A 110,273-nucleotide genomic window follows, 5' to 3' on the forward strand; every position below is an offset into this window, starting at 1 on the left:
AAGCCGCCCGATCAGCGTGGACTTTCCGTCATCGACCGAACCGCAAGTGATGAAACGCAGCATGGTCTTGTGCTGATGGGTCTCCAGATAGGCGTCGATATCCTCGGCAATGAGCGCGTCGGTTTTGTAAATCTCGTTCATCAGAAATAGCCTTCCTGCTTCTTTTTCTCCATGGACGCGGCCTGATCATGGTCAATCGCGCGGCCTTGGCGTTCGGATGTGGTGGTGAGCAGCATTTCCTGAATGATCTCGGGCAGGGTGGTCGCGCGGCTCTCGACCGCGCCGGTCAGCGGATAGCAGCCCAGCGTGCGGAATCGAATCGAGCGCATCACCGGCTCTTCGCCCTTCAGCGGGAAGCGGTCATCATCGACCATCAGCGTCAGCCCGTCCCGGATCACAGTCGGCCGCTCGGCCGCGTAGTAAAGCGGCACGATCTCGATGTTTTCCAGATGGATATACTGCCAGATATCCAGCTCGGTCCAGTTCGACAGCGGAAAGACCCGCATCGATTCGCCGCGCGCCTTGCGCGCATTATAGGTGCGCCACAATTCCGGGCGCTGATTCTTCGGATCCCAGCGATGGCTGGCGGTGCGGAAGCTGAAAATCCGCTCCTTGGCGCGGCTCTTTTCCTCGTCGCGCCGCGCGCCGCCGAAAGCTGCATCAAAGCCGTGCAGGTCAAGCGCCTGTTTCAGCCCTTCGGTTTTCCACATATCCGTATGCAGCCCGCCATGATCGAAAGGGTTGATGCCCTGACGCACCGCATCGGGGTTCTGATGCACCAGAAGCTGCATCCCCGCCTTGCGCGCGGCGCGGTCGCGCAAGCTGTACATGTCGCGGAATTTCCAGGTCGTATCGACATGCAACAGCGGGAAGGGCGGGGGCGATGGGTAGAACGCCTTTTTTGCCAGATGCAGCATCACGGCGCTGTCCTTGCCGACAGAATAGAGCATCACCGGCTTTTCAGCCTCGGAGACGACTTCGCGCATGATATGGATCGCCTCGGCCTCAAGGCGTTGCAAATGGGTCAGGGAACGGAGGGACATCAGCTTTCCTGCATCAAATTGTGTTTCAGCGCTCGTAATCCGGCCCTGATCCGGTGTAACCTCCCAAATGGGAGGGTGTTGGTCCGCCATGCTGTCACTACAGGAATCCGAGCTGCTTCTGGCCATCGCGCAGGCCGGGAGAGAGCGCAGTGCCTGGCCTCAGGCGTTGCGCCTGCTGGCCGCGCAGGTGCAGGCAGAGGCTGGCCTGCTGTTCCTGCCAGAGGGGGGCTGGGATCAGTCGGGGGCGATGGGGCGGCCCTTGCCGGAAATATTCGCCGGATTGCGGCTGGGGCGCGTCTACACGGCAGAAGAGCTTGCCGACCGGGCCCTGACCGGGCTGCAAGCTGTCGCCGATCTGCGCGCCATTGGCATGACGGGTTCCGCTTGGCTGATGACAACGCGGAGCCGGGGCAGTTTCCGGGCGGTCGACAGTGCGGTGCTTTCGGCCTTTGCGCCGCATATCGCGCAGGCGCTGGCCACGGGCGACGCTTTACATCAGCTTGCGGACCGGCTGACGCAGCACGAGCAGGTCGCAAGGCGGCTTGGGATGGGCCTTGTGCAGGCTGACCCGTCGGGCCGGATCCTGGCGATGGATGAGACAGCGCTTGACCTGCTGGCCCGCGCCGATGTCACGCTCGGCAAGCTGTCCCCGGGCGTCGTCGAACTGGCGCCAAGGCTTGAACTGGCTGTCCGGCAGAACCCGGATGGCAGTCTTGCTGCGGTGCTGCGTGCCACGGATATCCCCTTGCCCGAGGCAGGTATCATCGCACAGGCGCTGGGTGTCTCGCTGGCCGAGGCGCGGCTGGCCCGCGCGCTGGGCATGGGGGACACACTGGCTCAGGCCGCCGGGCGTCTGGGGCTGACCGTCGAAACCGCGCGCGCCTATTCCAGACAGATTTTCGCCAAGACCGGTCTGCGTGGTCAGCCCGACCTGATGCGCAGGCTCTGGGCGGGTGCCGTGCCGCTGGGCTGAGTTCTGTCAGCGCTTGCGCGCGAAACGGGACTCTGTGCCCGCTGCGAGGCGGCGGATGTTATCCGCGTGCTTCCCGAAGATCATCGCGCCCAAAGCCACGAACAGCACGATCATTGATCCATACCCCAGCGCCAAAGCCAGAAGCGGGCTGAGCGCTGTTGCGACCAGCGCAGAGAGCGAGGAATAGCGTGACAGCGCAAAGACCCCGACCCAGATCGCGCAGATCGCCAGTCCCACCGGCCATGCCAGCGCAAGCGCGGTGCCGATGAAGGTTGCAACCCCCTTGCCGCCTTTGAAGCCAAGATAGACCGGGTAGAGATGCCCCAGAAAGGCCGCGAGGGCCGCGACCTGCGCAGCATCCTCGCCCAGTAGCCACCACGCAAGCAGGGCTGCAATCGCGCCCTTGCCCGCATCCAGCAGAAAGGTCAGCAGCCCCGCCAGCTTGTTGCCGGTGCGCATGACATTGGTCGCGCCGATATTGCCGGATCCGATCTGGCGCAGATCGCCCAGCCCCATCACCCGTGCGATCACCACGCCAAAAGGCACAGAGCCCAGCGCATAGGCCAGCAGCCCCACAATTCCCAGCAGCCAGAAAGGCGTGACAAGTTCAGGCATCGGAGACCTCGCGCTCGTAAACAGCTTGACCGCCGACATAGGTCGCCAGCACGCGGCCTTGCATCCGCGCGCCGTCAAACGGCGTGTTCTTCGACTTGGACAGCAGCGCGAACCGGTCCAGCACAAAGGGCGCATCCGGGTCGAACAGCAGCAGATCGGCAGGCGACCCGGCGGTCAGCCGCCCCGAAGGCAGCCCCAGCCGCTGCGCCGGATTGAAGGACAATGCGCGCCAGATCAGCGGCAGGGGCAGCCCGTCAGAATGATGCAGGCGCATCGCGGCGGGCAGCAGCGTTTCCAGCCCCACCGCCCCGGCGGCGGCTTCCTCGAAGGGCAGGCGCTTCGATTCCTCGTCATGCGGCGTATGCATCGAGCAGATCACATCGATCAGCCCATCCGCCACGGCCTGCACCATGGCGCGCCGGTCATCCTCGCAGCGCAAGGGCGGGGTGAATTTGAAGAAGGTGCGATAATCGCCCACATCGAACTCGTTCAGCGTGAGATGGTGGATCGAAATCCCCGCCGTGACATCCAGCCCGTTGCGCTTCGCGCGTTCCAGCGCGGGCAGGCTGCGCGCGCTGGTGATCTGGTCGGCATGGTAGCGCACACCGGTCATCTCGACCAAGCCCATGTCGCGGTCAAACCCCATCCGCTCGGCCATGGGCGACACAGCAGGCAAGCCGCGCAGCGAGGCGAATTTCCCGCTGCTCGCGCAGGCCCCGGCGGACAGTCCCGCATCCTGCGGATGGCCGATGATCAGCGCCCCCAGTCCGCGCGCATAGGTCATGCAGCGCGACAGCACCTTGGTATCCGACACCACCCTGTCGCCATCGGTAAAGGCCACCGCCCCGGCATCCAGCAGAAAGCCGATCTCGGCCATCTCGCGCCCCGCACGTCCGCGCGTGAGTGCGGCCATGCAGCGGATATTGACCGGTGTGCGCGCCTCGGCGCGGCGGGTGACGTATTCCAGCACCTCGGGCGTGTCGATGGCAGGGTCCGTGTCGGGGCGCAGGATCATCGTGGTGACACCCCCGCGCGCGGCGGCCAGCCCGGCACTGCGCAGCGATTCGCGATGCTGCGCGCCCGGCTCGCCGATCTGCACGCCCATATCGACAATGCCGGGCGCGAGGCATTTGCCCGCGCAGTCAATGCGCCGGGCACCGTCAGGGCAGGGCGCGTCGATTGCCGAAATCTGCCCCGCCTCGACCGTCAGACTGCCCGTCCGCTCGGTCCCGGTTTCGGGATCGATCAGGCGGGCATTGTGAAACCAGAGCGTCATGAGCACATCCTCAGCGGGTCAGAGTGTCGCGGATCAGTCGGGCGACAGCGGGGGCGTTGGTCAGATGTTGCAGCGATACAAGGCGCGTGTCGGTCTGCAGCGAAATGCTGGTCAGCCAGACACGGATGCGCCGGATCCGGTGCAACTCGATAGCGTCATCCTCGGCCAGAATCAGACGGCGATCGGTCAGCGCGTAGACAGGCCGCGCCCCGAAAATGCGCTGCATCAGCAAGGGTCCGGCCAGAAAGACAAAGGTCGTGAACAAGCCCGACCCCAGCCCGGACAATTCGCGCTGAAGCCCGCCATCCAGCGCGATTTTCAGAACAACGGCCAGCATCAGCAAGAGCGTCGCGAGAATGCCATCGGTCAGGAGCTGCACCTGCCGGTCCTGCGCGATCACTGCGCGCAACCCTTCGCCGGGTTGCAAGGTGACATGGGCGGGCAGCGGGGGCATCAGGCCCCCTTGCGCTTGGCGCGCTTGTCGCGTGCCGCAAGGATTTCGGCCACGACAGATTCGGCATCCGCGACATGCTTGATCAGATGCTTGTCACCCGATTTCGTGATGAACTGGATATCCCCGAACAGCCGACGCACGGTTTCCAGCTCCATCAGATAGGTCTCGCGCCCGCCCGGCCCGACAAGGCGCATAGTGCTCAGCACCCAGTAAAACCGCATCTGTTCCGAATAAAGCCACGCCCCGCGCACGCCCAGAGCCAGCACTGCGCCCAGCGAGCCAATGGCGACATGATCAGAGCCAAGCACGCTCAGCACCACCCCGGCCCCCACCATGCCCAGAAGCGCCATCACCCCGTGATCGCGCCAGAACACGCCCTTGTCAGCGCGGATCTCGCGCAGTTTTTTCTCGCCGGATTCAGGCGTGAAAACCGTCGCGTCCAACCGGGATTTGCGGATTCTCTCAGCCATGTGCGGCCTCCCGCAAACGCTCGCGTTCGCGCCGCGCGCGCAGATTGCGCGCCAGCAGATCCATACAGGCCATGCGCACGGCCACGCCCATCTCGACCTGTTCCTGAATGACCGAGCGGTTGATGTCATCGGCAATCGCCCCGTCAATCTCGACGCCCCGGTTCATCGGACCCGGATGCATGACGATGGCATCCTCCTTGGCATGGGCCAGTTTCTCGGCATCCAGCCCGTAGCGGTGGAAATACTCGCGCTCCGAGGGCACAAACCCGCCATCCATCCGCTCGCGCTGCAGCCGCAGCATCATGACGACATCCGCGCCCGCGAGCCCTGCGCGCATGTCATCAAACACCTCGACACCGAATTCCTCGACGCCCTTGGGCATCAGCGTGGGTGGCCCCACCAGCCGCACGCGATTCTCCATCTTGCCCAGCAGGATCAGGTTTGATCGCGCGACCCGGCTATGCGCAATATCCCCGCAGATCGCGATGGACAGCCGGTGCAGACGGCCTTTCTTGCGCCGGATGGTCAGCGCATCCAGCAGCGCCTGGGTCGGATGCTCATGCTTGCCATCGCCTGCGTTCAGAACCGCGCAATTCACCTTTTCGGCCAGCAGGTTGACGGCCCCCGAACTGCCATGCCGCACGACCAGCAGATCGGGGTGCATCGCATTCAGCGTCAGCGCCGTGTCGATCAGCGTCTCGCCCTTCTTCACGCTGGAATGCGCCATGGACATGTTCATCACATCCGCACCCAGCCGCTTGCCCGCCAGTTCGAAACTGGCCTGGGTGCGGGTCGAATTCTCGAAGAACATGTTGATCTGCGTCATGCCTTCCAGCGCGCGGCCATGCTTTTCGGCAGACCGGTTCAGCGCCACATAATTCTCGGCGAGATCAAGAATGGCAGTGATCTCGGTGGGGTGGAGCGGCTCGATGCCCAGAAGGTGAGTCTGTGAAAATGCCATGCGTCCCCCGCAACCCGCGTCTCGCGCTGTTATAGAAACCGCGCCTTGCAACGACAAGGCCGCTTTACCCTTTGACAGGGGCAGATTACCTTGCGCTGCATGAGCTTGCAGACCGGATGGGAAACAGACTGGCATATCGCGCGCGCCTGCCTTGAATGGCAGGTCGATATGGGCGTGGATGAAGCCATCTGTGATGCGCCCCTTGATCGCTTTGCGCTCGACCCGGCCCCGGCGCCCAAAACCGCGCCCAAACCCGCGCCCCAGTCCCCGGCCAAAGCCGCCGCCGCCCCCGCTGCGCCCGAAGTCGAGATTGACCCTGTGCGCGAGGCCGAAACCATGGCGACAGCCGCCGCCGATCTCGACGCGCTCGCTGCGGCGCTCGCCGATTATCCGCATTGCGAGTTGAAACTCGGCGCGCGCAATCTGGTCTTTTCCGACGGGCGCATAGGTGCGCGCGTGATGATCGTGGGAGAGGCGCCGGGGCGCGAAGAAGACCTGCGCGGGCGTCCCTTCGTGGGCGAGGCAGGCCAGCTTCTGGACCGGATGTTCGCGGCCATCGGGATGGGGCGTGACCATCCCGACATGGCGCAGGCGCTCTACATCACCAACATTCTGCCCTGGCGCCCGCCACAGAACCGCGACCCCAGCCCCGAAGAGCGCGCCATGATGCGCCCCTTCGTGCTGCGCCATATCGAACTGGCCGCACCCGATATTCTGGTGCTGATGGGGCGTATCTCTTCCTCGACCATGCTGGGCAGCAATGATGGAATCACCAAAATCCGCGGCCAGTGGCGCGAGGTCGCGGGCCGACCCGCGCTGCCGATGCTGCACCCGGCCTATCTGCTGCGCAATCCTGCGGCCAAGCGCGAGGCATGGGCCGATCTTCTGGCGCTTCAGGCCCGGTTGAGGACCAGTTCATGAGCCGTATCGACGAGACCAGACCCTTCATGCCCGTGCGCTTTGCCGTGCTCACTGTCTCGGATACGCGCGATCCGGCCAACGACAAATCCGGCGACACGCTCGCCGCCCGGATCGAGGGCGCAGGGCATACCCTAGCGGCCCGCGATATTGTGCGCGATGAGCGCGACCAGATTGCCGCGCAACTGCGCGCATGGTGCGCAGACCCCGGCATCGACGCTATCCTGACCACAGGCGGCACCGGCCTGACCGGGCGTGATGTCACGGTCGAGGCGCATCGCGACGTCTATGAGAAGGAAATCGAAGCTTTTGGCACAGTCTTCACCATCGTCTCGATGCAGAAGATCGGCACATCCGCCATCCAGTCGCGGGCCTGTGCCGGTGTGGCGCAGGGCACTTACCTCTTCGCGCTGCCCGGCTCGCCCGGTGCCTGCAAGGATGCCTGGGATGAGATATTGGTGCTGCAATTTGATTTTCGTCACCGTCCCTGCAACTTTGTCGAGATTTTTCCGCGACTCGACGAGCATTTGCGACGGAAGTAACGCGCTCTTGCGTTAGAGATGGTTGATCCGAAGCCGCAGATGCGGCGTAATTCATCCTGCGCGCCATTGCCCTGACCCGGAGTAGCCATGCGTTTCGTGACCCGCAGCCTGATTGCGCTGTTTCTTGTGTCTCTGTCCTTCGCCGCGCTTGGCTACGCGGGCTATACGCTGGTCTCCGCGATTCAGTCGCGTGCCGAAGCGCCCGCCAACCGGCCCCAGACCGGGCGCGAGCGCGTCTTCACCGTCCGCGCCCTGACTGTGACCTCTGGCGAGGTAACACCGGTCCTTGCGGCCTTTGGCGAAGTGCGCACGCGCCGGTCGCTGGAACTGCGCGCGCCCGTAGGCGGGCAGGTGCTGGAAGTCGCCGCCGGTTTCGAAGATGGCGCACAGGTTCAGGAAGGGCAGCTTCTGTTCCGCATTGACCCGGCCGATGCCGAAGCCGCCCTTGCGATTGAGCGCTCGGATATGGCGCGGGCTGAAGCAGAACTGCGCGATGCCGAGCGCGCGCTGAGCCTTGCGGCCGAAGATGTCGCTGCAGCACAGGACCAGCTCGACCTGCGCGTGCGCGCCCTGGAGCGCAGGCAGGATCTGGCCACGCGCGGGGTCTCGACCGAGGCCGCGCTGGAAGAGGCCGAACTGGCCGCCGCCTCTGCCCGGCAGGCGCTGGTCGGGCGCAGACAGGCCGAGGCGCAGGCCGAGGCCCGGCGCGATCAGGCGCTGACAGCGCTGGAGCGTCAGGCGATTTCTCTGACTGAAGCCGAACGCAGACTGGCCGATACCCGCGTTTACGCCAGCTTCTCTGGCACATTGGCGGATGTCTCGATCAGCGAGGGGCGTCTGGTCAACACCAATGAAGAACTTGGCCGCATCATCGACCCCGAAGCGCTGGAGGTCTCAGTCCGCGTCTCGACCGCGCAATATCTGCGCCTGCTCGACGAGAGCGGCGCGTTGCGCCACACCGAAGCCGAGGTCGCGCTGGAGGTGGCAGGGTTCGAGATCACATCGCCCGGTCGTCTCGTGCGGGCCTCTGCCACGGTTGAACAGGGCCAGAGCGGGCGCCGCCTCTTTGTCGATCTGAGCGCGCCGCGCGGCTTTCGTCCCGGTGATTTCGTAACCGTGCGCTTGCAGGAACCTGCCCTGAACGGGGTGGCGCTCCTGCCCTCGACGGCGGTGACGCCTGCAGGCACGGTGCTTGCAATCAATGCCGAAAACCGGCTGGAGGCCATCGCGGTCACGGTGCTGCGCAGGCAGGGCGACAGTGTGATCGTCGAGGCCAGCGCGATTGAGGGCCGCGAGATCGTGCGCGAAATCGGCCCGTCGCTGGGGGCGGGGATTCTGGTGCGCCCGCAGCGCGAGACGGCGACAGGGGAAATTCTCACCGAAGAGCCTGAAATGGTGCAGCTGGATCCCGAACGCCGCGCGCGCCTGATCGCGCAGGTGGAAGGCAACACGCGCATGCCCGCCGAGATCCGCGCAAGGATGCTCGCGCAACTCTCCGAAGCTGCGGTGCCTGCGGCGACAGTCGAGCGGCTGGAAAACGGCGGTCCGCGCGCGCAGGGCGGGGGCTGATCCATGGACCCGATCCAATCCGCGCGCAGACGCCTTTCGGTGCAGGCGATGGGCCTGTTTCGCTATTTCACCCGGCACAAGACAGCGGCCAATCTCTTGCTGGTGGTGATGCTGGTCGCCGGGCTGGCGGCCATCCCGCAGATGCGCGCGCAGTTCTTTCCTGATGTGGTGGTCGATAATATCACGGTCGATATCCGCTGGTCAGGGGCAGGGGCGGAAGATGTGGACCGGGGCATCGTGCAGATTGTCGGACCCGCGCTTCAGGCCGTCGAGGGGGTGACTAAGGTCACGGCCCAGTCGCGCGAGGGGCGCGCGAATGTCTCGCTGGAATTTGAAACCGGCTGGGACATGGCGCGCGCCACCAATGACGTGCAGGATCTGATCGCGAGTGTCAGCAACCTGCCCGAAGATGCCGATGATCCGGTGGTGCGCCGCTCGAACTGGGGCGACCGGGTGACGAATGTGGTGGTGACCGGCCCGGTTGCGGTCGAGCAACTGGCGCGTTTCGCCGATGAATTTGCGGCGCGGCTCTATAACGAGGGGATCACCCGCACCTCTATCCGGGGGGTGGCCAGCGCAGAAGTCCTGGTCGAGGTGCCGACCCGCAACCTGATCGAACACGACCTCAGCATGGCCGATATCGCCCAGGCAATCCGCGTGACAGTCAATACCGACCCGTCGGGCGAGGTCTCCTCGGGCCTGTCGCGGGTACGCACCGGCACCGAACGGCGCAGTGCCGAAGACGTGGCCGGGATCGCGCTGCGCACGCGCGCGGATGGATCCGTCCTGCGTCTGGGCGATGTCGCGCAGGTCAGCGAAGGCGGAATCGACCGCGACCGCGCCTTCTGGGTGGGCGATAATCCGGCCATCACCCTGCGCGTTGACCGGTCCGAACGCGGTGATGCCATTGCCATTCAGGCGCGGGTGCAGGAACTGGCGGATACGATGAACCTGACCCTGCCCGAGGGCACGCGGGTCGAACTGGTCTCGACGCGGGCCGAGTTCATTTCCGGGCGTATCGCGATTCTGGTCAAGAACGGGCTGATGGGTCTGGGGCTTGTTGTGGTGCTGCTGTTCCTGTTTCTGAATGCGCGCACCGCCTTCTGGGTGGCGGCTGGTATCCCGGCGGCCATGCTGACGGCGATTGCGGTGATGTATGTGATGGGGCTGAGCTTCAACATGATCTCGCTCTTCGCGCTGATCATCACGCTGGGCATTGTCGTGGATGACGCCATCGTGGTCGGGGAGCATGCCGATTACCGCGCCCGCGAACTGGGCGAATCCCCGCCCGAGGCCGCCGAGAATGCGGCAACCCGCATGGCGCAGCCGGTCTTTGCGGCCACCATCACCACGATACTGGCTTTCGGCGCGCTCATTCTGATCGGTGGGCGCTTCGGCACGCTGATCGCGGATATTCCGCTGACGGTGATCGCGGTGCTGATCGCGTCACTGGTCGAATGCTTCCTGATCCTGCCCAATCACATGTATCACGCCATCGCCAGCGGCATGAAGGAACGCTGGTATGACTGGCCCTCGCGGCAGGTCAACCGGGGGTTTCGCTGGGTGCGCGAGCATCTTTTCCGCCCGCTCATGGCCTTCGTGGTGGCCGCGCGCTATCCGGTTCTGGCCGGGCTGATCGCGCTGCTGACCGTTCAGGCGGCGACGATCCTGCGCGGGGATCTGCCCTTCCGCTTCTTCAACCCGCCCGAGCAGGGCTCGATCACTGGCAATATCGTGATGACCGATGGCGCCACCCGCGCGGATACCATCGCCATGCTGCGCGAGTTGCAGCGCGCGACCGAGGCGCTGGGCGCGCGCCTTGAGGCCGAAAGCGGCACCAACCCGGTGCTGTTTGCGATGACGGAACTGGGCGGCCATTCGGGGCGCGCGCTGGCCTCCGCAGAAAACAAGGACGGTGATCTGCTCGGGTCGATCTCGATTGATCTCGTGGATGCCGATCTGCGCACGCTTTCATCCTTCGCCTTCGCATCGGCCCTGCAGGACGAGGTTCAGGCCCTGCCACGGCTGGAAGAATTCAGCTTCCGCTCCTGGGGGCAGGGACCGGGCGGCGATTCGCTCTCGGTCGATCTGACCGGGGGCGACGCTGAAACCCTGAAAGCCGCATCAGAGGCGCTGCGCACAGCCCTTGTGCCTTTCCCGGAAATCACCGGGCTTGAGGATAATCTGCCCTATGACAAGCAGGAACTGCTGCTGCAACTGACGCCGCAGGGGCAGGCGCTGGGCTTCACGGTCGAAACCCTGTCGCGCGACCTGCGCAACCGCCTTTCGGGGATCGAGGCCGCCACCTTCCCCGATGGGCTGCGCACAGGCCGTATCCGGGTCGAAGTGCCCGCCTCCGAGCGCGCGGCGGATTTTCTGGACAGCATGATGATGCGCACCGGATCGGGCAGCTATGTCCCCTTGGGCGATGTGGTCTCGGTCAGCGACAGGCAGGGATTCTCGATCATCCGGCGCGAGAACGGGACGCGCGTGGTGACGGTCACCGGCGAGTTGTCCGAGGATGATCCGGCGCAGGCGCGAGAGATTTCCCGACTGCTGTCCGAACGCATCCTGCCCGATCTGGAAGCCAATTTCGGCGTCACCACCCGCCTGTCGGGGCAGGCCGAACAGGAGCGCGAGTTCATGTCGGATGCTGCCATCGGGATCGGCCTGTGCCTGATCCTGATCTATCTGACGCTGGCATGGGTGTTCTCAAGCTGGCTCCGGCCGCTTGTGGTGATGTCGGTCATTCCCTTCGGCCTGATCGGGGTGATTCAGGGGCATCTGAGCTGGGACATGGCCCTGTCGATGTTCTCGATCGTGGGCATGATCGGCATGGCGGGCATCATCATCAACGACTCCATCGTGCTGGTGACGACGGTTGATCAATATGCGCGCGACCGGGCCTTGATTCCCTCGATCATTGATGCCGCCTGCGACCGGCTGCGCCCGGTCCTGCTGACCACGCTGACCACGGTTCTCGGGCTGGCACCGCTGCTTTTCGAAGGCTCGACCCAGGCTGAATTCCTGAAACCGACCGCCATTACGCTGGTCTATGGTCTGGGCTTTGGCATGGTTATCGTGCTTTTGCTGGTCCCGGCGGTGCTGGCCATCGGCCATGACATGAGCAGGCAGATGACCTCGCTGCGCCGCGCGCTCAGCCAACCGGTGCGGGGCGTGCGTCTCGTGCCGCTCATCGCGGCAATCGGGCTGGCGCTCTGGTTCGCGGCGACCATGGGGGCAGTGGCGTTCAGCGGTTCCTTGCCCGCGCTTCTCGCGCCTCTGGTCGAGCTGCGCGACGCACCGATGCGGGCCGCGCTTGGTCTGTTCATCGGCGGGGCTGCGCTAGGATTGCTGCTGGCATGGGTTCTGGGGGCGGTCGGGTTCTGGCTGTCATCGCGCCGCAATGATCAGTCAGAGATCGCGCAACCCTGATGCTGGAATGTGCCCCGGTCGGTGATGATGCTCAGGCGCACCTTGGAGCGGTCTATCGCCGTCGCGCCATCGGTCCGGATCAGGCCATGGCCGGTCAGCACGTCGCCCGCGCGCTCGCTGGGCAGGACGCGCGAGCTATGGCCGGGAAGCTCGACCAGTAGAAACTCGCGTGTGCCCGAAGGCGGCATTCTCAGTGCTGCGGTCAGCCGCAGCCCCTTCTCTTCCGGCGTTATCGTGCAATCGACCGCCTGCAGGCCCGCCGCGCGCGCCGGTCCCGGACGTCTGTCCAGAGCCGCGGCGATAAGGCCGTCATGGCTGCCCGCCCCGTTCAGCTCAAGCTGCAGCGACAGGTCCACCGGGATGCAGATATCGCTGCACACGCCGAAACTGAAGGTCGCGTCAAGACTCACAGGCTCCCCCTGCCGGGCCGGGGTGATCTCGATGGGCAGGACAACATCGCCCGAATAGCCGATGCTGGCATAGCCTGCCTTGATATAAAGCCGCGGTTCCGGCCACAACACGCGCGCGCCTGCCACATTGCCAGAGGCCGACCAGTCAAGCTTCGGCACCAGACCGCTCTCGCCGGGGTGGCGCCAATAGGTCATCCAGTCCGGGGACAGGCGCATATGCAGCGCGGCAATATGCGCGCCGTTCGCTGCTTTCCAGCCAGGGCGTATCTGTGTGGTCACGATATCCGCAACACGGGGGGTCTGGCTCAGCGCGGAAACCGGGGCCAGCAGAATACCTAGGACAAGGGCGAGTCGGGAAAAAGTCATGACGACTACATTCCGCGCCCCGGCGCGATTGGGAAGTCACAAGGCCGCGACTTGACCGTCCTGTGACATAATCCTGACTCCAGATGCCCCCGCGCCCCTTGGCAAGATTGCGCGGGCCGGGCATGGTGTAGGCTGGTGAACAGGCTGGAGGCTGATGGACCATCTGACCGGAAAACTCCTCGTTGCGATGCCGAGCATGCCCGATCCGCGCTTTGCGCATTCGGTCGTCCTGTTGTGCAAGCATTCCAGTCACGGGGCGATGGGGATCATCGTCAACAAACCCTTGCCGGATCTGACGCTGAAAAGCCTGCTCGACAATCTCGACCTGCCGGTCGAGCAAAGTGGCGCAGGCGCGGAAAACCCGGTCGAGTCCGTCCCCATCCATTTCGGCGGCCCGGTCGAGACCTCACGTGGTTTTGTCCTGCACTCGCCGGATTTCTACAGCGCCGAGGGCAGCCTGCAGGTGCTCGACAGCGTCACGCTCAGCACCTCGATAGAGGTTTTGTCGGCCCTCGCGCAGGGGCAGGGACCAGAGGATGTGCTGATCGCGCTGGGCTATGCGGGTTGGGGTCCGGGGCAGCTGGAGGACGAGCTTCAGGTCGGCGGCTGGCTCATAGCCGATACCGCGCCGCATCTGCTGTTCCGGCTGGAGAGCGCGGCGAAATGGCTGTCTGTGCTGAAAAATCTTGGCATTGACCCGCGTCACCTGTCCGGTGTGACCGGTCACGCCTGATCGTCGATCCCGACCAGCGCTGCGGCAAATTCCTCGGGGTCGAAGGGCTGCAGATCGTCGATCTGCTCCCCCACACCGATGGCATGGATCGGCAGGCCGAAACGGTCGGCCAGCGCCACCAGCACACCGCCGCGCGCGGTGCCGTCCAGCTTGGTCATCACCAGCCCCGAGACATCGGCCAGCTTGCGGAAAATCTCGACCTGACTGAGGGCATTCTGCCCCGTGGTCGCATCCAGCACCAGAAGCGTGTTATGCGGGGCATCCGGGTCCAGCTTTCGCAGCACGCGCAGGATCTTGGCCAGTTCCTCCATCAGATCGGCGCGGTTCTGCAAGCGCCCGGCGGTGTCGATCATCAGCAGATCGACCCCTTCCGCCTTGGCCCGCACCAATGCCTCATAGGCCAGAGAGGCCGGGTCCGAGCCTTCGGGCGCGGTCATCACCGGCACGCCTGCGCGGCTGCCCCAGACCTGCAACTGCTCGACCGCCGCCGCGCGGAACGTGTCGCCCGCAGCAATCATCACCGATTTCCCCGCCGCGCGGAACTGGCTGGCCAGCTTGCCGATGGTGGTGGTCTTGCCCGCGCCATTCACGCCCACCACCAGCACGACCTGCGGGCGCGCGCCATAGAGCGGCATGGGCTTGGCCACAGGTTCCATGATCCGCGCGATTTCGGCGGCCAGCGCGGATTTGATCTCGCGCACCGACAATTTGCGCCCGAACCGCCCCTCGGCCAGATTGGCGCTGACCCGCATCGCGGTTTCGACGCCCATATCAGCCTGAATGAGCAATTCCTCCAGGCTTTCCAGCATCTCGTCATCCAGCACCCGGCGCGGGGCCTCGTCCCGTCCCAGCATGCGGCCCAGAATACCCGGCTTTGCCGGGGCGGGCTCCGCCGTCGCGGGGCGTGGCGCGGGTTCTGGGGTGGCCTCTGATGCGGTCTGGGGCGACGGCTGCGGCGCGGGATCTTCGGCCGCGCCGTCATCCACCAGCGCCTCCAGCCCTTCGTCCAGTTTCGAGGACGAGCGGAACATGCGCTCTTTCAGCTTCTTGAAAAACGACATGGCCGGTTCCTTCTTGCGCCGTGGCCCCAGAGCTATCTCATGTGTGGCGCTTTGGAAAGCACCCCGCGCGCGTCAATTTGCGTGACTGTCGTGGCCGCATCTGCATGCTATAGCCTTGGTCAATCCGAACTCCCGAGGTGACATGCCGCTCCTGCCCTTCGCCCTTGCCGCTGTTGCACCTGTCGCGATCCTGACGCTCGGGGCGTTCTGGGGTGGGGTCTGGGTCTGGGCGGCGCTGGCCTATGTATCCCTCTTTGCATTTATGGTGGATGAACTGGTCACGCGGCCCGTCGCAACCGCAGATCCGGACCAATCCGAGCCTGCGGCGAACACCCTCTCGGTGATGATCGCGCTCGCGCATTTCTGGCTCATGGCGCTTGGCGTCGCCGCACTGGCCGGGGCGACCGGTCTGGGCGTTGCGGACCGGTTCGCCGCCTTTTTCGGTTTCGGCCTCTATTTCGGGCAGGTCAGCATCGCCAATGCGCATGAACTGATCCACCGAAGCAATCGTGGCCTGTTCACCCTTGGCAAATGGGTGTTCATCTCGATGCTCTATGGCCATGTGACCACCTCGCACCGCCTGCTGCACCATGCCCATGTCGCCACCCCCAAAGACCCCAATTTCCCGCCCAAAGGCATGAGCTTCTACCGCTACCTGCCGCGCAGCATGGTGCAGAATTTCCTGCAGGGCTACCGGATCGAACGCGCCCGCGCGCAGCATTCCGGGCGGATCAACCCCTATGCCAGCTATATCGGCGGGGCTTTGGGCTTTGTCGCATTATCCGCTGCCGCCTTCGGCTCCGCAGGTGTCGCGGCACTTGCGGGTTTTGCACTTTATGCACAGTTTCAGCATGCCATGGTCGATTACCTGCAGCATTACGGGCTGGAACGGCGGCAACTCCCCGATGGCCGGTATGAACCGCAAGGGCCGCATCACAGCTGGAACAGCCCGCATTGGTTCACCTCGCTGATGACCGTGAATGTCACCCGCCATTCCGACCATCATGCGCATCCGGGGCGCGTCTATCCGGCGCTGCGGCTTGCGCCCGACATGCCGCTGCTGCCGTATAGTTTACCAGCAATGGGTGTCATCGCCCTTGTGCCAGCGCTCTGGTTTCGCATGATGGACAAGCGCGCCGCGCGTGTGTTGCAGCGCGCCCATGGAGAGAATGAATGACACCGTTTCGCAGTTTTCTGGCTGCTATCAGCCTGGCTGTTCTCGCCACCCCGATCAGCGCCCAGACCCCCATGAGCGCGAGCGAGTTCGAAGCCTATGTCACTGGCCGCACCCTGACATTCGGCTTCGAGGGCCGCGCCTATGGGATCGAGGAATTCCGCCCCGGACGCCGCACGACATGGGCCTTCATGGATGAGGAATGTCGCGAAGGCCGCTGGTTCGACCGCGAGGAACAGATTTGCTTCGTCTATGATGATGCCCCGGATATCGAGCATTGCTGGGTGTTCTGGCGCGGTGAGCGCGGCCTCAGCGCCCGCTTCGTCGGCGACGGCAACGGGACGGAACTCTATGAGGTGCAGCGCTCGACCCGCCCCCTGCTTTGTCCGGGGCCGGAAGTGGGCGTATGACGCTGTAGCGTTTATTCGGCCAGCCGGGCAACCGCCCAGGCTGCGGCCTCTGCCACAACCGGATCCGGGTCATCCGTCAAACCTTGCGCCACGGCGGACAGAGGCGGATGACCTGAATTGCCGATCGCATAAAGCACATTGCGCACGAAGCGGTTGCGCCCGATCCGCTTGATCGGCGAGCCGGAAAACCGCGCGCGGAAACCCGCATCATCCAGCTGCGCAAGCTCCGCCAGATCAGGCGCGACCATCCCGTCGCGGGCCGCATATTTCACCTCGCGCGCGGCCGAGGCGAATTTGTTCCACGGGCAGATAGCCAGACAATCATCGCAGCCGTAAATCCGGTTTCCCATTCTGCCGCGCAATTCCAGCGGCACGGGACCGTGATGCTCGATAGTCAGATAGGAGATGCAGCGCCGCGCATCGAGCTGGAACGGGGCCGGGAAAGCCCCGGTCGGGCAAATATCCAGACAGGCGCGGCAAGATCCGCAGTTTTCGCGCGCGGGCGGATCGGGTCGCAGATCCAGCGTGGTAAAGATCGCACCCAGAAAAAACCAGTTCCCCAGATCGCGGGACAAGAGATTGGTATGCTTGCCCTGCCAGCCCAGCCCCGCCGCCGCCGCCAGCGGTTTCTCCATCACCGGCGCGGTATCGACAAAGACCTTGATCTCGCCGCCCGCCTGCCCGATCAGCCAGCGGCCCAGCGCTTTCAGGCGTTTCTTGACCACATCATGATAGTCGCGCCCCAAAGCATAGGCCGAGATCACGCCCCGGTCGCGCAGTGCCAGCAAATCCAGCGGGTTATGCGCGGGCGTGTAGCTTTCGGCCAGCATGATGACGCTGCGCGCCTCTGGCCATAGCGCATTTGGGTCGCCCCGCCATGCCATCCGCTCTGCCATCCAGCCCATCTGCCCATGCCGCCCCTCGGCCACGAAAGCCGCCAGCCGCTCCGGGGCCGCCGGGATCGCATCGGGGCGGGTGACGGCGCAGGCGTCAAAGCCCAGCGCGCGCGCTTCAGCCAGCAAGGCGGATTTCAGTTCAGCGGCCATGACCTGCAGATGGGGCAGGGCGCATCAGAAATCCAGATCCGCATAATGCGCCGGCGGGGGCATGCCCGGCAACGTGTCAGCCAGCAGCGTGCGGAAGGCCGGGCGCGACTTGATCTTGGCATACCATTCATGCACCAGCGCCGAGCGCGCCCAGTCCACATCATTGATATAGTCCAGACAGGACAGATGCGCCGCCGCGGTGAAATCCGCGAGCGTCATCTCATTGCCCGCCAGCCAGCGGCGCTGCCCCAGCAGCCAGTCCATGTAATCCAGATGAAACTTGATCCGCGCCGAGCCCATCTTGATGCGCGCGGAATCGGGGTAGCCGCGCCCCATCATCTTCTTGTTCACCCGCTCATAGAGCAGGTTTGTCGTCACCTCGACATGGAATTTGTCGTCAAACCATGTGCAGAGCCTGCGCATCTCGTAGCGGGCTTCGGGACCATGCGGGATCAATGGCGGCTGGGGGATGGTTTCGTCCAGATATTCGCAGATGGCGTGACTTTCGGTCAGCAGGCGCCCCTCGTGGCGCAGCACCGGCACCTTGCCCGCCGGATTGCGGCGCATGAAATCCTGACTTGGCTCCCAATAGCGTTCCTCGACCAGTTCCACCTCGATCCGCTTCTCCGCGAGCGTGAGGCGCACCTTGCGGCAAAAAGGGGAGAGGGGAACGTGATACAGCCGGGCCATGAGATGCGATGAGCCTTCCTTCGGGATTGCCTTCTCTTGCCAAGCCGGGCGGGAAAGTTCAACCGCCGATGCAAGCGGCGCGGCCATCACGCGCGATTGTCGCCGCCCCGTCCATGATCGAGGCCGCCCTGTTGCGCACGAATTGCGTCGGATTGGCCGCATTGCGGCTTTTCGGCGCGGGCAGCACCGCCGCAAGCCGCGCGGCCTGCACCGGCGTCAGATCGGCTGCAGAGCTGCGGAAATAGTGCCGCGCTGCAGCTTCGACACCGAACACGCCATCATCAAATTCCGCAAGGTTCAGATAGACTTCCAGTATGCGGCGCTTGGGCCAAAGTCCTTCGATCAGCAGCGTGAACCCCGATTCCAGCCCCTTGCGCATGAAATTGCGCCCATGCCACAGAAAGGCATTCTTCGCCGTCTGTTGCGTCAGCGTCGACGCCCCGCGCGAACTGCCCTGTTCGATCACCCGCCGGATCTCGGTCATGTCGAACCCCCAATGCAGGCAGAAATTCGCGTCCTCTGCGGCAATGACCGAGCGCGCCATGACCGGGGCGATACGTTCCATCGGCACCCATTCGCGCTGAATCTCGCCGATGCGGCGGTATTCCTGCAGCATATAGATGCCTCCGGGCGGCGGCACAAAGCGGTAGAGCCCGACCCAGGCCACGGCCAGCAGAAAGACCAGCGCCAGAATGCGCAGAGCGCTGCGCCAGATCCAGTCCAGGCCAGCAGCCAGACGCGCAAAGAGATGCGGCTTGCGCTTCTCTTTTGCGGATGTTCTTTTCTTCGAGGATGCGCGGGCCATGACCTGCTTTACTCATGTTCCGGGCAGCTAGGTCAAGAGGCGCGCGGTCACGGATGCGCGGTGATGCATTCCGGCAGCCCGGTTTTCAAACCCGCGCCGCCGTGTTGAGTATTTTTGGCAAGATGAAACACGCGCAAGGCGCGGGATCAGCGCGTGGGCACGGGCACCTCGCCGCGATAATCGTAGAAACCGCGACTTGTCTTGCGCCCCAGCCACCCCGCTTCAACATATTTTGTCAGAAGCGGACAGGGGCGGTATTTCGTATCGGCCAGCCCGTCATGCAGCACATTCATGATCGCAAGGCAGGTGTCGAGCCCGATGAAATCCGCAAGCTCCAGCGGCCCCATCGGATGATTGGCCCCCAGCTTGAGCGACTCGTCGATGGATTTGACCGAACCCACGCCTTCATAAAGCGTATAGACCGCCTCATTGATCATCGGCATCAGAATGCGGTTGACGATGAAGGCCGGGAAATCCTCGGCACTGGCAGCGGTCTTGCCCAGCTTCTCGACCACGCCCAGCAGCGTCTTGTAGGTGGGTTCATCCGTCGCAATCCCGCGGATCAGCTCCACAAGCTGCATCACCGGCACCGGGTTCATGAAGTGGAACCCCATGAATTTCTCGGGCCGGTCGGTGCGCGAGGCCAGCCGCGTGATCGAGATCGACGAGGTGTTCGAGGTCAGGATCGTATGCGGCTGGATATGCGGCAGCAGATCCTCGAAAATCGCCTGTTTGACGGTTTCGCGCTCGGTCGCGGCCTCGATGATCAGATCGGTGGGGCCAAGTTCGGGCAGTTTCGTCGTGGTGCGGATCCGCGACAGCGCCTCGCTCTTGTCCTCGGCACTGACCTTGCCGCGCGACACCTGCCGTTCGATATTGCGGTCGATCTGGGCGATGGCCTTTGCCAGCGCATCTTCCGAAATGTCATTGAGCAGCACGTCAAAGCCTGCCAGCGCAAAGACATGTGCAATGCCAGAGCCCATCTGGCCCGCGCCCACCACTCCGACCGTCTTGATCTGCATATGTTCTGCGCTCCTGCTTGTCTGTGGCTGACCATAAGGCGGGCTTCGCCCATGACGCAAGTGCGAAAGCCCTCAGCGCCCTGCGCGGCCGGGGGCCGGGGGCCAGAGTTGCTGGGCAATGCCGACGCCCACAAGATAGAGGCTGGTCGCAATCAGCCCGAAGGTGACGATCTGCGGCTGGTCAAAATTGGTCCAGGCCGCCCAACCGGCCAGCCCCGTCCAGACAAAGGCCACGGGCAGCGACAGCCAGCGCCAGCGTGCAGTGCGCACCGGATGGATGAATTTCAGCGGCGTGAACATGGCGATCGCCAGAAAGGCCACGATGGCCAGAATGATCCAGAATCCCGGTTGCGTCGCGAAAATCACCACTGCGGCCATGTTCCAGCAGGCAGGAAAGCCCTGAAAGGAATTGTCCGAGGTCTTCATCCGCGTATCGGCGAAATAGAGAACCGATGTGAAGGTGATCACGATAATGGCGATCCAGCCGGTCCAGCCGGGCAAGAGGCCGGACTGAAACAGCGCGAAAGCCGGAATGAAAACATAGGTCAGATAGTCGATGATCAGATCAAGCAGAACACCGTCAATGGTCTTGGCATGCTGCTTGACGAGATAGCGCCGCGCCAATGGCCCGTCGATCCCGTCTACGATGAAAGCCACCACCAGCCACAGGAACATCATCGCCCAATCGCCCTTGGTCGCTTCCAAGAGCGCCAGCATTGCGAAAACGGCGCCTGTCGCCGTGAACAGATGCACCAGATAGGCTTTCCAGCTTGCGCTCACTCTGACCGTCCTCCTGCCCGCCTGACTTTCTTCTGTGTCAGAATGCGCCGGGTCATGCAATCATTGCCCCTGGCTTTGTGCCCGCGGATGGGCCTGTGCGTAAATCTCCATCAACCGCCCGGTATCCACAGCCGTATAAACCTGCGTCGATTGCAGCGAGGCATGGCCCAGCAACTCCTGTATCGCCCGCAGATCGCCCCCGGCGGACAGCAGATGCGTCGCGAAGGAATGGCGCAGGGCATGCGGGGTCGCCGTTGCGGGCAGGCCCAGTTGCAGTCGCGTCATCTCCATCACTTTTGCGATATGGCGCCGCGACAGAGCGCCGCCGCGCACGCCGCGAAAGATCGGCGCATCAGGGGCCATCGCATGCGGGCAGAGGCGCAGATAGGCGTCAACCGCCCTGCGCGCGGCGGGCAGAAGCGGCACCAGACGTTCGCGCCCGCCCTTGCCCCGGATACGCAGCACCTCGCGCAGGGGCAGATCGCGCCCGCTCAGCCCCAGCGCTTCGGAAATCCGCAGCCCGCAGCCATAAAGCAGCGTGATCACCGCCGCATCGCGTGCGCCGGTCCAGTCCGACCGGCTTTGCAGCGGGGCCAGCGCAATCACCTCGCGCGCGGCCTCTTCACTCAGGGGGCGGGGCAGGTTGCGGCTGTATTTCGGGGCGCGTGCCGCGAGAATGGCCGAAATGTCGAGCTCTTCGCGCTCCGCGACCCAGCGGGCGAAGCTTTTCACCGCTGAGAGCTTGCGGGCCAGCGACCGGCTGCCAAGACCGCCCGCCCGTTCTGCCGCCATCCAGGCGCGCATATCCGATTGGGACATCGCGGCAAGCTGATGCATGCCCGCCGCGCCCCCCAGATGAGCGGCCAGAAACCCCAGAAACTGCCCGACATCATGCGCATAGGCGGCGACAGTATGGTCCGACGCGCCATCCAGCGCGCGCAGCCCGTCCAGCCAATGCGCGAGCGCGTCGCGCATCTGCGCGCTGGGCAGCGCGCGGCTCATGCCAGCCAGCGGCGCATGGACCTCTCGAAAATGCCCGCGAAGAAGGACAGCAGATCCGTGCCTTGACCGGGCTTGAACATATGCGGATTGTCGGATCCCATGACCAGCAATCCGCCCATGCGGTGCTTGCCCAGATCCAGCCGCATGCAGGCTTCCGACCGTAGATCGGGTGTTTTCGTGCCGTAAAGCACATCGGTCTGCGGAATCGCCTGCCGCAGGATGACCTGTCTGCTGGTCGGGCCGCGTTCGGAACTCATATAGGCTTCGATGAAACCCGGCTTGACCACGCAGAGCACATCCGAAATCCGCTCCAGCGCCGGATCGGGCCCGGCATCGGGGCTTTCGAGCACCAGCTTGATCGCATCCACATTCAGGATCTGCGCCACATCATGGCCCAGATTGCGCAGGAAATCCTCGAATTGCTCGGGATCGAGCATGCGCAGGATGGCGCGGTGAATCTGGTTCGTGCCGGACAGATTCTCATAGGCCGCAGCAATCACGGCACGATGGGTTTCTTCCAGACGGTCCAGCCGCGTTTCCAGCCGCTCCATCGCCAACCCGCGCAGGTCGATGATATTGTCGCCCATGCCGCGCTCGCTGGCCGCAACCAGCGTGCGCATCACGTCCTTGTCATCGAGTACCAACGCGGGATCCGCGAGAATGCGGGCTCGGAATTCCTCGGCCATTTCGGGCCGGAGAGCGGTTCCTGTCATGTGTCAGCCTGTCCGTTTCTGCTCGGGTTGTTTTTTGTTGTCCGGACTATAGCAAAGGTTACAGGATTTTTTGACCTGTTTTTTCCCAATCCTTCATGAATTGTGCCAGTCCGGCATCGGTCAGCGGGTGGCTGGCCAGTTTGCGGATCACTTCCGGCGGGGCGGTCATCACATCTGCACCGATCCGCGCCACATCCAGAACATGGTTCACAGAACGGATCGAAGCCGCAAGGATCTGCGTCTCAAAGCCGTAATTGTCATAGACCGTGCGGATATCCTCGATCAGTTCCACACCATCCAGCGCGATATCATCCAGACGGCCCAGGAAGGGCGAGATGAAGGTCGCACCGGCTTTCGCGGCCAGAAGCGCCTGATTTGCGCTGAAACACAGCGTGACATTGACCATCTTGCCTTCGCCGGTCAGCACCTTGCAGGCTTTCAGCCCGTCCCAGGTCAGCGGCAGCTTGACGGTGATATTGGGGGCGATCCCGGCCAGTTTGCGGCCCTCGGCGATCATGGCATCGGCTTCCAGTGCCACCACTTCGGCAGAGACGGGGCCATCCACGATATCGCAGATCTCTTTCGTCACTTCCAGAATGTCGCGCCCGGATTTCAGAATCAGCGACGGGTTGGTCGTCACCCCATCCACCATGCCAAGCTCATTCAACTCACTGATAGCGCTAACATCGGCAGAATCTACAAAGAACTTCATCGTGCGTTTCCTCTGGGTTGCGGACAGGTGATGTGCGCGTCATACCTCAAGCCGCATCCAGCCGGAACCCCCCTTTACCATGTGTGATCGCGACAGCCCGGAGTTTTTTGATGAAGGCACCCCTTGCGGGGTGCTGACGGCAGAGCCTCTGGGCCGGCCGCTCGATTATCTGGCGCCCGAGGGCGGCGCCTGGCTCGGGGCTTTTGTCGAGGTGCCGCTTGGCCCGCGTCGCGTGACCGGCGTGGTCTGGGGCGCGGCAGAGGGTATTGTTTCGCGCGCGAAACTTCGCTCGATCATCCGCGTTCTGGATGCCGCCCCCATGCGCACGGAGTTGCGCGATTTCCTGACCCGCGCGGCGGAATATACCCTGACGCCGCTGCCCGCAATGTTGCGGCTGGCAACCCGCGTGCCCGATCTGGGGCAGGGGCCTGCCTTGCGCAAATTGCTCTATCTCGGCGAGACGCTGCCGCCGCGCATGACCGAGGCGCGCGAAAAGGTTCTGGCGGTTTTTGCCGAATTCGGCGGGGCCGGGCTGACGCCGGGCGAACTGGCGCAGGCCGCAGGCGTCAGCGCGGGCGTGGTGCGCGGGCTGGTGCAATCGGGCGCGCTGGTCGAACGACAGGCCCCGCGCGATCAGCCCTATCTGCGCCTCGACCCCCGACTGGCCGGGGCGGATCTGACCGAGGATCAGAAGCGCGCCGCTGATGCGCTCTGCGGCGGCCTGCGCGCGGGCGGCTATGGCACGACGCTTCTGCGCGGTGTCACTGGCTCTGGCAAGACCGAGGTCTATCTCGAAGCCGTCGCCACCTGTCTGGCCCAAGGGCGGCAGGCATTGGTGCTGCTGCCCGAAATCGCGCTCTCCTCGGAATTTCTGGACCGGGTGGAGGCCCGTTTCGGTGCCCGCCCCGCCGAATGGCATTCCGGTGTCACCCTCAGCGAACGCAGACGCTGCTGGCATATGCTGGCTCTGGGCGAGGCGCAGCTTGTGGTCGGCGCGCGCTCCGCGCTGTTCCTGCCCTTCCGCGATCTGGGGCTGATCGTGGTCGATGAGGAACATGACAGTTCCTACAAGCAGGAAGAGGGTGTCCTCTACAACGCCCGCGACATGGCGGTGCTGCGCGCGGCGATGAATGGCTGCCGGGTGGTGCTCGCCTCTGCCACGCCCTCGCTGGAAACCTGGGCCAATGCGGAATCGGGCAAATACACGCGCCTTGACCTGCCCGCGCGCTTTGGCATGAACACCTTGCCCGAGATGCGCGCGATTGACCTGCGCGCCGAGGAAATCCCCTCGAACCGCTGGATTTCACCCAGCCTGCAATCTGCCGTGACCGCGCGGATCACCGCAGGCGAACAGGCGCTTTTGTTCCTGAACCGGCGCGGCTATGCGCCGCTGACCGTCTGCCGCGCCTGCGGCCATCAGATCGGCTGCGACGATTGCGACGCGCGCATGGTCGAGCATCGCTTCCTCAAGCGGCTGGTCTGCCATCAATGCGGGGCGTCCAAGCCCATGCCGACCAAATGCCCCAGTTGCGAGGCCGAGGATCGTCTGGCCCCGGTCGGCCCCGGTGTCGAGCGGCTGGAAGAAGAAGCCCGCGCCCTGTGGCCGGATGCGCGGGTGGCCGTGCTCTCTTCGGATCTCTTCGGCACCGCCCGCGCGCTGAAAGAGCAGATCGCCGCGATTGCCGGGGGCGAGGCGGATATCATCATCGGCACGCAGATCGTGGCCAAGGGGCATAATTTCCCCGATCTGACGCTTGTGGGCGTGATCGACGCCGATCTGGGTCTGTCCGGCTCTGACCTGCGCGCGGCAGAACGGGTGTTTCAACTGGTCCGGCAGGTCTCGGGCCGGGCAGGGCGCGCGGAAAAGCCGGGCCGCGCGCTGATCCAGACCAGCCAGCCCGAGCACCCGGTGATCCGCGCGATCCTCTCGGGCGATGAGGAAGCCTTCTGGCAATCCGAGGCCGCGCAGCGTCAGGCGCTGGGCATGCCGCCCTATGGGCGGCTTGCGGGCATCGTGATCTCTGCCCCGACGCTGGAACCCGTTTTTGCGCTGGGCAATGATCTGGCGCGCGCCGACCAGCCCCTGCGCGCGGTGGGCGCGCAGGTTTTCGGCCCGGCCCCCGCCCCGATTGCGCGCATCCGGGGCCGTCACCGCGTGCGGCTGCTGGTCAAGGCCCCGAAAACCGCCCCCTTGCAAGCGGCGATCACCGCATGGCTGCGGCCGCACAAGCTGAAACGGGATCTGCGGCTCAGCGTCGATATCGACCCGCAAAGCTTCTTCTGAACCGTTGTCTTGCGCCGCACTGCACCTATCTTGAGGGCAAGCAAAAAGGAGAGCCCCCATGTTCGGATCTAGCGCAGAGAAGACCCGTATGATCACCGCCGCAGAGGCGCTTTCGGGACGCGCAGAGCCGATCCCGACCGCAGACACCCATGCGATTTTCGGCCGCCCCCTGAAAGCCGAAATCCCCGAAGGCATGGAAGAAGCGATTTTCGGCATGGGCTGTTTCTGGGGCGTCGAGCGCAAGTTCTGGCAGCTTCCGGGCGTCTGGCTGACCATGGTCGGCTACGCGGGCGGCTTCACGCCCAACCCGACCTATCAGGAGGTCTGCACCGGCAAGACCGGCCATAACGAGGTGGTGCGCGTGATTTTCGACCCCGCCCAGATCAGCTATGAGACGCTGTTGCAGATCTTCTGGGAAAATCACGACCCGACTCAGGGCATGCAACAGGGCAATGACCGGGGCACGCAGTATCGTTCAGGCATCTATTTCGTGAGTGAGGATCAGAAAGCCGCCGCCGAAGCCAGCCGCGCGGCCTATGCAGAGCGTCTGCGGGCGGCGGGTTTCGCCGCGATCACGACCGAAATCCTGCCCGCCCCGGCATTCTACTTCGCCGAAGACTACCACCAGCAATATCTGCACAAGAACCCGCAGGGCTATTGCGGGATCGGCGGAACCGGTGTCAGTTGCCCGATTGGCGTGGGCGCATAGGGTTTTCCTTGACCCGCGTCACAGGGGCCAGTATCGCGGCGCGTGTTCCTGATCTTGAGAGTGCGCGCCCATGCCCACCTATACCGCCATCACCAAACTGACCTCTTCCGAGGCCGCCTATTCCCTGTCCGAGGCCATGGAGAACATGGACCCCGAACCGACCGGCGTGGGCGTGTTCGAGATGGAAGACGGCTCGAACCTGTGGGAAGTGGGCGGCTATTTCATCGAGGAACCCGACGAGATCGAACTCATGCTGATGGCGCAGGCCTTTGGCGCGCAGCCCTTCATCGTCTCGGAACTGCCTGAAATCGATTGGGTGGCCAAAGTCCGCCGCGACCTCTCGCCGGTCGAGGCGGGGCGCTTCTTCGTCTATGGCAGCCATGATGCCGAGAAACTGCCCGAGGGGCGGGTCGGGCTGCTGATCGAAGCCTCCATGGCATTCGGCACCGGCCATCACGGCACCACTCTGGGCTGCCTGAAAGCACTGAACCGGCTGGACAGCGAAGGGTTCCGGGGCAGCCGTGTCGTCGATATCGGCTGCGGCACTGCGGTTCTTGCGATGGCGGCGGCGCGGATCTGGCCCGAGCCGGTTCTCGCGAGCGATATCGACGCCGTGGCGGTTGAAGTTGCCGATGCCAATATCGCCGCCAATGACCTGCAAGGCCGGGTGCGCTGTCTGGAAGCCACCGGATTCGATCATCCCGAATTGCAGGCCGCCGCACCCTATGACCTGATCTTCGCCAATATCCTGATGGGCCCGCTGATTGTGCTTGCCCCGGATATGGCCCGATATACGCGCCCCGATGGTCATGTGATCCTGTCCGGCCTGCTGGTCGAACAGGCCCCGCAGGTGCTGGCCGCCTATGAGGCCGAGGGTTTCCGCCTGCACCACCGCGAGGATATCGGCGAGTGGTCAACCCTGACCTTGCAGCGCTGAGACCGCTCCATCCTTCTGCCTTGATCCGATGATGCAAAGCGCGCGCGCATGGCCCGCTCCGCGCCAAAATTCTGCCGGAATTTCCGCGTATCCCTCGGGTGAGAGTCAAACCCTTATGGGGCCGTCCTGTGCAGGCGCCCCCGGATCGAGGCCGTCATGTCGCTAGAGCAGAAAGAAGAGTTCCAGAAACGCCGGAATAGCATCCTGCGCAAGCATATCGCCAATGACCCGAAACTGCGCAAGGCCCGTCGCAAACGCAAGCTGAGCGTGGCGCTTTCGGTGCTGGGCAGCCTCGTCACGCTCGCGGTTTTCATGGTCATGCTCAAAAGCTTCGTGCTGGCCATCCATGGCCCGCAGGGCTATGCGCAGATGGTCGCGCCCATGCTGGAGCGCGACTCTGCCGGGCCGCTCGCGACGAGGGCGCTGGGCGCGGACCCGGTTTCAGCCGAAATCGCGGCGCTCCTGCGGCCCATGCTGCCCCGACGCACGGATCTGGCCGCCTCGGCCCCGGTGCAGGCCGATCAGGCCCGCAATACGCCCGATCCGGTGACGACAGAGCCCGGCACCTGATCCGACCAGACAGTCAGGATGCAAAAAGCCGCCCGGACGGGGCGGCTTTTTCAACTCTCTCGATCTGCTTGCCTCGTGATCCGCATCCCGAAGGCGCAGGCGGAACAGCTTACTTCAGGCCCTTTGCCGCGAGATCAATATCGCTGCGGGTCAGGCCGATATCGGCCAGTTCGCGGTCGGTCAGGGCGTTCAGGTCACGGCGTGTAATGCGCTCTTCGTTCCAGGTCTTGAGGGTGGCGATCAGAGCGCCAAGCGACAGGCCCTGGAAACCGGCAAGCACCTGTTCCGTGTGAAAACGGCTTTGTGCATAGAAGGTCATGGTGGTCTCCATAGGGGTTTTGATTCTCGAACCGCTGAACTTTCATGCGGTTGACCCCTATCTATGCTGAAATCAGAGGCGCGAGTAGAATTGAAAAACGCAACTCCCTTATGCAGGTGCAGCATGGCTGTGGGCGTGCTTCGCGAAAGGCTTGGCAGATGTTCGCCTTTCGTGCTAGTGCTTGCAGGAGCAGGCAAAAACACATGAACAGAGGCCGCGATGCGCGTGATCGGCATAGACCCCGGACTGCGAAATCTGGGATGGGGTATCATCGATGTCGATGGGCCGCGCATGCGCCATGTCGCGAATGGCATCTGCCATTCCGACCCGACCGGCACCTTGGCGGCGCGTCTGCTGGAACTGCATGTCCAACTGACCCGCGTGATGCAGGATTTTGCGCCGCAATCGGCCGCGGTCGAGCAGACATTCGTCAACAAGGATGCGGTTGCGACCCTCAAACTGGGCTCCGCGCGCGGGATTGCTCTGCTGGTTCCGGCGCAGGCAGGGCTGGTGGTCGGTGAATATGCCCCGAACGCGGTCAAGAAAGCGGTGGTCGGTGTGGGCAAGGCCGCGAAGGAACAGGTCGATCACATGGTGCGCATGCAGCTTCCGGGCGTGCAGATTGCCGGGCCGGACGCGGCTGATGCGCTGGCCATCGCGATCTGCCACGCCTTTCACAGCCAGTCCGCGCGCAGCATGGCCATTGTGGGGGGCGCGCGATGATCGGCAAGCTGACCGGCGTGGTAGAGATGCGCGGCCCCGATCATGTGCTGCTCGATGTGCGCGGCGTGGGCTATATCGTCCATGTCTCCGAGCGCACGTTGATGGCGCTTCCGGGGCGCGGTGAAGTGGCGGCGCTTTACACCGAACTGGTGGTGCGCGAGGATCTGATGCAGCTTTTCGGCTTCCCGACGCTGCTGGAAAAGGAATGGCACCGCGTGCTGACTTCGGTTCAGGGGGTGGGGGCGAAAGCGTCGCTTGCGATTCTGGGGGCGCTGGGGCCTGAGGGCGTCTCGCGCGCGATAGCGCTCGGGGATGCGGCGGCCTTGCGCAAGGCGCCCGGCGTCGGCCCGAAACTGGCGCTGCGTATCGCCAATGAATTGAAGGACAAGGCCCCGGCGCTGATGGCCGTCGTCGAAACCGCGCCTGCAAGCGCATCGCGCAGGGACGTTGCGGACACTGCGCTGGCCCCTGTCGCGGCCCCGGCCCCTGCGCCGATCCCCGCCAGCAATGCCGTGGCCGAAGCGATGTCGGCGCTTGGCAATCTGGGCTATTCCCCCTCGGATGCCGCGCGCGCCGTGGCCGAGGCGCAGGCCACCGACCCCGAGGCCGAAACCCCCGCGCTGATCCGGGCCGCGCTGCGCCTGCTTGCTCCGAAAGGCTGATCCATGACCACGCCCGACCCCAGCCTGCGCGGCGATGATCTGCCCGAGGACAGCCCCGAACTCGACCGCGCGCTGCGGCCTCAGACATTGGATGAATTCATCGGCCAGCAGGAAGCGCGCGCCAACCTGAAGGTCTTCATCCAGTCCGCCCGGATGCGCGGCGAGGCGATGGACCATACGCTGTTCTACGGCCCGCCCGGACTGGGCAAGACGACGCTTGCGCAGATCATGGCGCGCGAATTGGGGGTGGGGTTTCGCATGACCTCTGGCCCGGTTCTGGCCAAGGCGGGCGATCTGGCAGCGATCCTGACCAATCTGGAGGCGCGAGATGTGCTCTTCATCGACGAGATTCACCGCATGAATCCGGCGGTTGAGGAAGTGCTCTACCCGGCGCTGGAGGATTTTCAGCTTGATCTGGTGATCGGTGAAGGGCCCGCCGCGCGCACGGTGCGGATCGAGTTGCAGCCTTTCACGCTGGTGGGGGCCACGACGCGGCTGGGCTTGCTGACGACACCGCTGCGCGACCGGTTCGGGATTCCGACGCGGCTGCAATTCTATACCGAGGATGAATTATGCCTGATCGTCGCGCGCGGGGCGCGGCTTCTGGGGATCAAGGCCGAAGCGGATGGCGTGCGCGAAGTGGCGCGGCGCGCGCGCGGCACGCCCCGGATTGCCGGGCGGCTCTTGCGGCGGGTGGTCGATTTCGCGCTGGTCGAAGGCGACGGGCGGCTGACACAGGCACTGGCCGATAATGCGCTGACGCGGCTCGGGGTCGATCATCTGGGGCTGGATGGGGCCGACCGGCGCTATCTGTCGTTGCTGGCCGAAAATTATGGTGGCGGGCCGGTGGGGGTGGAAACCATAGCTGCCGCCCTGTCGGAATCGCGCGATGCCATTGAAGAGGTGATCGAGCCGTTTCTGCTGCAACAGGGTCTGATTGCGCGCACGCCGCGCGGGCGGATGCTGGCGGCGAAAGCCTGGGCGCATCTGGGGCTTGCGGCGCCCGCGCCCGCCGCGCAGGGGCGGTTGTTCGACGAATGACGCTGTGCCGGGGGCGCAGGTCTCCCCTCAAAGGCGGCTGATTTCACCCCGAGGAATTTCGGGCGAAAATGAAAAAGTATTTCAGATTCCGGCCAAAATAGCCCGCGCGCGGGCGCTGTCGGCATCCATCTGGGTGATCAGCCCCTCAATGCTGTCAAAGCGCATTTCGTCGCGCAGATGCTCGATCAGCGCCACCGAAAGCGGGGTGCCATAGAGATCGCCCTTGAAGTCAAAGATGAAGGTTTCGAGATTGGGCAGGTTCTGGCCAAACATCGGCCGCACGCCCATCGAGGCGACGCCGTGATATTTGCCCTGATGCGGCCCGTCGAGAACATCCACCTGCACCGCATAGACCCCGAAACGCGGCGGGTGCAGCCCGGTGATGGACATATTCGCGGTCGGGTAGCCCAATTCGCGCCCGCGCTTCTCGCCATGCAGCACCGGCCCGTCAATCCGGTGCCAATGGCCCAGCATGGTTGCGGCATCGCGGGGTCTGCCCTCGCTTAATGCGCGCCGGATCGCGGTCGAGGAAAAGACATGCGCGCCCTCTTTCTGCAGCGGCGCGATGGTGACGCCGAAGCCCAACTCCGCGCCGAGATCCGCAAGCGTTTGCGCGGTGCCAGTCCGGCCCTTGCCGAAGCAGAAATCCGCGCCGATCACGACATGGCTGACACCCAGACCCTGGGTCAGCACGTCGCGCGCGAAAGCCTCCGCGCTCAGGTCGGACAGGTCGCGGGTGAAGGGCAGTTCATAGAGTCGCTCGACGCCCAGCCAGTCGAGGCGATGCGCGCGGGTCTCGGCGCTCATCAGCCGAAAGGGCGGTGCATCCGGGGCGAAAAATTCGCGCGGATGCGGCTCGAAGGTGACAATGCCCAAAGGTGCGTCGCGATCGCGTGCGAGGTCGATCACATATTGATGCCCGCGATGCACCCCGTCGAAATTGCCCATGGCGACAGAAGCGCCGCGCGCAGTTTCGGGAAGGTCGCGCCAATGGTGAAATTTCAGCATCTGCCCCCTGTGGGGCGCAAGACCCCGCGTCAGTCGAACTTGCGGCTTGGGGCCAGAACCGTGGCCTCGCCTTTCAGCACAACCGTATCCCCTACCGAGCAGCGACATTCAAGAGCGACCCGGCGCTTGGCGTAATCGATGCTCAGCACCGTCACCTCGGCCAGAACCGTGTCGCCGGGGCGGACAGGGGCCATGAATTTGAGCGTCTGGCCCATATAGATCGTGCCATGGCCGGGCAATTGCTCGCCGATGACAGCGGAAATAAGCCCTGCGGTCAACATGCCATGCGCGATACGGCCTTCGAAGATCGTGTCCTGCGCGTAGGAATCATCCAGATGCACCGGATTGCGGTCGGTCGACACCTCGGCAAAGAGTTCGATATCGCGATCCGTGATCTCCTTGCGCAGATAGCGTGACATGCCGATTTCGAGATCCTCGATGCAGATCGTGCCGCGCGGAAGATTGTCATTCATGCCATTGTCCAACATTTCTGCGATCCTTTCGAAAGTCGCGACCCCGAACTTTGTTGCAGTGCAGCAATACACGGTCTGCGCCCTTCGCGCAACAGGTAAGAGAAAGAATAATGCGAAAGTTGATGCTAGACGGTAACTATGTTGCGTGACACCATGTCGCATAAGCGCAAAAAAGCGCCGCGAAACGGGTCCGCGGCGCGATGGCGATGGCACTGGTGACGCGAGACTATCGCAAGCGACCGATGGCAAAGCTTGGCTGGACCGTCTGGCCTGCCACCCAACGCGCGAGCATCTGCGCTTCGGGGCTCTCGACATCCGGTCCGAATTCGGAGGCTGCCAGCCCGCCGGTGATGAAGAGCGTATCCATCCCTTCACCGATGCCGCCCTGAATATCGGTATGGATACCATCGCCGATGCAGATGGTCCCATCCGCATTCATTTGCACCCCATGATCTGCGGCGATCCTGCGCGCCAGATCGTAGATGGGCGGATGCGGCTTGCCGAAATAGAGGCTCTCGCCCCCCATCTCGTCATAAAGCTGCGCCAGCGCGCCTGCACAATAGAGCCGCAAATCCCCGAAATCGACCACGATATCGGGATTGGCGCAAAGCAGTTTCAGCCCGCGCGCCTTGGCCGACAGGAAGCGCCCGCGATAGTCCTCGGGCGTGTCGGCCAGCTCATCGAACGGGCCGGTGCAGACAATGCCTTCGGCCTCGTCAAACGAGACGCGCTCGATGGCGGAGCGCTCCTTTGCCCAGTCGGGCAGGTCGGTGAAGAAGGTGTCATCCTTCTCCGGGCCCAGATGCCAGACCCGCTGCCCGACGGCCCCCATGAGCATGGCTTCCTGCGCGGCGTCGCCCGAGGTGGCGATTGCGTCATAGGCGTCTGGGGAGAGGCCCATTTCGCTCAGGCGTTCGGCAACTGCCGCACTGGGGCGCGGCGCATTGGTGACAAGCACCACGCAACCACCGGCCTGCCGATACTGCACAAGTGCGGCTTCGGCGGCCGGATAGATTTGCTTGCCATTATGTACGCAGCCCCAGAGATCGACCAGCGCCAGATCATATCTGCCCGAAATCTCGGAAAAAGACGTGATAAGGCGGGTCACAGGCTGAGCACCGGAATGATCTGTTTCTTGCGGCTCATGACCCCCGGCAACACGACCTGATCGCCGTCAACCGAGACATTGAAGGATTTTTCGGCGACCGCGCGCAGCAGGGGCGTCGGCAGGAGGAGCGTCGCCTCTTCTTTCAGGATGTCGATGACGAAGAGCATGACCTCATCGGCCCCGTCTTCGGCCGCGACCCCCGGCATGGCCGCGACCAGTTCGGCCTTGCGCGACAGGATCTGATCGGGCGAGGTCGTCTCCAGCACCGAAATGCGGAAGGTCTTGTCGCCGACAGCGTATTTCTTGGCATCCATTTTCAGCAATTCCGCGGCCGAAAAGGCCGAAACATCGGATTTGGCGGCGAACATCTGAGCCGCGAGATCCGCGATATCAACGCCCAGATCATCGGCCAGCGCCTGCGCAATTTCCCGGTCCGTGTCGGTGGTCGTGGGCGAGCGGAATTCGAGCGTGTCCGACAGGATGCAGGACAGCATCATGCCTTTGATCCCGCGCGGTGCCCTGGCCATATCGGCACCGATCAGCTGATACATGATCGTCGCCGTGCAGGCGAGGGGGCGGATGGTGATGTCAATCGGCCCCCTGGTTTCCAGCCCGCCGACCAGTTTGTGATGGTCGATGATGGCCAGAATATCGGCGTCGTTGATTCCCTCGGGCAGTTCAGCCGGGTTGTTGGTGTCGACGATCACCACGGGCGTTCCTGCGGGCAGATCGGTCAGGATCTCGGGCTGCTCGAATTCCCAGTGGCGCAGGGCGAATTGCGCTTCGGTATTGCACTCGCCCAGCAGCACGGCCTGAGCGGGCTGGTTCTGGATCTCGCTGAGATACCATGCCCAGATCAGCGGCGATCCGGTCGAATCCGTATCGGGCGAGAAATGTCCGAAAACTTTGATCATTTTTATGTCCATTATCTGGGGCCAGGGCGATTGTCGCGCAGGCTTATAGCGAGCAAATTCCGGCTTGTCACGCAACCGCGCGGGCCTCTGTGGCGCGGGTGCCTGACCGGCTCGCCGGGGCAGATGTGCCAAGGCGCAGGGGCCTGCAGGGCCAAAGGCGGTTTTCCCGACACGCGGGTGTTGACAGGTCCTGCGCGCTTCCCTATCTCTGCGGCGTTAGCACTCGACCTGTGTGAGTGATAACACGATTTCAACCTGGAACCAGAGGAGCGTTCTCAGATGGCATTCAAACCGCTGCATGACCGTGTTCTAGTCCGTCGCGTCCAGAGCGACGAGAAAACCAAAGGCGGTCTGATCATTCCCGACACCGCGAAAGAGAAGCCCGCAGAAGGCGAGATCATCTCGGTCGGCGAAGGCGCACGCAAGGATTCGGGCGAGTTGATCGCACCGAGCGTCAAATCGGGTGATCGCGTGCTGTTCGGCAAATGGTCCGGCACCGAAGTCACGATCGACGGCGAAGAGCTGCTGATCATGAAGGAAAGCGACATTCTGGGCGTTATCGCCTGATCGTTTTCACGCATTCAGAAATTCAGACAACCAGGAGGCACCCAAATGGCTGCTAAGGACGTCAAATTCAACACCAACGCCCGCGACCGGATGCTGCGCGGCGTGAATATTCTTGCTGATGCTGTGAAGGTCACGCTGGGCCCCAAAGGCCGCAATGTCGTGATCGACAAGAGCTTCGGCGCCCCCCGCATCACCAAGGACGGTGTGTCGGTTGCCAAGGAAATCGAACTGGAAGACAAGTTCGAGAACATGGGCGCGCAGATGGTCAAGGAAGTGGCCTCGCGCACCAATGACGAAGCTGGCGACGGCACCACGACCGCAACCGTTCTGGCACAGGCGATCATCCGCGAAGGTCTGAAATCAGTTGCTGCCGGCATGAACCCGATGGATCTGAAGCGCGGGATTGATCAGGCAACCACCAAGGTTGTCGAAGCGATCAAAGCTGCCGCACGTCCCGTCAATGACAGCGCCGAAGTCGCGCAGGTCGGCACCATCTCTGCCAATGGTGAAGCTGAAATCGGCCGTCAGATCGCTGACGCGATGCAGAAAGTCGGCAATGAAGGCGTGATCACGGTTGAGGAAAACAAAGGTCTGGAAACCGAGACCGATGTGGTCGAGGGCATGCAGTTCGACCGCGGCTACCTCTCGCCCTATTTCGTGACCAACCCCGACAAGATGGTTGCCGAACTCGACGACGCCATCATCCTGATTCACGAGAAGAAACTCTCGTCGCTGCAGCCGATGGTTCCGCTGCTCGAATCGGTCATCCAGTCGCAAAAGCCGCTCCTGATCATCGCAGAAGACGTGGAAGGCGAGGCTCTGGCCACGCTCGTCGTCAACAAACTGCGTGGCGGTCTGAAAATCGCCGCTGTCAAGGCACCGGGCTTCGGCGATCGCCGCAAGGCCATGCTGCAGGATATCGCCATCCTGACCGGCGGTCAGGTGATCAGCGATGATCTGGGCATGAAGCTGGAAAACGTGACTATCGATATGCTGGGCCGCGCCAAGAAAGTGTCGATCAACAAGGACAACACGACCATTGTTGACGGCAATGGCGAGAAGGCCGAGATCGAAGCCCGCGTCGCGCAGATCCGTCAGCAAATCGACGAAACCACCTCTGACTACGACCGCGAGAAGCTGCAAGAGCGTCTGGCCAAGCTGGCTGGCGGCGTTGCTGTCATCCGCGTCGGCGGCATGACCGAAGTCGAAGTGAAAGAGCGCAAGGACCGTGTGGACGATGCTCTGAACGCGACCCGTGCAGCCGTGCAGGAAGGCATCGTTGTCGGCGGTGGTGTTGCCCTGATCCAGGGCGCGAAATCGCTTGACGGTCTGAAAGGCGAAAACAGCGATCAGGATGTGGGTATCCAGATCGTGCGCCGCGCCATCGAGGCACCGCTGCGTCAGATCGCTGAGAACGCAGGCTTCGACGGTTCGGTCGTCGCAGGCAAAATCCGCGAATCCGATGACAAGGCCTACGGCTTCAACGCGCAGACCGGCGAATATGGCGACATGTTCAAGTTCGGCGTGATCGACCCGGCCAAAGTGGTGCGCACCGCATTGCAGGACGCGGCATCGGTTGCTGGCCTGCTGATCACGACGGAAGCCATGATCGCCGACAAGCCCGAGCCGAAAGGCGCAGCACCCGCAGGCGGCATGCCTGACATGGGCGGCATGGGCGGCATGATGTAATCAGGCCCCTATGGGAACGAGGAAGGCCGGGGCGCGTAGCCCCGGCCTTTTTCATTCTCAGCCATGATTACCGGGCGGCTCAGTGCACGCTGACCGGCTCGAAATCATTCTGCCTGGCCATGATGAACGCCATTGTCCGGTCGGTTACCAGCGCCAGACGTTCGCCCTCTTCATGGTGAATCGCATATAGATCTGTCACGCCCGGCAATTGCGCGCGGATCTCTTCCGGCAATTCGCTGGCCTTGATCGGGCGCACATAGGCGATGGGACGTTCAGGATTGGGGATGGGGAATTTGCTATCCATTTGATTTACCTCGCATCAGCCATGGGTGATGGTCACTGTCTGGACCGACTCTTCGGGCTCCTGACGGGTCAGGTCGATATGCAGCAACCCGTCCTGCAAGGCCGCGCGCGTCACCTCGACCCCCTCGGCCAGGGCAAAGACGCGCTGGAACTGCCGCGCGGCGATTCCGCGATGCAGGAACACGCGGTCGTCCTTGTCGGCATCTGCTTGCTGCCCGCGCACGAGCAACTGGCGCCGCTCGACGGTGATTGACAGATCATCCTCGCGAAACCCCGCCAGCGCCAGCGTGATCCGAAAGCTGTTCTCGCCGGTCACTTCGATATTGAACGGCGGATAGCCGTCAGTTCCTGACCGGGCGGTCTGTTCAACCAGCCGTTCCAGCCTGTCGAACCCCAGAAGCAGAGGATGCGACGGAAAATGCAGTTTCGTCATCAGCTTGGCCCTTTCAGATAAGCGACGTTGCTGTTGGCCCCATTGCGGCGGCCATCTGAGTCTAGATATGGTGTGAATTCTCGCAATCTCAAGGGTGGACTGCGTGCGTTGGCTGTATGGAAAGCTTTTGCGATGCGGGATTTGTCGCTAAGGTCAGCTTAAAGAAGCAAGAGCAGAATCGCCCCGATGAATTCGCCTCAAGAACTGAGCCATGAAGAAGTGCTGCGCGTGAAACTCGAAGTTCTGCGCCAGAAGCATCGCGATCTGGATGAGGCGATCAATGCGCTTCAGCAACAGGGCCCGGCCACGCAACTGACGGTCCTGCGGCTGAAAAAGGAAAAGCTGCGCCTGAAGGACCAGATCGCGCGGATCGAGGATGAACTGACCCCCGATATCATCGCCTGATGGAATTGCGCCTGTCCGTCGCATCGCTATAGTGCGCCCGACACGGGCCGAGAGGGGTAGCATGACCGAGATCAAGGTGGGCATCATCATGGGCAGCCAGTCCGACTGGCCGACCATGCGCGAAGCGGCGGAAATGCTGGAGGCGCTTGGCGTGCCTTATGAGGCCCGTATCGTGTCCGCCCATCGCACACCGGACCGTCTGTGGGAATATGGCCGCGACGCTGTGGCGCGCGGTCTGCAGGTGATTATCGCCGGGGCCGGTGGCGCGGCCCATCTGCCGGGCATGATGGCGTCCAAGACCCGTGTGCCCGTGATCGGCGTTCCGGTCCAGACCAAGGCGCTTTCCGGGGTGGACAGCCTCTATTCTATCCTGCAGATGCCGCGCGGCTATCCGGTCGCGACCATGGCCATTGGTGCGGCGGGGGCGGCCAATGCCGGATTGATGGCGGCCGGGATCCTTGCCCTTCAAGACCCGGAGCTTGCAGCACGGCTGGAGCAATGGCGCGCGGATCTGTCCGCCTCGATCCCGCAGGAGCCGCGCGATGACTGACCCTCTCGCACCGGGGCGCGTGATCGGTATTCTTGGCGGGGGGCAATTGGGGCGGATGCTCTCTGTCTCCGCGTCGCGTCTGGGCTATCGCTGCCATATCTACGACCCGGCGCCGAGCCCGCCCGCCGGGCATGTGGCCGAGCGGGTGATCACGGCGCCTTGGGAAGATCAGGCGGCCTTGCAGGATTTCGCGGCGCATGTGGATGTGATCACTTTCGAGTTCGAGAATATCCCCACGGAAACGCTCGACCTGCTGGAACCCCTGCGCCCGATCCATCCCGGGCGCCGGGCGCTGGCCGTGTCGCAGGACCGTCTGCTGGAGAAGGATTTCCTGCGTGATCTGGGGCTGCCGACCGCCCCCTACCGAGGCGTGGAGTCGCGCGCCGATCTGGAAGCCGCTGTCGCGGAACTTGGCACGCCCGCGATCCTGAAAACCCGGCGCATGGGCTATGATGGCAAGGGACAGGCGCGGCTGGAAAGTGCGGAGGATGTCGCTGCCGCCTGGGTGGCGATGTCCGGCGCGCCTGCGATCCTTGAAGGGTTTGTCCGCTTCTCGCATGAGGTTTCGGTGATCGCGGCGCGCGGTCTGACGGGTGAGGTAGCAGCCTTTGATCCGGGCGAGAACTTGCACAAAGACGGCATTCTGCGCGAAACCCGCGTGCCCGCGCGGCTGACCGGGGCGCAGCGCAGCGATGCGGTACTTCTGGCCGCCAGGATATTGAATGCACTGGATTATGTCGGCGTGCTCGGGGTCGAATTATTCGTGACCGAGGCCGGATTGATCGTGAACGAGATCGCCCCGCGCGTGCACAATTCCGGCCATTGGACACAGAATGGCTGTGCCGTCGACCAGTTCGAACAGCATATCCGCGCGGTCACTGGTCTGCCGCTTGGCGATGGGGGGCGCCATGCCGATGTGGTCATGGAAAACCTGATCGGTGACGACATCGCGCGGCTGCCGGATCTGTTGCGGATGAAGGATGTCGCGGTGCACCTCTATGGCAAGCCAGAGGCGCGGGCGGGCCGCAAGATGGGGCATGTGAACCGCATCCTGCGTTAGTCCATGTCACGGATTGGCGAGTTTCCGCAGGGCATTGCCGAAGGTCATGCCGTGATCGAACACGCCATTGCGCAGGAATTCCAGTGTTTCCGCAATGACAATCGGGTTGTTCATCATGAAAGTATGGGTGACGGGCAGCACGATATGATCACTCATGCCGTCCAGCTTCGTGCTCTCGACCGACACTTTGCCATCATCGGCCCCGTCAATCAGCGATGAGGTCAGCGGATTGATCGATACATCGCCCGCAATGATGCCCAGTTCATAAGTTGCAAATTCCGGAAGAGTGTCCAGTGCGGCGCTTTTCTCGGTGCCCAGTTCCAGCCCGGCCGGGCCGTTGAACCATGAGAACGCCTCGATATCCGAGAAGAAATCGACCAGTTCCGAGCCATGATTGGGCGGAGCCAGCATCACAACCCGACCCATCTGCTCTGGCCGGTTGCGGTCCAGCCAGCCGCGCGCCAGAATTCCGCCCATGGAATGGGTGACGAAATGCACCGGACCATCGCCGCATTCCTCGATCGCAACGCCCACATGTTCCATCAACTCGGCAATCGGGGCGGCCGTCGAGGGATAGCCGTGATTGACAACCCTGTAGCCATGCAGGCTCAGGGCCTCTTCCATGACGCGCATCGAATTCTCGGACCGTGCCAGCCCGTGCAAAAGCACAACGCAATCGGCCAGAACCGGGGCGGGTGCAAGAAACAGGGCTGTCAAAATCGTTTTCATGGGGCAGATATATGTGGCGGCGCGTGTTTGCGCCAGTCTGACGATGGGTCACATGACGAAACCGCGATTGGCCGTGCGCGCCCTGATCGTGCATCAGAACCGCTTGCTGCTGGTCAATGCCTGGCCGGACGGCCAGAGCGATCTGTGGTGCGCCCCCGGGGGCGGGGTCGAGCCGGGGCAGTCGCTGCCCGAAAACCTGCAACGCGAGGTGCAGGAAGAATGCGGGTTGCAGATCGCGGTCGGGGCGCCCTGTCTGGTGAACGAATTTCACGACCCGGCCAGCCGCTTCCATCAGGTCGATATCTATTTCCGCGCGGAAATCACCGGCGGCCGGATTTCAGCGGATTGGGTCGATCCGGCAGGCGTCGTCACCACCCGACGCTTCGTGACCGAGGCCGAGCTGCGCCGCCTGCGCTACAAGCCTGATAGCCTGCCCGAAATCGCATGGGGCGACGCGGCCTGGGATGGCCGCGCGCTTTACGATCCTTTGGAGCCGATCCTGCGTTAGCCGTGCCCGGACAGGAATTTTTCCGCGTCGAGTGCTGCCATGCAGCCCATGCCCGCGCTGGTGACGGCCTGCCGATAGGTGTGATCGGTCAGATCGCCCGCGGCAAATACACCGGGGATCGAGGTGCGCGTGCTGCCGGGTTCGACCCAGACATAGCCACCGTCCTGCATCTGCAACTGATCCTTCACCAATTCGCTGGCCGGGCTGTGACCGATGGCGATAAAGACGCCCGCGCAGGCGATTTCCCGCGTCGTGCCGGTATGGACCTCGCGCAGGCGCACCGCCTCGACCCCCGGCGCGGTGCCGTCGCCCAGCACTTCGTCCAATGTGTGATGCCAGATCACTTCGATCTTGGGATGCTCCAGCAGGCGGTGTTGCAGGATCTTTTCGGCGCGCAGGCTGTCACGGCGATGCACCAGCGTCACTTTCGAGGCGAAATTGGTCAGGAACAGCGCTTCCTCGACCGCCGTATTGCCGCCGCCGATCACGACCACTTCCTTGCCGCGATAGAAGAACCCGTCGCAAGTGGCGCAGGCGGAAACGCCCATGCCCTTGTATTTCTCCTCGGAGGGAATGCCCAGCCAGCGCGCCTGTGCGCCGGTGGCCAGAATCACCGCATCGGCGGTGAAGGTCATGCCACTATCGGCTGTCGCGGTGAAGGGCCGTGCCGACAGATCAAGCGCGCTGATATGATCGGTGATCACCTCGGTGCCCATCTCGCGCGCATGGGCTTCCATCCGCACCATCAGATCGGGGCCCGTGACCATGGTATCGCCGGGCCAGTTCTCGACTTCGGTCGTGATCGTCAACTGCCCGCCGGGCTGAATGCCCTGCACCAGAACCGGCTCCAGCATGGCGCGCGCGCCATAGACCGCAGCCGTATAGCCAGCGGGCCCGGAGCCGATGATCAGAAGCTTGGTGTGGCGGGTGTCGGTCATGGCTGTCCCTCGGAAAATCTATTGTCGCGCGCAATCTAAGCACTGGGGCGTGAACCACAAGGGGGTAGGCGCGCGCATGGTTGGGTGCTAAATAAATTGCGCATTCTTGAAACATTGTTGCGCAACTCGGCTGCCGGGCGTAAAGAAGTGCAAAACCCCGGGGAGTGGATGGCATGTCGGGCAGCAAGCTTGATCCGATTGATCGCAAGATTCTGGCAGAATTGCAGGCGGACGGTCGCATGACCAATGTCGAACTGGCCAAGCGCGTCGGAATTTCTGCGCCACCTTGTCTGCGCCGCGTCCGCAGTCTGGAAGAGGCGGGCCTGATCCGTGGCTATCATGCCCAGGTCAATGCGCGCGAATTGGGATTCGAGGTGCAGGTTTTCGCGATGGTCGGGCTGAATTCGCAGGCCGAGGTCGATCTGGCGCGGTTCGAACAGCGCTGCCGGGACTGGCCGCTTGTGCGCGAATGTCACATGCTCAATGGCGAGATTGATTTCATCCTGAAATGCGTCGCCCCGGACCTGTCGTCTTTCCAGCGCTTCCTGACCGAAGAATTGCTGGCCGCCGAGAATGTGATCACGGTCAAGACCTCGCTTGTCATTCGCTGCGCCAAGGCAGACCCCGGCGTGCCCTTTGACATACTGGAATCGCGGATGGCGGCGATAGACTGAGGGCGCTTTTCAGCGCGCGATTGTCTCCTGCTGCACGAACATGTTTTTCCAGGCCCGGTCGATCAGCTCCGGGGACATATGCCGTGATTTGCCCTCGAAATCGCAGATGGCGATCATCTGGTCGATCAGAAAGACCGGCTGATAATTGGCATAGACATTCTTGATGGTCGGATATTTCTTCTGGATCAGATAGATGATGGTTTCCTCATCCAGCGGCATCTTGCGTTTCTTGGCCACCATCGCAAAGATCTTCAGGAAATCTGACTGATCCGGGCCGTCGATCTTGATCTTGTAGAAGATCCGCCGCAGTGCTGCCTGATCGAAAATGTCATTCGGATGGAAATTGGTCGAGAAGATCACCAGCGTATCGAAGGGCACCACGAATTTCTCGCCCGATTGCAGGGCAAGGATATCGTAATTCATCTCCATCGGCACGATCCAGCGGTTGACGATGGCCTGCGGCGGTTCTTCCTGCCGACCCAGATCGTCGATGATGAACACGCCCCCCGTCGCCTTGAGTTGCAAGGGCGCCTGATAGGTGCGCGAGACCGGGTTGAATTTCAGATCCAGCATATCAAGCGTCAGCTCGCCGCCGGTGATCACGGTCGGGCGTTCGCAATAGACATAGCGGTTGTCGAACCGGTTCCCGGTCTGGCGCAGCAGCGAAGGGTTGTCCTCGGAACTCTCGGCCACGGTATGCACGATCGGGTCATAGACGCTGATGATCTGACCGGCATGCATCACCGCGCGGGGCACATAGATCCGGTCGCCCATGGCTGCCCGGATCCCGTTCGAGATCGAGGATTTCCCGTTGCCCGGCGGCCCGTATAGCAGGATTGACCGCCCCGAACTGACCGCCGGACCCAGATCATCCATCAGGGTCGGTGGCAGGATCAGATCGCCCATGGCGATCTTCAGCTGGCGGCGGGTAATCTGGATATCGCGGATCGACTGGCGCCTGATCTGCGCCTCATACATCGGCATCGGCACCGGCATGGCGCCGTAATATTCGGACTGGCTGAGCGCATCGAGTGCGCGCGCCTTGCCCGAATCGGTGAGCTGAAAATTGGCTTCCGACTGCGCGCTGGCAGAGAGGGTCGCCATCGCCTCGATCAGCTTTTCGGACCGGCACAGGTCGATCAGTTCAATGGTCTGCGGGATCGGCAGGCAGATCGTGCGCGACAGTTCCGTGACCTTGGTGATCGACATGCGGAACATGGTCTTGAGCAGGATGTCCCGCATCAACACGTTGCTTAGCCCGGTAGCGTCCAGATTGCGCGGAACGGGCGGGGCAGTGATGTGGCTGGCTTCGATGTTCATCCGCATTATCCGTTCCTGTCAGAGTCCAGTCTGGTCCGCAAAAGGTAAAGGTCAGCCTAAGCGAGGGGATTTCCGAAGATGGTCGCAAGGCACAGGTAGAATAGCAGGCTCGGGCCAAGCGCCAGCCCCATCGGAAACTCCCGCCGGTGCCAGCTTTCCCAGCCCGGTGCCAGCGCCTGGGCAAGCTGCGTTGAGCGGGCAATGCGATGGGCGATGAAGCTGACCACTGTGACACTCGCGAGCAGCATCAGAAACAGGCTCAGATCGCCCAGCGCAATGAACGGCGCCATGGCAGCGGCGAATTTCGCATCTCCCCCGCCCATCAGACCGACCGAGCTCAGCACGAATCCCACCACCAGCACCACGCCAAGGCTTAGCCAGCCCCAGGCCCAGGTCTGAAACGGCAGGGCGATCAGCCCGATGACCAGATAGACTGCGACCAGCGCCAGAACGGTGAAATTATGGATCTTCATCCATTTCATGTCACTGAAGGCCACCCAGAGCGCAATCGGGGCCACGAAGGGCAGGAACCACAACGCGGTCTGCGCGCTCATCATCATCAGCCGCGCCCCCCGTCGAGCGCGCGCATGGCGCGCACCGCTTCCTCATAATGCTGCGGATGGGTGTCGATGGCCTCGGCCAGCAAGGTGCGCCCGATAGTGGTGTCGCCTTTGCGCACCGCGGCGATGGCCATGGTATAGAGCAGGACCGCGCGTTCCTCCTGCGTCATCTGCACCAGCGGCAGGCTGTAATTGCCCTGACCGGCGCGTGCGAGCGCAAGATTGTTCTTTGCCGTGAACAGGTTCGGATCATGTTGCAGCGCCTGCATGAACAGCGGCTCCGCCTCGCGGGGTTTGCCGCGGGTCAGCTTCGAGAAGCCCCAGTTGTTATAGACCCCGGAGGGCCGGGTCGTCAGCCCGGCAGCAGTCTCGTAGAAATGATCCGCCCGCGCCCATTGCTGCTTGCTGTCGGCGATCATTGCTTCCAGCCGGTAGCGGTCGAAACTCTCATGCGTCGGCGGGATCTGGTTCAGCGTCGCTTCCGCCTGGGCCCAGTTATTGGCGCGGATATAGGTATCGGCCAGCATCACCCGGTCATCATTATTGGCCTCGGGATGTGCAACCACGTTACGCCAGACCGGCAGCGCCTCGGACGAACGGCCGGCGCGCACAAGCGATTTGGCAAGGCCGCGCTGCAGGCTGAGATCGTCGGGGCGGCGTTCAAGCTGGGCGGCAAAGTAATTCACGGCTTCTTCCGGGTCGCCTGCCACAAGCATCAGTTCGGCCATGTTCTGATTGTCGATGGCGGTCACGCTGTCAATCGCGCGTGATACACTGGCCTTGCTGCTGTCCTGACAAGCCGCAAACGCGAACGCGCTGCCCGCAAGCAGCGCAAATAGAATAGGGTGGCGCATTTTTGCGTCCTCACTGCTCATTTTATAGTGGCGTGGACAATAACAGATACCTGCCACTGCCCCGCCGCATCAGCAAAAGCCGATGTGCCTCATGATCATCATAGCCGCTTTTTTCGGTCTTTTCGATGGCTAAACGCAAATTCTCGCGGATTTCGGGGGATCTGCCCTTATCAAACACGAAAGCGTTGCGGAAATGCAGTTGGGCTTCGCCCCATTTGCCCTGTTCGCCCAGCGTCACGCCCAGATTGTTATGCGCAGGGACAAAGGTTTCATCCAGTTCCAGCGCCCGGCGCAGATCCTGCTCTGCCTGCTGCAGACGGCCAAGACGCAGATTGGCAGAGCCGATGGCTGAAAGCACATCGACGCTGGCCCCATGGGTCACAGCGCCGCGATGATATTCGCGCAGGGCCAGTTCATATTCGCCCGCCGCCATCAGCCGATGGCCGACAATCAACCCGTCAACCGCATCCGGCACATCAGAACCGCGCGCCGCAGGCCGCAACTGGTCGGGGCCAGCCCCGGCAATCAAGGCGTCGCGCGGGGACGGCGATGTGGCCGCGCAGCCTGCCAGGAACCCTGCCAGGAACAACCATGTTATGCGACGCAAGTTTACATTCCGCTTATGATATTTCCGCCCAGATCCGCCATGATGCCAACCACCGAGGGCGCGATCAGGATGATCAGCAGAGGTGGGACAGTGAACATCATAGTGCCCAAAGTCATCTTGGTCGGCAAGAGGTTTGCTTTCTCCTCGGCGCGCATGATCCGCTTGTCGCGCATTTCCGAAGCGAAGACGCGCAGCGCCTCGGTGATCGAGGTGCCATAGGTCTGCGCCTGCACCATCACCGTCACGAAAGAGGTGATGTCCGAGATGTCGCAGCGCTTCGCCAGATCTTTCAGAACCTCGCCGCGTTCGCGCCCGGCCTTGACTTGCTCGCCCACGGCGCTGAATTCCTCGCCCAACGCGGGATAGGCCTGCTTGATCTCGCGTGATACCCGCTGGATGGACTGATCAAGCGATTGCCCGGCCTCGACGCAGATCAGCATCATGTCCAGCGCATCGGGAAAGCCCGAGAGGATCTCTTCCTTGCGCGCCTCGACGCGCTTTTCGATCCAGCGTCGTGGGCCGAAATAGCCGACCAGCATTGGCATCACGAGCGCGAAGGCCATCAGATAGAGGCTTTCGAACCTGTCCGGCGCGATCACGAACACGACCAGAAGCGACAGCGCCAGCCCGCTGAGCGCGAGGATGAACTGAAGCGCCGCGAAATCGCGCACGGCATTCTTGCCGTGATAGCCCGCCTGAATCATCTTCTGGCGCGCTGCCGACAGCTCTTTCTCATTCTCCGGCTCCAGAAAGCGCGAGAAATTGTCGAGTGCCTTGATTTCACGCCCTTTTCCCCGCCGCAACGAGCGTTTGTCGTCGCGGGAACTGTTCTTGTTCGCCTTCGCTTCCTGCGAGAAACGCTGCATCGGATCGGCGCGTTCGCCCTTCATGAGGGTCGCCAGCGCCAGCCCCAGAAGTGCTATGCCGCCGAAGCCAGCCAGTGCAATCAGTCCTGTCGGGCCCTCGAAAATCTCAAACATGGGTCACTCGCCTTTCCAGTGGAGCCGTGTTGCCTGCAGCACCGGTCTCAAACCTTGATATCCGTCATCTTGCGCATGTAGAGGATGTTGATGATCAGGAAGACACCGACCACGATTGCCAGCGGCAGGTAATAGGGGGTTTCCTTCACATTGTCATAATAGTCCGGCTTGATCGCCTGGATCATCAGCATCGCAACAATCGGGAAACCGGACAGGAACATGCCGGACCATTTCGCTTCGGCCGTGATCGCCCGCACACGCCGGAACAGCTTGAACCGCGCGCGCACAACTTTCGACAGCCCGTCCAGAATCTCTGCGAGATTGCCGCCGGATTTCTGCTGGATCGAGACCGCGACGGCCAGAAACCGGATATCCTGCAAATCCACGCGCTCGCCGAATTCCGCAATCGCTTCGCCCGCGTCCCGGCCATAGGCGATCTCGTCGGCGATCAGCCCGAGTTCCGTGCCCAGCGGATCCGCGATTTCATCCGCCGCGATGTTCAGCGACGCGCCGAAAGGATGGCCCACGCGCAGCGAGCGCACCATCAGGTCGATGGCTTCGGGCAGTTGTTCCTCGATCGCCGACACCCGCTTCTTGGCCTTGCTGGAGACCCAGACGAAGACGCCGCCAAAGCCGAAGACGACAGAGATGCCGGCCCGGATTCCGGGTTCCGTGGGTGTGGTGAAACTCAGCATCACGAAGCTGAAGGCGCTGAGCGCGAACATCAGCAGGATCAGCGTGCGGGGCGAGAAGGCGATATTGCCCTTGCGCGCGCGCTCTTCGATCATGCCATAGAGCGGGATCGAGAATCCGCCTTTGTGGATAGAGCGCTCCTTGCGCAACTGCTCCATCACATCTTTCTTTGCCTGCCCCTTCTGCATCAGTTCGAGGCGGCGGTTCAGCTTGGAATCATGCTCGATGCTGCGCCCGAAGGCGATCAGGTAGACACCATTGATCAGCAGCAGGACTGCGCCGAAAATGGCAAGATAAATCAGGGGGCTGATCGACAGTTCCATGGCTTATCTCCGTCCCCGCATTTCGTCATAGATGCTGGCAGGCAGGTCATAGCCCCAGCGCTTGAACCGGTCCGAATAGGCCGAGCGCAGGCCCGTCCCGGTGAAATGGCCAAGGATCGTGCCATTGGGCTCCAGGCCCGTGCGCTCGAAACGGAAGATCTCCTGCATGGTGATAATCTCGCCTTCCATGCCGGTGATTTCGGTGATCGACACCATGCGGCGCGAGCCATCCTGCAGGCGCGAGACCTGCACGATCAGGTTCACAGCAGAGCCGATCTGGCTGCGCACCGCGCGCAAGGGCATTTCGATCCCGGCCATGGCGACCATGTTTTCCAACCGGCTGATCCCGTCGCGCGCCGAGTTGGCGTGGATTGTCGTCATCGAGCCGTCATGGCCTGTATTCATGGCCTGCAACATGTCGATAACTTCCTCGCCGCGGGTTTCGCCGACGATGATCCGGTCAGGGCGCATCCGCAGGGCGTTGCGCAGACAATCGCGCTGCGTGACCGCGCCTTTGCCTTCCATATTGGCCGGGCGGCTTTCCATCCGGCCCACATGGATCTGTTGCAGTTGCAGTTCCGCCGTATCCTCGATGGTCAGGACACGTTCTTCATTGCCGATGAAGCTTGAGAGCGCGTTCAGCGTCGTGGTCTTGCCCGAGCCGGTTCCGCCGGAGACGATGATATTGAGCCGGGTTGCCACCGCGGCTTCCAGATAGAGCGCCATTTCTTCTGAAAACGCCCCGAATTTCACCAGATCCTGGATGCCGAGTTTTTCTTTCTTGAATTTCCGGATGGATACCAGCGAGCCGTCGACCGCGACCGGGGGCACCATCGCGTTGAAGCGCGAGCCATCGGCCAGACGGGCATCCACATAGGGGTTGGATTCATCAACCCGACGCCCGACGGCGGAGACGATCTTGTCGATGATGCGCAGCAGATGCCGCTCGTCGCGAAAGGTCACATCGGTCAGTTCCAGCTTGCCTGCGCGCTCGATGAAGACCTGCTTGGGGCCGTTGACCAGAATATCATTGACCGTGTCATCCTGCAGCAAGGGCTCCAGCGGGCCAAGGCCCATCACCTCGAAATAGAGTTCCTTGTTCAGCGTGGCGCGTTCCTCGCTGTTGAGGACGACATCCATCTCGGACAGCGCTTCTGCGACGATGGTATTGATTTCCGAGCGCAATTCGGCTTCGCTGGCAGTCTCCAGCGCGGAGAGGTTCAGGTTTTCGAGCAAGCGTTTGTGCAGATCGGATTTGAGCGCGTTCATCCGCAACTTGCGCTGCTGGGCACGGTCCGAGGCAACCGCCGAGGCTGGAACACTGGTGTCAGCTCTGCCGCGCTGAGGCGACGGGCGCTCGGGGGTCTTGCCTTGCGGCTTGGCGCGTTCCGGCGCGGCATCCACCGGCTTGACCGGCGTGGCACCCTGGGTCTTGCGATATCTTGCGAACATGATCTTTACTCACCTGTATTATTCAGCAGCGATCGTCGTGGTCTGGGACGTCTCGTAGAGCGCTGCTGCAAATTTCTGGATCTCTTTGGTGACCGGGTTCTTGGGGGCGTATTCTGACAGCGGAAGGCCGTGGTCATTGGCGTCCCGGATCTGCGTGCCGCCATCAGGAATATGTACCGCGATGCTGATGCCAAGGCTCTCGGCCATGCGTTTCGCCCGCGCCTTGCCGCCAAGATCGGTGAAGCGCGGCGCCCGGTTCAGGATGAAACGGTGCTTCTCCATGGAAATGCCATCCGCTTTCAGCGCGCGGATCATGCGCAGCGCGTTTTGCGCAGAGCGCAGATCCAACTCTATCATGGTGAAATAGAGATCCGACATCTGCAGCGCGGTTTCGGTCCAGTGCACAACTGTGCGCGGCATGTCGATGATCACGATGTCGAACTGATCACGCGCCATAGAGATCACGCGTTCGATTTCATCCGGGGTCAGCAGGTCCAGCGGCAGCATGTCGGAGGGCGCGGTCAGCACTTGCAAGCGGTCCTGAAACTTCTGGGTTGCCGCGAAGAAAGCGTCGCGGTCCATCGTGCTGGTCTGGGACAGCAGCTCATAGACCTTTTCCGTCCGCGCGAGATCGAGATAGGTCGAGACCGATCCGGACTGAAAATCGAAATCGAGTATGCAGACCGTCTGGCCGTCCTTGGCGCCGATACTGCTCAGTTCCCAGGCCAGATTGACGGCGAAATTGGTGCCACCTGCGCCGCCCGCCAGCGCATGAACCGCAAAGACCGATCCGTTCTTGCCGCTGGGCGCGGAAGCGGCGGCGCCATAGCGCCCATGGTCCGCAACTTCGTTCTGCCGCTTCAGCCGTGCGATGGCATCCTGCAGCGCATTTTCCGGCAGCGGGTAGGGGACGAAATCACTGGCACCCGCCCGCAGCAACTGATGCAGCAGGATCGGCGAGAGGGCTTCGGCGATCAGCAGCACCTGGATGTTGCGCGCGGTTGCTTGTTCGATCACCGCACGGATCGGCGCGATACTGGCCTCATCCTCATCGTCGAGCGCGATGGCAAGCATTTCAAGATCGTCCGATTCCGCATCCTGCAGAAAGGCGGTGGCTTCCGAGAAGGTCAGATCGCCCCAGTCCTCGTGGAAAACCGCTTCCATGTCTTCAATCAGCAGGTCAAAATTCTGCACGTCGCGCGAGACCGTGCAGGCACGGATCTTCTGGGGGGTGCTGTCAACGGTGCTCGCCATTTTGGCTTCCTCAAACTCAACTCGGGTTTCCAACGGATCCGCCGAAAAAGGATTCGCACTACAGAAGCGGATCCGACGGTATGTTGAGCGAAGATTGTTTATAATTCTGGCAAGATTTGGGCCGAACTGGTGAAATTGTTCGATACTACCCGAAGCGCAATCACGTCGGCGCGACCAATTGGCCTTTCCGTCAGGGCTTGCGGAATATGACGTTGCGTCCTGCTGAAAATGAAAGAAACCCGCGCCTTGTGGAAGCGCGGGTCAATGCGGCTGTCAAACTGGCGCGGGCCTTACTCGACGCGATGCTCTTCTCGCGCGCTCCCGACATATTCCCGATGGATGATGCGCGCGTAATCGCCATGCATCGTTGTGGCACGTCGGCGGATCATGCCCGAAATCTCGGTCACGGTGCGTCGATTCGCAGGCTCATAGCCTTCCGACACGATCAGCGGCTGGGTTTCCCCGCGTGAGACGACGGCTATGATGCTGGACCGTGGCACCCCCAGCGAGACCAGACAGCCTTTCACGGCATTAGCGCGGCGCAGTCCCAGGCGATAGTTATAGGCGGCAGAGCCCACGGCATCGGTATGGCCATAGATCGTGTAGCGCAGTTCCGGGAATTGCTTCATCCAATGCGCCTGAATCCGCAGGATCGCGAGGGCCTCTTCATCGAGCGCGGCGCTGTCAAAGGCGAAATTGACCATCGAGGGCACTTCCGCATGGAAGCGGCGGCTCATGATCTGCGCAAGGCTGATCTGCCCGCTCTGCAACAGCGTGTTATGCATGGTCGGGTTGCCAAAGCCGCCCTCGTCGATCGTGCTTCCGGCCTCGCGGTTGAAGCTGGAACTGGGGTCGCTACAGGCGGTCAAACCCAGACCCGCAGCGCCGATCAGAAAATTGCGACGGTTGATAGCCATACCCGGCTCCTTTGTTAAGCCCTTGAGACAGCTCGAATTAATCCAGAACATAGCCATAGGAGCCACCGAAATCCTGACGCGCGATCTCGCCGAGAGCGCCAGAGCCGGGCGCGGCCAGCCGTCCGCTAAGGAAGAGTTCACGCTCGGTCGGCGGGCGGACGCGATCAGTGGGCAGCATCAGCGCCTCACCGCGTGTCGGCGTGACCAGATGCGCCGTGATGATGATTACCAACTCGGTCTGCTGGCGCTGATACTCTGCGCTGCGGAACAGGGCCCCCAGCACGGGAAGTTCCGACAGCCAGGGGACGCTGCGCGAATTGGCGCGGAAATCATCTTCGAGCAGGCCCGCGATGGCGAAGCTCTCGCCGTCACGCAGTTCGACCGTGGTCTTGGTGGACCGGGTGCGGAACGGGGCGACCTGCGTGCCGTTGATCAGCGTCGCATTCGCGCCGTCAAGCGAAGAGACCGTCGCGTCCAGCCGAAGGTTGATCACCTTGTCATCCAGCACCCGCGGGGTGAAGGCGAGCTGTACGCCGAAGGGTCGGTATACAATGCTGATATTGCTGCCGTTCTCGGATACAGTAGGCACCGGATATTCGCCGCCCGCGAGAAAGCTCGCTTCCTGCCCGGACAGGGCGGTCAGATTAGGCTCGGCCAGAGTGCGCGCAAGCCCCTGCGTTTCCAGCGCCTCCAGCAGCACCTGGGCGGTCAGCCGTCCGCCTCCGACCCTGAACCCGAGCGCGCCGGCGCGGGTGGCAGACGCACCCGGCGTCAGGTTGGTATTCGACAGGGCACCGCCCTGGCCGCCGGTATTCATCGACAGGTTGGTGTCGGCATTCACATTGATGCTCGCGCCGAGATTCTTGCTGATCCCGCGCTGCATTTCCGCAAACCGCACTTTCAGCATCACCTGCTGCGTGCCGCCCACGCTCATCAGGTTCGAGATGCGGTCGGGCGCATAGCGCTGCGCCAGTTCCAGTGCCGCGTCCAGACGTGCGGCGGTCGAGACGATGCCCGACAGCACGATCCCGTCATTCGCGGTGCGCACCTCGATCTTCTCATTGGGCAGGATCTGGCGCAGGCGCTCGCGGAATTCCGCGATATCGGGCGTGACCTGAACCTCGACATTCGACATCAGCGCGCCGTCGGGGCCAAGGATGGTGAGCGTGGTCCGACCCGGTGTCTTGCCCAAGACATAGATCGACCGGTCCGAGAGGGTCGAGATATCGGCAATGCCGGGATTGGCGATGGACAGTTCTGCGAAGGGATTGTCGGTTTCGACAACGACGGCGCGGTTCATCGGCACCCGGAGCGTTGATGCAGCACCGCCGTTCAGAACGCGAAACGTCTCTGCCTGAGCGGTCGGTGCCTGCGCAAGACCAAACGAAGCTCCGAGAAGCAGCGTTGCTGCGAGTAGTTTGATTCTCATTTTGCCTGCCTTCTGAGACTGCTCTGTTTTTGTCGGGTCGCAGCAAATCTGTCCTGCGCCCCCAGGTCTGACGCCTGTCAATTTTGGCTGATCATGCTTCAATCCGGGATTTTTATCAAGAATCTTGTGCTTATGGCGCTAAGTTGATGTACTTTCTGCAACGATCACCGCTGGGTTGTCTAGATATTGAGTCGCATCCAGCCGCGCGCGCCGCATCTGGGTGCCCCTCCCTTGTGTCCTTCCGGCAACAAAACGGACATGGCGCGCGCCCCGGCGGGTGCGCGCGCCATGTCCCGATCAGCGCGGTCAGTTGGTGCAGGGAATTTCGATCAGCACCATATCACCCCCGCGCCGGGTGCGGATATGGCATTTCTGCTCGACTTCGACCCGGCGTTCCTCGCGGACGATGCCCAGCATCTGGTCCTGCGTCATCTCGATCTGCTCATTCGTTCGCTCGTCATCAACGCCGATCAGCGCCAGCGACAGCCGCCCCGAACCCTGTGCCTGCGCCAGTGCCGCCGCCTGCCGGGGCGTGGCCTCTACTGTCACGGTGCGGGCTGCGGATACATTGGTCGTGCGGTCCATATCCGCGCTCTGGTCCACGGCAATCAGGCGCATATGCGACTGGATCATTTGCGTGACCTCACCCTGATCAGAGCTGCGCCCGGTCCAGAACACATCGACATGATCGCCGGGGCGCAGGAAACCCGCGACGCCAGAGGTCTGGTTGACCGGGATGGTAAAGGCGCGCATGCCGGGGCTGAGATGCGAGGTGATGCCCGCCTGTTTGCCGGGTTCGGTCAGTTTGACGGTCATGATCGGCTCCAGCGCTTCCATCGCGCGCAGCACGATCCGGGTGTCGCTGCCATTCGGGAACAGCGCGTCGACATCGGTATAGGCGCCAGTGGGCACAGCGTAAGACGGGAAGGGCGCCACGCGCACATCCTCGCGCGTCAGTTGCTGGCCGTAGCGCAGGGGTTTGGCGGTCACGAACACATTCACCATCTCGACCGTGCTGGCATTGCGCCGGGCTTCGGCGAGTTCCGTCTGCATCTGCGAGATGTATTTCTGCGTCTGAAAGACCGCAAACCCGGCCAGGCCGACCCCGGCGATCAAGACTGCTCCGAACACGAGGCGCATGACTCTTTCCTCTTTCCTGATACGATTCGCCCAAGGGGCGGAATTCACTGCTCTGTCAGGAACAATATCCCTGAATTATGGCCAAATCGTGCACGACACCGGGCGAGAGTCAGACATCCACACGAGACCGGCGCGGGAAAAATCCGTCCGGTCACAAAGGGCCGATTGGCGCCAGTTCCGCAGAGGAGAGGGACTCGGATGTCGAGTCGCCGACATGCTGCGCGCCCGTGATCACTGTCAGGACAATCGCCGCGCCTAGCGTGCAGATCGCCGCTGTCAGGACGACAAAATCCACCGTCACGGCCCCGGATTGGTCTTCACCAAAATCTTTCAGTTTCAAAAAAGCGTTCATCTGAGTGCTCTCATCTGATCTGGGTTCAGTGTCGGTAAATCAACGTCACTCGGTCCTGTCATAAAAGGAGCGCCGCATCCCTTCGGCTGCGGCGCTCTGGATGCCCCTTGCGCGTTTCGCGCAAGTCCATGCGGGAGATTAGTCGCCGCCGCCTTGGTTGCCGGACAGGTTGCCCAACAGGTCGATCTGAGCCGAGCTCAACGACGCCTGGATCTGGGTTCCGACGCTTTGGGTGCCCGAGCGCACCGATGCGATCACCGCGATGCCCAGGCCGACGATGGCTGCGGTCAGCACGACCCAGTCGACAGTCACGGCACCGGATTCGTCAGCGGCGAAGGTTTTGATTTTTGCTACGAAGTTCATGTTGTTTCTCCAGATGTGAACGTTTCTACTCATAAGCCGCTCCGGTAAGATACTGTTCGATCACCGCTTGGCTGACTGTAATTAACCCCTGAATCGTGGTCGAAATTGGGCGGGAATCGTACCTTTTCGGCGTAGATCTGGGCCTTTTCCGGCCATCGTTCCCGCGCGGCCATTTGACCCGCCGATTTTCACAGATTGTTTCCGGAACGCGCGGTTATGGGGAACTGACTGTCATGCCACAGTCCGGGCACCGCAGATGCGCCCCTATGGCAAAAAGCTGGAATAACCGGTGATTCCCCGGCATAGTTCCGTAAAAATAATAACGAGCAGTAAATCTGATGCCCATTTTACGCCGCCACGGCAGGATCTGTCCTGCGCTGGCCATTGGCCTCGTTGTGATTTCCGCCTGTCCTGCCCCTCTGGCCGCGCAGGACAGATCGCTGTCGGCGACTGCCGAGAGCCAGACATTTCGCCGGGTCGTGGTCAATCCCAATGCGACCGGGCCGCGCATTACCGTCCAGATCGACCCCGAGGAACAGGCGCGCCTGCTGGCCGCCGCGCCGCCGCGCGCGCAGGTGGTCACGCCCGACCGTGAGAACCGCCCCGCGCCCGCGTCAGGCTATGCCTGGTTCTGGGATCATGTCTCGCCCGCGCTCGGTGACAGTTCGGGCCGGTTTCTGGCTGCGATGCGCGTCTTGGGCAGCCCGCCCAGCGCCAGCCAGACCGTCCGCGCGCCGCGGATGCAGTTTCTGCAGGATATCGCCAATACCCATGGCGCCGATATCCTGCGCGCGACTGTGGGTACCAATGTCTCGCCCGCGCTGGCTCTGGCCGTCATCGCGGTCGAATCCGCCGGGCGCCCGCAGGCGGTCAGCCATGCGGGCGCGCAGGGGTTGATGCAACTGATCCCGGCCACGGCAGAACGCTTTGGGGTGAGTGATGCCTTTGACGCGACCCAGAATATCCGGGGCGGGGTGCAATATCTCGACTGGCTGCTGAAGCATTTCGACAATGATGTGGTGCTGGCACTCGCGGGCTATAATGCGGGCGAGGGGGCTGTGCGCCGCAACGAGGGTGTGCCACCCTTCGCCGAGACCCGCGATTATGTGCCGAAAGTTCTGGCCGCCTGGCTGGTCGCGCGCGGCCTCTGCGCCACGGTGCCGGAACTGCCCGGCGATGGCTGCGTCTTCAAGATCGGGCAGGCGGGCTGAAATGCCCGCCTGATCTGTTCAGTTGACGATTGCGGCCTCTGTCGCGGCGCGGATCTCATCCTCGGTGACGCCCTCGGCACATTCGACGATCTTCAAGCCGCCCTCGACCACATCCAGCACGCCCAGATTGGTGATGATGCGCTTGACCACCCCCTGCGCGGTCAGCGGCAGGGTGCAGGCTTTCAGCACTTTCGATTCGCCCGCCTTGTTGGTGTGATCCATGACCACGATCACGCGCGAGACACCGGCGACCAGATCCATGGCGCCCCCCATGCCCTTCACCAGCTTGCCGGGGATCATCCAGTTCGCGATATCGCCATTCTCGGCGACTTCCATCGCGCCAAGGATCGCCATGTTGATCTTGCCGCCCCGGATCATCGCGAAGCTCTCGGAGCTGTCGAAATAGGCAGTATGCGGCAGCGCCGTCACCGTCTGCTTGCCCGCGTTGATCAGATCGGCATCGACCTCATTCTCGGTGGGGAAGGGGCCGATGCCCAGCATCCCGTTTTCCGATTGCAGCGTCACCTGCACGCCCTCGGGGATGTAATTCGCCACCAGCGTCGGAATCCCGATGCCAAGGTTCACATACATCCCGTCCTGCAATTCCTGCGCCGCGCGCGCGGCCATCTGGTTGCGGTCCCAAGCCATGCTGATTTCCCCCTTATGCCGCGCGCACAGTGCGCTGTTCGATGCGTTTCTCGTGCTGTCCCTGAATCAACCGGTGCACATAGATGCCGGGCAGGTGGATGGCATCGGGGTCCAGCGTGCCGGGCTCGACGATCTCTTCGACCTCCATCACGCAGACACGTCCGCATTTGGCCGCAGGCGGGTTGAAGTTGCGCGCCGTCTTGCGGAAGATCGCATTGCCGGTGGTGTCGGCTTTCCATGCCTTGACGATGGAGAGATCCGCCACGATCCCGCGTTCCAGGATATAGGTCTCGCCGCCGAATTCCTTGTGCTCCTTGCCCTCTGCAATCATAGTGCCGACACCAGTCTTGGTGTAGAAACCGGGAATGCCCGCGCCGCCTGCGCGCATGCGTTCGGCCAGCGTGCCTTGCGGGTTGAATTCCAGTTCCAGCTCGCCGCTCAGATACTGGCGCATGAATTCCGCATTCTCGCCGACATAGGATGACATCATCTTCTTGATCTGGCGGGTTTTCAGCAGCACGCCCAGCCCGAAATCATCCACCCCGCAATTGTTCGAGGCGACGGTCAGATCCTTCACCCCCGCCTCGCGGATGGCATCGATCAGAAGCTCCGGGATGCCGCACAGGCCGAACCCCCCTGCCGCAATCATCATGCCATCCGACAACAGCCCGTCCAGCGCCTCATGCGCCGAGCCATAGACTTTCTTCATGCGCTCACTCCCCTATGTGCAGATTTGCCAAATGTCTGACGCGGCGGTGCAGCGAAGTCAACCATTCAGCGGAAGCCCGCCTATTTTGCGGCCTTCCCGGCTTTTTTCGCGGCGGGTTTCTTCGCGGGTGCCTTTTTCGCCGCAGGTTTCTTCGCCGTCGGCTTGCGCGGTTTCGCCCCTGCCTTGGCATTCACCAGCTCTATGGCCTGATCGAGCGTGATCTCCTCGGCGCTCAGATCCTTGGTCAGGGTCGCATTGACCTTTTCCCATTTCACATAAGGACCATAGCGCCCCTTCATCACCGAGATCGCGCCACCAGAGGGGTGATCGCCCAGAACCCGCAAGGGCTCTGTCGCAGCCGCCCGCCCGCGCGCCGGTTTCGCCGCCAGCACCTCTACCGCCCGGTTCATGCCGATGGTGAACACCTCGTCCACCTCGGGCAGGTTGGCATAGATCCGGCCATGTTTCACATAGGGCCCGTAGCGCCCGATCCCGGCTTCGATCATTTCGCCATCCTCGGGATGCGGGCCAACCGGACGGGGCAGCGACAGCAGCATCAGCGCGCGGTCCAGATCGATACTCTCCACGCTCCAGCCCTTGGGCAGAGAGGCGCGCGGGGGTTTGGGCTGTTCCGTCGTCGCCTCGCCGCGCTGCACATAGGGGCCGAAACGCCCGGTGCGCAGGCTGATCGGATCGCCCGCATCATGACCCAGCAGCTTGCCCTCGCCCGAAAGCTCTGCATCCCCCTCATCCCCGGCAAGGGGTCTTGTGTAGCGGCATTCGGGATAATTGTTGCAACCGATGAACGCCCCGCCCGAGCGCGCGGTTTTCAGGTTAAGCCGCCCCACGCCGCATTTCGGGCAAGAGCGCGGATCGCTGCCATCCTCGCGCGCCGGATAGAGATGCGGGGCCAGAACCTCGTCGATCTTTTCCAGCACTTCGGTGATGCGCAATTCCGAGGTTTCCGCAATCGCCGCCGAGAAATCGCGCCAGAACCGGTCCAGAACATCCTTGTAGTCGCGGTCGCCTGCCGACACATCGTCAAGCTGTTCTTCCAGCGCGGCGGTGAAATCATATTCCAGATAGCGGCGGAAATAATTGACCAGAAAGATCGTGACCAGCCGCCCCTTATCCTGCGCGATCAGGCGGTTCTTGTCCTTGGTGACATAGCCCCGGTCCTGAATCGTGGTGACGATGCTGGCATAGGTCGAGGGCCGCCCGATCCCAAGCTCTTCCATCCGCTTGACCAGCGTGGCCTCGGTATAGCGCGGGGGGGGCTGGGTGAAATGCTGCTCTGGCGTGACCGAGCGCTTGTCCAGCGCGTCGCCCTGCGCCATCTGCGGCAGGCGCTTATCCTCGTCATCCACGACATCATCGCGGCCTTCCTCATAGACCTTGAGGAAGCCGTCAAACAGCACCACCTGACCAGTGGCACGCAGGCCCACCTGACCGTCCTTGCTGCCGATCTCGACCGTGGTGCGCTCCATTCGCGCGGCCTCCATCTGGCAGGCGATGGTGCGTTTCCAGATCAGATCATAGAGCTTGCGCTGGTCGCTATCCGTGATCTTCAGCCGGTCGGGGCTGGTGGCCATATCCGTCGGGCGGATACATTCATGCGCTTCCTGCGCATTCTTGGCCTTGTTCTTGTACATGCGCGGGGATTTCGGGACATATTCCGCGCCATAGCGGTCCTTGATCACATCGCGCGCGGCCATCACCGCCTCTGGCGCCATGTCGATCCCGTCGGTCCGCATATAGGTGATATAGCCCGCTTCATAGAGTCGCTGGGCCGCCGACATGCATTGTTTCGCGCCCATGCCGAATTTGCGGCTGGCTTCCTGTTGCAGGGTCGAGGTCATGAAGGGGGCGGACGGATTGCGGCTGGCGGGCTTCGCTTCGACCGATTGTACGGAAAGTGACCGTGACTGTACCGCCTGCACCGCAATTTCAGCGGATTCTGCCGTGGCAATATCGAATTTGTCCAAGCGCTTGCCCGCGAGGCTGGTCAGTCTCGCGCTGAATTCCTGCCCGCGCGGCGTGGTCAGACCGGCGGTCACGGACCAGTATTCCTGCGCGCGGAAGGCCTCGATCTCCATTTCGCGCTCGACGATCAGGCGCAGGCAGACCGATTGCACGCGCCCTGCCGATTTCGCGCCCGGCAATTTGCGCCACAGCACCGGCGACAGGTTGAAGCCCACCAGATAATCCAGCGCGCGGCGCGCAAGATAGGCATGGACCAGCGGCATATCGACCTGACGCGGGTTTTCCATCGCCGCCGTGACCGCGGATTTCGTGATCGCGTTGAACACCACGCGCTTGACCGGCGTATCCTTCTTGATCGCCTTCGATTTCGCCAGCGCCTCGGTCAGGTGCCAGGAAATGGCTTCCCCCTCGCGGTCAGGGTCGGTCGCGAGGATCAGTTCCGGGTCGGCTTTCAGCGCTTCGGCGATGGCCTTCACATGCTTGCGCGAGTCGCTGGCGACTTCCCAGAGCATCTCGAACCCCTGTTCGGGATCGACCGAGCCATCCTTGGGCGGCAGGTCGCGCACATGGCCGTAAGAGGCCAGAACCGTGTAGCCAGAGCCAAGATATTTGTTGATTGTCTTGGCCTTGGCGGGCGATTCAACAACGACGACTGCCATGAAATTCCTCTGATAAACCCCGAAAACCGCGCCTCTGCGGCTGGCCCTACATGTGTGAGCAGGGGTGGGAATGTCAATGCGCCGTGGTGATATGGCTCCTTGGTCGGGGGCGGACAGGGTGTCGCAGCGCAGGGCAAGCAGACAGGGGGCACTGCAGAGCGGAACGCCGGATCCTGCCCGTCACCCGTCCTGCGGGCCGGGGGCGTAAGGGATTGCTCAGGCGCGGCTGACCAGACCGCCGGGATGGCGGCGCACTGTGCCTTGCAGTTCCAGCATGACCAGCGCCGGAGAGATTTGCGCCGCAGAGAGTGCCAGATCGCGGATGATCTGATCTTCGGCCACCGGGCTGGGGCCGAGCAGGTCAAGAATGCGCTGCTCCAGCGGCTGCCCTGTCGCCGGGGCCGGGATTTCCGCCGCAGCGGGCTTTTGCGTCGCAGGGGCAGGGCGGTCCTGCAACCGGCGCAACACCTCCAGCACATCCTCGACATGGCGCACCAATGTTGCGCCTTCGCGGAGCAGCCGGTTGCAGCCGCCTGCGCGCCCGTCGACCGGATGGCCCGGCACCGCCATGATCTCGCGCCCCTGATCCAGCGCGTCGCGCGCGGTGATCAGCGAGCCGGATTTTTCCGCCGCCTCGACCACGACCACAGCCAGCGCAAGGCCAGAGATGATGCGGTTGCGCGGCGGGAAATGCCGGGCTTGCGGGTGCACGCTCATGGGTTGCTCCGACAGGCGCAGCCCCTGATCGGCAATGGCGGCGGCCAGCACTGCGTTCTCAGTCGGATAGATCACATCGACCCCGCCCGCCATCACCGCAATGGTGCCGCTTTTCAAACTGCCATGATGCGCGGCGGCATCAATCCCGCGCGCCAGACCCGAAACAATGGCGAATCCCTCATGCCCCAGCCCTTCGGCCAGCGCGCGTGCCGTCCTTGTCCCAAGGCTGGAAGCGTTGCGCGCGCCCACCAGCGCGACCATGGGTCGCAGGATGGGCGCGCGCTGGCCAATGCACCACAGTACCGGGGGCGCATCGGCGATACTGGCCAATGTGGCGGGATAAGCGTCGGTGCCAAAGCACAACATCCGCGCGCCCTTGGCCCGCGCAAGGTCGATTTCCCGCTCCGCCGCGTCGCGCGCACAGGGCGCGTAATCGGAGGCACCGGCCGCCCGCGCGATTGCGGGCAGGGCATCCAGCGCGGCTGCGGCAGTGCCGTGTTCGGCCATCAGCCGGTGAAAAGTTGTGGGTCCGACACGGGCAGAGCGAATGAGGCGAAGCCAGGTCAGCCTGTCTTCTTCCGACTTGGGTGGGGTGAAGGGTGGGTGAGAAGAAAACAAATCTTTCGCCATTCCATCCGCCTCGCCTCATTCTGCACCCAGATTGCATGGCGATGGTTAAGGATAGGTAAAGATCCACGCCCCTCGCGTAACTTTATTTGCGATTCTTGCCGACGGACAGACCGCTATCGCGATGTCAGGGCAATATCAGGGGCTGCCATCGCCTGCGCGGCGATCCGGGGTGAAAACGCCGGGGGCGCGTTTTCCCAGCATCCAGCGCAGCACCAGTGCTGTCACCACGCCGAGAACAATCGGGATTTCCGGGGCCATGCCGCCCAGAACGCCCGCCGCCGCCCAGCCTGTTACACTCCCGCCGAGAATGAAACTCAGCCAGCCGCCCAGACCAAGACGCAGCACCAGCCAGACGATCGGAAAGGATATCACCAGCCCGATCCATGAGAAAACCGGCATCATGATCAGGAACACCCCGATGCCGAAGATCACGGAAATGACGGTCTCTGCCGGGATGCTGGCCCCCAGCGCCTCAAACGACCAGCGCCAGAGCATGGCGAAGGCGGATAGCGAGATCCCGACGGGAATCGGCAAGGCCCAGAGGATAAGATAGGCAAAGAGCCAGTTCGACCATGTTACCGCGCGATGGCCAGAACTGGCGGATCGCAACAGGGCCATCAGGCGGCACTGCCCCCGACCGTCAGTCCGCCGATCATCAGCGTGGGCTGGCCCACGCCCACCGGCACCCATTGGCCCGCCTTGCCACAGGTGCCCATGCCGGGATCCAGCGCCATGTCATTGCCAAGCGCACGGATCTTCGTCAGCGCTGTCGCCCCGTCGCCGATCAGTGTCGCGCCTTTGACCGGGCCCACGATCCTGCCATTCCTGACCCGATAGGCCTCGGTGCAGGAGAAGACGAATTTGCCATTGGTGATATCGACCTGACCGCCGCCGAACCCGACCGCGTGAATCCCGTCCTTCAGATCCGCGACAATATCCTCGGGCGCGGTATCGCCGCCCAGCATATAGGTGTTGGTCATGCGCGGCATCGGCGCATGGGCATAGCTTTCGCGCCGCCCGTTGCCCGTGGGCGCGACCCCCATCAGCCGCGCATTCTGCCGGTCCTGCATGAAGCCCACCAGCACCCCGTCCTCGATCAGCACATTTCTGGCCGAGGGCGTGCCTTCATCGTCAATCGTGATCGAGCCGCGCCGGTCGGGGATCGTGCCGTCATCGAGCACCGTCACCCCCTTCGACGCCACCTGTTGGCCCATCAGTCCGGCAAAGGCCGATGTGCCCTTGCGGTTGAAATCACCCTCCAGCCCGTGGCCCACGGCCTCGTGCAGCAGGATGCCGGGCCAGCCGGGGCCAAGGACGACATCCATCACCCCTGCCGGGGCGGGTTCTGCCTCCAGATTGACCAGCGCGATGCGCAGCGCCTCGCGCGCCATGCCTTCCCAAGTTGCGCGGGCCATCAGCCCGTCCAGACCGGCGCGGCCGCCGCCACCCGCCGAACCCGATTCGCGCCGCCCGTTCTCTTCGACAATGACTGACAGGTTCAGGCGGGTCATGGGGCGGGTGTCGCGCAGATGCTGCCCGTCGGGGCGCAGGATCTCGATCTGCTGCAGGCTCGCGGCCATAGAGGCCGAGACCTGCACCACCCGCTTGTCGAGCCCGCGCAGAAAGTCGTCAATCTCGCGCAGCAGATCGAGCTTGACCGAGAACGTCGCCCCGGCAATCGGATCGGCATCGGTATAGAGGCGCTGATTGGTGGGTTTGGGGGCATCGGCCAGCGTGCCGCCGCCATCACCCACCGCCAGCCGCGCCGTCTGCGCCGCGCGGCGCAGGGCGTCAATTGTCATATGGGTGGAATGGGCATATCCCGTCACCTCGCCGCGCACGGCGCGCAGCCCGAACCCTTCGGCGGCATTGTAGCTCGCGGATTTGATTCGCTGATCATCCAGCAGCAGTGATTCCGAGACGCGCCGTTCGGCGAAAATCTCGCCGTCATCTGCGCCTGCGGTCGCGTCGCGCAGGATGGAGAGGGCGTCTTCCTTGTCGAAAGCGGTCTCGAAGGGACGGAACCCGGTATCGCTCATGCCTGTGGCCTTCCAGTGTTTCGACACGCTGCCGGGCAGGGCAGTCCTGTTGTCCTTGACACAGATCAACAAATGGCAATGTGTCGCATCGGTTTTGCTTGTTCTGACATGTGTAATATGGTTTTACGAGCACAAAGCTCAACGGGATTCCATCGCATGCCGGTCAGGCTGCGATTGCTCCCGGATGATAATGCGGTCACACGCCGCGAAAAAACGGGAACCGAAGATGCGACTGTCCAAAGCCCTTTCAACACTGACCGCGGCCCTTTTTGGCGGAATGACCGCCCTGCAGGCGGCTGCGGATGACCTGTTGCCGCAACTGCCCGTGCTGGGCGCACCAATTCAGGATGGAATCGCGCTGCAGACCCCTTACTCGGCGCTGGCGCGCGAGGTGGTGTTTCTGGACAATCTGCTGCTCTGGATCATCACGCCGATCACCATCTTCGTGACGGGTCTGCTGATCTGGGTGATCGTTTTCTACAACCGCAGGGCAAACCCGGAACCCGCGAAATTCACGCATAACACGCCGATTGAAGTGGCCTGGACCGTGGTGCCTGCTTTGATCTTGCTCTTCATCGCGCTCTTCACCTTCCCGGCGCTGCGCCATCAGCAGATCATGCCGGAAGCGGATGTGACCATCAAGGTGACGGGCTTCCAGTGGTACTGGGGCTATGAATATGTCGATCATGGCGTCGAATTCTCGCAATTCCTGCTGGAGCGCGAAGAGCTGGCGGAACATGGCTACCCGGATGAGCTGTATTTGCTCGCGACCGATACTGCGATGGTCGTGCCTGTCGGCAGAAATGTCGTCCTTCAAGTCACCGCCGCTGACGTGATCCATGCCTGGACCATTCCGGCCTTCGGCGTGAAGCAGGATGCCGTGCCCGGACGTCTGGCGGAACTGTGGTTCAATGCCGAGGAAGAGGGCGTCTATTTCGGCCAGTGTTCCGAGCTTTGCGGCATCGCGCATGCCTATATGCCGATCACCGTCAAAGTGGTCTCGGAAGCCGAGTATATCGCATGGCTTGAGCGGCAGGGCGCTGAATTTGCGCATGCGCCCGCATGGATGGAGCCCTCCACGCAACTGGCAGCCGCCAACTGATCCAGCGGACCGGGTGTGACGCCCTGTCCTGCAAGACCAGACCGGACGAGAATATGACCGACCTGCGCACAGATATCAGCTACGCGACCCCCGGCGAGGGCAGCTTCGGCGACTATGTGGCGCTGCTCAAGCCGCGTGTGATGTCGCTGGTGGTGTTCACTGCGCTGGTAGGGCTCTTGGTCGCGCCGGGCAGCCTGCATCCGGTCGAGGCATTGGCCGCAATCATCTTCATCGCGCTCGGGGCAGGGGCCTCTGGTGCGCTGAACATGTGGTGGGATGCCGATATCGATCAGGTGATGAAACGCACCTCCGGTCGCCCGATCCCGGCGGGCAAGGTCGCACCGGGCGAGGCGCTGGGCCTTGGCGTGGCGCTTTCGGGCCTGTCGGTGATCATGCTCTGGCTCGCCACCAATGCGCTGGCGGGTTTCCTGCTGGCCTTCACCATCTTCTTCTACGCGGTGATCTATTCGATGTGGCTCAAGCGCGCCACGCCGCAGAATATCGTGATCGGTGGGGCCGCCGGGGCCTTCCCGCCGCTGATCGGCTGGGTCGCAGTCACAGGCTCGATCAGCCTGGAAGCCTGCCTGATGTTCCTGCTGATCTTCATGTGGACGCCACCGCATTTCTGGGCGCTCGCGCTGTTCATGAAATCGGATTACCACAAGGCCAATGTGCCAATGCTGACCGTCACGCATGGCCGCAAAGTGACGCGCGCGCATATCCTCGTCTACACGATTGCACTTATACCCTTCGCGCTGGCCGCAGGGCTGACCTCGATCGGCGGTCCGGTCTATCTGGCACTGGCTCTGGTGCTGAACCTGATGTTCCTGCAAGGGGCGGTTGCGATCTGGCGCCGCGACGAGGCCCAGGCCGAGGGTGATGGCTACGCAACCGAGAAACGGGTGTTCCGCTTCTCGCTGGCCTATCTCTTCCTGCATTTCGTCGCGATCCTCGCCGAGGCCGCGCTTGCCAACCTTCCTGCCTATGCGGGGTTTGCCGCACAGTTCAAGATTCTGGAGCTCTTCTGATGGCCATTACCCGCGAACATGACCTGCACAAGCGCCGCTCCGGCCGCAATGTCGGGCTGGCTGTGGTGCTGGTGCTGTTCATTGCGCTTGTCTTTGGCCTGACCATCGCCAAGGTCTCGGGGGGATCGGCGCTGCAGGCTTTCGACCATTCCTATCGCCCGTCGCTCGACCCTGACCATGTGAGGTTCCAGCAAAGATGATGACCACCTGGAAAAAACTGACCGGAATTCAGAAAACCACCGTGCAAGCCGTCGCGGTTGTCGCCTTCATGTTCGGCATGGGCTGGGCTGCGGTGCCGCTCTATGATCTCTTCTGCCGTGTGACCGGCTATGGCGGCACCACGAATACCGCCTCTGCCGCCCCCGGTGTCGTGCTCGATCAGACCATGCGCATCCGCTTCGATGCTTCTGTCGCGCGCGATTTCCCCTGGACCTTCAAGCCGGTAGACCGAGTGCACGAGATTCGGCTCGGCGAGGTCGGTCTGGCGTTTTATGAAGCGTATAATCCGACCGATGAGCCGATTGCCGGGACCGCCAGCTACAATGTGTCGCCCTATGAGGCGGGCCGCTACTTCACCAAGATCGACTGTTTCTGCTTCGAGTTGCAGGTGCTGCAACCCGGCGAGACTGTGCTGATGCCTGTCACCTATTTCGTGGATCCCGATATCCTGCGCGACCGCGATGCGCGTGACACGCATACGATCACCCTGTCCTATACTTTCCATCCCACGGATATTCCGGCCGATTATGTCGCCCCGGAACCCGCCATGACAAACTGAACTCGCGCATTAAACCGAGCATAGCCTGAGGGAACTGAACACCATGGCCCACGCCAAGAACCACGATTACCACGTCCTGCCCCCGTCGATCTGGCCTTTCGTCGGCGCGGTTTCAGCTTTCGTCATGCTGTTCGGTGCTGTGCTGTGGATGAACGACCGCGGCCCCTGGATGTTCCTGATCGGGCTGGTGGGTGTTCTCTATGTGATGTTCGAATGGTGGAAGGATGTGATTGTCGAATCCCATGTCGGCGATCACACGCCGGTGGTGGTGATCGGGCTGCGCTATGGCTTCATCCTCTTCATCCTGTCCGAGGTGATGTTCTTCGCCGCATGGTTCTGGAGCTTCTTCAAGCATGCCATGTATCCGATGTATACCTATGTGGGCACCGAATATGTCCAGCCCGCGATCTATGCGATCAACGCCTTTGACCTGCCCCTGATCAACACGCTGGTCCTGCTGCTCTCGGGCTGCGCCGTGACCTGGGCACACCATGAACTGGTCCATGGCGGGTCGCGCAAGAATGTGGCGAATGGTCTTTTGATCGGTGTCCTGCTCGGCATCGCCTTCACCGCATTGCAGGCCTATGAATATGTCTACCTGATCACCCAGCGCGGCTATTCCTTCAGCGGTGACGTGTTCTATGCCAATTTCTTCATGGCCACCGGCTTCCATGGCTTTCACGTCATCATCGGGACCATCTTTCTGACCGTCTGCTGGTTCCGCGTGCGCGCCGGGCATTTCACCGCAGAGCGCCATGTCGGCTTTGAAGCTGCCGCCTGGTACTGGCATTTCGTCGATGTGGTCTGGTTGTTCCTGTTCTTCGCGGTCTATATCTGGGGCATGTAAGCCAAGCTTCCTGCCGCGTGCCCCGGGGCGCGCGGCATCACAGGCGCGCACCCCAAGGTGCGCGTTTTGCGTTTCTAAAAGGCGAGGAGCCTCCATGCTGCGCCGCATGATCATTCCGGCCCTGTTCGGGTTGCTGGGCACGGCGATCCTGATCGCGCTGGGCCTGTGGCAACTGGACCGCGCCGGGCAGAAAGCCGCGCTGATCGCCGAGATGGAAATGCGTATCTTCGAGGCACCGGCAGCGCTGCCGGACGCGCCGGAACCCGAGGCGCATCGCTACCTGCCGGTTCGGACCGAAGGGCGCTTCCTGCCCGAGCATGTGTTCGTCCTGTCGGCGCAAAAAGCTCAAGGGCCCGGCTTTCATCTGGTGCAGGCATTCGAGACCGATGACGGGCGTCGCATCCTCGTCGAGCGCGGCTTTCTGCCAGAGGCCGCGCGTGCCGGGCTGACCCTTGATGCCGGGCAGGAGGCGCAGCTGATCGGCAATCTGCACTGGCCGCGCGACATCAACCGCCACACACCGCCGCATGACGCCGCGCGCAATCTGGTCTTCGGGCGCGATGTGGAGGAGATGGCGACCCTGCTCGGCACGGAACCCACGCTTCTGGTGCTGCGCGCCTCGGACCCCCCGGCCAGTGGCATAACCCCGGTTCCGGTCTATCAGGTCTCGATCCCCGATCCGCATCTGGGCTATGCCGTGCAATGGTTTTTGATGGCAATGGCATGGGCGGGGATGACAGTCTTCTTTCTGTGGCGTATCAGGACGCGACGCGACTAGGGATCATGCGCAAGATGCAATATATTTCGACGCGAGGGGCCGCCCCTGTGCTGAATTTCGAGGCCACCATGCTGACGGGGCTGGCCCGCGATGGCGGGCTCTATCTGCCCGAGCATGTGCCCCCCATGACGCAGGCGGAAATCGCAGCGCTTGCCGGGCTCAGCTATGAAGAGCAGGCCTATGTCATCATGCGTCCCTTCATCGGCGACACATTCGATGATGACGAATTCCGCGGGCTGATCGCGCGGGCCTATGCCGGTTTCGGCCATCCCGCCCGCGCGCCATTGAAGCAACTGGCAAGCAATCACTTCCTGCTGGAGCTGTTCCACGGCCCGACGCTCGCGTTCAAGGATTTCGCGATGCAACTGATCGGCCAGTTGTTTCAGGCCGCCCTTGCCCGGTCGGGGGAGCGTGTGACCATCGTCGGCGCGACCTCGGGCGATACCGGCTCGGCGGCGATCGAGGCGTTTCGCGGGCTGGAAAATGTCGATGTGTTCATCCTCTATCCGCATGGCCGCGTCTCCGAGGTGCAGCGCCGCCAGATGACCACGCCGGAGGATGCGAATGTCCATGCGCTGGCGGTTGATGGCGATTTCGACACCTGTCAGGCGCTGGTCAAGGATATGTTCAACGATTTCTCCTTCCGCGACGAGGTGCGTCTGGCCGGGGTCAATTCGATCAACTGGGCGCGGGTTCTGGCGCAGGTGGTCTATTTCTTCTCTTCCGCCGTCAGTCTGGGCGCCCCGTACCGCCCGGTCAGCTTCACCGTGCCCACCGGCAATTTCGGCGACATCTTCGCAGGCTATATCGCGCGGGCGATGGGTCTGCCGGTCGAGAAACTGGTGGTGGCCACGAATCAGAATGACATCCTGCACCGGGCGCTCAGCTCGGGCGGCTATGTCACAGATGGCGTGAAGCCCTCGATCAGCCCCTCGATGGATATTCAGGTCAGTTCCAATTTCGAGCGTGTGCTGTTTGACGCTTACGGCCGCGACGGGTCGGCCGTGGCGCAGGTCATGGATGAGTTGAAAGCGAGTGGCGGCTTCCAGATCAGCCAGGGCGCGCTGGAATATCTGCGCGAGGCTTTCACTTCGGGCCGCTGCTCGGAAGATGAGACCTCGGCCACGATTGCCCGGCTGGCGGCGCAAACCGCCGAAACGCTCTGCCCGCATAGCGCCGTGGGCGTGCATGTCGCCGAATCGCATCTCTCCGCCACGCCGATGATCACGCTTGCGACCGCGCATCCCGCGAAATTCCCTGATGCGGTCGAGGCCGCGACCGGCACGCGCCCCGCGCTGCCCGAGCGCATGGCCGATCTCTTTGACCGCCCCGAGCGCGTGACGCGTCTGCCGAATGATCTGGCCGCGGTTGAGTCGCATATCCGCGGGGCGATCCGCGCATGAGCGTTCAGGTCACGACCCTGCCCAACGGGTTTCGCATCGTCTCGGAACATATGCCCGGGTTGCAATCCGCGACCGTCGGCATCTGGATCGAGGCCGGCGCGCGCCATGAGGCCGAAGATCAGAACGGGGTCGCGCATTTCCTCGAACATATGGCCTTCAAGGGTACGGCGAGGCGCTCTGCACTTCAGATCGCCGAGGAAATCGAGGATGTGGGCGGCTATATCAACGCCTATACCTCGCGCGAGATGACCGCCTATTACGCGCGCATCCTCAAGCCCGATGTGGCGCTGGCGCTCGATGTGCTGGCCGATATCGTGCTGAACCCGGCCTTTGAAGCCCGCGAGATCGAGGTCGAGCGCGGCGTGATCCTGCAGGAGATCGGTCAGGCTCTCGATACGCCCGATGATATCATCTTCGACTGGCTGCAGGAAACCGCGTATCCCAGCCAGCCCATCGGGCGCTCGATCCTTGGCCCCTCTGCGCGGGTCTCGGGCTTCGCTGAAGGGGATCTGCGCCGTTTTGTGGGCGATCACTATGGCCCCGGGCAGATGATCCTTGCTGCGGCAGGGGCGGTTGACCATGACGCGCTGGTGCGTATGGCCGAAGGGCTGTTCGGGCATCTGGCCGCGAAACCTGTCCGCCCCGCAGATGCCGCGCGGTTCCACAATGGCGAGCGGCGTGAGGATCGTTCGCTGGAACAGGCGCATTTCGCCCTCGCGCTGGAAGCCCCCGATTACCGTTCCGAGGATTTCTATACCTCGCAGGTCTTCGCCAATGCGCTGGGGGGGGGCATGTCCTCGCGGCTGTTCCAGCGCCTGCGCGAGGATCGCGGGCTGTGCTACACAGTATTCGCCCAGTCGGGCGCCTATTTCGACACTGGCATGATCACGATCTATGCGGGCACCGGGGCCGATGAGGTGGGCGAACTGGCGGAGTTGACCATCGACGAGTTGAAACGCGCCGCCGAAGATATGTCTGATGCCGAAGTCGCCCGCGCCTGCGCGCAGATGAAGGCTGGGCTCCTGATGGGGCTGGAAAGCCCGTCATCGCGCGCCGAACGTCTGGCGAAACTCTTGTCGATCTGGGGGCGCGTGCCGGATCTGTCCGAGGCCATCGCGCGGATCGACGCGGTGAACACGGCAGGCGTGCGCGCCCATGCGCAGGGCTTGCTCGGCCAGAGCAGCATGGCTCTGGCGCTTTATGGCCCGATCGCGCGCGCGCCGCGTCTGCTGCATCTGAGCGAAAGGCTGGCCGCCTGATGCTGGGGCTGCGCGGCAAGCTGCGGCTTGAGGCCGAGCGCCTCTATCTGCGCCTGCCGCAGCACAGCGATTTCCGGGAATGGTCCGATCTGCGCCGTCTGTCGGCAGGGTTTCTCACACCATGGGAGCCCACATGGTCCGACGATCACCTGACGCGCCGCGCCTTCACCAATCGCGTCAGCTGGGCCACGCGCTGCTACAAGGCCGACACGGCGCTGCCGCTCTTCATCTTCCGTCGCGATGATGAGGCGCTGGTGGGCGCGATCACCCTCGACAATATCCGGCGCGGCCCGGCGCAGGCGGGGACTCTGGGCTACTGGGTCGGTGCCCCCTATGCAAGGCAGGGCTATATGCGCGAGGCCATCGGGGTGATCGTGCATCATGCCTTCAGCGTGATGGATCTGTCGCGGATCGAAGCCGCCTGCCTGCCCGAGAATGAAGCCTCGCGCGCGGTGCTGGAACGGGCCGGGTTCAAATATGAGGGCGTCGCGCAAAGCTATCTGCAGATCAACGGGCGCTGGCGCAATCATGTGCTCTATGCCAATCTGCGGCTGGACCGGCGCGGACGCACGGATGCGGGCCGATAGCACGCAGGGGCGCGGGCGCAGCAGGCGCCTGCTGCGCCCGCGCCCCTGACCGGAGGGGACCAAGATGATACTGCGCGACTGCGATTCCGAATTTCTGGACAGGCTGGCAGCGATCCTGCCGCAAGGCGCGCTCCTGCCGCCCGCGCCGCGCTATCTGGAGGAACCGCGCGGGCGCTGGCAGGGCCGGGCAGGGGCCGTGGCGCTGCCGCGCAGCGTGGATGAGGTCGCGGCGATCCTGCGCACCTGCAATAGTGCCGGTGTGGGCGTTGTGCCCTATGGCGGCGGCACCGGGCTGGTGGGTGGGCAGATCAGCGCGGAAGGGCCAGTGCCGCTGATCCTGTCGCTGGAACGGATGCAGGCCATTCGCGCAAGCTACCCGTCCGAGAATGTGCTTGTGGTCGAAGCGGGCGCAGTCCTCGCCGATGTCCAGCGCGCGGCGGCAGGTGCGGGGCGGCTCTTCCCGCTCTCGCTGGCCTCGGAAGGATCGGCGCGGATCGGCGGGTTGCTCGCAACCAATGCGGGCGGCGTGAATGTGCTGCGCTACGGCAATGCCCGCGATCTGGTGCTGGGGCTGGAAGTGGTGCTGGCCGACGGGCGCATCTGGAACGGGCTGAAGCGGCTGCGCAAGGACAATACCGGCTATGATCTGCGCCATCTGATGATCGGATCCGAGGGCACGCTGGGGGTGATCACGGCAGCCAGTCTGCGGCTTGTGCCGCGCCCGGCGCGCGAGGGCGCGGCGCTGATGGTGATTGAGAGCCCTGAGGCGGCGCTGCGGCTCCTGGCATTGGCGCAGGCGCGTCTGGGGGATGCGATTCAGGCTTTCGAGCTGATCAGCGGCGCGGGTCTGGCCTTTCTGGCGGAAACCATGCCGCAGATCCGCCAGCCCTTTTCGCAGGCGCCTGACTGGATGGTGCTGATCGATCTGGGCCTGCCCAAGGCGATGGCCCCCGAAGACGCGCTGGAGGCGCTCTTTGCCGAGGCTTTCGAGGCCGGGCTGGTGCAGGATGGCGTGATCGCGGCAAGCCTCGCGCAGCGCACCGAGTTCTGGGCCTTGCGCGAATCCATCCCCGAGGCCAATCGCCGGATCGGGGCGATTTCCAGCCATGACATCTCGCTGCCGCTGTCAGAGATCGCCGCCTTCATCACCCGCGCAGGGCAGGCGCTTGCGCAGATCAGTGACTACCGCATCAACTGTTTCGGCCATCTGGGCGATGGCAATCTGCATTACAATATCTTCCCCCTGCCGGGCCGCAGCCGCGCGGATCACGCGCAGGAACGCGACGCGATCAAGACTTACGTGCATGATCTGGTGCAGGAATTCGGCGGCTCGGTCAGCGCCGAACACGGGATCGGGCGGCTGAAAACCGGCGATCTGATCCGCTATGGCGATCCGGTGAAACTGGCGGCGATGCGCGCCATCAAACAGGCGCTCGACCCGCGCGGCATCCTCAACCCGGGTGCCGTGCTAGCCGATGGCGAAATGCAGCGCGAATAGCACCGCCGCGCCGCCAAAAATCGTCAGCGTCGCGTTCTTCGTCCAGAGGCTGATCGCAATCGTCGCCAGCGCCGCCCCCAGCCGCACCGGATCGAGCGCGCCGCCTGTGGCCTGCGGAAACAGGATCAGGGGCGTGATCATGCCCGGCATGATCGCGACCGCCGTGTAGCGCAGATGGCGCAGCACCCATTCGGGCAGATCGCGCCCCCCGATCAGGCCCAGAAACGAGAGCCGCAGCAGGTAAGAGCCCAGCCCCAGCCCGATGATGATGATCCAGATCTGCGCTGTCGTGAAACTCATGGCGCGCGCCTCGCGCTCATGCGGCGCTCGACCTCGGCCCCGGTCATCATCGCCAGCAGGGCCGCGACCAGCAGCCCCAGATTGAAGGGCAGAAAGGCAAAGACCAGCACGCCAAGGATCGAGACCAGCGCCGCCGCCACATGGGCGAGGCTGCGCAGCATCGGCACGATCAGCGCCAGAAAAGTGATCGGCACCGCGAAATCAATCGGCAGACCGGCCGGGATATTGGCACCGAGCGCCGCCCCCGCCCAGGTCGCCAGATACCAGGGCGGCACGACCGGGGCCGCCACACCCACGAAATAGGCCAGCTTCTGCGCGGGCGTCATTTCCGGGCGCTGGTCATATTTCAGGATCGAGGCGGCATAGACCTGATCCACCATCACATAGGAAATCAGCCCGCGTTTCCACCAGCTTACCTGCCCCAGATGCGGCGCGAGCGAGGCCGAATACATCGCCATGCGCAGATTGACCGCCAATGACGCGGCCAGCACGATCAGCACCGGCGCATTCTCGACCATCATCTGCAGCGCCACGAATTGCGCGGCGCCCGCGATCACCAGCACCGAAAACCCCATGATCTGCGCGATATTCAGCCCCACTTCGGTCGCGACCACGCCGAAGACCGCGCCGAAAGGCACGATCACAAGAATGAAGGGCGCACCATCGCGGAAGCCCTGCCAGAAGTCGCGGGAGAGGGGCGTCGTCATGAGCATCGGCCTTTCTGGGTCAGGGCAAGGGGCCGTCGGCCCTGTCGCCATCCTATCTCTGGGCGATCAAGCGCCCCGAGAGGTTTTGTTGCAAGATGAAGCCGGGGCCGATCAGATGCAATGGGATCCGCGCCGCGCCGCAATGGCGGGCTCAGCGCGAGAAAACGCCCGAAACCCGGCCCAGCAGCATGAAGGCGCGGGCGGTGCGCGTATCCGAGAAAGCCGTGATCTGGCTGTCATCGGCCTGTGCTTCCATCTGGGCAAACACCCGGTCGAATTCGCGCAGGAAGAGATGCACGGCGGCGCGAAACTCGGGGTCCGAGCGCATCCGCCCCGAGGTAATGGCCAGACACGACCGGTCCCGGATCCCGCCCAGGGGCGCGATCAGCGCGCCGCGCGTGCCATGGGCGAAGGCACGCCAGAATTCGGGCCGCGCGCGGTCGGGGCGCAGGTCATCCATATAGATGCCTTCCTGCGCCAGCCGCGTCAGCACATCCTGCGCCGCCCGGATCAGTGGCGAGAGGCGTGGATCGGCCAGCGCCACCCGCATCGCGGCAAAACCCGCCGCGTCATGTTCATTCTCGGGAAAGTTCAGCGCGCGGATCAGCTCATCCGTTGCGGGCAGGGCACCAAGGGCGCGGTTCTCGCCCTCGGAAAACATGGCCGACTGTTCGGGCAGCACGGGCGCCGGGGCCGTCGCCTCGGGCCGCCTCCGCTGCGAGAAGAACATCGCAAGTTCAGTTTCCGCCTCGGCCTGCGCGGCCTTGAGATCGCTCAGCGCGCCCGCCGCCTCAACGGGGGCCGTGGCGGTGCCGGTCTCGCGCTGCAGAAGCGACTGGCGCAGCTCGTCGATACTGCCCTGCAGATGGCGCGTCTCATGGCTGAGTGACCAAGTGGCCGCCGCCACCAGCAGCCCCAGCGTGATCACCACCGCCGGCATGAAACAGGCCAGCGTCAGGGCTGCCAGCGTCAGCGGATCCATCGTCTCGAAATCTGCCAGCGCCGCGAAACCAAGCCCGGCGGCAATCCACAGCAGCAGCCCCAAGACCCGCGCCACGCGCGGATCCATGCCCCGCGCGGCGCGGCCAGCGGGGGCACCGCCCCCCGCGTCAGATATAGCGGATCGAGAGGATCTCATAGCTGCGCGCCCCGCCCGGTGTCTGCACTTCGACACTGTCGCCCTCGTCTTTGCCGATCAGGGCGCGGGCAAGGGGGGATTTCAGGTTCAGAAGGCCCTTTTCCAGATCGGCCTCGGGTTCGCCCACAATCTGGAATTTGCGCTCTTCCTCGGTATCCTCGTCAACCAACGTGACGGTCGCGCCGAATTTCACTGCGCCCGAAAGCTTCGCCGGGTCAATCACTTCTGCGCGCGACAGGATGGATTCAAGCTCCTTGATCCGCCCCTCGATGAAGCTCTGCTTCTCGCGGGCGGCGTGATATTCGGCATTCTCCGACAGGTCGCCATGTTCCCGCGCTTCGGCAATGGCGCGGATGATGGCCGGACGCTCCTCGGATTTGAGCTTTTTCAGTTCGGTATCCAGCATGTGCTGACCGGCGCGGGTCAGGGGCAGTTTTTCCATGTCTCGTCCCTACAGAAGTAAAAAGACCGCCCTCGGCGGGACCGGGGCTGTCTTTTGCGTTCACACCATCTGAGCGCACACGGATGCGGATTGCAAGGGGAATGACGCATCAGCCAAGATTGCGGCGCAAGGTCGCGATCTGATGCTGCGACGCCGCGTCTGGATTGACCTTGCGCCTTTGGCTGGGATAGGGCTGATGCGCAAGAAAATATCCAACACGCCCTGCCACGCGCAAGAACAGGAGCAGAGATGTCCGAGATTGTCCGCGAAGCGATGGAATATGACGTTGTGATCGTGGGGGCGGGGCCTGCGGGCCTGTCCGCCGCGATCCGTCTCAAGCAACTGGACAGCGACCTGTCCGTCGTGGTGCTGGAGAAAGGCTCCGAAGTCGGCGCGCATATCCTGTCGGGCGCGGTGCTCGATCCGTCGGGCCTTGATGCGCTGATCCCGGACTGGAAGGAACGCGGCGCACCGATCAAGGTCGGCGTCAAGCATGACAATTTCTACATGCTGGGCGAGGCGGGCAAATTGCGCGTCCCGAACCTGCCGATGCCGCCCTTGATGAACAATCACGGCAATTACATCGTCTCGATGGCGAATGTCTGCCGCTGGATGGCCGAACAGGCCGAGGAACTGGGTGTCGAGATCTTCCCCGGCATGGCGGCCTCTGAACTCGTCTATGACGGCGCGCGGGTGAAAGGCGTGGTTGCGGGCGAGTTCGGCAAGAACCCCGATGGCACGCCGGGCGATGGCTACGAGCCGGGGATGGAACTGCACGGCAAATATGTGTTCCTGTCGGAGGGCGTGCGCGGATCGCTGTCCAAGGAAGTGATCGCGAAATACGAATTGTCCAAGGGCAAGGAGCCGCAGAAATTCGGCCTCGGCATGAAGGAAATCTGGGAGATTGACCCGGAGAAGCACCGCGAAGGCACTGTCACCCATACGATGGGCTGGCCCCTTGGCAAGAATGCGGGCGGCGGCAGCTTCATCTATCATTTCGAGAACAATCAGGTGCTGGTCGGTTTCGTGGTGCATCTGAATTACCAGAACCCCTATCTTTCGCCCTATCAGGAATTCCAGCGTTTCAAGCATCACCCGATGGTCGCGGAACTGCTGAAAGGCGGCAAGCGCGTGGCTTACGGTGCGCGCGCGATCAGCGAGGGCGGCTTTCAGTCGATCCCGAAACTCACCTTCCCCGGCGGCGCGCTTCTGGGCTGTTCGGCAGGGCTGGTGAATGTGCCGCGCATCAAGGGCAATCACAATGCCATGCTCTCGGGCAAGGCCGCCGCAGAAGCCGCGCATGAGGCGATCAAGGCAGGGCGCGAAGGCGATGAACTGACCGCCTATGAAAAGGTCGTGCGCGAAGGCGCGATCGGCAAAGACCTGAAAAAAGTCCGCAATGTCAAACCCATGTGGTCGAAATGGGGGCTGATGCCCTCGCTCGCGCTGGGCGGGTTCGATATGTGGACCAACACGCTGGGCTTTTCGCTTTTCGGCACCATGTCGCATGGCAAGACCGATGCCGCCGCGACCGGCGAGGCGAAAGATCACCAACCCATCGATTACCCCAAACCCGATGGCGTTCTGTCCTTCGACCGGTTGACCAATGTGGCCTATTCCTTCACCAACCATGAAGAAAGCCAGCCCGCACACCTGACGCTGAAAGACCCCTCCATCCCGATCAGCGTGAACCTGCCGAAATATGCCGAACCCGCGCAGCGCTACTGCCCGGCAGGCGTCTATGAGGTGGTCAGTGAAGAGGGCAAGGATCCGCGCTTCGTGATCAATTTCCAGAATTGCGTGCATTGCAAGACCTGCGACATCAAGGATCCCAGCCAGAATATCAACTGGGTCACGCCGCAGGGCGGGGATGGGCCGAATTATCCGAATATGTGAGCGCGACACGGGGGAAATTGATCGGCTTGCGATTGCCTCGGCGGCGGGTGCGCCCTAGTCTTGCATCAACCCCAAGCCGATGGAGCCTTTTCGCCGTGTCTTTTTCCTTCCGTGCCGTCGCGCCTGTTCTGGCTCTTGCTCTGCTCGGCGTCGTTCCGGCACCCAGGGTCGCGGCGCAGCCCGATATTCTTGAGCCGGGAACGCTTGCCGGTGCCTATCTGACCGGGGCGGTTGCCTTCAGCGACGACAATTTCGCCCAGCTTGCGCAGAGTTATGATCTCGCGTTGGCCTCGGATCCCGACAATGCGATGTTCCGCGAACTTGCATTGCAGGGGCATCTGGCCAGCGGCAATTTTGCGCGCGCCGTTGAACTCGCTACCGAGGCCGAGGAAGCGGGTGATCTCTCCTCGACCGGTGCGGCCGTGCTGCAGGCTGCCGAGTTCCTGCGCGGTGATTATGAGGCGGTGATCAGCGCGGCCGAAGCCGGGCGTCAGGCCGGGCCGCTGAACGATTCCGTCGGCGTCGCCTGGGCCGAACTCGGGCTTGGCAGCATGTCGGACGCGCTCGCGGCCTTCGATGCCACGATTGAACAGCACCCGCAGATCGCCGCCTTCGCGCTCTATCACAAGGCGCTTGCCCTGGCACTGGTCGGCGATATGGAAGGGGCGAATGCGCTTTTTGCCGACGAGGAAGCCATGGTCGCGGTCATGCCGCGCCGGGGCATCGTCGCCCGTCTGTCGGTGCTCTCGCAGCTTGGCCAGTTTGACGAGGCGCGCGCGCTGGCTGAAGATGCCTTCGGCTCTTCCCCGCCGGACGAGGTGGCGGGGCTTGTCGCCGATCTCGCCGCCGAAACACCGGTTCCGTTCACCACAATCGCTTCGGCCCGCGACGGGATGGCCGAAGTCTATTTCACGCTTGCCCTTGCGCTTGTGGGCGGGCGGGACGCCTGGGCGCCGCTGATCCATGCGCGTCTTGCGCTGGCGCTGCGTCCTGATCTGGCCGATGCGATCCTTCTGGCTGGCAATCTGCTGGAACGCGCCGGGCAATATGCGCTGGCCGATCAGATCTACGCCACCATGCCCGCAGACAGCCCCGAATACCTCTCTGCCGAGCTTGGCCGCGCGAATGCGCTCTTTCAGTCGGGACAGGAAGAGGCGGCGGTTGACAGCCTCTTTGCCCTGTCCACCGCGCGCGCCGACTCGGTACAGGTCTTTTCCGCGCTGGGCGACATGCTGCGGCGCAAGGAACGCTTTGACGAAGCGGCAGAAGCCTATGCCAGCGCCATCGACCTGATCGACGAGATCGAAGAGCGCCATTGGGTGCTGCTTTATACCCAAGCCATCGCGCTGGAACGCATGGGCGAATGGGAGCGCGCGGAACCGGTGTTCCGGCGGGTGCTGGAATTCGTGCCTGACGAGCCGCAAGTGCTGAACTACCTTGGCTATTCGCTGATCGAACAGCGCCGTAATCTCGACGAGGCGCTCGACATGATCGAACGTGCGGTCGAGGGCGAGCCCGACAGCGGCTATATCACCGACTCGCTGGGCTGGGCCTATTACCGTCTGGGCCGCTATGACGAAGCCGTGCCGGTGATGGAACGCGCGGTCGAATTGCTGCCGCGTGATCCGGTGCTGAATGACCATCTGGGCGATGTCTATTACGCCGTCGGGCGCACGCGCGAGGCGCGCTTTCAGTGGCGCCGCGCGCTCTCTTTCGGGCCGCACCCGGATCTGGACATGGATATGGTGCGCCGCAAGCTGGAAATCGGCAAGGATGCTGCATTGAAAGAGGCCGAATCCTCGCAATGAGCGCCGTGGAAGCAGCGCCGGCCAAGATCAACCTGTGCCTGCATGTCACCGGGCAACGCGAGGATGGCTATCATCTGCTCGATTCTCTGGTGGCTTTCGCCGAGGTCGGGGACAAGCTGAGCGCCCGTCCATGGCAGGGGCTGTCGCTCTCGATCACCGGACCAGAGGGCGCGGGGCTGAGCGCCGGGGCCGATAATCTGGTGCTGCGCGCCGCGCGGCTGATGGGCGCGCGCGATCTGGCCCTGACGCTGGACAAGCGCCTGCCGCTGGCCTCTGGAATCGGTGGCGGGTCCAGCGATGCGGCGGCCTGCCTGCGCCTCTTGGCGCAACAGATGAACACGCCCTTGCCCTCGCGCAAGCTGGTTCTGGGGCTGGGGGCGGATGTGCCGGTCTGTCTGGAGCCGCGCAGTTGCCGGATGCGCGGGATTGGCGAGGCAATCACCTGCCTGCCGCCCTTGCCGCCGCTCTGGCTGGTGCTGGTCAATCCGCGCGTGGAAGTGCCGACGCCGCAGGTGTTCCGCGCGCTTGCCCGGCGCGATAACCCGCCACTGCCTGACGAATTGCCGATCTGGCCGGACGCGGAAGCCTTTTGCGACTGGCTGGCGGGCCAGCGCAATGATCTGGAAGCCCCGGCCATCTCTTTGGCCCCGGTGATCGGGCAGGTGCTTGATGTGCTGGGCGCGGCAGAGGGCTGCGCGCTGGCGCGCATGTCCGGCTCTGGCGCGACCTGCTTTGGCATATTCACCCGCCGCGACGCCGCTGAACGCGCGGCAGCGACGATCAGTGCCGCCCGTCCGAACTGGTGGTGCGTTCCGACCGGCCTTGTTCAGTAAAGCCGGGCCACGACGTAATCGGCGATATCGGCCAGCATCGCGCGCAAGGGCTGATCGGGCAGAACCTCCAGCGCGGATTTGGCCCGCGCCGCCCAGCCCAGCGCCTCGACCCTTGTGCTTTCCAGCGTGCCGTGACGCGCCATAAGCTCCAGCGCCGTTTCGAAATCGCCGTCGCGCTGATCGCCGCGTGTGATCACCCGATCCCAGAAGGCGCGCTCTTCGCCATCTGCGGCGGCAATGGCGCGGATCACCGGCAGCGTCAGCTTCCCCTCGCGGAAATCATCGCCGATATTCTTGCCGATCTTGTCACCGGCCGCCCCGTAATCCAGCCAGTCATCAACGATCTGGAAACTGATCCCCAGCGCGTTGCCATAGTCGAACAGTGCCCTGACCTGCGCCTCGGGGGCTTGTGCCAGCACGGCCCCGGCCTCGGTCGCGGCCGAGAAAAGCGCCGCTGTCTTGCCGCCGATCACCCGCAGATACTGCGCTTCCGTGGTCGCGATATTCTGCGCCGTGGTCAGTTGCAGCACCTCGCCTTCGGCAATCGTCGCCGAGGCGTTGGACAGGATGTCCAGCACCCGCAGCGATCCACATTCGACCATCAGCTGGAATGCCCGCGCGAACAAGTAATCCCCCACCAGCACCGAGGATTTGTTGTCCCACAACAGATTGGCCGTTGCCCGCCCGCGCCGCTGCTTGCTTTCATCCACCACATCGTCATGCAACAGCGTCGCGGTGTGAATGAACTCGATGGCGGTGGCCAGATGGTGATGCTTGTCGCCACGATACTGGCACAGTTGCGCCGCCGCCAGCACCAGCATCGGCCGGATCCGCTTGCCGCCCGCCTCGATCAGATGGGCCGTGACTTCCGGAATGCGCGGCGCGTGTTCCGAGGCCATGCGCTCGCGGATCAGGGCATTGACCTGATCCAGATCGGCTGCGAGATAGGCCGCAAGCTGGTCATGCGGGGCCTGCGCGGCCGGCGAAGGGGACATCTTGTTCATTGCATCCTGTCTCGACAAACCGAAGCTGGGGGAAATACACTCGCCACATGAAAGAACTCTTGCGCACGACTGACCCGACGATCATCCCGTATGCGACGGCGCTCCTCCAAGGTGAAGGTATAGAGGTGTTTGATATTGACGTCCATATGCACACGCTGGAATCGACCCTGGGCATGATGCCGCGGCGGCTGATGGTGCGGCGCGAAGATCACTTCATGGCCGTCTCGATCCTGCGCGACAATGGCATTCCCTTGCATGACTGACGATCTGACGCAGGATGCGTTCCTGAATGGCCGCGTCATGGTCTGGCAGCCGCGCATCGGCTACCGCGCCGCGACAGATCCTGTATTTCTGGCCGCATCCGTGCCCGCAAAGCCCGGCGAGAGCGTGCTGGAACTCGGCTGCGGGGTGGGCGTCGCGAGCCTCTGCCTGCACGCCCGCGTCACCGGGCTGTCGCTGACCGGGGTCGAGTTGCAGCCCGATTACGCCGCCCTTGCGCGACGGAATGCCGCGCAGAACGGGGCTGCAATGCAGATGATCGAGGCCGATCTGACGGCGCTGCCAGAGGCGCTGCGCGCGCAGAGCTTCGATCATGTGATCGCGAACCCGCCCTATTACGCCTCTCACGGCCCCCGCGCGCAGGACAAGGGCCGTGACCGCGCCCTGCGCGAAGACACGCCGCTGGCGCTGTGGATCGACACGGCCCTGCGCCGCTGCCGGGACGGGGGCTATGTCAGCTTCATCCACCTGACCGAACGCCTGCCGGATCTGCTGGCGGGTTTCCTGCCGCGCGCCTCCTGCACCGTGCTGCCGCTGGCCGCGCGCGCGCAACGCCCCGCGCGGCGCGTGATCGTGCAGGCGCGCAAAGGCGGGCGCGCGCCCTTCACGCTGCTGCCGCCGCTCGTGATCCATCAGGGCGACAGCCATCCCGGAGATGGCGAATATTTCACCGATACAGTGCGCGCGCTGATGCGCGACACTGGCGCGCTCGATCTTGGTGCAATGGCACGCGCGTGAACTCTTGCCCCCACAGGCACAGCAAGGCATAGACGCTGCGATGGCAAAACAGCTCGATTACCCAGTGATCCGCGAGATCTTCGCCCGCTTCCACGCGGCAGACCCTGAACCCAAGGGCGAGCTGGAGCATGTCAACGCCTATACGCTCGTCGTGGCGGTGGCGCTCTCGGCGCAGGCCACGGATGTCGGCGTGAACAAGGCCACGCGCGGATTATTCGCTGTCGCTGACACACCCGAGAAAATGCTCGCGCTGGGCGAAGAAGGCGTGATCCAGCATATCAAGACCATCGGGCTCTTTCGCAACAAGGCGAAGAACGTCATCAAGCTGAGCCGGATCCTCGTCGATCATTATGGCGGCGAAGTGCCCTCTTCGCGCGCCGCGCTGCAATCGCTGCCCGGTGTCGGGCGCAAAACTGCCAATGTGGTGCTGAACATGTGGTGGCGCATGCCCGCGCAGGCGGTCGACACCCATATCTTCCGCGTCGGCAACCGCACCGGCATTTGCCCCGGACGCGATGTCGATGCGGTCGAACGCGCCATCGAGGATAATATCCCCGCTGAATACCAGCTCCACGCCCATCACTGGCTGATCCTGCATGGCCGCTACATTTGCAAGGCGCGCAAGCCCCTGTGCAGCGCCTGCCTGATCCGCGATCTCTGCCCTTTTGAGGAAAAGACCCTATGAAGCCCTATCAACTCGCCGGGATCGGCAATGCGATTGTCGATGTGATCGCGACGGTCGATGACCTGTTTCTGGATCACATGGGCATCCGCAAGGGGATCATGCAACTGATCGAACGCGAACGCGCCGAACTGCTCTATGGGGCGATGAAAGAGCGTGCTGAAGCCTCGGGCGGCTCGGTCGCCAATACGCTGGCTGGCGCGGGCGCGCTGGGGCTGACAGCGGCCTTTGTCGGGCGCGTGAATGACGATGCGCTGGGCCGGTTCTACGCGGCAGATACCCAGGCCGCAGGCACCGATTTCGTCAATCCCCCCGTCGCGGTCGGCGAAGCCCCCACCTCTCGCAGCATGATCTTCGTCACCCCCGATGGCGAGCGCTCGATGAACACCTACTTGGGCATCTCCGCCGAACTCGGCCCCGAGGATGTGGATGACGCCGTGATGGCCGCATCCGAGATCGTGTATCTTGAGGGCTATCTCTTCGACAAGGACAAGGGCAAGCAAGCCTTCCTCAAAGCCGCGCGCGCCTGCCGGGGCGCGGGTGGCAAGGCCGGGATTGCGCTCTCGGATCCCTTCTGCGTTGACCGCCACCGCTCGGACTTCCGCGAACTGGTCGCGCGCGACATGGATTATGTCATCGGCAATGAGCAGGAATGGGTCTCGCTCTATCAGACCAATGATCTGGACGACGCGCTGGCGCAGGCGGTGCGCGACTGCGATCTGGTGATCTGCACCCGTTCGGGCGATCCGGTCTGGATTTTCGAGCAAGGCGCGCGGGTGGAAATCCCGATCACCCGCACTGTGCCCGTCGATGCCACCGGTGCGGGTGATCAATTCGCGGCGGGCCTTCTCTACGGGCTGGCCACGGGGCGCGACATGGCGACCGCAGGGCGCATGGGGGCACTGGCGGCGGCAGAGGTGATCAGCCATATCGGCGCGCGCCCGCAGAGCGACCTGCGCGAGGTGTTTAGCCACAAGGGGCTGCTCGCCTGACGCATGCCTTGCCCGGGACTACCGCATAAGGCACAGTGCAGATGAGCAATGGAGGATTTCATGAAGACCTTTCTGTCAACTGTCCTGATCGCCGGACTGATTTCCGGGCCGGTTTTGTCCGACCCGTTCATCGACGCGCTCGAAACCGCGATTGAGGCTTACCGCGACGGCGATCTGCAATATGCCGAGGATGAACTGGTCGAGGCGCAGCGCCTTCTGGCCGATATGAAAGCGCAGGGCCTCGCGGCGTTCCTGCCGGATGCGCCCGAGGGCTGGACGCGCGAGATCGACACCGAAGCGGGCCAGATGCTGGGCTTCATGGGCGGCGGGACAATCGCGAAAGCCAATTACACTGGCCCCGATGGCCAGTTTGAACTCAGCCTCATGGCTGATAACCCCTTCGTGGCGCAATTTGGCATGATGCTGGGCAATTCCGCGATGATCGCGCAGATGGGCGGACAGGTCGAGCGCATCAACCGCGTGCGCTTCCTGCGCGAGGAGAACAGCCTGAAAGCCATGATCGGCAACCGTGTCCTGCTGAGTGCCGAAGGGGCTGCGCCAGAAGTGATGATCCCGCTTCTCGAACAGATGGATTTCCGTGCAATCGAGAATTTCGGCAGCTGAACCGCGCCCGGAAATCTTGCATCAGCTGTTCTCCTGACCCATATCCTGCACAGGTTCAGAGGGTTTCGCGATGATGGGATATACCAAGACCGCCATGCTGATGGCTGCGATGACCGCGCTTTTCATGGGCGTGGGCTATCTGCTTGGCGGCGGGGCTGGGTTGCTGATCGCCCTTGCCGTGGCGGCAGGCATGAATGCCTATGCCTATTGGAATTCCGACAAGGCGGTTCTGCGGATGCATAATGCGCAGGAATGCAACAGCCAGGTCCATCCCGACCTGCAGCGCATGGTGCATCAACTGGCCGATGACGCCGACATGCCGCGCCCGAAGGTCTATGTGATCCATGAGGACCAGCCCAACGCCTTCGCCACCGGCCGCAACCCGGAGAATGCCGCCGTGGCCGCGACAACGGGGCTGCTTGCGCGCATGTCACGCGAGGAGGTGGCCGCCGTCATGGCGCATGAATTGGCGCATATCAGAAATTACGATACTCTGATCATGACCATCACCGCGACTTTCGCGGGCGCCATCTCGATGCTGGCGAATTTCGCCTTCATCTTCCGGGGCGGGCGCAATCAGGGCGCAGGGGGGGTGATTGCCGTGCTTGCCGTGATGATCCTCGCGCCCTTGGCCGCCGCGATCGTGCAGATGGCCATTTCGCGTTCGCGCGAATATGAAGCCGACCGCGTGGGCGCCGCCATCTGCGGCAACCCGCTCTGGCTCGCCTCGGCACTGGAGAAAATTCAGGGCTTCGCCTCGCGTATCGATTTCGACCGGGCAGAGCAGAACCCGCAGACGGCGCATATGTTCATCATCAACCCGCTGCATGTCCATAAGCGCGACAAGCTGTTCTCGACCCACCCGAATACAGAGAACCGCATCGCAGCCCTGGTGCAACTGGCGCAAGAGAGCGGGGTTCGCTCGGCGGCGCCCGCCGGGCGACAAAACCCCTGGGGCTGAGGCGCCGGGCTATCGTCAAGCGGTAAGGTGCGTGGTCACCACGCACCTTACGATAGGTCACACCGGATCGAGATCGCGGCGCCCGTCCTCGCTCAAACGCCAGATCCGCCGCCCCTCGATCACGACAGCGGTCAGCGGCCCGCCATAGGCCGCACTGCTGTCGATATTGACCCGGTTCCGGTAATGAACCGGCTGCGATATCGCGGTATGGCCATGGATGATCAGCGGCCCGTGATCGCGCGTGTCACTCAGGAATGGTTCGCGGATCCACAGGAAATCCTGTTCAGTCTGTGCGTCCAGCGGCACGCCGGGGCGGATGCCTGCATGCACGAAAAGCACCGCGCCCTGCCGGTGCGAAAGCGGCAGTCCTTCCAGAAAGGCAATATCCTCGGGCGGCACCGCGGCAAGCGCCTCTTGCCGGGCCTCATCGAGATAGAAACTGCTACGCCGGTAGAGCCCGTAGGACATGAGCGTTTCCGCCCCGCCAATGCCCGGATGCAGATAGCTCACCTCCGGGCGCAGATTGGGATCAGCCCAGTCGGGGCTGGTCAGAAACCGCTCGAACAGCCGGTCATGATTGCCCTTGAGCACCACCCAGGGCGCCCCCCCGGCAATCCCTTCGCGCAGGAGGCGTATCACCCCGGCACTGTCGGGGCCGCGATCCACCAGATCGCCCAGATGCACGACCGGCGCATCCTGATCGCCGCTGCGCTTCCGGTCCGCCTCGATCCAGGCATGCGCCTGCTGCAGCAGAGCCAGCTGGCCGTGAATATCTCCGATCGCATAGCTGCGCATGGCGGGCTCCGTCAGGGCGTGGCGACGCGACGACAACACGCCGCGCCGCCTTTTGTGCCATCAGGCGATGTCGAAGGCCAGCGGGCGCACCTGCTTGAACATGCCGGTCGCGCGCAGCTTGTCCAGCACCGCCTCGGGCGCGGGCGCATCGAGATAGAGCAACGCAATTGCATCCGCCCCCGCCGAGCTCCGCCCCAGCGTGAAATTCGCGATATTGACGCCATTCTCGCCCATGGTCTGGCCCAATGTCCCGATGATCCCCGGCACATCGCGATTGGTGGTATAGAGCATATCCGCCCCCACTTCCGCGTCGATGGTGATGCCCTTGATCTGGATGAAGCGCGGCTTGCCATCGGAAAATACCGTTCCCGCAATCGAGCGCTCGCGCGTATCCGTGACCACGGTCAGCTTGATATAGGCGTCAAACACCCCCGATTTCGCCTGGGTCGTGGTCGAGATCTTCACGCCACGCTCTTTCGCGACAATCGGCGCCGAAATCATGTTCACATCAGGGTTCGAGGCTTTCATGATCCCGGCAATCGCCCCGCAGCTCAGCGCGTCGAGATTCATCTCGGCCACCGCACCATCATAGAGGATGTTGATGGCCTTGATCGGCTCTTCCGTCAACTGGCCCGCAAACGCGCCCAGATGCTGCGCCAGTTTCAGCCAGGGCCCCATGACGCGCGCCTCTTCCGCCGTGACCGAGGGCATGTTCAGCGCATTCTGCACCGCGCCCGAGATCAGGTAATCCGCCATCTGTTCGGCGACCTGCAACGCGACATTCTCCTGTGCCTCGGTGGTCGAGGCCCCCAGATGCGGCGTGCAGACGACATTGGGCATGCCGAAAAGCGGGCTCTCGGTGGCGGGCTCCACCGCAAACACATCCAGCCCTGCGCCCGCGACATGCCCCGATTTCAGCGCCTCGGCCAGCGCATCCTCGTCGATCAGCCCGCCCCGCGCGCAGTTGATGATGCGCACGCCCTTCTTGGTCTTGGCGATATTCTCGGCCGACAGGATATTGCGGGTCTTGTCGGTCAGCGGCACATGCAGGGTGATGAAATCGGCACGGGCGAGAAGCTCGTCCAGCTCGACCTTGGTCACGCCCAGCTTGGTCGCGCGTTCTTCCGACAGGAACGGGTCATAGGCCACGACCTTCATCCGCAGCCCCAGCGCGCGGTCGCAGACAATCCCGCCGATATTGCCAGCCCCGATCACACCCAGGGTCTTGTTGAACAACTCCACCCCCATGAAACGCGATTTCTCCCATTTGCCCGCATGGGTCGAGGCATTGGCCTCGGGGATCTGGCGCGCAACCGCCATCATCAGCGAGATGGCGTGTTCGGCGGTCGTGACCGAATTGCCGAAAGGCGTGTTCATCACGATCACGCCCTTCTTGGACGCGGCAGGGATATCGACATTATCGACACCGATCCCGGCGCGGCCCACGACTTTCAGATTGGTCGCGGCTTCCAGCACCTTGTCCGTGACTTTGGTATTCGAGCGGATGGCGAGACCGTCAAACTCACCGATGATGTCGAGCAGACGCTCCTTGTCCTTGCCGAGTTTCGGCTCGAAAGTCACATCGATGCCGCGATCACGGAAGATCTGGACGGCGGTTTCAGAGAGGGCGTCAGAGACGAGAACCTTGGGTGCCATGAGTGTGGCTCCTTCATTTGGGGGGTGGTGCGTGCCAAGCACGCACCCTACGGGGGAGGGGAGAGGAGGCGTAGGGTGCGTGCTCTGCACGCACCGCTGGTTGATCAGGCCGCGTCCGCGAGGGCGGCGCGTTCGGCGTGATAGGCCCAGTCGAGCCAGCCCATAAGTGCTGCGACATCAGATGTCTCGACCGTGGCCCCGCACCAGATACGCAGCCCCGCAGGCGCATCGCGATAGGCCCCGATATCAAAGGCCACGCCTTCCTTCTCCAGCCGCTTGGCCACAGCCTTGGCGAAAGCCGCGCCATCCGCGATTGAGGGATCGGTGAATTTCAGGCAGACAGAGGTCGTCGAGGCCGTGGCCGGATCTTCCGCCAGATTGGCGATCCAGTCATGCGCCGCGCAGAACTCGGCAATCACAGCCGCATTGGCGTTGCAGCGCGCGATCAGCGCTTCCAGCCCGCCGATGCGGCGCGCCCAGTCCAGCGCCACCAGATAATCCTCGACCGCCAGCATCGAGGGCGTGTTGATCGTCTCGCCCCTGAAAATGCCCTCGATCAACTTGCCGCCCTTGGTCAGGCGGAAAATCTTCGGCAGCGGCCATGCGGGCGTGTAGCTTTCCAGCCGCTCCACCGCGCGCGGGCTCAGGATCAGCATGCCATGTGCCGCCTCGCCGCCCATCACCTTCTGCCAGGAGAAGGTCGTCACATCCAGCTTGTCCCAGGGCAGATCCATCGCAAAGGCCGCCGAGGTGGCATCGCAGATCGTCAGCCCCGCGCGGTCCGCAGGGATCTCGTCGCCATTGGCCATCCGCACGCCCGAGGTGGTGCCGTTCCATGTGAACACCACATCGCTATCATAATCGACCGAGGCCATATCGACGATCTGCCCGTAATCCGCCGTGCGCACATCCGCATCGAGTTTCAGCTGCTTGACCACATCCGTCACCCAGCCTGCACCGAAGCTTTCCCAGGCGACCATTGTCACCTTGCGCGCGCCCAGAAGCGACCACATCGCCATTTCGACAGCGCCTGTATCCGAGGCAGGCACGATCCCGATCCGGTAATCGCTCGGCACGCCAAGGATCTCGCGCGTGCCCTCGATCGCGGCAAGCAGCTTTTCCTTGCCCACCGCCGCGCGATGCGACCGCCCAAGGGGCGCATCAGCCAGCAGATCAAGCGTGAAATCGGGGATCTTGGCGCAGGGGCCAGAAGAGAAGCGCGGATTTGCCGGGCGCTTGGCCGGTTGTGCAGGTCCAGTCATGGTATCCTTCCAGATATATGCCCTTCGTTGGGGAAGGGTGTCCCGCTACCGCCATTACGCCGCGTTCCGCACTGGCGCAAGATGGAAAATTGCACTAGAGCGCCGCTTGAGCGCGCAAAAACGACGCAGCCTGTTCACCATCGGAAACTTGCCCAGAGGATCGCCCGGAAAATGTATGTCGCCACGCTTCTGACCAATCCCGCCACGCCGAAGCTCGATGCCGCGACGGTGGAAGCGCTGCGCAATGCCTGGGGCGGCGGTGCTGCGCTTTGGCTCAATCCCGCAATCGCGGCCGAATTTTCCCTGCCCGCCCGGCCGGATAATCTCTGGCATGTCTGGGAGGACATGCAGGCGCTGGGCATCGATCTGGCCGTCCAACCTGTCGAAGGACGGCGCAAGCAGATGCTTCTGGCCGATATGGACAGCACCATGATCGGGCAGGAATGCATTGATGAACTGGCCGATGAAGCGGGCGTCGGGGAATATGTTGCGGGGATCACGGCACGCGCGATGAATGGCGAGCTGGATTTCAATTCGGCGCTGCGGGAACGCGTGGCGCTGCTCAAGGGGCTTGATGCCGATGTGATCGCCAAGGTTCTGGCCTCGCGCATCAGTTTCACACCCGGCGGGCGCGAGTTGATCGCCACGATGAAGGCGCAGGGCGGCTATGCCGCGCTTGTGTCCGGCGGGTTCACCTCCTTCACCAGCCATGTCGCGCAGGCTCTGGGCTTTGACGAGCACCGCGCCAATACGCTGCATATCGAGAATGGCCAGTTGACCGGCAGTGTCGCCGAGCCGATTCTCGGGCGCGAAGCCAAGGTCGCGGCGCTTGACGAGATTTCCGCGCGGCTCGGGATCACGCCGCAGCAGGTGATGGCCGTGGGCGATGGCGCGAATGATCTGGGCATGCTGGGCCGTGCCGGATCCGGGGTCGCGCTGCACGCCAAGCCTGCGGTCGCGGCACAATGCGATCTGCGCATCAACCATGGCGATCTGACGGCACTGCTCTATCTGCAGGGTTACAGTATCGATCAATTTGCGCGCAGTGACGCGGCCTAACGCTGGCATCGGCTGGAACCGGCGCGGCGTCTGTGCGATGCTGGCGCAAGACCCCGTTTGCGAAGGACTGCCCATGCCCGTCAAGAACCGCTTTGCCGAACTTCTGCCCGAAATCACCGCCTGGCGGCGGGATTTCCACGCCCATCCCGAACTCATGTTCGATTGCAACCGCACCGCAGGAATTGTCGCCGGGAAACTGCGCGATTTTGGCTGCGATGAAGTGGTCGAAGGGATCGGGCGCACCGGCGTCGTGGGCGTGATCAAGGGGCGCAGCACGGCATCGGGGCGTGTGGTGGGGCTGCGCGCGGATATGGACGCATTGCCCATCCACGAAGCCACGGGACTCGACTATGCCTCGAAAGAGGCGGGCAAGATGCATGCCTGCGGCCATGACGGCCACACCGCCATGCTGCTCGGGGCGGCGAAATATCTGGCCGAGACGCGCAATTTCGATGGCACGGTGGTGGTGATCTTCCAGCCCGCCGAAGAAGGCGGCGGCGGCGGCGCTGTGATGTGTCGCGACGGGCTGATGTCGCGATTCGGCATTCAGGAAGTCTACGGCATGCATAACTGGCCCGGTGTGTCCGAGGGCACATTCGCGATCCGTCCGGGGCCGTTCTTCGCCGCCACCGACCAGTTCGAAATCGCCATCGAGGGGCGCGGCGGCCATGCCGCCAAACCCCACCAATGCATCGACACCACGCTTGTGGCCGCGCATCTCGTGGTGGCACTGCAAAGCATCGTCAGCCGCAATGCCGATCCGACGCAGGAAATCGTGGTCTCGGTCACCTCCTTCGTCACAGAAAGCCAGGCTTTCAACGTGATCCCCCAGCATGTCACCCTGCGCGGCACCCTGCGTACCCTCAGCGCCGAGATGCGCGCGCTGGCCGAGACGCGCCTCAAATCCATCGCCGAACATAGTGCCGCGACCTTCGGTGCTCAGGCCCGCGTCGATTACCGCCCCGGCTATCCGGTCATGGTCAATTCCGCGGCAGAGACCGACCATGCGATCCGCGCGGCCAATGCCGTCACCGGGAGTTGCGCGACCGCGCCGCTGGTCATGGGCGGAGAGGATTTCGCCTATATGCTGAACGAACGTCCGGGGGCCTATATCCTTGTGGGCAATGGCGACACGGCGGATGTGCACCACCCGCAATATAATTTCAACGATGCGATCATCCCGGCGGGCTGCAGCTACTGGGTGGAACTGGCCGAACAGCGGCTGTCAGCTGCCTGACCCCTGCCCAAGAAAAAAGCCCCGGACCATGCCGGGGCTTTCTTCGTTGATGCGGGCGCGATCAGGGGCAGGCGGCCTCGTAATAGGTGCCATCGCCGCGCGCATAGGCGCAACGCCCGGTCTGGGTGTTCTGCGCCAGAAGCGTGCCAGCAGCCGCACCCGCAACGGTGCTGATGATGGTCCAGTTGCTGTTCGCGCCCAGCAGATTGGCAACAGCCAGACCACCGGCTGCACCGGCGACACCGCCAACGACGCTGCGCTCGGTCTGGGTCATCTGGCAACCTGCCACTGCAAGTACTGCAGCCAGCAGGCCCGCTGAAATCAGTTTTGTCATTTCTTGTCCTTTCCAGAGTGTTTGAATCACACCACTCCACCAATTTAGCAGATTCCTCGGACCTGTCATCCGCCAGTGTTCAGATGGGCGAAACTCCACTCATCACGGAAGCTTGACCCCCGCCGCCGGGCAGGAGGCGCAGGAAAGGCTACACTGCGAAACGCAGCGAAAGGCGCAGCGCCGCGTGATCCTGCGTCACCGACAGGCGGGCAGCCTGCGCGGCGATCTCGGCCATGGCAATGGCGAAATGCACCCGCGCCGAGGTGATCGGCACCTGCGAATGCCCCCGCCAGAGCGCGGACCAGAGCTCGTCGTCAATCTTGAGCCGTTCCGAGAGGCCGGTCAGGTGCACCCCCCCGTCGCAATCCTCGATCCGGATCTCGCCCCCCCAGGGCAGGGCGGTTTCAAGACACATGATCAGCAGGAAGATCAGTTTGACCCTGCGCCGCGAAAATTCGGCCTGACTGTCCCAGCGGATCGATTGTTTCTGCAGCTTGTCCATCTCCTTCAGCACCGACAGAATCTCCGCCCGCGACATGCCCTGATCCTCCGAGACCGCGCCGAAGGTGATGCGGAAGAAGCGCAGCCGTGTCGTCGCGTTCTGGATGCTGTCGGAAATCAGCTCCAGTTCCGGGCTGGAGCCACGCTGCGCCATGTTCAGCAGTTCCAGCCCGTTGCTGATCGCGCCCATCGGACTGACCAGATCATGACAAATCCGCGAGGCCACCAGCGCCGTGAGGTCAGCAGAGACGTTTGGCGTTTGATCTGTCTGACGTCCAAGGCTATGGAATGAAGGATGAGCCATCTTGTTCTTGCCCCCGGAATGTTCGTGCGACACCCGCAGCACCCCGAATGGGGCGTCGGGCAAGTACAGTCGCGTATCGGTACCACTGTGACCGTCACTTTCCCCGAAGCGGGTAAAAAGGTCATTAATGCCGCATCTGTGGAGTTGATCCTTGTCTTTGAAAACGATCTATAGGCTCACACAGCCCATGATTGCAGGCAAGTGCCTTTCTGGAAACACAGTGTTTTTTCTCTCTCTCGGGCGGTCTGAAAGCAAGCCGGGCAGGGCAGAATGAGCAGCAGTATCTCCGCAATTTCCGGGCAGGGCGCGAGCGCCGGCCCTTTCGCGGTCCGGCTCGCATGCTGCGCCGCCGATCTGCGCGCGGCGCAGCGCCTGCGCTACCGCGTCTTCGTCGAGGAGATGGGCGGCGACGGCCCCTTGGTCGATCATGTCCGCAAACTCGAATGCGACGCGCTTGATCCTGTATTTGACCATCTGCTTCTGGTCGACAAGAGCCGCGATCCGGCCTCCGAGACCCATGTGATCGGCGCCTACAGATTGCTGCCCGACACCCGTTTGGCACAGGCAGGACGCTTCTACTGCGACGCCGAGTTCGACCTGTCCCCCCTGCACCGGTCGGGGCGGCGCTTGCTGGAACTGGGCCGATCCTGCATCGATCCGGCGCATCGCGGCGGGGTGGGCATGTTGCAGATGTGGCAGGGCCTTGCCGATTATGTCCGCCAGCACGACATCGGGATCCTCTTCGGCGCGGCCAGCTTTCCCGGCACGAACCCGGCCGCCTTCGCACAATCGCTGGCCTGCCTGCACCATCTCTATCTCGCCCCGCCGCATCTGCGCGTGCGCGCCACCCAGCCCAATGGCTATCAACCGCTTCCCTTCGCGGAACTCGACCGCAAGCAGGCCATGCGCGAGATGCCCTCGCTGCTGCGTGCTTATCTGCGGCTTGGCAGCATGGTGGGCGAAGGCGTCTTCATCGACCATGAATTCCGCACCACCGATGTCTGCATCATCCTCGATACGGCCCAACTGACCGCGCAGGCGCGCAGCCTTGCGGCGCGCGGCCCTGCGGGGCTGGCCGCGCCATGACCTGGCATTCCGACCTGCCGCCGCCACAGGCCAGAATCGCACCCGCCACCTGGCCGCGCGTGGCGCTGCGCCTTGGCCTGATGGCCCTCGCGATCTTCGGCGGGCTGGCCCTGCACATGATCCTGCGCCTGATCGAGCGCCCGGTTTTCGGGCTGCGCCGCCCCCTGACCGCGCCCCTGACGCAGGTCGTTTGCCGTGCGACCCTCGCCATCCTGCGCCTCTCGCTGCGCATCGAGGGCCAGCCCGTTACCGGGCACGCGGCCCTTGTGGCCAATCACAGCTCCTGGCTGGATATTTTCGTGCTCAACAGCGCAACGCAGGTCTATTTCGTGTCCAAGGCCGAAGTGGCGGACTGGCCCGGCATCGGCTGGCTGGCGCGCGCCACCGGCACTGTGTTCATCCGCCGCGACCGGCGCGAGGCCGCGCAGCACACATCCATGCTCGAAACCCGCCTGCAGGCCGGACACCGCCTGCTGGTCTTTCCCGAAGGCACCAGTTCCGACGGGTTGCGGGTGCTGCCCTTCAAGACCACCCTGTTCGAGGCGTTTCTGGCTCCGGACCTGCGCGATAGCCTGCAGGTTCAGCCGGTCAGTGTCACCTATTCCGCCCCCGAAGGGGCCGACCCGCGCGCGCTGGGCTGGTGGGGGCATATGGATTTCGGCAGCCATCTGCTGCAGGTGCTGGCCATGCCCCGCGCCGGGCAGGTGCGGCTGGTCTTCCATCCCCCCATCCGCGTGGCCGACCTGCCCGACCGCAAGGCACTGGCGCTGGCCTGCGAAGAGGCGGTGCGCGCGGGGTTCGGGGGAGGTGGTCTGGTGGGTGTTTGAGGACTGGTTGTTGTGAGACAGGGGGTTGATGTGGTGACAGGCAGCTTTGCGGGAGAAGCTGCCGTTCGGCGCAGAACTTCCAAAGTCGGCTTTGTTTCTACGCTATAGTTGCCTCGGCGACACCAGTAAGAAGGCAGTAATACAGCATGACCCAGTCTCTTAACCGGCTCGTGGAGCGGCAGATCCAGAAAGCCCTCGCAGAGGGCAAGTTACGCGGCCTTGAAGGCGAGGGGAAACCGCTGCCCGACCGCTCGGGCGAGGCGTTTACCGACATGGCGGCAGCAGTGGCTGTCCGCATAATGGCCGAAGCAGGCACACTGCCTGAGGAATTCAAGATCAAGAAACTGCTGGAGGCCGCGAAGCAAAGCTACAGGGAAGCAGAGGGCGATGACGCCAAACGCGTTGCAATGGCCCTGATCGCCGACCTTCAGCAACGCTACAACATAGCCGTAGAGGCAAGACGGCGGTTTATGGGAGGTTAGCACGAAGCGGCCACCCGTCTGCTGCGCAGCATCTGGCGAAACGGGCTCCAATGCGCCCTCAGCCTACGTTTCCGCCCCCCCTTTACCGCAACGCCTCCGTCAGTTCCCGCAGCGCCGCCAGAGGATCCTCCTGCGACCAGATCTCCTCTCCGATGGCCAGAAAATCGACCACAGGTGCCAGGCTGCCCACCAGATCGCGGCTCAGCGCGCCTTCGGCCACCACCGGCAATTCGATCATCTCGGACCACCATTCGAACAAGTCGCGCGGGGCCACCTGCCCGTCGCCCAGCGCCTGCGCCCCCACCGGGCCGAAACTGACGTAATCCGCGCCTGCCTCGCCTGCGGTGATCCCGTCATGGCGCAGCGACCCGCAATATGCCCCGATGATCGCATCCTGCCCCATGCTCTCGCGCAGCTTGCGGATGCGCGTATGTCCGCCCTGCAGATGCACCCCGTCCAGCCCCAGCCGCTCGACCATCAGCACATGATCGGCAATCACGAGCGGGATATCGCGCGCATGGGCAATCTCGCGCAGCGCGTCCCCCGTGCGCAGGATCGCGTCCTCGTCCTGACTGGCCAGCGCCAGCCGCAGGCAGGCGATCTCGGCCCCGTCCAGCACGCGCGCCAGCCTGTCGGGAAAAACCGCAAGATCGATCACGGGCGGGGTAATCAGGTATAGCTGGGGGATATCCGCGCTCATGAGGCACCTCATCTGGGAAACTGGGCTCTTCTAGCCCGCAGACTTTGGGGAAACAAGCGGCCCCGCGCTTGCAGCAGGGTGCTCCGGACGCTATGGCAGGGCAGTTTCCGAAAAACAGCCCAGAGCGCCGATGACCCCCAAGGATGACCAGCTTTTCGACGCGCCCACCCCTGTCATGGTGCTGGTGCGCCCGCAGATGGGCGAGAATATCGGCGCCGCCGCCCGTGCGATGCTGAATTTCGGCTGCGCGCGGATGCGGCTGGTGGCCCCGCGCGACGGCTGGCCCAATCCCAAGGCGACGGCCATGGCCTCTGGCGCCTCGCCGGTGCTGGACCGCGCGGGCGTGTTCGACACTTTGCCGCAGGCGATTGGCGATTGCGATTATGTCTATGCAACCACGGCGCGCGGGCGCGGGCTGACGAAACCCGTGCTGACGCCGGAACGCGCCATGCAGGAAGCGCGCGCTTTTGCGGCTGCGGGCAAGCGCGTGGCGGTGCTCTTCGGCCCGGAACGTGCGGGGCTGGAAAACGAGGATGTGGCCCGCGCCAATGCCATCATCACTGTACCGGTGAACCCGGCTTTCTATTCGCTGAACCTTGCGCAATGCGTGCTGCTGGTGGCCTATGAATATGCCCGGCTTGGTCATGAGGTGCCGCCTGAGATCATGGCCATGGCCGGAACCGATTTCGCCACCGCCATCGAGCGCGAGAAACTGGGCGATCATTTCGAGGACCGGCTGGAGGAGGCAGGCTTTTTCCACCCGCCCGAGAAAGCGCAGGCCATGCGGCTCAATCTGCGCAATATGTGGGCGCGGCTGCATCTGACCCGCGCCGATGTGCAGACCCTGCACGGGATGCTGCGCCAGATCCTGCGGGGGCAGGGGCGCTGATGCTGGCCGCATTGCGCCGCCTTGCCTTTGCATTGGTGGCGCTCGCGCTGCTCGGCGGCGCGGCGCTTGGATTTGCCTATCCGATCCTGCCCGCCGCCCTCTGCCCCGCCTGTTTCGGGCTGCAGGCTTTGGGCAACGGGATGCTTGTGCAGCAAGGCACCACCCCCGACCGGCAGACCGAACTCGCCGCGCTGACCGCGCAGGCCCTGCACCACGTTACCAGCGAACTCGGCCCGACAGAGGTTCCGCCGCGCCTGATCTTCTGCACTGATGCCGATTGCGCCGCCCGGCTGGGCCTGCGCAACGCGGCGGGGCTGACCATCTCTACCCCTTTCGGCGCCGTGGTCTATATCGCCCCCCACGGGGCCAGGCCCGAGATCCTGCGCCATGAACTGGCCCATGTCGTGATCCACCACCGCGCGGGGCTGATCGCCACGCTGAACGGACGCCTGCCCGCATGGCTGGATGAAGGGCTTGCCGTGATCGTCTCGGATGACCCTGCCCATCTGCACCCCGGCGCCGGTGTGGAACGTTGTGCGGCCCCGCCGGTGCGGCTGGTCGCAAACCCGTTCGATTTCGCCCGCGCCGCCGCCGCCGACCCCGCTCTTTATACCCGCTCCGCCTGCGCGGCCTTGCAGTATGAGGCGCAACTCGGCGGGCGGGCTGCGCTGCTCGCCGCCCTCGACAGCCTGCGCGACGGGGCGTTGCTGCCTGATCTGGATATGACCGCCGCGCAGGCAGACTGAGCGCACGCTGCGACCGCGCACGCGCTTGCACCCAGCCCCCGCAAGCACTAGCTTGCGCGGCAAGACGACAAGGAGCGCCAGATGGCCAAGAAACGCGCGATTTTCGAAGAGGTCAGCGAGACCAAATCCGCCAAGCCCCAGCCCGCGACCGGCGGCATCGACCGCCATCCCAAAGGCGCGCGCGGCGCGATCCGACTCTGGCTGCTCTCACTCTTTGCGCTGGTCTGCGTGATGATCGTGGTGGGGGGCATGACGCGGCTCACCGATAGCGGGCTTTCCATCACCGAATGGCGGCCCGTCACCGGGGCGATCCCGCCCACGTCAGAGGCCATGTGGCTGGAAGAATTCGAGAAATACCGCCAGATCGACCAATACCAGATCATCAATCGCGGCATGAGCCTTGAGGAATTCAAGGTGATCTACTGGTGGGAATGGGGCCACCGCCAGCTTGGCCGCGTGATCGGGCTGGTCTGGGGCGTGGGCTTCCTGTTCTTCTGGCTGACCAAGCGCATCCCGACCGGCTGGACCCCGCGCCTGTTGGGCCTTGGGGCTCTGGGCGGTCTGCAAGGGGCGATCGGCTGGTGGATGGTCGCATCCGGCCTCACCGAGGGCATGACCGCCGTTGCCTCTTACCGGCTGGCCACCCATCTGGGGCTTGCCTTCGTCATCCTTGGCCTGATCGCCTGGTACAGCTTCCTTCTCAACCGCCCCGAATCCGATCTGATCGCCGCCCGCCGCGCGCGCGAGGGCAAGCTCTTCTCCATGTCCACCGGGCTCATGCATTTCGCCTTCCTGCAAATCCTGCTCGGCGCGCTGGTCGCGGGTATCGACGCCGGGCGCGGCTATACCGACTGGCCGCTGATGCATGGTGTCTTCATCCCGCCGGAACTCTTCGCCATGCAGCCCGTCTGGGTCAATTTCTTCGAGAACCCTGCCACCACCCAGTTCATCCATCGCAAGGCGGGCTATCTGCTGGCGATCTTCGCGATCATCGTCTGGCTGCGCGGTCGCCGCTCCAGCCATAGCGCCACGCGCACGGCCTTTCATGCCGTGCTGCTCGCGATGATCGCGCAGGTGGTCCTTGGCATTGTGACCGTGCTTCACGCAGCGCCATGGCAACTTGGCATTGCGCATCAGGCGATGGCTGTCCTGCTCTGGGTGCTGATCATCCGCGCCCGCCATCTGGCACAATATCCGCGCTTCGACAGCCTGCGCGGGCAGGGGGCGCGCGCATGAATGCCTATCTCGACCTCATGGGTTTTGCCCGCCAGACCGAAGCGCTGGCGCAGATCTCGGGCCGGCTGGGCTGGGACCAGCAGACTGTCATGCCGCGCGGATCAAATGCGCAGCGCTCCGAGGAAATGGCCGCCATCGAGGAAGTGCTCCACGCCCGCCGCACCGATCCGCGTCTGGGCGAGTGGCTTGAGGCGGCTGAAGCCCCGGACGAGACCGCCGCCGCCAATCTGCGCGAATTGCGCCGCGCTTACGCACGCAACACCAAAGTGCCTGCCCGACTGGCCGCCGAACTCGCGCGGATCACGCCGCTGGCGCAATCGGCCTGGGAAGAGGCCCGCGCCGCAGGCCATGTCCCGGATTTTCTGCCCTGGCTGAAGCAGATGATCGCGCTGCGCCGCGAGGAAGGGCAGGCCATCGCCGCCGGGGGCGACCCCTATGACGCGCTGATGGCCGATTATGAACCCGAAACCGACAGCGCGGCGGTGGCCGATACCTTTGCCCGGATGCGCCCGCGTCTGGTGGCCCTTCGTGACGCGATCCTTGGCGCCGACACGCCGCCCGCGCTCACCGGCCATTTCCCGCGAGACGGCCAGATGCGCCTCTCGCGCGATCTGGCGCAACGCTTCGGCTATGACCTGACGCGCGGGCGGATTGATCTGGCGGTGCATCCGTTTTCCTCGGGTTCGGGGCAGGATGTGCGCATCACGACCCGCGTGGCCGAGGATGACCCGTTCAACTGCCTCTATTCCACCTTGCATGAAGTGGGCCACGGTGCCTATGAACAGGGCGTGGATGCGGCCCATCTGCTGACCCCCATCGGCTGCGGCGCCTCGATGGGTGTGCATGAAAGCCAGAGCCGCATCTATGAGAACCAGATCGGCCGCTCGCGCGCCTTCTGCCATTGGCTCTATAGCGCGATGGTGCAGGAATTCGGCCCGCTTTCCCTGCCCGATGCCGACAGTTTCTACGCGAGCGCCAATCGCGTGACCCGTGGCTATATCCGCACCGAGACCGATGAGGTGCAATATAACCTGCATATCATGCTGCGCTTCGATCTCGAACGCGCGCTGATCAGCGGCAGCCTCGCGCCCGAGGATCTGGAAGAAGCGTGGAATACCCGTTTTGAGGCCGATTTCGGCTATCCGGTGGACAAGCCCGCCAATGGCGTGTTGCAGGATGTGCATTGGGCGGTGGGCCTTTTCGGCTATTTCCCGACCTATGCGCTGGGCAATCTCTATGCGGGTTGTCTGTATCAGGCGCTGCGGCGGGATCTGCCCGATCTCGACACCCATCTTGGCGCGGGCAATCCCGGCCCGGCGACCGAATGGCTGCGCGAGCGGCTGCACTGCTTCGGGGCCTTGCGCGCGCCGCGCGCCACGATCCGCGCCGCTTGCGGCACCGAGCCCAGCGCTGAGCCGCTTCTCGACTATCTGGAAGCCAAGTTCCGTGCGCTCTACCGGCTCTGATCCCGCGCCGGAAGCGGCAGGTATAGCGTTGCGCAGAGCCCGCCCAGCGCGGCACTTTCGCCCAGGTCGAGACTGCCGCCCTGCGCGCGTGCGGCATCGGCGACAATCGCCAGCCCCAGCCCCATGCCGCCGCTGTCGGAATTGCGCGCCTCATCCAGCCGCACGAAAGGATCGCAGGCGCGGGCGCGATCCTCGGGCGCGATCCCCGGACCGTCATCCTCGACCCGCAGATCCACGCCCTCCGGCGTCACATGGCGGCTGACCTCGACTTTGCTGCCATGACGCAGGGCATTGCTGATCAGATTGTCCAGCGCGCGCCCCAGCGATCCGGGCTTCAGATCCATCAGTGGCGGGGCCGGGCGCGGCAGCGAGAGGCTGACCGGATGCCCGGCGGAACGATAGCGCGCCACAAGATCACTGATCACCTGATCAAGGTCGGACAATTCGGAGGCCTCGCTCATCTGCCCGCGCGTGTAGTCCAGAAACCGCTCCAACCGGGTTTCCAGATCCAGAATCTCGATCTCAAGCGCCGCGCGGTCTTCGCAATCCTCCATCATCGACAGGATCAGCCGCATCCGCGTCAGCGGCGTGCGCATGTCATGGCTGACGCCCGAGAGCATGATCTGCTGCTGCGCGCGCTGCCGCTCCAGCCGGTTGCGCATGTCGATAAACGCATGGGCCGCCGCCCGCACCTCGCGCGCGCCCGAGGCCCGCAGGGCCACCCGCTCGCCGCGCCCATAAGCTTCGGCCGCCGCCCCCAGACGGCGGATCGGGCGGATCTGCAGGCGCAGGAACTGAAAGGCGATCAGCGTCATCAGCACCGAGGCCAGAAACACGATCACCAGCAGCTGATGCGGGTTCGAGGTGGTCAGCAACCGGCGCGGCAATGTCAGTTCCAGCACCCCATGCCGGGTTTCCAGCCAGAGCCGGACACTGCCCTCATCCCGCGACAGATCCGCCGCCAGCAAAGTCGGAAACTCGTTCTGCATCGTGCGCAGGATCTCGCCCCCCGCCAGATCCAGCGCGCGCTGCGGGGCCACGCTTTCGGGCGGCGCGGCCTCCAGCCGCAGCCCGATCTGCAGCGCCGCGATCATATCGGCCTGATCTTCCAGCACGGTATCCGGCGCAGGGCTGGCCTCCAGCCGCGCGATCAGCACCTGCAGCACCGCCGCCGTGTTGGTGCTGAGCTGCGTCGTCACCCGCTCGTAATGGCGCTGGATGAACACCACTGACAGCACGATCTGGATCACAATGACGGGCATGATGAGGATCAGGACCGCGCGCCCGTAAAAACTCGTCGGAAAGAAGGTCTTGAGCTTGCGCTTCATCATGGCTGCACGATAGGCAATGCAGGATGCGCTCACAAGCGCAAGAAAGCGGGGCTCTGGCTTTGCCTGCAAAGCCCCGCCGATCCGGGGGCTTTGAATGACAGCAGCGATCCGTCTCGAACCCGATCTGCGGCTCTTGCGCGCGAACAATCCCTCGCCGCTGACCGGTGCGGGCACGAATAGCTATATTCTGGGCCAAGGTGATCTCTGCGTGATCGACCCCGGCCCCGAGGATGACAGCCATCTTGCCGCGCTGATGGCCGCGATCACCGCCACCGGCGTCCTGCGCGCCATTCTGGTCACCCATGCGCATCTCGACCATTCCCCGCTGGCGCGTCGCCTGCATCGGGAAACCGGCGCGCCGGTCCTGGCCTTCGGCGACGCGCTGGCCGGACGGTCCCCGCATATGACGCGCCTGGCCGAATCGGGACTTGTCGGCGGGGGCGAAGGGGTCGATCAGCAGTTTCAGCCCGATCACTGCCTGAAGGATGGCGAGATCGTGCCATTCGGCGCTGACAGTATCCGTGCGATCTGGACGCCGGGCCATTTCGGCAATCACCTCAGTTTCGCATGGCGCGGCGCGGTGTTCAGCGGCGATCATGTCATGGGCTGGTCCAGCACGCTGGTCTCGCCCCCCGACGGCGATCTGGCCGCCTATATGCAGGCCCTCGACCGGCTGCAGGCAGAAGCGCCAAGGCTGCTCTATCCCGGCCATGGCGCGCCCGTGTCCGACCCGGCGCAGCGCATCAACGAGCTGCGCAGCCACCGTCTGCAGCGTGAGGCGCAGATCCTCGCGGCATTGCAGCGCGGCCCGCAATCCGTCGCGCAGCTTGTGGCCGGGATCTACACCGAGATCGCCCCCTCCCTGCATCGCGCCGCCGGACGCAACGTGCTCGCCCATCTCATTGATCTGCAAGGGCGCGGCGCGGTCATCGCCCGGCCCGAATTGCGCGCCGATGCGCGTTTCGAACTCACAGCCAAGAGTTAGACGAAAACTGCCAAATCAGTCTGGACGTCCCCGGAATCACTTGCTATAGACCCGCGCATGGTCCGGCGTAGCTCAGCGGTAGAGCAGTTGACTGTTAATCAATTGGTCGTAGGTTCGATCCCTACCGCCGGAGCCAGAAATCAAGCAAGCTACTGATTTATCTACGAATTCCCATTTGGGGTTCGTAGGTGTATCACCAGACTGTATCACCGCTGCGGTGGTAACCCGGTGCGGATCCCTTGAATGGGACGACCGACCTATGCTTGCGCAAACCCATATGTTTCAGCGGGGAGATGTCTGGTACTGGCGTCGCAAGGCTCGCGGTTTTTCCACAAGAATCATCGACTTGCAGATCTCTCTGCGGACGACAAACCGGCGACGCGCGGTTATGATCGCCCGGCGTGTGACAGCCGAGAGTGACGACGTGATGGAAGCCGTGAAACAAAGTCAGATGACCCTTGAAGAAGCGAAGGCCTTCCTGCGTGCTGTGATCTTGCGTGAAACAGAGCGGCTTGAACGTCAGCGCATGGTCATCGCGGTGGATATGGGGCCAGGAAGTCCCGATGATGACGCCCGCCACGACTGGGCACAGAAAACTGCTTGGGGATTGCTTGCAAAACAGGGCATTCGAGCTGCGGTTGACTCTAGGCTGGAAGCGGACCTGAAAGGTCAGGGCATTGACGATCAGCACATCGAAACCCTTCGCCTCGCGCTGCACATGAACCAACAAGTACTGACGAGCGATGCTGGCGTTGCCCGCAGGCAGTCCGTGTTCCAATCCGTGGCAGGGCGCAATGTGACAGGTGCCCTTGAACTGTTGCGTTTGCTGCAATTGCAAATCGAGGGCAAAGCCGCCGTCCATGCGCAGGCCCTCCCGCCAGCCGCGCAGGTGATGGCCGGCGAGATCCTGAATGAGATTGGCCCTTTGCAAATCGGGTTCCCCAGCGAAACACCAGCGGAAACTGACAGCACCCCATCAATGACGGCTGTCCCAACCGCACCACTATTGGTGCCAGTCCCCGCTTCAACCCAGGAATTGGAGCCAGTCACATCTGGCATTGACAGCTCGATCATCGCCGTCCTTGAACGCATGATCGAGATGAAGAAAAGTGACGATGCGGGACTGGAAGACAAAACAGCTCAACAATACCGGGCCTTCGGTCGGCTTCTGATCCGTGTCACGGGCAAGGAAGATGTCCGCCTTCTGAATCAGCAAGATGCGGTTCAGTTTCGGCATATCCTGACGAAACTCCCAAAATCATTCGGGAAAAGCCCATCCCATCATACACGTCCCCTGACGGAAATCCTCGCACAGGCTGAAGCATTACCCGATGACAAACGCGGGATGAGCACGGCGTTGTTGCGTAACTCACGCCTGAGGCATGATGCCCCCTTTCCCCGTCAGCATCAGGCCACGCGAACGATCTCGGCCGTTCCAAGGGCCGAGAAGCGGTTCATCAGTGCGATGCGGATCTGGATTTCAGCGGTCTGGCGGTCAGGGTCTCTTGCCGCGATGCGTTCACCGAAGGCCTTCAGGCACCGCATTTTCGCCTCGATGCGGCTTCGGACATGGTATCCCGTCCAGCGCTTCCAGAATGCCCGGCCATAGTGCCGGGTGGCACGCAGGGTTTCGTTTCTGGCGATTGCGGCCGGGCAGTTCGCTTTCCAGGGTCGACCGTTCTTGCGGATCGGAATGATCGCGGTGGCATGGCGGTCGATGATGGCGGTGTGACAGCGGCGGGTGTCATAGGCACCATCGGCGGTCACGGTGCCGATGTCTTCGTCCTCGGGGATCTGGTTGAGCAGTTCCGGCAGGACCGGACTGTCGCCATCGCTGCTGGAGGTGAACTCCACCGCGCGAATGTCCGAGGTGGCGGTGTCCATGGCCAGATGCACCTTGCGCCACTGGCGTCGGCCCTGAACACCATGCTTTCGGGCCTGCCACTCGCCATCACCGAGGAACTTGATGCCGGTGCTGTCGACGAGCAGGTTCAGGGGGCCATCGGCGCGCCGATAGGGGATCTGGACGGCCAAGGTCTTCTGCCTCCGGCACAGGGTCGTATAGTCTGGCACGGCCCAGTCCAGGCCAGCCATCTTCAGCAGGCTGGCCACCATCCCGGTCGTCTGCCTGAGCGGCAGCTTGAACAAGACCTTTATCGTCAGGCAGCACTGAATCGCCGCGTCCGCAAACACCGCAGGCCGACCGGGGCTGCCGTCATGCGGCGCAAGCCAGGACATGTCCTTGTCCAGCCAGATCAGCAGGGATCCGCGTTTGCGCAGAGACGCCGTGTAACTGGACCAGTTCGTCGTGCGGTAGCGGGCGGGTGATGGCTTGCTCATGGGCCCCGTCTAACCGCATGGATTCGCGATGTGAATCCTTGGGAGACAGGGTTTTGCAACAACGCCACTTGCTTCCCGCTGTGGTCTGCCACCATTGGTTGGTCCGGGCTGAATGGTAGTGCGAGGTCGGTCTTTGGTCTATCGGGACGATGTTTTCGGGTGCTGGTGGACGTTCTCCCAGACTGCACAGTAGCCTGAAGTATCAGACCTCGAAGGGGATCGTAGCCGCGAGGTCCTTTTACAAGATGCAATGGGCACATCCGCTTGAGCTACTTGATGGCTCCGCGCCCGTCGCACTGCCACACGGCCTTGATGATGTAACCGTCCCCGACGGCAACTTTGTGCCAAGGTGGGTCTGTGAGGATCCACAAAGGGGAGCGGTTACATCATCAAGGCCCAAGACTCCGCAAACTGCTTCGACAACAATGGTAATGCTTCAAGCTGAATCATAGTGCTTTGACCCTGATCACGTCGGCGCAGAGACCGCATCGATCAAGGCCTGCTCGGTCATGCCCGCGCCTGAGAACTCGGCATTTATGCGGCCATCGGACATGGTCAGTATGCGATTGCTTACCCCTAGCACTTCCGGCATCTCGGATGAAATGACAATGACCGCCAGCCCCTGTTCGGCCAGTTCCGCGATCAGGGCATGGATGGCGGATTTCGACCCGACATCGATACCCCGTGTCGGTTCATCCAGAATAAGCAATCTCGGTGTCTTGCATAGCCATTTGGCCAACACGAATTTCTGCTGATTGCCGCCCGACAGATCGGCGACCCGCTGATCAGGACCGGATGTCTTGATTTTCAGGATGCCACGATAGCGTTCGAAGACCTCTGTCTCATGCGTCCGTCGCATCATCAGAAGTCGCGAAAAGTCTCGAAGATGTGGCAAGGTAATGTTGTCGCGTCCGCTCATGCCCAGCACCAGACCCTGTTCCTTGCGGCTTTCGGGGGCAAGGCACAGCCCCATGTCGATGGCCTTGCGCGGTGAGGGTGGTGTGATTTCCCGACCCATCCAGAATATCCTGCCTGCGCTGACCTTGCGTATCCCGAACACGGCTTCGGCCAGTTCCGAACGGCCCGCACCGATCAGGCCGTACAGCCCCAGCACCTCGCCCGCGGCGACGCTGAGATCGACATCCTTGAAACAGCCCTCGCAACCCAGCCCTTCGAGTCGCAGGACCTCGGGGCCGGTCTGGCCTGTGGCACGGGTGAAGTAGCTGTCCAGATCACGGCCGATCATCATTCGCGTCAACTGGTCTATATCCGAATCTGCCGTATCGACAGTGCCCTGCAGCTTTCCGTCGCGCAGCACAGTGATCCGGTCGCTGATCTGAAAGATTTCGTCCATCTTGTGCGAAATATAGATCACAGCGACATTGCGTTTCTGCAGGTCGCGGATCGTTGCGAATAGCTGGTCACGTTCGGTATCGGTCAACGATGCGGTTGGTTCGTCGAAAATCACCACATTAGCGTTGAAGGCTTGCGTTCGTGCAATTTCGACCATCTGCTTGCGTGCAATCGACAAGGTGCCGACGCGGGCGCGCGGGTTGTAGTCACAGCCCAGACTGTGCAGCGCTGCAGCTGCATCGCGGTTGAGCTTGCGCTTGCGCAGGATGCCCAGCGCGTTTGTCGGCCAGGCCCCGAGATAGATATTCTCGGCAATCGACAATTCGGGCGAGAGCGACAGTTCCTGATGGATCAGCAGGATGCCGGATGCCCGCGCCGCGAGCGGGGTCGGCATCCGGACCTCGACGCCGTTGTGCACGATCCGCCCCGCGTCGGGCTGATGAATCCCCGCCAGGACCTTCATCAAGGTGGACTTGCCTGCACCGTTCTCTCCCATCAGCGCATGGACCTCGCCCGCACGCAGATCGAAGCTGACAGCATCCAGCGCCTTGACACCGGGAAAGACTTTGGTGATTCCGTCCAGTTTCAACACTGGCTTATCAAGGGGCTGCGTATAGTGCGTGCCGGCATCGCGCATCGGTCATGTCCTTCCCGCTCGGATCTTGTAGGTCAGGATGCGGTCCAGCCCCAAAGCAAGGATCAGCACGCCACCCATCACGATCAGTTCCACGTAATTCGGGGTGTTCAGCAGCCGCAACCCGTTCTGCACCACGGCCAGTGTCAGCACCCCGCCCAACGTTTTCCACAGGCTGCCATAGCCGCCCTGCAGGCGCGTGCCGCCCAGAACTACGGCAATGATGGCCCATAATTCCCAGATGCGCCCGGCCTGCGGCTCTGCCGTGCCCATGCGCATCGACAACAGCACGCCGCAGACGGCGGCAAGCAACCCGCACAGGGTGAAATTGATGATCTTGTGACGCCCGACCCGGATGCCGGCATCGCGCGCCGCCTCGATATTGTCGCCGACGGCAAAGGCCTCGCGCCCGTGGCGGGTGTTCGACAGCACCCATTGAAACAGCACGATCAGGCCCAGAAAGACCATCGCCGTCAGCGAGATCGGGCCGAGGTAGATTTCCACCAGTTCGGTATAGGTGAAGTCCGCGATCATCAGCGCATCGCCTTCCGTATAGAGAAAGACCAGACCGCGTATGCCCAGCAGCCCGCCCAGCGTCACCACGAAGGAGTGCATTCCTGACAGCACCACCACCGCGCCGTTCAGGAAGCCCAGAAACGCGCCTGTCGCCAGCGCGGCCAGAATGGCAGTGCCGGGACCGAAACCGCTGTTCTGCAGGCCTATGGCCAGCGCCAGCGCAAGCGCCATGGTTGCCCCGACCGACAGGTCGATCTCGCCATTGATGATGACGAGCGTCATCCCGATTGCCAGCAGCCCGATAAAGGCCCCCTGCGTCAGGACATTGGCCAGATTGTTGACTGTCAGAAAAAACGGGGAAGCTGTCGAGAAGAGGATCACCGCAAGCAGCAGAAACCCCCAGATCTGGTTGCGCAGCACAATGTCTATCAGTGCTGCCCGATAGGCAGAATGGTGCTCTGGCTGTGCGCCTGCATTGGTATCAGCCGGGTTCATGCAAGGATCCTCCCGCGTTTGGCGGCCAGATCAATCCAGACAGCGGCGATGATCACAACCCAAGTCACAAGCCACTGGACATAATAGGCATATCCCATCAACAACAGCCCATTGTTCAGAAAGCCCAGCATTGCAACGCCCAGGACCGTGCGCCAGATACTGCCCGTCCCGCCTAGCAGCGAGGTGCCGCCAATGATGATGCCGGCCAGGATTGTCAGCTCATAACCCTGACCGATGGTGCTTTGTGCGCCCAGCACGCGGCTGCCCATGATGATCGCGCCAAGGGCCGTCGCCACGCCGCTGATGACATAGGCGAAGAACACCACCGCGCGCGAGTCGATGCCCGAGAAATTGCTGGCGGTCTCATTGCCGCCGACGGCAAAGACCGACCGGCCGAAACGGCTGCGCCCCAGCAGGATGCTTGCGGCAACTGCCGTGGCCAGAAGGACCCAGATCGGCACCGGAATACCAAACAGCGCCCCGCGCCCGATGACCGGGAACCAGCTTTCAGACGCACCTTGGATATTGACATTCGCGCCTCCCGAATACCACAGCGTCAGCCCCTGCAGAAGCGAGAGCATTGCCAGCGTGACAATCAGTGCGTTAAGGCGGAAATACCCGATCAGAAGCCCGTTCCATGCCCCGATTGCTGCCCCGGCGAGCAATGTCATAAAAATGGCCCCGCCCGGTCCGAGGGCGTTATGCTGTTCGACCACGAGCACGGTCAGCAAGGTCAGACCCGATCCGACCGAGAGGTCAAGTCGTTCTGTCACCACGACAAACGTGACACCGATCGCGATGACCCCGACGATCGAGATCTGGCGCAGAACGCTCAGGACATTGTTCATGCCAAGCATGGCGGGCGCATCAAATGCGACAATAACCACAAATAGCGCAAAGCCTACCAGCAACCCGTTTCGCCGCAGGAATTCTGCCAGAGCCGATCTCTGCATGGATGCGCTTCCTCCCACTATCTGGGGACGCAACAGAAGTACAATTGCGCCCGTCCTCTGCGCCTCGCGGCCTCCACTACCACGCGACAATGGCAAACTGCTACTATGGCCGCCCCACCATCCAAACCCTGAATAAATCCAAATTGGATATGGCTCCGGGCTCATGCAGTCCTGTTCGTGTTCGTTGATACGTGAAGGACCCGTGGTACTGCGCTGTCGGGGATTCAGCCCAGAAAATCCGTTCTGGATAATATAGCAGTTGTCTGCTGCAGCGGATGTGGAACGCTAAGGGCACGCTCGGGTGCAAGGGCCGCGTCCGCAACGGGTCGCACGCAGTTGTCCCGAAGTTTCAGAGGAGGAGAAAGACAAATGCAGAATCTCGTTATCAGGCTACGTGGTGGCATTGCGATCTGTGCCATTGCGATTGGCGCTACCATGGGCGGTGCCCTTGCCGATGAGGCGCCCGACTGGATGGGAGGGCCGCTGGCCAAACCGATGTCGGAAACCCGAATTGGTATCACGGTGCTTTATCCGGGGTCGAACTCGTATCAAGCGATGTATGCCCGCACCGCCGAAGATTACGCAGCCGAATTGGGCATCAATGCAACAGTCATGGACCCCCAGGGCGACCCCTCAACCCAGTTCAACCAGTTGCAGGACATGATCTCGCAGAGATTCGATGCGATCGTATTGTGGCCCACATCACAGAATGCGCTGATCCCGGCCGTGCGGGAGGCCCATCGCGCGGGGATTCCGGTGATCACCTCGAATTCGCCCATCGGCGAGGCGGGGCGCCAATACGTCACGGCCCATACTGGCCCTGATGATTGCGCACTTGCAGCGCAATCGGCCGACATGATCGGCTCCGCCCTTGGCGGCAGCGGCAATATCGTCATCGTCGAGGGCACACCCGGCTACTCGGTCTCGATCCTGCGCAGGAATTGCTTTCTCGATGCGCTGGAGGATGATTTCCCGGACATCACGATCCTTGACAGTCAGCCCGCCGATTGGAACCGCGAGCGCGCGCAGACCGTGATGGAAGCCTTCCTGACCCAGTTCGGGGATCAAATCGATGGCGTCTATGCCTTTGATGACGGGATGGGCCTGGGCGTGATCAGTGCCCTGCAATCTGCAGGCAAGGAACCCGGCGAGGTCAAGCTGGTCACCGTCAACCAATTCGGCGAAGGCTGGGATGCGATCAAGGCTGGCTGGCAATACGGGTCGGGCAAGCAATCACCCATCGATGATGCAATCCTGGCAATTCAGACAGCCGTACGAATTGCGCACGGGATCGAGGTGCCTGAATTGCAGGAAATCGAGATTGACCGGATCACTGCAGACACGATCGACCAGTTCGAGCGTCCCGCCTGGTAAGACCTCCCACTAGGGTGATGACGTTCGCTCGGAGGCCCGGAACATGATAGACATGTTCCGGGCTTTCCTCCGGGAACCTGAAATGACGTCGCAAGGCTGGCGCGGCGTATGCAGAATTTCTAAGGTTCGGTATATTGCAGGCTGTGGCTGATTGGGCTGATCTGGATCATGACACGTGAAGAACTGTTACGTATTCTGAGTTTTGTAGAGGATGCGCGATCAATCAGCACCGAGCATTCGCGCCTGTCCGAGGTCGATCCGCGTTGGAAGATCACCACATTCACGATGCGCCGCCACCTTGAAGGGCGGTTGATCACAATCACCTCCCTCGCTGCGGCAACCGGTGCACCCTACGGCACGGCCATGCGTCGCATCAGCGCGATGATCGATGAAGGGCTGCTGATGAAGAGGAGCCGGTCGCGCAGCGGTAAATCCTTTTCGATCCATCCGACAAACCAACTCATCCGAGAGTTCGAGACCTATGCCGCGCGGGTCAAAATGCTGATTGGAAAGACGTTCGGCTTTTCATCCGAGGATAGTGGCGGTTTCTATTTCGGCGGCTCCTATATGGCGGCGCGCATCCTGCCCTATCCCTCGGTGATGCACCGCGGGCTGGGGTATGGCCGGACGGTGCGGATCCTCAGCAATGCCGACCCGACCTTCAAGACCCTGAGCGATTTTACCAGCAACTTGCGGGAATTCTGCGGCAGCGAGCTGGAAATCACCACCTTGCCCCTCGACGAGTTGCATCGCGAGATCCTGACCAATGCAAAAGCGCGCAGTTCGAAATATGACGTGATCGCACTCGATATGCCGTGGATGGGAGAGATGGCGGAACAGGGCATCGTTCTGCCTCTCGACGACCTGATCCGCGAGCATCGGTTCCAGCACACCGATTTCTATTCCAGCACATGGCGCGGCGGGCAATGGGGCGGGCGGCAATATGGCGTACCGATCCAGCCGACCCATGAGTTGCTGTTCTACCGCAAGGATCTGTTCGAGACCTCGGGGTTGGAAGCGCCGCAGACAACCGATGATGTGCTGTCCGCCGCCCGCGCGCTGAACCGCTCGGATTTCCAGCTTTCCGGGATTGTGATGAATTACGGCCGCGGAATGCCCGTGGCGCACAGCTTCATGCAAACCAAGGCCGCTTTCGGCGAGCCGATCATCGATCTGCCTGCCGTCGGCAGCGAAGGCGATTTCGAGACATCGGAACTGTCCGGAGAAAACTATCGTCCGCTTGTCGATACCGAGACCGGTCAGCAGACAGCCGAATATCTGGCGGCCCTGCGCGATTTCGCACATCCCGACAGCATCCGATGCAACTGGGACATGCGCATCCGCCTGTTTTCGCAGGGCAAGGCAGCCATCACCTATGGCTGGTCGGCGCGGGCCTCGGCATTC

Annotated in this window: 118 protein-coding genes and 1 tRNA gene (2 of these 119 running past the window's edge); 56 read left to right on the forward strand and 63 right to left on the reverse strand. The window is 63.1% G+C overall.

The features are described from left to right. Positions 1-141, reverse strand: partial view of a sulfate adenylyltransferase subunit CysN gene (cysN, locus tag BG457_RS12785; protein WP_071797564.1) — the 5' portion only. 1,758 nt of this gene lie to the left of the window's left edge; 141 of the gene's 1,899 nt are visible here — the first part of the coding sequence; it begins with the start codon at positions 139-141; its stop codon lies off the left edge, out of view. Further along, positions 141-1,169, reverse strand: a complete 1,029-nt coding sequence (gene cysD / locus BG457_RS12790) for a sulfate adenylyltransferase subunit CysD (protein WP_342715496.1) — start codon at positions 1,167-1,169, stop codon at positions 141-143. The genes cysN and cysD overlap by 1 nt, the downstream gene beginning before the upstream one ends. Between cysD and BG457_RS12795 the strand changes: the two genes are divergently transcribed. Continuing rightward, positions 1,132-2,016, forward strand: a complete 885-nt coding sequence (locus BG457_RS12795; protein WP_071797566.1) for a helix-turn-helix transcriptional regulator — start codon at positions 1,132-1,134, stop codon at positions 2,014-2,016. The two genes, cysD and BG457_RS12795, sit on opposite strands and share 38 nt — an antisense overlap. A 6-nt stretch (positions 2,017-2,022) precedes the next feature. On the opposite strand, the gene plsY is transcribed toward BG457_RS12795, so the two are convergent. The 5 genes from plsY to BG457_RS12820 are packed head-to-tail and all read right to left on the reverse strand — an operon-like array spanning position 2,023 to position 5,792. Continuing rightward, a complete protein-coding gene (gene plsY, locus BG457_RS12800; protein ID WP_071797567.1) occupies positions 2,023-2,631 on the reverse strand; it encodes a glycerol-3-phosphate 1-O-acyltransferase PlsY in 609 nt (202 codons plus the stop codon). Beyond that, on the reverse strand, positions 2,624-3,907 hold the full coding sequence (pyrC, locus tag BG457_RS12805) for a dihydroorotase (RefSeq protein ID WP_071797568.1): 1,284 nt from the start codon (positions 3,905-3,907) through the stop codon (positions 2,624-2,626). Before pyrC ends, plsY begins: the two co-directional genes overlap by 8 nt. A gap of 10 nt (positions 3,908-3,917) precedes the next feature. After that, the gene (locus tag BG457_RS12810; RefSeq protein ID WP_071797569.1) at positions 3,918-4,361 is read right to left on the reverse strand and encodes a hypothetical protein; all 444 of its coding nucleotides are present in this window, start codon (positions 4,359-4,361) and stop codon (positions 3,918-3,920) included. After that, positions 4,361-4,831, reverse strand: coding sequence for a hypothetical protein (locus BG457_RS12815; protein WP_084657628.1), 471 nt, complete (start codon positions 4,829-4,831; stop codon positions 4,361-4,363). The genes BG457_RS12810 and BG457_RS12815 overlap by 1 nt, the downstream gene beginning before the upstream one ends. Next, entirely contained in the window at positions 4,824-5,792 is a 969-nt protein-coding gene (locus BG457_RS12820; protein WP_071797570.1) for an aspartate carbamoyltransferase catalytic subunit, read from the reverse strand. Before BG457_RS12820 ends, BG457_RS12815 begins: the two co-directional genes overlap by 8 nt. A gap of 99 nt (positions 5,793-5,891) precedes the next feature. Here BG457_RS12820 and BG457_RS12825 point away from each other — a divergent pair, with 99 nt between their 5' ends. The 4 genes from BG457_RS12825 (at position 5,892) to BG457_RS12840 (ending at position 12,256) form a co-directional block, all read left to right on the forward strand. After that, a complete protein-coding gene (locus tag BG457_RS12825; protein ID WP_071797571.1) occupies positions 5,892-6,713 on the forward strand; it encodes a uracil-DNA glycosylase in 822 nt (273 codons plus the stop codon). Further along, positions 6,710-7,252 carry a molybdenum cofactor biosynthesis protein B gene (gene moaB, locus BG457_RS12830; protein ID WP_071797572.1) on the forward strand — a complete coding sequence of 181 codons (543 nt, stop codon included), beginning with the start codon at positions 6,710-6,712 and terminating at the stop codon, positions 7,250-7,252. Before BG457_RS12825 ends, moaB begins: the two co-directional genes overlap by 4 nt. A gap of 87 nt (positions 7,253-7,339) precedes the next feature. Then, positions 7,340-8,821, forward strand: coding sequence for an efflux RND transporter periplasmic adaptor subunit (locus tag BG457_RS12835; protein ID WP_071797573.1), 1,482 nt, complete (start codon positions 7,340-7,342; stop codon positions 8,819-8,821). A gap of 3 nt (positions 8,822-8,824) precedes the next feature. After that, positions 8,825-12,256, forward strand: a complete 3,432-nt coding sequence (locus BG457_RS12840; RefSeq protein WP_071797574.1) for an efflux RND transporter permease subunit — start codon at positions 8,825-8,827, stop codon at positions 12,254-12,256. Here BG457_RS12840 and BG457_RS12845 read toward each other — a convergent pair. Further along, the gene (locus BG457_RS12845; protein WP_071797575.1) at positions 12,232-13,032 is read right to left on the reverse strand and encodes a protein-disulfide reductase DsbD domain-containing protein; all 801 of its coding nucleotides are present in this window, start codon (positions 13,030-13,032) and stop codon (positions 12,232-12,234) included. The genes BG457_RS12840 and BG457_RS12845 overlap by 25 nt on opposite strands. A 154-nt stretch (positions 13,033-13,186) precedes the next feature. On the opposite strand from BG457_RS12845, the gene BG457_RS12850 reads away from it, so the two are divergent. Continuing rightward, positions 13,187-13,765, forward strand: a complete 579-nt coding sequence (locus tag BG457_RS12850) for a YqgE/AlgH family protein (protein ID WP_071797576.1) — start codon at positions 13,187-13,189, stop codon at positions 13,763-13,765. Here the strand turns inward: BG457_RS12850 and ftsY are convergent. Next, a complete protein-coding gene (ftsY, locus tag BG457_RS12855; protein WP_071797577.1) occupies positions 13,756-14,826 on the reverse strand; it encodes a signal recognition particle-docking protein FtsY in 1,071 nt (356 codons plus the stop codon). The two genes, BG457_RS12850 and ftsY, sit on opposite strands and share 10 nt — an antisense overlap. Positions 14,827-14,968: 142 nt before the next feature. Between ftsY and BG457_RS12860 the strand changes: the two genes are divergently transcribed. Both BG457_RS12860 and BG457_RS12865 read left to right on the forward strand, forming a co-directional pair. Then, the gene (locus BG457_RS12860) at positions 14,969-16,003 is read left to right on the forward strand and encodes an alkane 1-monooxygenase (RefSeq protein ID WP_071797578.1); all 1,035 of its coding nucleotides are present in this window, start codon (positions 14,969-14,971) and stop codon (positions 16,001-16,003) included. After that, complete coding sequence (locus BG457_RS12865; protein WP_071797579.1) at positions 16,000-16,410, forward strand: hypothetical protein; 411 nt, start codon at positions 16,000-16,002, stop codon at positions 16,408-16,410. The genes BG457_RS12860 and BG457_RS12865 overlap by 4 nt, the downstream gene beginning before the upstream one ends. An 11-nt stretch (positions 16,411-16,421) precedes the next feature. Here the strand turns inward: BG457_RS12865 and queG are convergent, their stop codons facing one another. From queG to fsa, 8 genes are all read right to left on the reverse strand, one after another. Continuing rightward, positions 16,422-17,456 (reverse strand): tRNA epoxyqueuosine(34) reductase QueG, encoded by a 1,035-nt coding sequence (gene queG / locus BG457_RS12870; protein ID WP_071797580.1) that lies wholly within the window; start codon positions 17,454-17,456, stop codon positions 16,422-16,424. Positions 17,457-17,480: 24 nt separating this feature from the next. Beyond that, on the reverse strand, positions 17,481-18,146 hold the full coding sequence (gene fzlA, locus BG457_RS12875; protein WP_071797740.1) for an FtsZ-binding protein FzlA: 666 nt from the start codon (positions 18,144-18,146) through the stop codon (positions 17,481-17,483). A gap of 58 nt (positions 18,147-18,204) precedes the next feature. After that, positions 18,205-18,951 carry a monofunctional biosynthetic peptidoglycan transglycosylase gene (gene mtgA, locus BG457_RS12880; RefSeq protein ID WP_071797581.1) on the reverse strand — a complete coding sequence of 249 codons (747 nt, stop codon included), beginning with the start codon at positions 18,949-18,951 and terminating at the stop codon, positions 18,205-18,207. A gap of 146 nt (positions 18,952-19,097) precedes the next feature. Further along, positions 19,098-19,973: a 3-hydroxybutyryl-CoA dehydrogenase gene (locus BG457_RS12885; RefSeq protein ID WP_071797582.1), complete on the reverse strand. Its 876-nt coding sequence runs from the start codon at positions 19,971-19,973 to the stop codon at positions 19,098-19,100. 72 nt (positions 19,974-20,045) lie between these two features. Continuing rightward, a complete protein-coding gene (locus BG457_RS12890; RefSeq protein WP_071797583.1) occupies positions 20,046-20,753 on the reverse strand; it encodes a CDP-alcohol phosphatidyltransferase family protein in 708 nt (235 codons plus the stop codon). A 60-nt stretch (positions 20,754-20,813) separates the two neighbouring features. Further along, positions 20,814-21,755, reverse strand: a complete 942-nt coding sequence (locus tag BG457_RS12895; protein ID WP_071797584.1) for a tyrosine recombinase XerC — start codon at positions 21,753-21,755, stop codon at positions 20,814-20,816. Further along, positions 21,752-22,468: a DUF484 family protein gene (locus tag BG457_RS12900; protein WP_071797585.1), complete on the reverse strand. Its 717-nt coding sequence runs from the start codon at positions 22,466-22,468 to the stop codon at positions 21,752-21,754. Before BG457_RS12900 ends, BG457_RS12895 begins: the two co-directional genes overlap by 4 nt. Positions 22,469-22,526: 58 nt before the next feature. After that, positions 22,527-23,180 (reverse strand): fructose-6-phosphate aldolase, encoded by a 654-nt coding sequence (gene fsa, locus BG457_RS12905; RefSeq protein ID WP_071797586.1) that lies wholly within the window; start codon positions 23,178-23,180, stop codon positions 22,527-22,529. A gap of 79 nt (positions 23,181-23,259) precedes the next feature. Here fsa and BG457_RS12910 point away from each other — a divergent pair, with 79 nt between their 5' ends. The 4 genes from BG457_RS12910 to BG457_RS12925 all read left to right on the forward strand — a co-directional run bounded on the left by BG457_RS12910 (position 23,260) and on the right by BG457_RS12925 (position 27,680). Next, the gene (locus BG457_RS12910; protein WP_071797587.1) at positions 23,260-25,464 is read left to right on the forward strand and encodes a primosomal protein N'; all 2,205 of its coding nucleotides are present in this window, start codon (positions 23,260-23,262) and stop codon (positions 25,462-25,464) included. 58 nt (positions 25,465-25,522) lie between these two features. Then, positions 25,523-26,173, forward strand: a complete 651-nt coding sequence (gene msrA, locus BG457_RS12915) for a peptide-methionine (S)-S-oxide reductase MsrA (protein ID WP_071797588.1) — start codon at positions 25,523-25,525, stop codon at positions 26,171-26,173. A 70-nt stretch (positions 26,174-26,243) separates the two neighbouring features. Then, entirely contained in the window at positions 26,244-27,110 is an 867-nt protein-coding gene (locus BG457_RS12920; RefSeq protein ID WP_071797589.1) for a 50S ribosomal protein L11 methyltransferase, read from the forward strand. A 156-nt stretch (positions 27,111-27,266) separates the two neighbouring features. Next, positions 27,267-27,680 carry a hypothetical protein gene (locus tag BG457_RS12925; protein ID WP_071797590.1) on the forward strand — a complete coding sequence of 138 codons (414 nt, stop codon included), beginning with the start codon at positions 27,267-27,269 and terminating at the stop codon, positions 27,678-27,680. 109 nt (positions 27,681-27,789) lie between these two features. On the opposite strand, the gene BG457_RS12930 is transcribed toward BG457_RS12925, so the two are convergent. Beyond that, entirely contained in the window at positions 27,790-27,999 is a 210-nt protein-coding gene (locus tag BG457_RS12930) for a DUF1127 domain-containing protein (RefSeq protein ID WP_071797741.1), read from the reverse strand. A 219-nt stretch (positions 28,000-28,218) separates the two neighbouring features. Here BG457_RS12930 and ruvC point away from each other — a divergent pair, with 219 nt between their 5' ends. Genes ruvC through ruvB form a run of 3 tightly spaced genes read left to right on the forward strand, consistent with a single transcriptional unit; the run spans position 28,219 to position 30,425 of the window. Beyond that, positions 28,219-28,722 (forward strand): crossover junction endodeoxyribonuclease RuvC, encoded by a 504-nt coding sequence (gene ruvC, locus BG457_RS12935; protein ID WP_071797591.1) that lies wholly within the window; start codon positions 28,219-28,221, stop codon positions 28,720-28,722. Further along, positions 28,719-29,384, forward strand: coding sequence for a Holliday junction branch migration protein RuvA (gene ruvA / locus BG457_RS12940; protein WP_071797592.1), 666 nt, complete (start codon positions 28,719-28,721; stop codon positions 29,382-29,384). The genes ruvC and ruvA overlap by 4 nt, the downstream gene beginning before the upstream one ends. 3 nt (positions 29,385-29,387) lie before the next feature. After that, positions 29,388-30,425, forward strand: coding sequence for a Holliday junction branch migration DNA helicase RuvB (gene ruvB, locus BG457_RS12945; protein WP_071797593.1), 1,038 nt, complete (start codon positions 29,388-29,390; stop codon positions 30,423-30,425). Positions 30,426-30,506: 81 nt separating this feature from the next. Here ruvB and BG457_RS12950 read toward each other — a convergent pair whose 3' ends face one another. From BG457_RS12950 to BG457_RS12965, 4 genes are all read right to left on the reverse strand, one after another. Then, positions 30,507-31,433: a bifunctional riboflavin kinase/FAD synthetase gene (locus BG457_RS12950; RefSeq protein ID WP_071797594.1), complete on the reverse strand. Its 927-nt coding sequence runs from the start codon at positions 31,431-31,433 to the stop codon at positions 30,507-30,509. Positions 31,434-31,462: 29 nt separating this feature from the next. Then, the gene (locus BG457_RS12955) at positions 31,463-31,906 is read right to left on the reverse strand and encodes a MaoC family dehydratase (RefSeq protein WP_071797742.1); all 444 of its coding nucleotides are present in this window, start codon (positions 31,904-31,906) and stop codon (positions 31,463-31,465) included. A 226-nt stretch (positions 31,907-32,132) separates the two neighbouring features. After that, complete coding sequence (locus tag BG457_RS12960) at positions 32,133-33,014, reverse strand: TIGR01459 family HAD-type hydrolase (RefSeq protein WP_071797595.1); 882 nt, start codon at positions 33,012-33,014, stop codon at positions 32,133-32,135. Further along, entirely contained in the window at positions 33,011-33,928 is a 918-nt protein-coding gene (locus BG457_RS12965; RefSeq protein ID WP_071797596.1) for a manganese-dependent inorganic pyrophosphatase, read from the reverse strand. Before BG457_RS12965 ends, BG457_RS12960 begins: the two co-directional genes overlap by 4 nt. A 279-nt stretch (positions 33,929-34,207) precedes the next feature. On the opposite strand from BG457_RS12965, the gene BG457_RS12970 reads away from it, so the two are divergent. Continuing rightward, the gene (locus tag BG457_RS12970) at positions 34,208-34,495 is read left to right on the forward strand and encodes a co-chaperone GroES (protein ID WP_071797597.1); all 288 of its coding nucleotides are present in this window, start codon (positions 34,208-34,210) and stop codon (positions 34,493-34,495) included. A 45-nt stretch (positions 34,496-34,540) separates the two neighbouring features. Continuing rightward, positions 34,541-36,184, forward strand: a complete 1,644-nt coding sequence (gene groL / locus BG457_RS12975) for a chaperonin GroEL (protein WP_071797598.1) — start codon at positions 34,541-34,543, stop codon at positions 36,182-36,184. A gap of 79 nt (positions 36,185-36,263) precedes the next feature. Here groL and BG457_RS12980 read toward each other — a convergent pair whose 3' ends face one another. Beyond that, positions 36,264-36,488: a DUF1150 family protein gene (locus BG457_RS12980; protein WP_071797599.1), complete on the reverse strand. Its 225-nt coding sequence runs from the start codon at positions 36,486-36,488 to the stop codon at positions 36,264-36,266. A gap of 15 nt (positions 36,489-36,503) precedes the next feature. Next, positions 36,504-36,920: an Hsp20 family protein gene (locus BG457_RS12985; protein ID WP_071797600.1), complete on the reverse strand. Its 417-nt coding sequence runs from the start codon at positions 36,918-36,920 to the stop codon at positions 36,504-36,506. A 186-nt stretch (positions 36,921-37,106) separates the two neighbouring features. Here BG457_RS12985 and BG457_RS12990 point away from each other — a divergent pair, with 186 nt between their 5' ends. The 3 genes from BG457_RS12990 to BG457_RS13000 all read left to right on the forward strand — a co-directional run bounded on the left by BG457_RS12990 (position 37,107) and on the right by BG457_RS13000 (position 38,935). Further along, complete coding sequence (locus BG457_RS12990) at positions 37,107-37,325, forward strand: YdcH family protein (protein ID WP_071797601.1); 219 nt, start codon at positions 37,107-37,109, stop codon at positions 37,323-37,325. A gap of 61 nt (positions 37,326-37,386) precedes the next feature. Next, a complete protein-coding gene (purE, locus tag BG457_RS12995) occupies positions 37,387-37,875 on the forward strand; it encodes a 5-(carboxyamino)imidazole ribonucleotide mutase (protein ID WP_071797602.1) in 489 nt (162 codons plus the stop codon). After that, positions 37,868-38,935 (forward strand): 5-(carboxyamino)imidazole ribonucleotide synthase, encoded by a 1,068-nt coding sequence (locus BG457_RS13000; protein ID WP_071797603.1) that lies wholly within the window; start codon positions 37,868-37,870, stop codon positions 38,933-38,935. Before purE ends, BG457_RS13000 begins: the two co-directional genes overlap by 8 nt. 6 nt (positions 38,936-38,941) lie before the next feature. Here the strand turns inward: BG457_RS13000 and BG457_RS13005 are convergent, their stop codons facing one another. After that, complete coding sequence (locus BG457_RS13005; RefSeq protein WP_071797604.1) at positions 38,942-39,664, reverse strand: alpha/beta fold hydrolase; 723 nt, start codon at positions 39,662-39,664, stop codon at positions 38,942-38,944. Positions 39,665-39,716: 52 nt separating this feature from the next. Between BG457_RS13005 and BG457_RS13010 the strand changes: the two genes are divergently transcribed. Further along, a complete protein-coding gene (locus BG457_RS13010; protein WP_071797743.1) occupies positions 39,717-40,172 on the forward strand; it encodes an NUDIX domain-containing protein in 456 nt (151 codons plus the stop codon). On the opposite strand, the gene trxB is transcribed toward BG457_RS13010, so the two are convergent. Continuing rightward, positions 40,169-41,110, reverse strand: coding sequence for a thioredoxin-disulfide reductase (trxB, locus tag BG457_RS13015; RefSeq protein ID WP_071797605.1), 942 nt, complete (start codon positions 41,108-41,110; stop codon positions 40,169-40,171). The two genes, BG457_RS13010 and trxB, sit on opposite strands and share 4 nt — an antisense overlap. Before the next feature lie 173 nt (positions 41,111-41,283). Between trxB and BG457_RS13020 the strand changes: the two genes are divergently transcribed. Then, positions 41,284-41,784 carry an Lrp/AsnC family transcriptional regulator gene (locus BG457_RS13020; RefSeq protein ID WP_071797606.1) on the forward strand — a complete coding sequence of 167 codons (501 nt, stop codon included), beginning with the start codon at positions 41,284-41,286 and terminating at the stop codon, positions 41,782-41,784. A gap of 9 nt (positions 41,785-41,793) precedes the next feature. Here BG457_RS13020 and BG457_RS13025 read toward each other — a convergent pair whose 3' ends face one another. The 13 genes from BG457_RS13025 to BG457_RS13085 all read right to left on the reverse strand — a co-directional run bounded on the left by BG457_RS13025 (position 41,794) and on the right by BG457_RS13085 (position 54,028). Further along, a complete protein-coding gene (locus tag BG457_RS13025) occupies positions 41,794-43,104 on the reverse strand; it encodes a P-loop NTPase family protein (protein WP_071797744.1) in 1,311 nt (436 codons plus the stop codon). 56 nt (positions 43,105-43,160) lie between these two features. After that, positions 43,161-43,664 carry a prepilin peptidase gene (locus BG457_RS13030; protein ID WP_071797607.1) on the reverse strand — a complete coding sequence of 168 codons (504 nt, stop codon included), beginning with the start codon at positions 43,662-43,664 and terminating at the stop codon, positions 43,161-43,163. Continuing rightward, complete coding sequence (locus tag BG457_RS13035; protein ID WP_071797745.1) at positions 43,664-44,518, reverse strand: tetratricopeptide repeat protein; 855 nt, start codon at positions 44,516-44,518, stop codon at positions 43,664-43,666. Before BG457_RS13035 ends, BG457_RS13030 begins: the two co-directional genes overlap by 1 nt. Positions 44,519-44,540: 22 nt before the next feature. Beyond that, on the reverse strand, positions 44,541-45,125 hold the full coding sequence (locus BG457_RS13040) for a tetratricopeptide repeat protein (RefSeq protein ID WP_139257736.1): 585 nt from the start codon (positions 45,123-45,125) through the stop codon (positions 44,541-44,543). Positions 45,126-45,127: 2 nt separating this feature from the next. Next, a complete protein-coding gene (locus BG457_RS13045) occupies positions 45,128-46,105 on the reverse strand; it encodes a type II secretion system F family protein (protein ID WP_071797608.1) in 978 nt (325 codons plus the stop codon). 47 nt (positions 46,106-46,152) lie between these two features. After that, the gene (locus tag BG457_RS13050) at positions 46,153-47,121 is read right to left on the reverse strand and encodes a type II secretion system F family protein (protein ID WP_071797609.1); all 969 of its coding nucleotides are present in this window, start codon (positions 47,119-47,121) and stop codon (positions 46,153-46,155) included. Positions 47,122-47,124: 3 nt separating this feature from the next. Next, positions 47,125-48,573 (reverse strand): TadA family conjugal transfer-associated ATPase, encoded by a 1,449-nt coding sequence (locus tag BG457_RS13055; RefSeq protein WP_071797610.1) that lies wholly within the window; start codon positions 48,571-48,573, stop codon positions 47,125-47,127. Positions 48,574-48,591: 18 nt separating this feature from the next. Continuing rightward, the gene (locus BG457_RS13060; protein WP_071797747.1) at positions 48,592-49,827 is read right to left on the reverse strand and encodes a CpaE/TadZ family protein; all 1,236 of its coding nucleotides are present in this window, start codon (positions 49,825-49,827) and stop codon (positions 48,592-48,594) included. A gap of 290 nt (positions 49,828-50,117) precedes the next feature. Continuing rightward, on the reverse strand, positions 50,118-50,744 hold the full coding sequence (locus tag BG457_RS13065) for an OmpA family protein (RefSeq protein WP_245771005.1): 627 nt from the start codon (positions 50,742-50,744) through the stop codon (positions 50,118-50,120). Positions 50,745-50,781: 37 nt separating this feature from the next. Next, the gene (locus BG457_RS13070) at positions 50,782-52,173 is read right to left on the reverse strand and encodes a type II and III secretion system protein family protein (protein WP_071797612.1); all 1,392 of its coding nucleotides are present in this window, start codon (positions 52,171-52,173) and stop codon (positions 50,782-50,784) included. A gap of 306 nt (positions 52,174-52,479) precedes the next feature. Beyond that, entirely contained in the window at positions 52,480-53,313 is an 834-nt protein-coding gene (cpaB, locus tag BG457_RS13075) for a Flp pilus assembly protein CpaB (protein WP_071797613.1), read from the reverse strand. Positions 53,314-53,464: 151 nt separating this feature from the next. Further along, positions 53,465-53,665, reverse strand: a complete 201-nt coding sequence (locus tag BG457_RS13080; protein WP_071797614.1) for a hypothetical protein — start codon at positions 53,663-53,665, stop codon at positions 53,465-53,467. A 138-nt stretch (positions 53,666-53,803) separates the two neighbouring features. Next, a complete protein-coding gene (locus BG457_RS13085; RefSeq protein WP_071797615.1) occupies positions 53,804-54,028 on the reverse strand; it encodes a Flp family type IVb pilin in 225 nt (74 codons plus the stop codon). A gap of 338 nt (positions 54,029-54,366) precedes the next feature. On the opposite strand from BG457_RS13085, the gene BG457_RS13090 reads away from it, so the two are divergent. After that, on the forward strand, positions 54,367-55,239 hold the full coding sequence (locus BG457_RS13090; RefSeq protein ID WP_071797616.1) for a lytic transglycosylase domain-containing protein: 873 nt from the start codon (positions 54,367-54,369) through the stop codon (positions 55,237-55,239). 18 nt (positions 55,240-55,257) lie between these two features. Here BG457_RS13090 and BG457_RS13095 read toward each other — a convergent pair whose 3' ends face one another. From BG457_RS13095 to tldD, 6 genes are all read right to left on the reverse strand, one after another. Beyond that, positions 55,258-55,887: a CoA transferase subunit B gene (locus BG457_RS13095; RefSeq protein WP_071797617.1), complete on the reverse strand. Its 630-nt coding sequence runs from the start codon at positions 55,885-55,887 to the stop codon at positions 55,258-55,260. Between the two features lie 13 nt (positions 55,888-55,900). Continuing rightward, complete coding sequence (locus BG457_RS13100) at positions 55,901-56,596, reverse strand: CoA transferase subunit A (RefSeq protein WP_071797618.1); 696 nt, start codon at positions 56,594-56,596, stop codon at positions 55,901-55,903. Positions 56,597-56,676: 80 nt separating this feature from the next. After that, positions 56,677-59,238, reverse strand: coding sequence for a type I DNA topoisomerase (gene topA, locus BG457_RS13105; protein WP_071797619.1), 2,562 nt, complete (start codon positions 59,236-59,238; stop codon positions 56,677-56,679). A gap of 216 nt (positions 59,239-59,454) precedes the next feature. Then, on the reverse strand, positions 59,455-60,585 hold the full coding sequence (gene dprA, locus BG457_RS13110) for a DNA-processing protein DprA (RefSeq protein ID WP_071797620.1): 1,131 nt from the start codon (positions 60,583-60,585) through the stop codon (positions 59,455-59,457). A gap of 135 nt (positions 60,586-60,720) precedes the next feature. After that, complete coding sequence (locus BG457_RS13115; RefSeq protein ID WP_071797621.1) at positions 60,721-61,203, reverse strand: hypothetical protein; 483 nt, start codon at positions 61,201-61,203, stop codon at positions 60,721-60,723. Next, the gene (gene tldD, locus BG457_RS13120; RefSeq protein WP_071797748.1) at positions 61,203-62,624 is read right to left on the reverse strand and encodes a metalloprotease TldD; all 1,422 of its coding nucleotides are present in this window, start codon (positions 62,622-62,624) and stop codon (positions 61,203-61,205) included. Before tldD ends, BG457_RS13115 begins: the two co-directional genes overlap by 1 nt. 226 nt (positions 62,625-62,850) lie before the next feature. Here tldD and coxB point away from each other — a divergent pair, with 226 nt between their 5' ends. The 10 genes from coxB (at position 62,851) to BG457_RS13170 (ending at position 71,904) form a co-directional block, all read left to right on the forward strand. Beyond that, entirely contained in the window at positions 62,851-63,726 is an 876-nt protein-coding gene (gene coxB / locus BG457_RS13125; RefSeq protein ID WP_071797749.1) for a cytochrome c oxidase subunit II, read from the forward strand. 53 nt (positions 63,727-63,779) lie between these two features. After that, complete coding sequence (gene cyoE, locus BG457_RS13130) at positions 63,780-64,754, forward strand: heme o synthase (protein WP_071797622.1); 975 nt, start codon at positions 63,780-63,782, stop codon at positions 64,752-64,754. Beyond that, positions 64,754-64,954: a hypothetical protein gene (locus BG457_RS13135; RefSeq protein ID WP_071797623.1), complete on the forward strand. Its 201-nt coding sequence runs from the start codon at positions 64,754-64,756 to the stop codon at positions 64,952-64,954. The genes cyoE and BG457_RS13135 overlap by 1 nt, the downstream gene beginning before the upstream one ends. Continuing rightward, on the forward strand, positions 64,954-65,532 hold the full coding sequence (locus tag BG457_RS13140; protein ID WP_071797750.1) for a cytochrome c oxidase assembly protein: 579 nt from the start codon (positions 64,954-64,956) through the stop codon (positions 65,530-65,532). Before BG457_RS13135 ends, BG457_RS13140 begins: the two co-directional genes overlap by 1 nt. 43 nt (positions 65,533-65,575) lie before the next feature. After that, on the forward strand, positions 65,576-66,379 hold the full coding sequence (locus BG457_RS13145) for a cytochrome c oxidase subunit 3 (protein ID WP_071797624.1): 804 nt from the start codon (positions 65,576-65,578) through the stop codon (positions 66,377-66,379). Between the two features lie 94 nt (positions 66,380-66,473). Next, complete coding sequence (locus BG457_RS13150; protein WP_071797625.1) at positions 66,474-67,157, forward strand: SURF1 family protein; 684 nt, start codon at positions 66,474-66,476, stop codon at positions 67,155-67,157. Between the two features lie 14 nt (positions 67,158-67,171). Continuing rightward, positions 67,172-68,560, forward strand: a complete 1,389-nt coding sequence (thrC, locus tag BG457_RS13155; RefSeq protein ID WP_071797751.1) for a threonine synthase — start codon at positions 67,172-67,174, stop codon at positions 68,558-68,560. Further along, positions 68,557-69,819 (forward strand): M16 family metallopeptidase, encoded by a 1,263-nt coding sequence (locus BG457_RS13160; RefSeq protein WP_071797626.1) that lies wholly within the window; start codon positions 68,557-68,559, stop codon positions 69,817-69,819. The genes thrC and BG457_RS13160 overlap by 4 nt, the downstream gene beginning before the upstream one ends. Then, a complete protein-coding gene (locus BG457_RS13165) occupies positions 69,819-70,406 on the forward strand; it encodes a GNAT family N-acetyltransferase (RefSeq protein WP_071797627.1) in 588 nt (195 codons plus the stop codon). The genes BG457_RS13160 and BG457_RS13165 overlap by 1 nt, the downstream gene beginning before the upstream one ends. A 64-nt stretch (positions 70,407-70,470) precedes the next feature. Further along, a complete protein-coding gene (locus tag BG457_RS13170) occupies positions 70,471-71,904 on the forward strand; it encodes an FAD-binding oxidoreductase (protein ID WP_071797628.1) in 1,434 nt (477 codons plus the stop codon). Here BG457_RS13170 and BG457_RS13175 read toward each other — a convergent pair. From BG457_RS13175 to greA, 4 genes are all read right to left on the reverse strand, one after another. Further along, positions 71,875-72,204, reverse strand: coding sequence for an AzlD domain-containing protein (locus BG457_RS13175; RefSeq protein WP_071797629.1), 330 nt, complete (start codon positions 72,202-72,204; stop codon positions 71,875-71,877). The genes BG457_RS13170 and BG457_RS13175 overlap by 30 nt on opposite strands. Continuing rightward, positions 72,201-72,911 (reverse strand): AzlC family ABC transporter permease, encoded by a 711-nt coding sequence (locus BG457_RS13180; protein WP_071797752.1) that lies wholly within the window; start codon positions 72,909-72,911, stop codon positions 72,201-72,203. Before BG457_RS13180 ends, BG457_RS13175 begins: the two co-directional genes overlap by 4 nt. A gap of 151 nt (positions 72,912-73,062) precedes the next feature. Continuing rightward, a complete protein-coding gene (locus BG457_RS13185) occupies positions 73,063-73,968 on the reverse strand; it encodes a hypothetical protein (RefSeq protein WP_139257738.1) in 906 nt (301 codons plus the stop codon). A gap of 52 nt (positions 73,969-74,020) precedes the next feature. Continuing rightward, positions 74,021-74,491 carry a transcription elongation factor GreA gene (greA, locus tag BG457_RS13190; protein WP_071797631.1) on the reverse strand — a complete coding sequence of 157 codons (471 nt, stop codon included), beginning with the start codon at positions 74,489-74,491 and terminating at the stop codon, positions 74,021-74,023. Positions 74,492-74,740: 249 nt separating this feature from the next. On the opposite strand from greA, the gene BG457_RS13195 reads away from it, so the two are divergent. The 3 genes from BG457_RS13195 to BG457_RS13205 all read left to right on the forward strand — a co-directional run bounded on the left by BG457_RS13195 (position 74,741) and on the right by BG457_RS13205 (position 79,028). Next, a complete protein-coding gene (locus BG457_RS13195; RefSeq protein WP_071797632.1) occupies positions 74,741-76,387 on the forward strand; it encodes an electron transfer flavoprotein-ubiquinone oxidoreductase in 1,647 nt (548 codons plus the stop codon). Between the two features lie 95 nt (positions 76,388-76,482). Continuing rightward, positions 76,483-78,195, forward strand: coding sequence for a tetratricopeptide repeat protein (locus tag BG457_RS13200; RefSeq protein ID WP_071797633.1), 1,713 nt, complete (start codon positions 76,483-76,485; stop codon positions 78,193-78,195). Next, positions 78,192-79,028 (forward strand): 4-(cytidine 5'-diphospho)-2-C-methyl-D-erythritol kinase, encoded by an 837-nt coding sequence (locus BG457_RS13205; protein WP_071797634.1) that lies wholly within the window; start codon positions 78,192-78,194, stop codon positions 79,026-79,028. The genes BG457_RS13200 and BG457_RS13205 overlap by 4 nt, the downstream gene beginning before the upstream one ends. Here the strand turns inward: BG457_RS13205 and BG457_RS13210 are convergent. Continuing rightward, a complete protein-coding gene (locus BG457_RS13210) occupies positions 79,022-80,023 on the reverse strand; it encodes a polyprenyl synthetase family protein (protein WP_071797753.1) in 1,002 nt (333 codons plus the stop codon). The genes BG457_RS13205 and BG457_RS13210 overlap by 7 nt on opposite strands. Positions 80,024-80,079: 56 nt before the next feature. Here BG457_RS13210 and BG457_RS13215 point away from each other — a divergent pair, with 56 nt between their 5' ends. From BG457_RS13215 to htpX, 6 genes are all read left to right on the forward strand, one after another. Further along, positions 80,080-80,295, forward strand: coding sequence for a putative signal transducing protein (locus tag BG457_RS13215; RefSeq protein ID WP_071797635.1), 216 nt, complete (start codon positions 80,080-80,082; stop codon positions 80,293-80,295). After that, positions 80,288-81,049: a tRNA1(Val) (adenine(37)-N6)-methyltransferase gene (locus BG457_RS13220; protein WP_139257740.1), complete on the forward strand. Its 762-nt coding sequence runs from the start codon at positions 80,288-80,290 to the stop codon at positions 81,047-81,049. The genes BG457_RS13215 and BG457_RS13220 overlap by 8 nt, the downstream gene beginning before the upstream one ends. A gap of 40 nt (positions 81,050-81,089) precedes the next feature. Then, positions 81,090-81,734, forward strand: a complete 645-nt coding sequence (nth, locus tag BG457_RS13225; protein ID WP_071797637.1) for an endonuclease III — start codon at positions 81,090-81,092, stop codon at positions 81,732-81,734. Next, positions 81,731-82,723 (forward strand): adenosine kinase, encoded by a 993-nt coding sequence (locus BG457_RS13230; protein ID WP_071797638.1) that lies wholly within the window; start codon positions 81,731-81,733, stop codon positions 82,721-82,723. Before nth ends, BG457_RS13230 begins: the two co-directional genes overlap by 4 nt. Positions 82,724-82,783: 60 nt before the next feature. Continuing rightward, positions 82,784-83,347 carry a hypothetical protein gene (locus BG457_RS13235; RefSeq protein WP_071797754.1) on the forward strand — a complete coding sequence of 188 codons (564 nt, stop codon included), beginning with the start codon at positions 82,784-82,786 and terminating at the stop codon, positions 83,345-83,347. Between the two features lie 73 nt (positions 83,348-83,420). Next, the gene (htpX, locus tag BG457_RS13240; RefSeq protein ID WP_071797755.1) at positions 83,421-84,308 is read left to right on the forward strand and encodes a zinc metalloprotease HtpX; all 888 of its coding nucleotides are present in this window, start codon (positions 83,421-83,423) and stop codon (positions 84,306-84,308) included. A 57-nt stretch (positions 84,309-84,365) separates the two neighbouring features. Here the strand turns inward: htpX and BG457_RS13245 are convergent, their stop codons facing one another. From BG457_RS13245 to BG457_RS13255, 3 genes are all read right to left on the reverse strand, one after another. After that, complete coding sequence (locus BG457_RS13245) at positions 84,366-85,103, reverse strand: metallophosphoesterase family protein (protein ID WP_071797639.1); 738 nt, start codon at positions 85,101-85,103, stop codon at positions 84,366-84,368. 60 nt (positions 85,104-85,163) lie between these two features. Next, positions 85,164-86,759, reverse strand: coding sequence for a phosphoglycerate dehydrogenase (serA, locus tag BG457_RS13250; protein WP_071797640.1), 1,596 nt, complete (start codon positions 86,757-86,759; stop codon positions 85,164-85,166). Positions 86,760-86,863: 104 nt separating this feature from the next. Beyond that, on the reverse strand, positions 86,864-88,021 hold the full coding sequence (locus BG457_RS13255; RefSeq protein ID WP_071797641.1) for a phosphoserine transaminase: 1,158 nt from the start codon (positions 88,019-88,021) through the stop codon (positions 86,864-86,866). Positions 88,022-88,192: 171 nt separating this feature from the next. Between BG457_RS13255 and serB the strand changes: the two genes are divergently transcribed. Further along, the gene (serB, locus tag BG457_RS13260; RefSeq protein WP_071797642.1) at positions 88,193-89,080 is read left to right on the forward strand and encodes a phosphoserine phosphatase SerB; all 888 of its coding nucleotides are present in this window, start codon (positions 88,193-88,195) and stop codon (positions 89,078-89,080) included. A 73-nt stretch (positions 89,081-89,153) separates the two neighbouring features. Beyond that, entirely contained in the window at positions 89,154-90,317 is a 1,164-nt protein-coding gene (locus tag BG457_RS13265; protein ID WP_071797756.1) for a M20 aminoacylase family protein, read from the forward strand. A gap of 61 nt (positions 90,318-90,378) precedes the next feature. Here the strand turns inward: BG457_RS13265 and BG457_RS13270 are convergent, their stop codons facing one another. Continuing rightward, positions 90,379-90,651 carry a glycine zipper 2TM domain-containing protein gene (locus tag BG457_RS13270; protein WP_071797643.1) on the reverse strand — a complete coding sequence of 91 codons (273 nt, stop codon included), beginning with the start codon at positions 90,649-90,651 and terminating at the stop codon, positions 90,379-90,381. A 148-nt stretch (positions 90,652-90,799) separates the two neighbouring features. Beyond that, positions 90,800-91,342, reverse strand: coding sequence for a histidine phosphotransferase family protein (locus BG457_RS13275; RefSeq protein WP_175546799.1), 543 nt, complete (start codon positions 91,340-91,342; stop codon positions 90,800-90,802). Between the two features lie 105 nt (positions 91,343-91,447). On the opposite strand from BG457_RS13275, the gene BG457_RS13280 reads away from it, so the two are divergent. From BG457_RS13280 to BG457_RS13295, 4 genes are all read left to right on the forward strand, one after another. Continuing rightward, positions 91,448-91,630 carry a DUF3553 domain-containing protein gene (locus BG457_RS13280; protein WP_071797758.1) on the forward strand — a complete coding sequence of 61 codons (183 nt, stop codon included), beginning with the start codon at positions 91,448-91,450 and terminating at the stop codon, positions 91,628-91,630. A gap of 96 nt (positions 91,631-91,726) precedes the next feature. Beyond that, positions 91,727-92,542 (forward strand): L-ornithine N(alpha)-acyltransferase, encoded by an 816-nt coding sequence (gene olsB / locus BG457_RS13285; RefSeq protein ID WP_071797644.1) that lies wholly within the window; start codon positions 91,727-91,729, stop codon positions 92,540-92,542. Continuing rightward, positions 92,539-93,369, forward strand: a complete 831-nt coding sequence (olsA, locus tag BG457_RS13290; RefSeq protein ID WP_071797645.1) for a lyso-ornithine lipid O-acyltransferase — start codon at positions 92,539-92,541, stop codon at positions 93,367-93,369. Before olsB ends, olsA begins: the two co-directional genes overlap by 4 nt. A gap of 146 nt (positions 93,370-93,515) precedes the next feature. After that, positions 93,516-93,851: a DnaJ family domain-containing protein gene (locus tag BG457_RS13295; RefSeq protein WP_071797646.1), complete on the forward strand. Its 336-nt coding sequence runs from the start codon at positions 93,516-93,518 to the stop codon at positions 93,849-93,851. Positions 93,852-93,933: 82 nt separating this feature from the next. On the opposite strand, the gene BG457_RS13300 is transcribed toward BG457_RS13295, so the two are convergent. Next, the gene (locus BG457_RS13300) at positions 93,934-94,551 is read right to left on the reverse strand and encodes a thiamine phosphate synthase (RefSeq protein ID WP_071797647.1); all 618 of its coding nucleotides are present in this window, start codon (positions 94,549-94,551) and stop codon (positions 93,934-93,936) included. A gap of 130 nt (positions 94,552-94,681) precedes the next feature. On the opposite strand from BG457_RS13300, the gene BG457_RS13305 reads away from it, so the two are divergent. From BG457_RS13305 to BG457_RS13320, 4 genes are all read left to right on the forward strand, one after another. Next, positions 94,682-95,440, forward strand: coding sequence for an RNA methyltransferase (locus BG457_RS13305; RefSeq protein ID WP_071797648.1), 759 nt, complete (start codon positions 94,682-94,684; stop codon positions 95,438-95,440). Further along, positions 95,440-96,186, forward strand: coding sequence for a hypothetical protein (locus BG457_RS13310; protein WP_071797649.1), 747 nt, complete (start codon positions 95,440-95,442; stop codon positions 96,184-96,186). The genes BG457_RS13305 and BG457_RS13310 overlap by 1 nt, the downstream gene beginning before the upstream one ends. A gap of 81 nt (positions 96,187-96,267) precedes the next feature. Further along, the gene (gene ctaA / locus BG457_RS13315) at positions 96,268-97,422 is read left to right on the forward strand and encodes a heme A synthase (protein WP_071797650.1); all 1,155 of its coding nucleotides are present in this window, start codon (positions 96,268-96,270) and stop codon (positions 97,420-97,422) included. Beyond that, complete coding sequence (locus tag BG457_RS13320) at positions 97,419-98,888, forward strand: carboxypeptidase M32 (protein WP_071797651.1); 1,470 nt, start codon at positions 97,419-97,421, stop codon at positions 98,886-98,888. The genes ctaA and BG457_RS13320 overlap by 4 nt, the downstream gene beginning before the upstream one ends. Here the strand turns inward: BG457_RS13320 and BG457_RS13325 are convergent. Next, the gene (locus BG457_RS13325) at positions 98,876-100,219 is read right to left on the reverse strand and encodes an ATP-binding protein (RefSeq protein ID WP_084657633.1); all 1,344 of its coding nucleotides are present in this window, start codon (positions 100,217-100,219) and stop codon (positions 98,876-98,878) included. The genes BG457_RS13320 and BG457_RS13325 overlap by 13 nt on opposite strands. Positions 100,220-100,313: 94 nt before the next feature. Between BG457_RS13325 and BG457_RS13330 the strand changes: the two genes are divergently transcribed. Together BG457_RS13330 and BG457_RS13335 are read left to right on the forward strand one after the other, a co-directional pair. Then, complete coding sequence (locus BG457_RS13330; RefSeq protein WP_071797652.1) at positions 100,314-101,204, forward strand: MBL fold metallo-hydrolase; 891 nt, start codon at positions 100,314-100,316, stop codon at positions 101,202-101,204. A gap of 61 nt (positions 101,205-101,265) precedes the next feature. Continuing rightward, positions 101,266-101,340 (forward strand) — tRNA-Asn (locus BG457_RS13335). 57 nt (positions 101,341-101,397) lie between these two features. Here BG457_RS13335 and BG457_RS13340 read toward each other — a convergent pair. From BG457_RS13340 to BG457_RS13365, 6 genes are all read right to left on the reverse strand, one after another. After that, a complete protein-coding gene (locus BG457_RS13340) occupies positions 101,398-102,135 on the reverse strand; it encodes a hypothetical protein (protein WP_071797653.1) in 738 nt (245 codons plus the stop codon). A 93-nt stretch (positions 102,136-102,228) separates the two neighbouring features. Next, on the reverse strand, positions 102,229-102,441 hold the full coding sequence (locus tag BG457_RS13345; protein ID WP_071797654.1) for a hypothetical protein: 213 nt from the start codon (positions 102,439-102,441) through the stop codon (positions 102,229-102,231). A 170-nt stretch (positions 102,442-102,611) separates the two neighbouring features. Beyond that, positions 102,612-103,544, reverse strand: coding sequence for an IS5 family transposase (locus BG457_RS13350; RefSeq protein ID WP_071797655.1), 933 nt, complete (start codon positions 103,542-103,544; stop codon positions 102,612-102,614). A 466-nt stretch (positions 103,545-104,010) separates the two neighbouring features. Further along, a complete protein-coding gene (locus BG457_RS13355) occupies positions 104,011-105,534 on the reverse strand; it encodes a sugar ABC transporter ATP-binding protein (RefSeq protein WP_071797656.1) in 1,524 nt (507 codons plus the stop codon). 3 nt (positions 105,535-105,537) lie between these two features. Continuing rightward, positions 105,538-106,542 (reverse strand): ABC transporter permease, encoded by a 1,005-nt coding sequence (locus BG457_RS13360; protein WP_084657634.1) that lies wholly within the window; start codon positions 106,540-106,542, stop codon positions 105,538-105,540. Next, complete coding sequence (locus BG457_RS13365; RefSeq protein ID WP_071797657.1) at positions 106,539-107,495, reverse strand: ABC transporter permease; 957 nt, start codon at positions 107,493-107,495, stop codon at positions 106,539-106,541. Before BG457_RS13365 ends, BG457_RS13360 begins: the two co-directional genes overlap by 4 nt. A gap of 369 nt (positions 107,496-107,864) precedes the next feature. Between BG457_RS13365 and BG457_RS13370 the strand changes: the two genes are divergently transcribed. After that, entirely contained in the window at positions 107,865-108,869 is a 1,005-nt protein-coding gene (locus BG457_RS13370; protein WP_071797658.1) for a sugar ABC transporter substrate-binding protein, read from the forward strand. Between the two features lie 168 nt (positions 108,870-109,037). Next, positions 109,038-110,273 carry the 5' portion of an extracellular solute-binding protein gene (locus BG457_RS13375; RefSeq protein ID WP_071797659.1) on the forward strand. The gene runs 468 nt beyond the window's last position, so the window shows 1,236 of its 1,704 coding nt (coding positions 1-1,236); the start codon lies at positions 109,038-109,040; its stop codon lies beyond the right edge, outside the window.

Origin of the sequence: Natronohydrobacter thiooxidans, from assembly GCF_001884735.1 — a bacterium.
Taxonomy (GTDB): Bacteria; Pseudomonadota; Alphaproteobacteria; order Rhodobacterales; family Rhodobacteraceae; genus Roseinatronobacter; species Roseinatronobacter thiooxidans_A.

Bases quoted from the DNA above. Each gene is read 5' to 3' on its own strand.
- BG457_RS12795 (WP_071797566.1), top strand. From the start codon at position 1,132: ATGCTGTCACTACAGGAATCCGAGCTGCTTCTGGCCATCGCGCAGGCC.
- cysD (WP_342715496.1), bottom strand. From the start codon at position 1,169: ATGGCCAGAAGCAGCTCGGATTCCTGTAGTGACAGCATGGCGGACCAA.
- plsY (WP_071797567.1), bottom strand. From the start codon at position 2,631: ATGCCTGAACTTGTCACGCCTTTCTGGCTGCTGGGAATTGTGGGGCTG.
- pyrC (WP_071797568.1), bottom strand. From the start codon at position 3,907: ATGACGCTCTGGTTTCACAATGCCCGCCTGATCGATCCCGAAACCGGG.
- BG457_RS12810 (WP_071797569.1), bottom strand. From the start codon at position 4,361: ATGCCCCCGCTGCCCGCCCATGTCACCTTGCAACCCGGCGAAGGGTTG.
- BG457_RS12815 (WP_084657628.1), bottom strand. From the start codon at position 4,831: ATGGCTGAGAGAATCCGCAAATCCCGGTTGGACGCGACGGTTTTCACG.
- BG457_RS12820 (WP_071797570.1), bottom strand. From the start codon at position 5,792: ATGGCATTTTCACAGACTCACCTTCTGGGCATCGAGCCGCTCCACCCC.
- BG457_RS12825 (WP_071797571.1), top strand. From the start codon at position 5,892: ATGAGCTTGCAGACCGGATGGGAAACAGACTGGCATATCGCGCGCGCC.
- moaB (WP_071797572.1), top strand. From the start codon at position 6,710: ATGAGCCGTATCGACGAGACCAGACCCTTCATGCCCGTGCGCTTTGCC.
- BG457_RS12835 (WP_071797573.1), top strand. From the start codon at position 7,340: ATGCGTTTCGTGACCCGCAGCCTGATTGCGCTGTTTCTTGTGTCTCTG.
- BG457_RS12840 (WP_071797574.1), top strand. From the start codon at position 8,825: ATGGACCCGATCCAATCCGCGCGCAGACGCCTTTCGGTGCAGGCGATG.
- BG457_RS12845 (WP_071797575.1), bottom strand. From the start codon at position 13,032: ATGACTTTTTCCCGACTCGCCCTTGTCCTAGGTATTCTGCTGGCCCCG.
- BG457_RS12850 (WP_071797576.1), top strand. From the start codon at position 13,187: ATGGACCATCTGACCGGAAAACTCCTCGTTGCGATGCCGAGCATGCCC.
- ftsY (WP_071797577.1), bottom strand. From the start codon at position 14,826: ATGTCGTTTTTCAAGAAGCTGAAAGAGCGCATGTTCCGCTCGTCCTCG.
- BG457_RS12860 (WP_071797578.1), top strand. From the start codon at position 14,969: ATGCCGCTCCTGCCCTTCGCCCTTGCCGCTGTTGCACCTGTCGCGATC.
- BG457_RS12865 (WP_071797579.1), top strand. From the start codon at position 16,000: ATGACACCGTTTCGCAGTTTTCTGGCTGCTATCAGCCTGGCTGTTCTC.
- queG (WP_071797580.1), bottom strand. From the start codon at position 17,456: ATGGCCGCTGAACTGAAATCCGCCTTGCTGGCTGAAGCGCGCGCGCTG.
- fzlA (WP_071797740.1), bottom strand. From the start codon at position 18,146: ATGGCCCGGCTGTATCACGTTCCCCTCTCCCCTTTTTGCCGCAAGGTG.
- mtgA (WP_071797581.1), bottom strand. From the start codon at position 18,951: ATGGCCCGCGCATCCTCGAAGAAAAGAACATCCGCAAAAGAGAAGCGC.
- BG457_RS12885 (WP_071797582.1), bottom strand. From the start codon at position 19,973: ATGCAGATCAAGACGGTCGGAGTGGTGGGCGCGGGCCAGATGGGCTCT.
- BG457_RS12895 (WP_071797584.1), bottom strand. From the start codon at position 21,755: ATGAGCCGCGCGCTGCCCAGCGCGCAGATGCGCGACGCGCTCGCGCAT.
- BG457_RS12900 (WP_071797585.1), bottom strand. From the start codon at position 22,468: ATGACAGGAACCGCTCTCCGGCCCGAAATGGCCGAGGAATTCCGAGCC.
- fsa (WP_071797586.1), bottom strand. From the start codon at position 23,180: ATGAAGTTCTTTGTAGATTCTGCCGATGTTAGCGCTATCAGTGAGTTG.
- BG457_RS12910 (WP_071797587.1), top strand. From the start codon at position 23,260: ATGTGTGATCGCGACAGCCCGGAGTTTTTTGATGAAGGCACCCCTTGC.
- msrA (WP_071797588.1), top strand. From the start codon at position 25,523: ATGTTCGGATCTAGCGCAGAGAAGACCCGTATGATCACCGCCGCAGAG.
- BG457_RS12920 (WP_071797589.1), top strand. From the start codon at position 26,244: ATGCCCACCTATACCGCCATCACCAAACTGACCTCTTCCGAGGCCGCC.
- BG457_RS12925 (WP_071797590.1), top strand. From the start codon at position 27,267: ATGTCGCTAGAGCAGAAAGAAGAGTTCCAGAAACGCCGGAATAGCATC.
- BG457_RS12930 (WP_071797741.1), bottom strand. From the start codon at position 27,999: ATGACCTTCTATGCACAAAGCCGTTTTCACACGGAACAGGTGCTTGCC.
- ruvC (WP_071797591.1), top strand. From the start codon at position 28,219: ATGCGCGTGATCGGCATAGACCCCGGACTGCGAAATCTGGGATGGGGT.
- ruvA (WP_071797592.1), top strand. From the start codon at position 28,719: ATGATCGGCAAGCTGACCGGCGTGGTAGAGATGCGCGGCCCCGATCAT.
- ruvB (WP_071797593.1), top strand. From the start codon at position 29,388: ATGACCACGCCCGACCCCAGCCTGCGCGGCGATGATCTGCCCGAGGAC.
- BG457_RS12950 (WP_071797594.1), bottom strand. From the start codon at position 31,433: ATGCTGAAATTTCACCATTGGCGCGACCTTCCCGAAACTGCGCGCGGC.
- BG457_RS12955 (WP_071797742.1), bottom strand. From the start codon at position 31,906: ATGAATGACAATCTTCCGCGCGGCACGATCTGCATCGAGGATCTCGAA.
- BG457_RS12965 (WP_071797596.1), bottom strand. From the start codon at position 33,928: ATGATCAAAGTTTTCGGACATTTCTCGCCCGATACGGATTCGACCGGA.
- BG457_RS12970 (WP_071797597.1), top strand. From the start codon at position 34,208: ATGGCATTCAAACCGCTGCATGACCGTGTTCTAGTCCGTCGCGTCCAG.
- groL (WP_071797598.1), top strand. From the start codon at position 34,541: ATGGCTGCTAAGGACGTCAAATTCAACACCAACGCCCGCGACCGGATG.
- BG457_RS12980 (WP_071797599.1), bottom strand. From the start codon at position 36,488: ATGGATAGCAAATTCCCCATCCCCAATCCTGAACGTCCCATCGCCTAT.
- BG457_RS12985 (WP_071797600.1), bottom strand. From the start codon at position 36,920: ATGACGAAACTGCATTTTCCGTCGCATCCTCTGCTTCTGGGGTTCGAC.
- BG457_RS12990 (WP_071797601.1), top strand. From the start codon at position 37,107: ATGAATTCGCCTCAAGAACTGAGCCATGAAGAAGTGCTGCGCGTGAAA.
- purE (WP_071797602.1), top strand. From the start codon at position 37,387: ATGACCGAGATCAAGGTGGGCATCATCATGGGCAGCCAGTCCGACTGG.
- BG457_RS13000 (WP_071797603.1), top strand. From the start codon at position 37,868: ATGACTGACCCTCTCGCACCGGGGCGCGTGATCGGTATTCTTGGCGGG.
- BG457_RS13005 (WP_071797604.1), bottom strand. From the start codon at position 39,664: ATGAAAACGATTTTGACAGCCCTGTTTCTTGCACCCGCCCCGGTTCTG.
- BG457_RS13010 (WP_071797743.1), top strand. From the start codon at position 39,717: ATGACGAAACCGCGATTGGCCGTGCGCGCCCTGATCGTGCATCAGAAC.
- trxB (WP_071797605.1), bottom strand. From the start codon at position 41,110: ATGACCGACACCCGCCACACCAAGCTTCTGATCATCGGCTCCGGGCCC.
- BG457_RS13020 (WP_071797606.1), top strand. From the start codon at position 41,284: ATGTCGGGCAGCAAGCTTGATCCGATTGATCGCAAGATTCTGGCAGAA.
- BG457_RS13025 (WP_071797744.1), bottom strand. From the start codon at position 43,104: ATGAACATCGAAGCCAGCCACATCACTGCCCCGCCCGTTCCGCGCAAT.
- BG457_RS13030 (WP_071797607.1), bottom strand. From the start codon at position 43,664: ATGATGATGAGCGCGCAGACCGCGTTGTGGTTCCTGCCCTTCGTGGCC.
- BG457_RS13035 (WP_071797745.1), bottom strand. From the start codon at position 44,518: ATGCGCCACCCTATTCTATTTGCGCTGCTTGCGGGCAGCGCGTTCGCG.
- BG457_RS13045 (WP_071797608.1), bottom strand. From the start codon at position 46,105: ATGTTTGAGATTTTCGAGGGCCCGACAGGACTGATTGCACTGGCTGGC.
- BG457_RS13050 (WP_071797609.1), bottom strand. From the start codon at position 47,121: ATGGAACTGTCGATCAGCCCCCTGATTTATCTTGCCATTTTCGGCGCA.
- BG457_RS13055 (WP_071797610.1), bottom strand. From the start codon at position 48,573: ATGTTCGCAAGATATCGCAAGACCCAGGGTGCCACGCCGGTCAAGCCG.
- BG457_RS13060 (WP_071797747.1), bottom strand. From the start codon at position 49,827: ATGGCGAGCACCGTTGACAGCACCCCCCAGAAGATCCGTGCCTGCACG.
- BG457_RS13065 (WP_245771005.1), bottom strand. From the start codon at position 50,744: ATGGCTATCAACCGTCGCAATTTTCTGATCGGCGCTGCGGGTCTGGGT.
- BG457_RS13070 (WP_071797612.1), bottom strand. From the start codon at position 52,173: ATGAGAATCAAACTACTCGCAGCAACGCTGCTTCTCGGAGCTTCGTTT.
- cpaB (WP_071797613.1), bottom strand. From the start codon at position 53,313: ATGCGCCTCGTGTTCGGAGCAGTCTTGATCGCCGGGGTCGGCCTGGCC.
- BG457_RS13080 (WP_071797614.1), bottom strand. From the start codon at position 53,665: ATGAACGCTTTTTTGAAACTGAAAGATTTTGGTGAAGACCAATCCGGG.
- BG457_RS13085 (WP_071797615.1), bottom strand. From the start codon at position 54,028: ATGAACTTCGTAGCAAAAATCAAAACCTTCGCCGCTGACGAATCCGGT.
- BG457_RS13090 (WP_071797616.1), top strand. From the start codon at position 54,367: ATGCCCATTTTACGCCGCCACGGCAGGATCTGTCCTGCGCTGGCCATT.
- BG457_RS13095 (WP_071797617.1), bottom strand. From the start codon at position 55,887: ATGGCTTGGGACCGCAACCAGATGGCCGCGCGCGCGGCGCAGGAATTG.
- BG457_RS13100 (WP_071797618.1), bottom strand. From the start codon at position 56,596: ATGAAGAAAGTCTATGGCTCGGCGCATGAGGCGCTGGACGGGCTGTTG.
- topA (WP_071797619.1), bottom strand. From the start codon at position 59,238: ATGGCAGTCGTCGTTGTTGAATCGCCCGCCAAGGCCAAGACAATCAAC.
- dprA (WP_071797620.1), bottom strand. From the start codon at position 60,585: ATGGCGAAAGATTTGTTTTCTTCTCACCCACCCTTCACCCCACCCAAG.
- BG457_RS13115 (WP_071797621.1), bottom strand. From the start codon at position 61,203: ATGGCCCTGTTGCGATCCGCCAGTTCTGGCCATCGCGCGGTAACATGG.
- tldD (WP_071797748.1), bottom strand. From the start codon at position 62,624: ATGAGCGATACCGGGTTCCGTCCCTTCGAGACCGCTTTCGACAAGGAA.
- coxB (WP_071797749.1), top strand. From the start codon at position 62,851: ATGCGACTGTCCAAAGCCCTTTCAACACTGACCGCGGCCCTTTTTGGC.
- cyoE (WP_071797622.1), top strand. From the start codon at position 63,780: ATGACCGACCTGCGCACAGATATCAGCTACGCGACCCCCGGCGAGGGC.
- BG457_RS13135 (WP_071797623.1), top strand. From the start codon at position 64,754: ATGGCCATTACCCGCGAACATGACCTGCACAAGCGCCGCTCCGGCCGC.
- BG457_RS13140 (WP_071797750.1), top strand. From the start codon at position 64,954: ATGACCACCTGGAAAAAACTGACCGGAATTCAGAAAACCACCGTGCAA.
- BG457_RS13145 (WP_071797624.1), top strand. From the start codon at position 65,576: ATGGCCCACGCCAAGAACCACGATTACCACGTCCTGCCCCCGTCGATC.
- BG457_RS13150 (WP_071797625.1), top strand. From the start codon at position 66,474: ATGCTGCGCCGCATGATCATTCCGGCCCTGTTCGGGTTGCTGGGCACG.
- thrC (WP_071797751.1), top strand. From the start codon at position 67,172: ATGCAATATATTTCGACGCGAGGGGCCGCCCCTGTGCTGAATTTCGAG.
- BG457_RS13160 (WP_071797626.1), top strand. From the start codon at position 68,557: ATGAGCGTTCAGGTCACGACCCTGCCCAACGGGTTTCGCATCGTCTCG.
- BG457_RS13165 (WP_071797627.1), top strand. From the start codon at position 69,819: ATGCTGGGGCTGCGCGGCAAGCTGCGGCTTGAGGCCGAGCGCCTCTAT.
- BG457_RS13170 (WP_071797628.1), top strand. From the start codon at position 70,471: ATGATACTGCGCGACTGCGATTCCGAATTTCTGGACAGGCTGGCAGCG.
- BG457_RS13175 (WP_071797629.1), bottom strand. From the start codon at position 72,204: ATGAGTTTCACGACAGCGCAGATCTGGATCATCATCATCGGGCTGGGG.
- BG457_RS13180 (WP_071797752.1), bottom strand. From the start codon at position 72,911: ATGACGACGCCCCTCTCCCGCGACTTCTGGCAGGGCTTCCGCGATGGT.
- greA (WP_071797631.1), bottom strand. From the start codon at position 74,491: ATGGAAAAACTGCCCCTGACCCGCGCCGGTCAGCACATGCTGGATACC.
- BG457_RS13195 (WP_071797632.1), top strand. From the start codon at position 74,741: ATGTCCGAGATTGTCCGCGAAGCGATGGAATATGACGTTGTGATCGTG.
- BG457_RS13205 (WP_071797634.1), top strand. From the start codon at position 78,192: ATGAGCGCCGTGGAAGCAGCGCCGGCCAAGATCAACCTGTGCCTGCAT.
- BG457_RS13210 (WP_071797753.1), bottom strand. From the start codon at position 80,023: ATGTCCCCTTCGCCGGCCGCGCAGGCCCCGCATGACCAGCTTGCGGCC.
- BG457_RS13215 (WP_071797635.1), top strand. From the start codon at position 80,080: ATGAAAGAACTCTTGCGCACGACTGACCCGACGATCATCCCGTATGCG.
- BG457_RS13220 (WP_139257740.1), top strand. From the start codon at position 80,288: ATGACTGACGATCTGACGCAGGATGCGTTCCTGAATGGCCGCGTCATG.
- nth (WP_071797637.1), top strand. From the start codon at position 81,090: ATGGCAAAACAGCTCGATTACCCAGTGATCCGCGAGATCTTCGCCCGC.
- BG457_RS13230 (WP_071797638.1), top strand. From the start codon at position 81,731: ATGAAGCCCTATCAACTCGCCGGGATCGGCAATGCGATTGTCGATGTG.
- BG457_RS13235 (WP_071797754.1), top strand. From the start codon at position 82,784: ATGAAGACCTTTCTGTCAACTGTCCTGATCGCCGGACTGATTTCCGGG.
- htpX (WP_071797755.1), top strand. From the start codon at position 83,421: ATGGGATATACCAAGACCGCCATGCTGATGGCTGCGATGACCGCGCTT.
- BG457_RS13245 (WP_071797639.1), bottom strand. From the start codon at position 85,103: ATGCGCAGCTATGCGATCGGAGATATTCACGGCCAGCTGGCTCTGCTG.
- serA (WP_071797640.1), bottom strand. From the start codon at position 86,759: ATGGCACCCAAGGTTCTCGTCTCTGACGCCCTCTCTGAAACCGCCGTC.
- BG457_RS13255 (WP_071797641.1), bottom strand. From the start codon at position 88,021: ATGACTGGACCTGCACAACCGGCCAAGCGCCCGGCAAATCCGCGCTTC.
- serB (WP_071797642.1), top strand. From the start codon at position 88,193: ATGTATGTCGCCACGCTTCTGACCAATCCCGCCACGCCGAAGCTCGAT.
- BG457_RS13265 (WP_071797756.1), top strand. From the start codon at position 89,154: ATGCCCGTCAAGAACCGCTTTGCCGAACTTCTGCCCGAAATCACCGCC.
- BG457_RS13270 (WP_071797643.1), bottom strand. From the start codon at position 90,651: ATGACAAAACTGATTTCAGCGGGCCTGCTGGCTGCAGTACTTGCAGTG.
- BG457_RS13275 (WP_175546799.1), bottom strand. From the start codon at position 91,342: ATGGGCGCGATCAGCAACGGGCTGGAACTGCTGAACATGGCGCAGCGT.
- BG457_RS13280 (WP_071797758.1), top strand. From the start codon at position 91,448: ATGAGCCATCTTGTTCTTGCCCCCGGAATGTTCGTGCGACACCCGCAG.
- olsB (WP_071797644.1), top strand. From the start codon at position 91,727: ATGAGCAGCAGTATCTCCGCAATTTCCGGGCAGGGCGCGAGCGCCGGC.
- olsA (WP_071797645.1), top strand. From the start codon at position 92,539: ATGACCTGGCATTCCGACCTGCCGCCGCCACAGGCCAGAATCGCACCC.
- BG457_RS13295 (WP_071797646.1), top strand. From the start codon at position 93,516: ATGACCCAGTCTCTTAACCGGCTCGTGGAGCGGCAGATCCAGAAAGCC.
- BG457_RS13300 (WP_071797647.1), bottom strand. From the start codon at position 94,551: ATGAGCGCGGATATCCCCCAGCTATACCTGATTACCCCGCCCGTGATC.
- BG457_RS13305 (WP_071797648.1), top strand. From the start codon at position 94,682: ATGACCCCCAAGGATGACCAGCTTTTCGACGCGCCCACCCCTGTCATG.
- BG457_RS13310 (WP_071797649.1), top strand. From the start codon at position 95,440: ATGCTGGCCGCATTGCGCCGCCTTGCCTTTGCATTGGTGGCGCTCGCG.
- ctaA (WP_071797650.1), top strand. From the start codon at position 96,268: ATGGCCAAGAAACGCGCGATTTTCGAAGAGGTCAGCGAGACCAAATCC.
- BG457_RS13320 (WP_071797651.1), top strand. From the start codon at position 97,419: ATGAATGCCTATCTCGACCTCATGGGTTTTGCCCGCCAGACCGAAGCG.
- BG457_RS13325 (WP_084657633.1), bottom strand. From the start codon at position 100,219: ATGATGAAGCGCAAGCTCAAGACCTTCTTTCCGACGAGTTTTTACGGG.
- BG457_RS13330 (WP_071797652.1), top strand. From the start codon at position 100,314: ATGACAGCAGCGATCCGTCTCGAACCCGATCTGCGGCTCTTGCGCGCG.
- BG457_RS13345 (WP_071797654.1), bottom strand. From the start codon at position 102,441: ATGCCGAAACTGAACCGCATCTTGCTGATTCAGAAGGCGGACATCTTC.
- BG457_RS13350 (WP_071797655.1), bottom strand. From the start codon at position 103,544: ATGAGCAAGCCATCACCCGCCCGCTACCGCACGACGAACTGGTCCAGT.
- BG457_RS13355 (WP_071797656.1), bottom strand. From the start codon at position 105,534: ATGCGCGATGCCGGCACGCACTATACGCAGCCCCTTGATAAGCCAGTG.
- BG457_RS13360 (WP_084657634.1), bottom strand. From the start codon at position 106,542: ATGAACCCGGCTGATACCAATGCAGGCGCACAGCCAGAGCACCATTCT.
- BG457_RS13365 (WP_071797657.1), bottom strand. From the start codon at position 107,495: ATGCAGAGATCGGCTCTGGCAGAATTCCTGCGGCGAAACGGGTTGCTG.
- BG457_RS13370 (WP_071797658.1), top strand. From the start codon at position 107,865: ATGCAGAATCTCGTTATCAGGCTACGTGGTGGCATTGCGATCTGTGCC.